General features: G+C 36.7%; 123 protein-coding genes, 1 tRNA gene, 1 pseudogene and 2 riboswitches. Of the genes and pseudogenes, 29 read left to right on the top strand and 96 right to left on the bottom strand.

From position 1 onward, the window contains the following. Nucleotides 1-138 precede the first annotated feature (138 nt). On the top strand, nucleotides 139-441 hold the full coding sequence (locus ACIGHG_RS09810; RefSeq protein ID WP_396548455.1) for a hypothetical protein: 303 nt from the start codon (nucleotides 139-141) through the stop codon (nucleotides 439-441). A 43-nt stretch (nucleotides 442-484) separates the two neighbouring features. On the opposite strand, the gene efp is transcribed toward ACIGHG_RS09810, so the two are convergent. The 4 genes and pseudogenes from efp to ACIGHG_RS09830 all read right to left on the bottom strand — a co-directional run bounded on the left by efp (nucleotide 485) and on the right by ACIGHG_RS09830 (nucleotide 3,105). Further along, nucleotides 485-1,042 carry an elongation factor P gene (gene efp, locus ACIGHG_RS09815; protein WP_336471286.1) on the bottom strand — a complete coding sequence of 186 codons (558 nt, stop codon included), beginning with the start codon at nucleotides 1,040-1,042 and terminating at the stop codon, nucleotides 485-487. Between the two features lie 20 nt (nucleotides 1,043-1,062). Then, nucleotides 1,063-2,124 carry a Xaa-Pro dipeptidase gene (gene pepQ / locus ACIGHG_RS09820; RefSeq protein ID WP_336471285.1) on the bottom strand — a complete coding sequence of 354 codons (1,062 nt, stop codon included), beginning with the start codon at nucleotides 2,122-2,124 and terminating at the stop codon, nucleotides 1,063-1,065. 3 nt (nucleotides 2,125-2,127) lie between these two features. After that, nucleotides 2,128-2,568: a type II 3-dehydroquinate dehydratase gene (gene aroQ / locus ACIGHG_RS09825; RefSeq protein WP_336471284.1), complete on the bottom strand. Its 441-nt coding sequence runs from the start codon at nucleotides 2,566-2,568 to the stop codon at nucleotides 2,128-2,130. A 50-nt stretch (nucleotides 2,569-2,618) separates the two neighbouring features. Beyond that, nucleotides 2,619-3,105 (bottom strand): annotated as a pseudogene (locus ACIGHG_RS09830) (YqhR family membrane protein). A 239-nt stretch (nucleotides 3,106-3,344) separates the two neighbouring features. Here ACIGHG_RS09830 and ACIGHG_RS09835 point away from each other — a divergent pair. Further along, nucleotides 3,345-4,268: a DUF1385 domain-containing protein gene (locus ACIGHG_RS09835; protein ID WP_336471283.1), complete on the top strand. Its 924-nt coding sequence runs from the start codon at nucleotides 3,345-3,347 to the stop codon at nucleotides 4,266-4,268. 82 nt (nucleotides 4,269-4,350) lie between these two features. Then, nucleotides 4,351-4,755: an SA1362 family protein gene (locus tag ACIGHG_RS09840; RefSeq protein WP_396548295.1), complete on the top strand. Its 405-nt coding sequence runs from the start codon at nucleotides 4,351-4,353 to the stop codon at nucleotides 4,753-4,755. Between the two features lie 40 nt (nucleotides 4,756-4,795). Here the strand turns inward: ACIGHG_RS09840 and mntR are convergent, their stop codons facing one another. Next, nucleotides 4,796-5,224, bottom strand: a complete 429-nt coding sequence (gene mntR / locus ACIGHG_RS09845; protein ID WP_336471281.1) for a transcriptional regulator MntR — start codon at nucleotides 5,222-5,224, stop codon at nucleotides 4,796-4,798. 424 nt (nucleotides 5,225-5,648) lie between these two features. Then, on the bottom strand, nucleotides 5,649-5,804 hold the full coding sequence (locus ACIGHG_RS09850) for a hypothetical protein (protein WP_396548297.1): 156 nt from the start codon (nucleotides 5,802-5,804) through the stop codon (nucleotides 5,649-5,651). A 72-nt stretch (nucleotides 5,805-5,876) separates the two neighbouring features. Here ACIGHG_RS09850 and ACIGHG_RS09855 point away from each other — a divergent pair, with 72 nt between their 5' ends. The 3 genes from ACIGHG_RS09855 (at nucleotide 5,877) to ACIGHG_RS09865 (ending at nucleotide 7,918) form a co-directional block, all read left to right on the top strand. Then, nucleotides 5,877-6,194 (top strand): PadR family transcriptional regulator, encoded by a 318-nt coding sequence (locus ACIGHG_RS09855; RefSeq protein WP_336471279.1) that lies wholly within the window; start codon nucleotides 5,877-5,879, stop codon nucleotides 6,192-6,194. Nucleotides 6,195-6,199: 5 nt separating this feature from the next. After that, nucleotides 6,200-6,871, top strand: coding sequence for a DUF1129 family protein (locus ACIGHG_RS09860; protein ID WP_336471278.1), 672 nt, complete (start codon nucleotides 6,200-6,202; stop codon nucleotides 6,869-6,871). Between the two features lie 198 nt (nucleotides 6,872-7,069). Further along, nucleotides 7,070-7,918: a hypothetical protein gene (locus ACIGHG_RS09865; protein WP_396548300.1), complete on the top strand. Its 849-nt coding sequence runs from the start codon at nucleotides 7,070-7,072 to the stop codon at nucleotides 7,916-7,918. Between the two features lie 71 nt (nucleotides 7,919-7,989). Here the strand turns inward: ACIGHG_RS09865 and ACIGHG_RS09870 are convergent, their stop codons facing one another. Next, a complete protein-coding gene (locus tag ACIGHG_RS09870; RefSeq protein ID WP_336471276.1) occupies nucleotides 7,990-8,826 on the bottom strand; it encodes a lipoate--protein ligase family protein in 837 nt (278 codons plus the stop codon). A gap of 167 nt (nucleotides 8,827-8,993) precedes the next feature. Here ACIGHG_RS09870 and ACIGHG_RS09875 point away from each other — a divergent pair, with 167 nt between their 5' ends. Beyond that, the gene (locus ACIGHG_RS09875) at nucleotides 8,994-9,383 is read left to right on the top strand and encodes a rhodanese-like domain-containing protein (protein WP_090913865.1); all 390 of its coding nucleotides are present in this window, start codon (nucleotides 8,994-8,996) and stop codon (nucleotides 9,381-9,383) included. A gap of 31 nt (nucleotides 9,384-9,414) precedes the next feature. On the opposite strand, the gene ACIGHG_RS09880 is transcribed toward ACIGHG_RS09875, so the two are convergent. Then, nucleotides 9,415-9,999 carry a DNA polymerase III subunit delta gene (locus ACIGHG_RS09880; RefSeq protein ID WP_396548302.1) on the bottom strand — a complete coding sequence of 195 codons (585 nt, stop codon included), beginning with the start codon at nucleotides 9,997-9,999 and terminating at the stop codon, nucleotides 9,415-9,417. Between the two features lie 236 nt (nucleotides 10,000-10,235). On the opposite strand from ACIGHG_RS09880, the gene ACIGHG_RS09885 reads away from it, so the two are divergent. The 5 genes from ACIGHG_RS09885 to ACIGHG_RS09905 all read left to right on the top strand — a co-directional run bounded on the left by ACIGHG_RS09885 (nucleotide 10,236) and on the right by ACIGHG_RS09905 (nucleotide 13,068). After that, nucleotides 10,236-11,213: a LacI family DNA-binding transcriptional regulator gene (locus ACIGHG_RS09885; RefSeq protein ID WP_396548304.1), complete on the top strand. Its 978-nt coding sequence runs from the start codon at nucleotides 10,236-10,238 to the stop codon at nucleotides 11,211-11,213. A gap of 285 nt (nucleotides 11,214-11,498) precedes the next feature. After that, entirely contained in the window at nucleotides 11,499-12,080 is a 582-nt protein-coding gene (locus ACIGHG_RS09890) for a TetR/AcrR family transcriptional regulator (protein WP_396548306.1), read from the top strand. Between the two features lie 68 nt (nucleotides 12,081-12,148). Further along, nucleotides 12,149-12,481, top strand: a complete 333-nt coding sequence (locus tag ACIGHG_RS09895) for a DMT family transporter (RefSeq protein WP_090913857.1) — start codon at nucleotides 12,149-12,151, stop codon at nucleotides 12,479-12,481. A 1-nt stretch (nucleotide 12,482) separates the two neighbouring features. Next, nucleotides 12,483-12,797, top strand: coding sequence for a DMT family transporter (locus ACIGHG_RS09900; protein WP_090913855.1), 315 nt, complete (start codon nucleotides 12,483-12,485; stop codon nucleotides 12,795-12,797). 13 nt (nucleotides 12,798-12,810) lie between these two features. Next, entirely contained in the window at nucleotides 12,811-13,068 is a 258-nt protein-coding gene (locus ACIGHG_RS09905; RefSeq protein ID WP_396548308.1) for a DUF3975 family protein, read from the top strand. Nucleotides 13,069-13,313: 245 nt separating this feature from the next. On the opposite strand, the gene ACIGHG_RS09910 is transcribed toward ACIGHG_RS09905, so the two are convergent. The 13 genes from ACIGHG_RS09910 to gcvT all read right to left on the bottom strand — a co-directional run bounded on the left by ACIGHG_RS09910 (nucleotide 13,314) and on the right by gcvT (nucleotide 25,648). Further along, the gene (locus ACIGHG_RS09910; RefSeq protein WP_336471271.1) at nucleotides 13,314-13,493 is read right to left on the bottom strand and encodes a hypothetical protein; all 180 of its coding nucleotides are present in this window, start codon (nucleotides 13,491-13,493) and stop codon (nucleotides 13,314-13,316) included. Between the two features lie 158 nt (nucleotides 13,494-13,651). After that, the gene (locus tag ACIGHG_RS09915) at nucleotides 13,652-14,425 is read right to left on the bottom strand and encodes an ABC transporter permease (protein WP_336471270.1); all 774 of its coding nucleotides are present in this window, start codon (nucleotides 14,423-14,425) and stop codon (nucleotides 13,652-13,654) included. Beyond that, complete coding sequence (locus tag ACIGHG_RS09920; protein WP_396548311.1) at nucleotides 14,425-15,327, bottom strand: ABC transporter ATP-binding protein; 903 nt, start codon at nucleotides 15,325-15,327, stop codon at nucleotides 14,425-14,427. The genes ACIGHG_RS09915 and ACIGHG_RS09920 overlap by 1 nt, the downstream gene beginning before the upstream one ends. 278 nt (nucleotides 15,328-15,605) lie before the next feature. Continuing rightward, the gene (locus ACIGHG_RS09925) at nucleotides 15,606-16,238 is read right to left on the bottom strand and encodes an ABC-2 transporter permease (RefSeq protein WP_396548313.1); all 633 of its coding nucleotides are present in this window, start codon (nucleotides 16,236-16,238) and stop codon (nucleotides 15,606-15,608) included. Nucleotides 16,239-16,253: 15 nt separating this feature from the next. Continuing rightward, complete coding sequence (locus ACIGHG_RS09930) at nucleotides 16,254-16,925, bottom strand: ABC-2 transporter permease (RefSeq protein ID WP_396548314.1); 672 nt, start codon at nucleotides 16,923-16,925, stop codon at nucleotides 16,254-16,256. Then, nucleotides 16,906-17,778 carry an ABC transporter ATP-binding protein gene (locus tag ACIGHG_RS09935; protein ID WP_336471266.1) on the bottom strand — a complete coding sequence of 291 codons (873 nt, stop codon included), beginning with the start codon at nucleotides 17,776-17,778 and terminating at the stop codon, nucleotides 16,906-16,908. Before ACIGHG_RS09935 ends, ACIGHG_RS09930 begins: the two co-directional genes overlap by 20 nt. A gap of 5 nt (nucleotides 17,779-17,783) precedes the next feature. Next, a complete protein-coding gene (locus tag ACIGHG_RS09940; protein WP_336471265.1) occupies nucleotides 17,784-18,158 on the bottom strand; it encodes a GntR family transcriptional regulator in 375 nt (124 codons plus the stop codon). Between the two features lie 402 nt (nucleotides 18,159-18,560). Further along, nucleotides 18,561-20,129: an alpha-helical endospore appendage domain-containing protein gene (locus tag ACIGHG_RS09945; RefSeq protein ID WP_336471264.1), complete on the bottom strand. Its 1,569-nt coding sequence runs from the start codon at nucleotides 20,127-20,129 to the stop codon at nucleotides 18,561-18,563. Between the two features lie 283 nt (nucleotides 20,130-20,412). Then, on the bottom strand, nucleotides 20,413-20,604 hold the full coding sequence (locus tag ACIGHG_RS09950; RefSeq protein WP_090913838.1) for a hypothetical protein: 192 nt from the start codon (nucleotides 20,602-20,604) through the stop codon (nucleotides 20,413-20,415). Between the two features lie 161 nt (nucleotides 20,605-20,765). Continuing rightward, a complete protein-coding gene (locus ACIGHG_RS09955; RefSeq protein WP_090913836.1) occupies nucleotides 20,766-20,990 on the bottom strand; it encodes a DUF3929 family protein in 225 nt (74 codons plus the stop codon). Between the two features lie 721 nt (nucleotides 20,991-21,711). Then, nucleotides 21,712-23,187 carry an aminomethyl-transferring glycine dehydrogenase subunit 2 gene (gcvPB, locus tag ACIGHG_RS09960; RefSeq protein ID WP_336471263.1) on the bottom strand — a complete coding sequence of 492 codons (1,476 nt, stop codon included), beginning with the start codon at nucleotides 23,185-23,187 and terminating at the stop codon, nucleotides 21,712-21,714. Further along, nucleotides 23,184-24,527, bottom strand: a complete 1,344-nt coding sequence (gcvPA, locus tag ACIGHG_RS09965) for an aminomethyl-transferring glycine dehydrogenase subunit 1 (protein WP_090913832.1) — start codon at nucleotides 24,525-24,527, stop codon at nucleotides 23,184-23,186. Before gcvPA ends, gcvPB begins: the two co-directional genes overlap by 4 nt. 20 nt (nucleotides 24,528-24,547) lie before the next feature. Further along, nucleotides 24,548-25,648 carry a glycine cleavage system aminomethyltransferase GcvT gene (gene gcvT, locus ACIGHG_RS09970; RefSeq protein ID WP_336471262.1) on the bottom strand — a complete coding sequence of 367 codons (1,101 nt, stop codon included), beginning with the start codon at nucleotides 25,646-25,648 and terminating at the stop codon, nucleotides 24,548-24,550. 260 nt (nucleotides 25,649-25,908) lie between these two features. Here gcvT and ACIGHG_RS09975 point away from each other — a divergent pair, with 260 nt between their 5' ends. Then, the gene (locus tag ACIGHG_RS09975) at nucleotides 25,909-27,591 is read left to right on the top strand and encodes a DEAD/DEAH box helicase (protein WP_336471261.1); all 1,683 of its coding nucleotides are present in this window, start codon (nucleotides 25,909-25,911) and stop codon (nucleotides 27,589-27,591) included. Beyond that, complete coding sequence (locus ACIGHG_RS09980) at nucleotides 27,578-28,372, top strand: YqhG family protein (protein ID WP_336471260.1); 795 nt, start codon at nucleotides 27,578-27,580, stop codon at nucleotides 28,370-28,372. Before ACIGHG_RS09975 ends, ACIGHG_RS09980 begins: the two co-directional genes overlap by 14 nt. Before the next feature lie 137 nt (nucleotides 28,373-28,509). Here ACIGHG_RS09980 and ACIGHG_RS09985 read toward each other — a convergent pair whose 3' ends face one another. Continuing rightward, nucleotides 28,510-28,656, bottom strand: a complete 147-nt coding sequence (locus ACIGHG_RS09985) for a hypothetical protein (RefSeq protein WP_090913824.1) — start codon at nucleotides 28,654-28,656, stop codon at nucleotides 28,510-28,512. 91 nt (nucleotides 28,657-28,747) lie between these two features. Then, nucleotides 28,748-28,978, bottom strand: coding sequence for a hypothetical protein (locus tag ACIGHG_RS09990; RefSeq protein WP_170857646.1), 231 nt, complete (start codon nucleotides 28,976-28,978; stop codon nucleotides 28,748-28,750). Between the two features lie 233 nt (nucleotides 28,979-29,211). Here ACIGHG_RS09990 and ACIGHG_RS09995 point away from each other — a divergent pair, with 233 nt between their 5' ends. Then, entirely contained in the window at nucleotides 29,212-29,835 is a 624-nt protein-coding gene (locus tag ACIGHG_RS09995) for a VC0807 family protein (protein WP_336471259.1), read from the top strand. 74 nt (nucleotides 29,836-29,909) lie between these two features. Here the strand turns inward: ACIGHG_RS09995 and ACIGHG_RS10000 are convergent, their stop codons facing one another. From ACIGHG_RS10000 to comGA, 9 genes are read right to left on the bottom strand one after another with little or no spacing between them, the layout of a single operon-like run. Then, a complete protein-coding gene (locus ACIGHG_RS10000) occupies nucleotides 29,910-30,104 on the bottom strand; it encodes a YqzE family protein (protein WP_090913818.1) in 195 nt (64 codons plus the stop codon). A 36-nt stretch (nucleotides 30,105-30,140) separates the two neighbouring features. Next, nucleotides 30,141-30,638, bottom strand: coding sequence for a shikimate kinase (locus tag ACIGHG_RS10005; RefSeq protein ID WP_336471258.1), 498 nt, complete (start codon nucleotides 30,636-30,638; stop codon nucleotides 30,141-30,143). Nucleotide 30,639: 1 nt separating this feature from the next. Further along, entirely contained in the window at nucleotides 30,640-31,017 is a 378-nt protein-coding gene (gene comGG / locus ACIGHG_RS10010) for a competence type IV pilus minor pilin ComGG (RefSeq protein ID WP_090913814.1), read from the bottom strand. Next, nucleotides 31,014-31,454 carry a competence type IV pilus minor pilin ComGF gene (gene comGF / locus ACIGHG_RS10015; protein ID WP_396548320.1) on the bottom strand — a complete coding sequence of 147 codons (441 nt, stop codon included), beginning with the start codon at nucleotides 31,452-31,454 and terminating at the stop codon, nucleotides 31,014-31,016. The genes comGG and comGF overlap by 4 nt, the downstream gene beginning before the upstream one ends. Continuing rightward, nucleotides 31,441-31,758 (bottom strand): type II secretion system protein, encoded by a 318-nt coding sequence (locus tag ACIGHG_RS10020; RefSeq protein WP_336471256.1) that lies wholly within the window; start codon nucleotides 31,756-31,758, stop codon nucleotides 31,441-31,443. The genes comGF and ACIGHG_RS10020 overlap by 14 nt, the downstream gene beginning before the upstream one ends. Further along, on the bottom strand, nucleotides 31,748-32,182 hold the full coding sequence (gene comGD, locus ACIGHG_RS10025) for a competence type IV pilus minor pilin ComGD (RefSeq protein WP_090913808.1): 435 nt from the start codon (nucleotides 32,180-32,182) through the stop codon (nucleotides 31,748-31,750). The genes ACIGHG_RS10020 and comGD overlap by 11 nt, the downstream gene beginning before the upstream one ends. Then, nucleotides 32,179-32,484: a competence type IV pilus major pilin ComGC gene (gene comGC, locus ACIGHG_RS10030; RefSeq protein WP_090913806.1), complete on the bottom strand. Its 306-nt coding sequence runs from the start codon at nucleotides 32,482-32,484 to the stop codon at nucleotides 32,179-32,181. Before comGC ends, comGD begins: the two co-directional genes overlap by 4 nt. A 12-nt stretch (nucleotides 32,485-32,496) precedes the next feature. Then, entirely contained in the window at nucleotides 32,497-33,537 is a 1,041-nt protein-coding gene (comGB, locus tag ACIGHG_RS10035; protein ID WP_396548323.1) for a competence type IV pilus assembly protein ComGB, read from the bottom strand. Next, on the bottom strand, nucleotides 33,524-34,567 hold the full coding sequence (gene comGA, locus ACIGHG_RS10040) for a competence type IV pilus ATPase ComGA (RefSeq protein WP_090913801.1): 1,044 nt from the start codon (nucleotides 34,565-34,567) through the stop codon (nucleotides 33,524-33,526). The genes comGB and comGA overlap by 14 nt, the downstream gene beginning before the upstream one ends. Before the next feature lie 224 nt (nucleotides 34,568-34,791). Here comGA and ACIGHG_RS10045 point away from each other — a divergent pair, with 224 nt between their 5' ends. From ACIGHG_RS10045 to ACIGHG_RS10055, 3 genes are all read left to right on the top strand, one after another. Further along, nucleotides 34,792-35,490: a helix-turn-helix transcriptional regulator gene (locus ACIGHG_RS10045; RefSeq protein WP_336471253.1), complete on the top strand. Its 699-nt coding sequence runs from the start codon at nucleotides 34,792-34,794 to the stop codon at nucleotides 35,488-35,490. 114 nt (nucleotides 35,491-35,604) lie between these two features. Then, the gene (locus tag ACIGHG_RS10050) at nucleotides 35,605-35,847 is read left to right on the top strand and encodes a DUF2626 domain-containing protein (RefSeq protein ID WP_020061634.1); all 243 of its coding nucleotides are present in this window, start codon (nucleotides 35,605-35,607) and stop codon (nucleotides 35,845-35,847) included. A gap of 106 nt (nucleotides 35,848-35,953) precedes the next feature. Continuing rightward, nucleotides 35,954-37,348 carry an L-cystine transporter gene (locus ACIGHG_RS10055; RefSeq protein ID WP_396548325.1) on the top strand — a complete coding sequence of 465 codons (1,395 nt, stop codon included), beginning with the start codon at nucleotides 35,954-35,956 and terminating at the stop codon, nucleotides 37,346-37,348. 312 nt (nucleotides 37,349-37,660) lie between these two features. On the opposite strand, the gene ACIGHG_RS10060 is transcribed toward ACIGHG_RS10055, so the two are convergent. Then, entirely contained in the window at nucleotides 37,661-37,876 is a 216-nt protein-coding gene (locus ACIGHG_RS10060) for a DUF3912 family protein (RefSeq protein WP_139207622.1), read from the bottom strand. A gap of 352 nt (nucleotides 37,877-38,228) precedes the next feature. On the opposite strand from ACIGHG_RS10060, the gene ACIGHG_RS10065 reads away from it, so the two are divergent. Continuing rightward, nucleotides 38,229-38,522 (top strand): hypothetical protein, encoded by a 294-nt coding sequence (locus ACIGHG_RS10065; protein ID WP_396548327.1) that lies wholly within the window; start codon nucleotides 38,229-38,231, stop codon nucleotides 38,520-38,522. A 239-nt stretch (nucleotides 38,523-38,761) separates the two neighbouring features. Here ACIGHG_RS10065 and ACIGHG_RS10070 read toward each other — a convergent pair whose 3' ends face one another. The 8 genes from ACIGHG_RS10070 to ACIGHG_RS10105 all read right to left on the bottom strand — a co-directional run bounded on the left by ACIGHG_RS10070 (nucleotide 38,762) and on the right by ACIGHG_RS10105 (nucleotide 49,682). After that, complete coding sequence (locus tag ACIGHG_RS10070) at nucleotides 38,762-39,253, bottom strand: hypothetical protein (RefSeq protein ID WP_396548329.1); 492 nt, start codon at nucleotides 39,251-39,253, stop codon at nucleotides 38,762-38,764. A gap of 15 nt (nucleotides 39,254-39,268) precedes the next feature. Beyond that, complete coding sequence (locus ACIGHG_RS10075; protein WP_396548458.1) at nucleotides 39,269-40,246, bottom strand: HD domain-containing protein; 978 nt, start codon at nucleotides 40,244-40,246, stop codon at nucleotides 39,269-39,271. Beyond that, on the bottom strand, nucleotides 40,246-40,623 hold the full coding sequence (locus ACIGHG_RS10080) for a nucleoside 2-deoxyribosyltransferase (protein ID WP_396548331.1): 378 nt from the start codon (nucleotides 40,621-40,623) through the stop codon (nucleotides 40,246-40,248). The genes ACIGHG_RS10075 and ACIGHG_RS10080 overlap by 1 nt, the downstream gene beginning before the upstream one ends. Before the next feature lie 58 nt (nucleotides 40,624-40,681). After that, the gene (locus ACIGHG_RS10085; protein WP_090913785.1) at nucleotides 40,682-40,885 is read right to left on the bottom strand and encodes a DUF3966 domain-containing protein; all 204 of its coding nucleotides are present in this window, start codon (nucleotides 40,883-40,885) and stop codon (nucleotides 40,682-40,684) included. Nucleotides 40,886-41,154: 269 nt separating this feature from the next. Next, complete coding sequence (locus tag ACIGHG_RS10090) at nucleotides 41,155-42,897, bottom strand: DUF2339 domain-containing protein (RefSeq protein ID WP_396548333.1); 1,743 nt, start codon at nucleotides 42,895-42,897, stop codon at nucleotides 41,155-41,157. 451 nt (nucleotides 42,898-43,348) lie between these two features. Continuing rightward, nucleotides 43,349-44,407: an undecaprenyldiphospho-muramoylpentapeptide beta-N-acetylglucosaminyltransferase gene (locus ACIGHG_RS10095; protein ID WP_396548335.1), complete on the bottom strand. Its 1,059-nt coding sequence runs from the start codon at nucleotides 44,405-44,407 to the stop codon at nucleotides 43,349-43,351. A gap of 41 nt (nucleotides 44,408-44,448) precedes the next feature. After that, nucleotides 44,449-47,850, bottom strand: a complete 3,402-nt coding sequence (gene metH / locus ACIGHG_RS10100; RefSeq protein ID WP_396548337.1) for a methionine synthase — start codon at nucleotides 47,848-47,850, stop codon at nucleotides 44,449-44,451. Further along, a complete protein-coding gene (locus tag ACIGHG_RS10105; protein WP_396548339.1) occupies nucleotides 47,847-49,682 on the bottom strand; it encodes a bifunctional homocysteine S-methyltransferase/methylenetetrahydrofolate reductase in 1,836 nt (611 codons plus the stop codon). Before ACIGHG_RS10105 ends, metH begins: the two co-directional genes overlap by 4 nt. Nucleotides 49,683-49,816: 134 nt before the next feature. After that, a riboswitch (SAM riboswitch) is annotated at nucleotides 49,817-49,927 on the bottom strand. A gap of 201 nt (nucleotides 49,928-50,128) precedes the next feature. Beyond that, nucleotides 50,129-50,248: riboswitch (SAM riboswitch) on the top strand. A 74-nt stretch (nucleotides 50,249-50,322) separates the two neighbouring features. Between ACIGHG_RS10105 and ACIGHG_RS10110 the strand changes: the two genes are divergently transcribed. Both ACIGHG_RS10110 and metC read left to right on the top strand, forming a co-directional pair. Next, nucleotides 50,323-51,435: a methionine biosynthesis PLP-dependent protein gene (locus ACIGHG_RS10110; protein WP_336471244.1), complete on the top strand. Its 1,113-nt coding sequence runs from the start codon at nucleotides 50,323-50,325 to the stop codon at nucleotides 51,433-51,435. Beyond that, a complete protein-coding gene (gene metC / locus ACIGHG_RS10115; protein ID WP_396548341.1) occupies nucleotides 51,432-52,634 on the top strand; it encodes a cystathionine beta-lyase in 1,203 nt (400 codons plus the stop codon). The genes ACIGHG_RS10110 and metC overlap by 4 nt, the downstream gene beginning before the upstream one ends. Nucleotides 52,635-52,884: 250 nt before the next feature. On the opposite strand, the gene ACIGHG_RS10120 is transcribed toward metC, so the two are convergent. Both ACIGHG_RS10120 and ACIGHG_RS10125 read right to left on the bottom strand, forming a co-directional pair. Next, on the bottom strand, nucleotides 52,885-53,664 hold the full coding sequence (locus ACIGHG_RS10120) for a class I SAM-dependent methyltransferase (protein ID WP_336471242.1): 780 nt from the start codon (nucleotides 53,662-53,664) through the stop codon (nucleotides 52,885-52,887). 13 nt (nucleotides 53,665-53,677) lie between these two features. After that, nucleotides 53,678-54,523, bottom strand: a complete 846-nt coding sequence (locus ACIGHG_RS10125; RefSeq protein ID WP_336471241.1) for an MBL fold metallo-hydrolase — start codon at nucleotides 54,521-54,523, stop codon at nucleotides 53,678-53,680. 356 nt (nucleotides 54,524-54,879) lie between these two features. Between ACIGHG_RS10125 and ACIGHG_RS10130 the strand changes: the two genes are divergently transcribed. After that, on the top strand, nucleotides 54,880-55,170 hold the full coding sequence (locus ACIGHG_RS10130) for an ArsR/SmtB family transcription factor (RefSeq protein WP_020062633.1): 291 nt from the start codon (nucleotides 54,880-54,882) through the stop codon (nucleotides 55,168-55,170). 157 nt (nucleotides 55,171-55,327) lie between these two features. On the opposite strand, the gene ACIGHG_RS10135 is transcribed toward ACIGHG_RS10130, so the two are convergent. Further along, a complete protein-coding gene (locus ACIGHG_RS10135) occupies nucleotides 55,328-56,443 on the bottom strand; it encodes a class I SAM-dependent methyltransferase (RefSeq protein ID WP_336471240.1) in 1,116 nt (371 codons plus the stop codon). An 11-nt stretch (nucleotides 56,444-56,454) separates the two neighbouring features. After that, entirely contained in the window at nucleotides 56,455-57,084 is a 630-nt protein-coding gene (locus ACIGHG_RS10140; protein WP_336471239.1) for an MBL fold metallo-hydrolase, read from the bottom strand. A gap of 164 nt (nucleotides 57,085-57,248) precedes the next feature. Between ACIGHG_RS10140 and ACIGHG_RS10145 the strand changes: the two genes are divergently transcribed. Continuing rightward, a complete protein-coding gene (locus tag ACIGHG_RS10145) occupies nucleotides 57,249-57,422 on the top strand; it encodes a DUF2759 domain-containing protein (RefSeq protein WP_090913764.1) in 174 nt (57 codons plus the stop codon). Nucleotides 57,423-57,810: 388 nt separating this feature from the next. On the opposite strand, the gene ACIGHG_RS10150 is transcribed toward ACIGHG_RS10145, so the two are convergent. The 15 genes from ACIGHG_RS10150 to ACIGHG_RS10220 all read right to left on the bottom strand — a co-directional run bounded on the left by ACIGHG_RS10150 (nucleotide 57,811) and on the right by ACIGHG_RS10220 (nucleotide 73,565). Next, on the bottom strand, nucleotides 57,811-58,788 hold the full coding sequence (locus ACIGHG_RS10150; RefSeq protein WP_396548345.1) for an ROK family glucokinase: 978 nt from the start codon (nucleotides 58,786-58,788) through the stop codon (nucleotides 57,811-57,813). A 206-nt stretch (nucleotides 58,789-58,994) separates the two neighbouring features. After that, nucleotides 58,995-59,201, bottom strand: coding sequence for a YqgQ family protein (locus ACIGHG_RS10155; RefSeq protein ID WP_336471237.1), 207 nt, complete (start codon nucleotides 59,199-59,201; stop codon nucleotides 58,995-58,997). 113 nt (nucleotides 59,202-59,314) lie between these two features. Further along, complete coding sequence (locus tag ACIGHG_RS10160; RefSeq protein WP_336471236.1) at nucleotides 59,315-59,884, bottom strand: 5-formyltetrahydrofolate cyclo-ligase; 570 nt, start codon at nucleotides 59,882-59,884, stop codon at nucleotides 59,315-59,317. A gap of 51 nt (nucleotides 59,885-59,935) precedes the next feature. Then, nucleotides 59,936-60,085, bottom strand: a complete 150-nt coding sequence (rpmG, locus tag ACIGHG_RS10165; RefSeq protein ID WP_012095458.1) for a 50S ribosomal protein L33 — start codon at nucleotides 60,083-60,085, stop codon at nucleotides 59,936-59,938. Between the two features lie 70 nt (nucleotides 60,086-60,155). Continuing rightward, on the bottom strand, nucleotides 60,156-62,513 hold the full coding sequence (locus tag ACIGHG_RS10170; RefSeq protein ID WP_336471235.1) for a sugar phosphate nucleotidyltransferase: 2,358 nt from the start codon (nucleotides 62,511-62,513) through the stop codon (nucleotides 60,156-60,158). Between the two features lie 6 nt (nucleotides 62,514-62,519). After that, a complete protein-coding gene (locus tag ACIGHG_RS10175; RefSeq protein WP_396548348.1) occupies nucleotides 62,520-63,731 on the bottom strand; it encodes a glycosyltransferase family 4 protein in 1,212 nt (403 codons plus the stop codon). Between the two features lie 336 nt (nucleotides 63,732-64,067). Further along, nucleotides 64,068-64,724, bottom strand: a complete 657-nt coding sequence (gene phoU, locus ACIGHG_RS10180; RefSeq protein ID WP_336471233.1) for a phosphate signaling complex protein PhoU — start codon at nucleotides 64,722-64,724, stop codon at nucleotides 64,068-64,070. A 233-nt stretch (nucleotides 64,725-64,957) separates the two neighbouring features. Then, a complete protein-coding gene (pstB, locus tag ACIGHG_RS10185; RefSeq protein WP_336471232.1) occupies nucleotides 64,958-65,773 on the bottom strand; it encodes a phosphate ABC transporter ATP-binding protein in 816 nt (271 codons plus the stop codon). Nucleotides 65,774-65,802: 29 nt separating this feature from the next. Further along, nucleotides 65,803-66,669, bottom strand: a complete 867-nt coding sequence (pstA, locus tag ACIGHG_RS10190) for a phosphate ABC transporter permease PstA (RefSeq protein WP_336471231.1) — start codon at nucleotides 66,667-66,669, stop codon at nucleotides 65,803-65,805. A gap of 1 nt (nucleotide 66,670) precedes the next feature. Further along, nucleotides 66,671-67,621: a phosphate ABC transporter permease subunit PstC gene (pstC, locus tag ACIGHG_RS10195; protein ID WP_090913751.1), complete on the bottom strand. Its 951-nt coding sequence runs from the start codon at nucleotides 67,619-67,621 to the stop codon at nucleotides 66,671-66,673. A gap of 27 nt (nucleotides 67,622-67,648) precedes the next feature. Further along, entirely contained in the window at nucleotides 67,649-68,542 is an 894-nt protein-coding gene (locus ACIGHG_RS10200; protein ID WP_396548460.1) for a PstS family phosphate ABC transporter substrate-binding protein, read from the bottom strand. Nucleotides 68,543-68,954: 412 nt separating this feature from the next. Then, entirely contained in the window at nucleotides 68,955-71,081 is a 2,127-nt protein-coding gene (locus ACIGHG_RS10205; protein WP_336471230.1) for a peptidoglycan D,D-transpeptidase FtsI family protein, read from the bottom strand. A gap of 108 nt (nucleotides 71,082-71,189) precedes the next feature. After that, complete coding sequence (locus ACIGHG_RS10210; protein WP_336471229.1) at nucleotides 71,190-72,467, bottom strand: MFS transporter; 1,278 nt, start codon at nucleotides 72,465-72,467, stop codon at nucleotides 71,190-71,192. 189 nt (nucleotides 72,468-72,656) lie between these two features. Further along, on the bottom strand, nucleotides 72,657-73,268 hold the full coding sequence (gene sodA / locus ACIGHG_RS10215; RefSeq protein WP_090913743.1) for a superoxide dismutase [Mn]: 612 nt from the start codon (nucleotides 73,266-73,268) through the stop codon (nucleotides 72,657-72,659). 223 nt (nucleotides 73,269-73,491) lie between these two features. Then, a tRNA-Ile gene (locus tag ACIGHG_RS10220) sits at nucleotides 73,492-73,565 on the bottom strand. A 230-nt stretch (nucleotides 73,566-73,795) separates the two neighbouring features. On the opposite strand from ACIGHG_RS10220, the gene ACIGHG_RS10225 reads away from it, so the two are divergent. The 3 genes from ACIGHG_RS10225 (at nucleotide 73,796) to ispG (ending at nucleotide 76,411) form a co-directional block, all read left to right on the top strand. Beyond that, entirely contained in the window at nucleotides 73,796-74,563 is a 768-nt protein-coding gene (locus ACIGHG_RS10225; protein ID WP_336471228.1) for a DUF1189 domain-containing protein, read from the top strand. Nucleotides 74,564-74,628: 65 nt separating this feature from the next. Further along, nucleotides 74,629-74,973: a hypothetical protein gene (locus ACIGHG_RS10230; RefSeq protein ID WP_396548352.1), complete on the top strand. Its 345-nt coding sequence runs from the start codon at nucleotides 74,629-74,631 to the stop codon at nucleotides 74,971-74,973. Between the two features lie 346 nt (nucleotides 74,974-75,319). Continuing rightward, complete coding sequence (ispG, locus tag ACIGHG_RS10235) at nucleotides 75,320-76,411, top strand: flavodoxin-dependent (E)-4-hydroxy-3-methylbut-2-enyl-diphosphate synthase (protein WP_020062652.1); 1,092 nt, start codon at nucleotides 75,320-75,322, stop codon at nucleotides 76,409-76,411. Nucleotides 76,412-76,465: 54 nt separating this feature from the next. Here ispG and ACIGHG_RS10240 read toward each other — a convergent pair whose 3' ends face one another. The 4 genes from ACIGHG_RS10240 to ACIGHG_RS10255 all read right to left on the bottom strand — a co-directional run bounded on the left by ACIGHG_RS10240 (nucleotide 76,466) and on the right by ACIGHG_RS10255 (nucleotide 79,533). Then, nucleotides 76,466-76,879 (bottom strand): Fur family transcriptional regulator, encoded by a 414-nt coding sequence (locus tag ACIGHG_RS10240; RefSeq protein WP_336471227.1) that lies wholly within the window; start codon nucleotides 76,877-76,879, stop codon nucleotides 76,466-76,468. Nucleotides 76,880-76,892: 13 nt separating this feature from the next. Continuing rightward, nucleotides 76,893-77,726 (bottom strand): metal ABC transporter permease, encoded by an 834-nt coding sequence (locus ACIGHG_RS10245; protein ID WP_336471226.1) that lies wholly within the window; start codon nucleotides 77,724-77,726, stop codon nucleotides 76,893-76,895. Next, complete coding sequence (locus ACIGHG_RS10250; RefSeq protein ID WP_336471418.1) at nucleotides 77,723-78,496, bottom strand: metal ABC transporter ATP-binding protein; 774 nt, start codon at nucleotides 78,494-78,496, stop codon at nucleotides 77,723-77,725. The genes ACIGHG_RS10245 and ACIGHG_RS10250 overlap by 4 nt, the downstream gene beginning before the upstream one ends. Nucleotides 78,497-78,654: 158 nt before the next feature. Further along, nucleotides 78,655-79,533 (bottom strand): YitT family protein, encoded by an 879-nt coding sequence (locus ACIGHG_RS10255; RefSeq protein ID WP_090913732.1) that lies wholly within the window; start codon nucleotides 79,531-79,533, stop codon nucleotides 78,655-78,657. 148 nt (nucleotides 79,534-79,681) lie between these two features. Here ACIGHG_RS10255 and ACIGHG_RS10260 point away from each other — a divergent pair, with 148 nt between their 5' ends. Next, nucleotides 79,682-79,936: a DUF2624 domain-containing protein gene (locus tag ACIGHG_RS10260; RefSeq protein WP_336471225.1), complete on the top strand. Its 255-nt coding sequence runs from the start codon at nucleotides 79,682-79,684 to the stop codon at nucleotides 79,934-79,936. Between the two features lie 69 nt (nucleotides 79,937-80,005). Here ACIGHG_RS10260 and ACIGHG_RS10265 read toward each other — a convergent pair whose 3' ends face one another. Beyond that, nucleotides 80,006-80,902: a deoxyribonuclease IV gene (locus ACIGHG_RS10265; RefSeq protein WP_336471224.1), complete on the bottom strand. Its 897-nt coding sequence runs from the start codon at nucleotides 80,900-80,902 to the stop codon at nucleotides 80,006-80,008. 98 nt (nucleotides 80,903-81,000) lie between these two features. Further along, the gene (locus ACIGHG_RS10270; protein ID WP_396548356.1) at nucleotides 81,001-82,311 is read right to left on the bottom strand and encodes a DEAD/DEAH box helicase; all 1,311 of its coding nucleotides are present in this window, start codon (nucleotides 82,309-82,311) and stop codon (nucleotides 81,001-81,003) included. Between the two features lie 625 nt (nucleotides 82,312-82,936). Here ACIGHG_RS10270 and vrrA point away from each other — a divergent pair. Next, nucleotides 82,937-83,614, top strand: coding sequence for a VrrA/YqfQ family protein (gene vrrA / locus ACIGHG_RS10275; protein WP_336471222.1), 678 nt, complete (start codon nucleotides 82,937-82,939; stop codon nucleotides 83,612-83,614). 90 nt (nucleotides 83,615-83,704) lie between these two features. Next, nucleotides 83,705-84,646, top strand: coding sequence for a 4-hydroxy-3-methylbut-2-enyl diphosphate reductase (locus ACIGHG_RS10280; protein ID WP_336471221.1), 942 nt, complete (start codon nucleotides 83,705-83,707; stop codon nucleotides 84,644-84,646). Between the two features lie 94 nt (nucleotides 84,647-84,740). On the opposite strand, the gene ACIGHG_RS10285 is transcribed toward ACIGHG_RS10280, so the two are convergent. The 30 genes from ACIGHG_RS10285 to lepA form a co-directional block, all read right to left on the bottom strand. Continuing rightward, nucleotides 84,741-85,862 (bottom strand): Nif3-like dinuclear metal center hexameric protein, encoded by a 1,122-nt coding sequence (locus ACIGHG_RS10285; RefSeq protein ID WP_090916673.1) that lies wholly within the window; start codon nucleotides 85,860-85,862, stop codon nucleotides 84,741-84,743. Beyond that, nucleotides 85,859-86,566 (bottom strand): tRNA (adenine(22)-N(1))-methyltransferase, encoded by a 708-nt coding sequence (locus ACIGHG_RS10290; protein ID WP_336471220.1) that lies wholly within the window; start codon nucleotides 86,564-86,566, stop codon nucleotides 85,859-85,861. Before ACIGHG_RS10290 ends, ACIGHG_RS10285 begins: the two co-directional genes overlap by 4 nt. A gap of 178 nt (nucleotides 86,567-86,744) precedes the next feature. After that, nucleotides 86,745-87,104 carry a cytochrome c550 gene (gene cccA, locus ACIGHG_RS10295; protein ID WP_336471219.1) on the bottom strand — a complete coding sequence of 120 codons (360 nt, stop codon included), beginning with the start codon at nucleotides 87,102-87,104 and terminating at the stop codon, nucleotides 86,745-86,747. A 381-nt stretch (nucleotides 87,105-87,485) separates the two neighbouring features. Further along, nucleotides 87,486-88,607 carry an RNA polymerase sigma factor RpoD gene (rpoD, locus tag ACIGHG_RS10300; RefSeq protein ID WP_020062259.1) on the bottom strand — a complete coding sequence of 374 codons (1,122 nt, stop codon included), beginning with the start codon at nucleotides 88,605-88,607 and terminating at the stop codon, nucleotides 87,486-87,488. Nucleotides 88,608-88,666: 59 nt separating this feature from the next. After that, entirely contained in the window at nucleotides 88,667-90,463 is a 1,797-nt protein-coding gene (gene dnaG, locus ACIGHG_RS10305) for a DNA primase (RefSeq protein WP_396548360.1), read from the bottom strand. Nucleotides 90,464-90,501: 38 nt separating this feature from the next. Then, nucleotides 90,502-90,960 carry a YaiI/YqxD family protein gene (locus tag ACIGHG_RS10310; protein ID WP_090916680.1) on the bottom strand — a complete coding sequence of 153 codons (459 nt, stop codon included), beginning with the start codon at nucleotides 90,958-90,960 and terminating at the stop codon, nucleotides 90,502-90,504. Between the two features lie 254 nt (nucleotides 90,961-91,214). Beyond that, nucleotides 91,215-92,027: a pyruvate, water dikinase regulatory protein gene (locus tag ACIGHG_RS10315; RefSeq protein WP_336471217.1), complete on the bottom strand. Its 813-nt coding sequence runs from the start codon at nucleotides 92,025-92,027 to the stop codon at nucleotides 91,215-91,217. A gap of 29 nt (nucleotides 92,028-92,056) precedes the next feature. Further along, entirely contained in the window at nucleotides 92,057-92,689 is a 633-nt protein-coding gene (ccpN, locus tag ACIGHG_RS10320) for a transcriptional regulator CcpN (RefSeq protein WP_336471216.1), read from the bottom strand. 105 nt (nucleotides 92,690-92,794) lie between these two features. Further along, nucleotides 92,795-93,541, bottom strand: a complete 747-nt coding sequence (gene recO, locus ACIGHG_RS10325; protein WP_336471215.1) for a DNA repair protein RecO — start codon at nucleotides 93,539-93,541, stop codon at nucleotides 92,795-92,797. 33 nt (nucleotides 93,542-93,574) lie between these two features. After that, nucleotides 93,575-93,718, bottom strand: a complete 144-nt coding sequence (locus tag ACIGHG_RS10330; protein ID WP_090916686.1) for a YqzL family protein — start codon at nucleotides 93,716-93,718, stop codon at nucleotides 93,575-93,577. 151 nt (nucleotides 93,719-93,869) lie between these two features. Beyond that, entirely contained in the window at nucleotides 93,870-94,778 is a 909-nt protein-coding gene (era, locus tag ACIGHG_RS10335) for a GTPase Era (RefSeq protein ID WP_090916688.1), read from the bottom strand. Further along, nucleotides 94,771-95,169, bottom strand: coding sequence for a cytidine deaminase (locus ACIGHG_RS10340; protein ID WP_090916690.1), 399 nt, complete (start codon nucleotides 95,167-95,169; stop codon nucleotides 94,771-94,773). The genes era and ACIGHG_RS10340 overlap by 8 nt, the downstream gene beginning before the upstream one ends. A gap of 55 nt (nucleotides 95,170-95,224) precedes the next feature. Continuing rightward, nucleotides 95,225-95,578 carry a diacylglycerol kinase family protein gene (locus ACIGHG_RS10345; protein ID WP_336471214.1) on the bottom strand — a complete coding sequence of 118 codons (354 nt, stop codon included), beginning with the start codon at nucleotides 95,576-95,578 and terminating at the stop codon, nucleotides 95,225-95,227. Continuing rightward, a complete protein-coding gene (gene ybeY, locus ACIGHG_RS10350) occupies nucleotides 95,575-96,045 on the bottom strand; it encodes an rRNA maturation RNase YbeY (RefSeq protein WP_336471213.1) in 471 nt (156 codons plus the stop codon). The genes ACIGHG_RS10345 and ybeY overlap by 4 nt, the downstream gene beginning before the upstream one ends. Next, nucleotides 96,046-98,193 (bottom strand): HD family phosphohydrolase, encoded by a 2,148-nt coding sequence (locus ACIGHG_RS10355; RefSeq protein ID WP_336471212.1) that lies wholly within the window; start codon nucleotides 98,191-98,193, stop codon nucleotides 96,046-96,048. 403 nt (nucleotides 98,194-98,596) lie between these two features. Next, nucleotides 98,597-99,556 carry a PhoH family protein gene (locus ACIGHG_RS10360; protein WP_336471211.1) on the bottom strand — a complete coding sequence of 320 codons (960 nt, stop codon included), beginning with the start codon at nucleotides 99,554-99,556 and terminating at the stop codon, nucleotides 98,597-98,599. Nucleotides 99,557-99,563: 7 nt separating this feature from the next. Then, nucleotides 99,564-100,763, bottom strand: a complete 1,200-nt coding sequence (yqfD, locus tag ACIGHG_RS10365; protein ID WP_336471210.1) for a sporulation protein YqfD — start codon at nucleotides 100,761-100,763, stop codon at nucleotides 99,564-99,566. Between the two features lie 169 nt (nucleotides 100,764-100,932). Continuing rightward, nucleotides 100,933-101,226, bottom strand: coding sequence for a sporulation protein YqfC (gene yqfC, locus ACIGHG_RS10370; protein WP_035429805.1), 294 nt, complete (start codon nucleotides 101,224-101,226; stop codon nucleotides 100,933-100,935). A gap of 106 nt (nucleotides 101,227-101,332) precedes the next feature. Beyond that, nucleotides 101,333-101,776, bottom strand: a complete 444-nt coding sequence (locus tag ACIGHG_RS10375; RefSeq protein WP_090916698.1) for a GatB/YqeY domain-containing protein — start codon at nucleotides 101,774-101,776, stop codon at nucleotides 101,333-101,335. Nucleotides 101,777-101,791: 15 nt separating this feature from the next. Next, entirely contained in the window at nucleotides 101,792-101,965 is a 174-nt protein-coding gene (gene rpsU, locus ACIGHG_RS10380) for a 30S ribosomal protein S21 (RefSeq protein WP_020062243.1), read from the bottom strand. Between the two features lie 583 nt (nucleotides 101,966-102,548). After that, complete coding sequence (gene deoC, locus ACIGHG_RS10385) at nucleotides 102,549-103,214, bottom strand: deoxyribose-phosphate aldolase (RefSeq protein WP_090916700.1); 666 nt, start codon at nucleotides 103,212-103,214, stop codon at nucleotides 102,549-102,551. 165 nt (nucleotides 103,215-103,379) lie between these two features. Further along, complete coding sequence (gene mtaB / locus ACIGHG_RS10390; protein ID WP_336471209.1) at nucleotides 103,380-104,732, bottom strand: tRNA (N(6)-L-threonylcarbamoyladenosine(37)-C(2))-methylthiotransferase MtaB; 1,353 nt, start codon at nucleotides 104,730-104,732, stop codon at nucleotides 103,380-103,382. A gap of 5 nt (nucleotides 104,733-104,737) precedes the next feature. Then, the gene (locus ACIGHG_RS10395; RefSeq protein WP_336471208.1) at nucleotides 104,738-105,487 is read right to left on the bottom strand and encodes a 16S rRNA (uracil(1498)-N(3))-methyltransferase; all 750 of its coding nucleotides are present in this window, start codon (nucleotides 105,485-105,487) and stop codon (nucleotides 104,738-104,740) included. Nucleotides 105,488-105,649: 162 nt separating this feature from the next. Beyond that, nucleotides 105,650-106,588 carry a 50S ribosomal protein L11 methyltransferase gene (gene prmA / locus ACIGHG_RS10400; protein ID WP_336471207.1) on the bottom strand — a complete coding sequence of 313 codons (939 nt, stop codon included), beginning with the start codon at nucleotides 106,586-106,588 and terminating at the stop codon, nucleotides 105,650-105,652. Nucleotides 106,589-106,616: 28 nt separating this feature from the next. Then, on the bottom strand, nucleotides 106,617-107,720 hold the full coding sequence (gene dnaJ / locus ACIGHG_RS10405) for a molecular chaperone DnaJ (RefSeq protein ID WP_336471206.1): 1,104 nt from the start codon (nucleotides 107,718-107,720) through the stop codon (nucleotides 106,617-106,619). Nucleotides 107,721-107,935: 215 nt separating this feature from the next. After that, entirely contained in the window at nucleotides 107,936-109,771 is a 1,836-nt protein-coding gene (dnaK, locus tag ACIGHG_RS10410; protein ID WP_336471205.1) for a chaperone protein DnaK, read from the bottom strand. 25 nt (nucleotides 109,772-109,796) lie between these two features. Then, on the bottom strand, nucleotides 109,797-110,363 hold the full coding sequence (gene grpE / locus ACIGHG_RS10415) for a nucleotide exchange factor GrpE (protein WP_336471204.1): 567 nt from the start codon (nucleotides 110,361-110,363) through the stop codon (nucleotides 109,797-109,799). Between the two features lie 123 nt (nucleotides 110,364-110,486). Next, the gene (hrcA, locus tag ACIGHG_RS10420) at nucleotides 110,487-111,518 is read right to left on the bottom strand and encodes a heat-inducible transcriptional repressor HrcA (protein WP_336471203.1); all 1,032 of its coding nucleotides are present in this window, start codon (nucleotides 111,516-111,518) and stop codon (nucleotides 110,487-110,489) included. A gap of 543 nt (nucleotides 111,519-112,061) precedes the next feature. Next, nucleotides 112,062-113,201 carry a radical SAM family heme chaperone HemW gene (gene hemW / locus ACIGHG_RS10425; protein WP_336471202.1) on the bottom strand — a complete coding sequence of 380 codons (1,140 nt, stop codon included), beginning with the start codon at nucleotides 113,199-113,201 and terminating at the stop codon, nucleotides 112,062-112,064. 241 nt (nucleotides 113,202-113,442) lie between these two features. Continuing rightward, nucleotides 113,443-115,266, bottom strand: coding sequence for an elongation factor 4 (gene lepA, locus ACIGHG_RS10430; protein ID WP_336471201.1), 1,824 nt, complete (start codon nucleotides 115,264-115,266; stop codon nucleotides 113,443-113,445). Nucleotides 115,267-115,343: the final 77 nt, after the last annotated feature.

Consider the following 115,343-nt stretch of genomic DNA (forward strand, 5'->3'; position numbering starts at 1 on the left):
AAAAAAAAAAAAAAAAAAAAAAAAAAAAAAAAAAAAAAAAAAAAAAAAAAAAAAAAAAAAAAAAAAAAAAAAAAAAAAAAAAAAAAAAAAAAAAAAAAAAAAAAAAAAAAAAAAAAAAAAAAAAAAAAAAAAAAAAAAATCCTTACAGTCTTTATAGAGGTGGCTACTATTTTCTTATTTTCCAAATTTGGTAATTGGACATTTATAGAAAGTTTCTTTTTAGGAAGTTTAGCCATTTTTGAAATCACATGGCTGGTTCTTTTGAATATGAACCGAAACACGCATATGGATCGTGCCATCACAAAAAGTTTGACGGGGTTTAACACCGGGGAAGTAACACCTTTTCAAATTCGAATGAACCCTTATATAACAGGGACCCTTCTACTACTTACCATTAGCTTTATTATTACTGTCATCTATTATCTACCTTATTTCACATAAAAAAACACTCGTGGATATTTAATACCACGAGTGTCTTGTTTTATTACGCACGAGAAACGTATTTTGATTCTCCTGTGTTAATAATAAGCATTTCACCTTCATTAATGAAGATTGGTACTTGTACAACTAGACCAGTTTCTAATGTAGCTGGTTTTGTTACGTTAGAAGCTGTGTCACCTTTAATACCTGGTTCTGTTTCAACAACTTTTAACTCAACAGTGTTTGGAAGTTCTACACCAAGTACTTCGCCTTGGTATGTCATGATTGCTATTTCCATGTTTTCTTTCAAGAATTTTAATTCATGTTCGATTTGCTTTTCACCAAGTTCGATTTGCTCGTATGTTCCGTTGTCCATGAATACATGAGCTTCACCGCTTGCATATAAATATTGCATACGACGGTTTTCGATATGCGCTTTTTCTACTTTTTCACCAGCACGGAATGTTTTTTCTTGAACAGAACCTGTGCGAAGGTTACGTAATTTAGAACGAACGAATGCTGCACCTTTACCTGGTTTTACGTGTTGGAAATCGATAACCTGCCATAGGCTGTTGTCCACCGCAATTGTTAATCCTGTACGAAAATCGTTTACTGAAATCATGCAAAAAATCCTCCTGTGTATTACAAAATAATAAGTTCTTTTGGAGATTTAGTTAACACTTCATTACCTTCAGCTGTTACTATAATATCATCTTCAATGCGAACTCCGCCTACATTTGGAATATAAATTCCCGGTTCTACAGTGACTGCCATTCCTGGCTCAAGTACCGTTTCAGAGCGGAATGCTAAACTTGGTGCTTCATGAATTTCAAGACCAATTCCATGACCTGTAGAATGCCCGAAATACTCACCGTATCCTTTTTCAGTTATGTAGTCACGTGTTAATGCATCTGCTTCACGACCAGTTAAACCAGCTTTAATACCGTTTACACCGCGCAATTGTGCTTCTAATACGATATTATAAATTTCCTTTAACTTATCAGACGGCTCACCTACTGCAATTGTGCGAGTAATATCGGAACAATATCCTTTATAGTAAGCACCGAAGTCTAATGTAACAAAATCTCCCTTTTCTATCAATTTTTCAGATGCCACGCCGTGCGGCAATGCTGAACGAAGTCCCGAAGCAACGATAATATCAAACGAAGAAGATGTTGCTCCTTGCTTTCTCATGAAAAATTCAAGTTCATTTGACACTTCAATCTCAGATACTCCCGGGCGAATAAATGATAGAATATGTTCAAAGGCAGCATCTGCAATCTGTGCAGCTTCCTTTAATATCTTAATCTCTGAATCAGTCTTAATCAAGCGTAACTTTTCTACAATACCAGATGTTGCAACAAATTCTGCATCAACTTCTTCTTTATATGCTGTATAAGAGCTGTATGTAAGGGTATCTTGCTCAAAACCAAGCTTTTGAATTCCTAAGTCTTTTACTTGTTTTGCAACTTCTTCAATAATCGTACCTGTATGCTGTACGATTTCATAACCAACCGCTTGTTTTTGCGCTTGTTCAACGTAGCGGAAATCTGTAATAAATAAAGCGCGTTCGTTTGAAATTAATACAACGCCTGCTGTTCCTGTAAAGTTTGTCATATATCTACGACTATGTTGATTCGTTAATAAAATACCATCAATACCCGCTTCCCCAAATGCACTTCTTAATTTTGTAAGTTTCTCCATGAATTACGCCTCCTGAATTTTCTCCACTAATGCAAGTAACGCTAAATGATAACCATACAAACCGAACCCTACAATTTGTCCCACTGTGACCGGCGCCGTAACAGATACATGGCGAAACGATTCGCGCTGGTGAATATTTGAAATATGTACCTCAATAACAGGAATCGAAACACTCGCAATTGCATCACGAATTGCATAGCTATAATGCGTAAATGCTCCTGGATTTAGAATAATCCCTTTATATGTACCCTCAGCCTCATGAATAATATCAATAATGGCACCTTCATGATTAGATTGGAAACACTCTAGCTCCACTCCCAAACTTTCTGCTTGTTGCTTCATATCTGTTTCTAACGACGCTAACGTCCCTGTACCATATACATTAACCTCTCGCACACCAAGACGGTTTAAATTAGGACCGTTAACGAGGAGCAACTTTTCCATATATCTAACTCCTTAATAAAAAATGTCTATATAATATTCTACCATACCTCTCACTTATTTGAATAGTTTGTCTTCTTCTGCATCTCTTGTACTAGTATTGTTATTCACCTCAAATGAAACGGAGTATGCAATAAAAACACCATATAAAATAAAAATACACGCTGTTGTTACAATCGTTTCCTTAGGCATTCCTATCATGCTTTTTATAACTGGTGCAACAGGTGCAATGACAAAGAATAATAATCCCCACCATACAAGACCGTATATAATACCTGGAATTAGACCTTCAAACTTACTAAAAATTACTTTATATACAAAGGCCACAAGAATTGAAAGTATCCCCATACATATAATACCACCTATATTTCCCCATACCCCTTCTTTCCAATCTCCAAGCGCAAATGGGAGTAACAAATAATTAGGTCCCAGGGCAGTAAAAGAAAAAATATGAAGAAAGTACCAAGCAGCTCCCCAAAACAACCCTCCAAACACACCAATTTGGACAATTTTTTTCGTGACAGATTGTTCTTGTTTCACATCCACACCTCCGTCTACTAGTATGTCCGAAACTTATTTAAAGCATGTTTAAATACTGCGAAATTTGTCTATAAAAAGAATAGGAAATGTCCGCCTAGCCTGCTGATTTTCCTTGTCAGAAGTGCACCTTTGTCGATAAAATAAAGGAAACTGTAGTGATGTCATACAATATAATGACATCACCTAGAGTCGCTACCTCTTTTCTGATAAGAGAGAAACAAATACAGGTTGGTGTTGACATGGCAGAAGAGACAAAACAAATCTACGGCGGTCAAGCGGTAGTAGAAGGAGTTATGTTTGGCGGTAGAGAATATACTGTTACAGCGATTCGTCGTAAAGATAAATCTATCGAATTTTATCGATTACCTCGCGTTCGTAATAAAGTATCATCTATGTTTAAAAAAATTCCATTTCTACGCGGAATCGCGGCAATTATTGATGCGAGTGCAAACGGAGCAAAACATTTAAATTTTGCCTCAGAACGCTTTGATGTAGATCCTTCAGAGGATGCACAATTCGCACAAAAAAAAGAAGAACAGTCGAAGTTAACGATGATACTTAGCGTTGCAGCAGTCGGTGTTTTATCCTTTATCTTTGGAAAAGTGATTTTCACGGCAGTTCCTGCAATTTTAGCAGAACTAACAAGACCTGTTTTTCCATCTCATACTGGGCAAATTATCATTGAAAGTGTTATTAAACTCATGCTATTGCTTAGTTACATTTACTTTGTTTCACTGACTCCACTTATTAAACGTGTATTTCAATATCACGGAGCAGAACATAAAGTAATTAATGCCTATGAGAGCAATCTTCCATTGACAGTAAAAAACGTACAAAAGCAAACTCGTCTCCATTATCGGTGCGGTAGCAGCTTCATTTTATTTACTGTTATTATAGGGATGTTTGTATATTTTCTCGTTCCAACCGATCCCCTTTGGGTTCGCGTTTTAAATCGTATTTTGCTCATCCCTGTAGTGCTAGGTATTTCATTTGAAGTGTTGCAATTTACAAACAGCTTACGAAGCGTTCCAGTGCTCCGCGCATTAGGATATCCTGGCCTATGGCTTCAGCTGTTAACAACGAAAGAACCAACAGATGATCAAGTTGAAGTAGCAATTGCATCATTTGAAGAATTACTTCGTCTAGAAGGAAAACAACAATAACTTTTTCGTAATGTTATTCAATTCCTTAACCTTTCGTTAATAAACTAATTAAAATATCTTTCTTTTTTAGGAGGTGTTCCTTATGAACGGTCGCTCATTTATGTTCGCTCTATTTGTTGTAATTGTTGGATTAGCAATATTTAACCTTGTATCATTCACAATTGAAGATCCAATGGGAGTTGTAAAAAACATTGCGATAATGCTTATTGTTGTTGGTGTCTTTTATTTACTTTATAAAATGCTTACAAGTTCGAGCAGTTCAGCTACTAACTCACAATCTTCCTACAAACGTGCTGCGAAACAATCAAACCGAAAATACGGAAAACAAAATGTAACACCCCTAAGTAACAATCTGTTAAAGAAAAATGCTTCCGATCCGAAAGGAAAGAAAGTAAATACTTCCTTCCTAAAACGAAAAAGAAAGCAATCCCATTTAACAGTCATTGAAGGTAAAAAAGGCAAAAAGAAAGACCGCGCTTCTTTTTAAGAAGTGTGGTCTTTCTTTTTTATTGTTGTAATATGTCCAATTACTGCGCTTGCTCTTCATTTGCCTTTTGGACACTACGAAGCTTCTCAATGCGAAGCTCATCTTGCTCAAAGTATTGCACCAAATCACCAATGCGATCGATAGCTTCCCAGCTTAAATGATGTTCAATTCCTTCTACATCATTATAAATTTTACTTTCATCTACACCGATAATACGCATAAACTGTTCTAACAACTCATGACGATAAACAAGGCGCTTACCAATCTTTTTCCCTTTTAATGTTAATACAAGCCCTCTATATTTTTCATAAATTAGATATTCATCTTTATCAAGTTTCTGTACCATTTTTGTTACAGAGGATGGATGTACATTAAGCGCTTCAGCAATATCAGATACACGGGCATATCCCTTTTCTTCAATTAACAAATAAATTTGTTCGATATAATCTTCCATACTAGGAGTAGGCATCGTTTTCCTCCATCCAATTTAGTTTATATATTCCGCACTAAGCAATCAATAAAATGATACAACAGAAAGGATATTGTGACAAGGGATAAACAAGCCCATTTTCCGTAACACATAAAAGAACCCACGTTATATATGTGGGTTCTTTTATGTTAAATATCGGTAAATACTCAGTTACTTTATGAAAAATCGACAGAAAAGCATTTTTTTAAATGGGCGAGAAGGACTGGCGATGCATAGGAGCGGTCAGGGCCTTTTCCTGCCACGTGCAAGGTTTGAAAACAAAAGTAGACAATAAGTGCAGGCCCCTGCCCTGTCTGCATGACAACAGTCTATATGCCAAAAAATGAATTTTTAAGTAATAGAGAGACACATCTTCACTAGAATCATACCCTTTTCTAAATTTCTAAAAGGTATAGCTGAGTAGTTACAAATATTGATAAATATCATATCTAGTTGTTTCTTCTAATTTCGTCACCTCATCTTTTGGATAAACATATTTTCCAATTTCATATCGAGCTGTGTATTTGGATAACGCTGCTGGATTACTTTTTTGTTCGTTTCCTGCTTCAGTAACTTGCAAGGCAAGTTACTGAATGCTATACTCCAAATAACAACTACCTTGCAAGGCAAGTTACCCGGAGGTGGTAAAGTAATGCACAGTCAAATGTTAAAAGGTGTGCTGGAAGGGTGTATTTTATATATCATTTCGCAAGAAGAAGTGTATGGATACGAACTCAGTACGAAATTACATCAACATGGTTTTACATTCGTAAGTGAAGGAAGTATCTATCCTCTATTGTTACGTATGCAAAAAGAAAAACTCATTGAAGGCACATTAAAAGCCTCCAGCCTTGGACCGAAGCGCAAATATTATCACGTTACAAAAAAAGGCTTTGAGCAACTGGAGGAATTTAAAAAAAGTTGGGATATGGTATCAACCACGGTAAATAATTTGTTAAAGGGAGAGTGAAACAAATGAAAGCAAAAGACATGGTTGAATTGAATAATAAAAAACGGGAGCTATTAACAGAAGAAAATGAAGCTGCCTATGGGGATATGCTTGTTTACCTTCGATTAGCTGACGTTCCAGAGCAGCAAGTAGAAGAACTATTATTAGAAATTTTAGATCATCTTCTTGAGGCCCAAAAAGAAGGAAAAAATGCTTACGATGTTTTTGGGAATGATCTACAAAATTATTGTGACGAATTAGTTAGCGCATTACCTCGCCAAACAATGTTAGAAAAGTTTTCACTTGCCGGTTTCATGGTTAGTTTACTACTCGCCATCCAGTTTGGCATAGATACTATAGGTGCATTGGGGTTTTCTTTTGCTAAAAAACAAAACCATCTTTCTGGTGTACCGTTTAGTATTCCGGGAACTTTGTTATCAATCATTATGATTACTGGCGGCATTTTTGTTATTTTATATTTGTTAAAACGTGATTCATTTAACCAAACAATGAATTGGAAGCAAAGAATTACATTTGGTTTAGCTTTTTCGATTCCATTTTGTTCATCTGTATTTTTTAATATTTATTTTAAAAAGCAAAGCTATCTGTCCTATAACTTACCGATTTGGCAAGGTGCCCTATTAACCCTTTTCTTTTACGTTTCATATAAATTTCTATATAAAACTTCAAAATTTTAACAGCTCTTTTGGGGCTGTTTTTTCTTCTGTCTAATTTTACAAATTAAAAAATTTCATAAACAAAAAAGAAAAATGCAAAATAATTAAAGTAAATTGTTGACGTGATGCTTTTATTATCGGTATCATATTTCTTCGTGAGCAATTATTTTTCGTTATATGGATTTTTATTGTTACTACATTTTTGAGAGGGGAAATTTGATGTCACTGAAGAAGAAAACGCAAGTACGCACCGGCAAGATGGTACGTGAACTAATGTTAGCCGACGAAGATGTAAATGCTTCGCTAATTATGGTGTATAGTGAAAACGGTGTAAACGCAGAAATTAAAATCGAGGGCTTAACACCAAAATGTAACGAAGAATTATTTTTGAGCGGAAAAGTAGATTGGAACAAGAGCGTTATTTATAAAATTGTCGATTTTACCGGCAATGCTGAAGTTGGAAAAGTGACATTAAGCGCCATGAACAAAAACAATGTTTCACTGCAAATTGAACGCGTTATGTGGAGCAAAGAAACGAAAGAAGAAGTGGCAGAATTAACAGACAACACACTATCCGTTGTCGAAGCACCAACTACAAAGAAAGAAGCAATAGTTGAAACTTCAAAAGAAGTGACACCTGTCACAAAACCAGTTGTAAATGTTGCACCTACACAGGCATCAATTCCAAAACCGGTGCATCCAGATCCTGTAGTGAAAACTACACCAAAACCTGTACAAAAAGAAGTAGTTGCACCAACTACAGCACAAAAAGTAGTAACGGTGTCAACTCCAGTAGAGCCAACACCTTCGGTTAAACAACCTGCGACAAATCAACCAAATTCTGAATTACAAGAAAAGTATGTTCGTCTTGTAAAACAGGCTGTAGATGTATGTCAAGATTACGAACTTGGTATGGATGTAGACGATTCTATTGAGAACTTAAAAAATGAGTTACAAAAACAAGGAATATCGGTAGCATTCGATGCAGAAATTATGGATGTTGTAAACCGTTTACGTTCATTAAAGCAAAAAGGCATTAAAGTGGAAAAAGTATTAAACTTATTATAATAATTTAGCGCAGCTTTCCCTGCTGGAGAGCTCTCATTCATATAAAAATAAGGAGATGGGTATCCATCTCCTTATTTTTTGTAATTCCATTCATCACTTTCATATTTTTCTTTTGCTAACGTTTCCACTTCATGAAGTTGTTCTTCTGTTAACTCGTACGGAACAAGTTCCACATTTAACCCTTTTTCAAATCCAATATGGAATGCATCGATAAGTTGCTGAATTGTAAAAGTACGATCTGTTAATTCATTAATTGCAATTGCTTTTGAAGAGAACATTTTTTTCATGCGTTCTTTCACACGTTCATTTGGAAACAGGAACAAATCATACAGCATATCTAAGTCGATTTCTAACGGAATGGAACCATGCTGTAAAATAACCCCTTTTTGCCTAGTTTGTGCACTTCCAGCAATTTTGCGCCCTTCTACAACAATTTCATACCATGACGGAGCATCAAAACAAACTGCTGAACGCGGATTTTTCAAATTTTCGCGCTCCTCAGCTGTTTTTGGTACTGCGAAATATGCTTCTAAACCTAACTCTTTAAATCCATCTAACAAACCTTGTGAAATTACGCGATATGCTTCTGTCACTGTTTTTGGCATATTTGGATGCTCTTCAGACACAATGACACTATACGTTAATTCATTATGATGAAGAACGCCTCGTCCACCTGTTTGACGACGCACAAAACCAAAACCATTTCTATGTACTGCATCCATATCAATTTCTTTTGAAACACGCTGAAAATAACCGACTGTTAACGTCGGAACTTCCCATTCATAAAAACGAATTGTTGGCGGCAGTTTCTTTTCGCTTTGCCAATTTAATAAACATTCGTCCAACGCCATATTAAACGCCGGAGAACATTTACCGGAATTTATATAACACCATTTTTCCTTTTCCATCCCACACCTCATATAACTAATTTTTCTCACATTCTCTAGTCTATCAAATTCGACAAAATTTGTGAAAGAATACGAAATTTCTTCTAATACAAAATGAACTTGTTGCATAAATACATATGGGCATTATAATATGGAAAGTAGGATAAGAAAAAGGGAGCGATATAATCGTGTCAACAAATGTTATTATTTTACTAGCCATAGCTGCAGGAATCATCGGCTATTCTGTATGGATGTATTTCTATCAGAAAAAATTAATTAAAACACTTTCAGAAGAAGAATTTCGCGCTGGTTACCGTAAAGCACAGCTTATCGATATTCGTGAAGCGGACGAATATAATGCTGGTCACATTTTAGGAGCGCGTAATATTCCAATTTCACAAATACGTCTTCGTTACAAAGAACTACGTACTGATCAACCAATTTATATGTATTGCCAAAACGGTTTCCGAACAGGCCGTGCAGCACAATTCTTAAAAAAACACGGCTATAAAGAATTTTATCAATTACAAGGCGGCTTTAAAACTTGGTCTGGTAAAGTGAAAAAGAAAAACTCATAATAAAATAGCTAGCTTGTCCTACACAAGCTAGCTATTGCATTTTATTAGCAATATATACCAAATTTCGTTTGACATCTTCACTATTTTGATCACGAACATTTCGATAAAGCAACTGATACTCCACACTCTTTTCTTTCCATGTGAGAGTCGCCATATCTTCTCCGTCCATTTTTTCGTCACTATTTTTAAAATAGGCTGTTATACCATTTGCAAGCTTTACTTTCTCCTGAAAACGATTTTGTTCTACGATAAAAGGAAAATTGTACGAAAAGTTTGCAACTGTTAATTCAATATAATCTCGCATGCCTTTTTCTTGACGTTCATATTTAATATCAAGAACAATCCGCTTATCTCCCATTTTTCGAACTATTGCTTTTGGATTATCTGTTGATTCATATGGTAAAAATGATGGTGTGTAAAAAGAAAAAGGAAGAACATTTTTTACAGCCTGTACCGGTATTGGATCAGACATCATATCTTCACTTGCCTCTAAATCTGCTGCAAACTTTTTTTCTTCGACCATTGTTTGCTGAAAAGAACATGCACTTAACACCATACTAGAAAATACGAAACATATCATCCGTTTTTTCAACGTGTATCCGCCCTTTCTCAACATTCTCTTTTCAGGCTTTCGTATGTTATGTTCATATTCTCTATTTCTTACTGTTCCACCTTTGAAAACTTTCCTCGTTTATCTCACACAATTTGACAAAAACGCTTTCCCTATTCTCACGCCGAATAAAATCGTTACGCGAATAGCAAAAGCGTTATTAACAAGATAGAATATGAAACGCTTTTCATGTCAAGAGTTTCACAAGATTTTCTTGTATAATAAAAATAGAGGTGAAACATATGGTAAATATAAAACAAATCGCGAAAACGGCTGGGGTCTCTGTTACGACTGTTTCACGCGTCTTAAATGACCATCCATATGTCAGTGAAGAAAAACGAAAACGCGTCCTAGAAACTGTTGAAGAATTGAATTACGCAAAAAATGTAAATGCCGTTCATCTTCTTAAAGGAAAAACACATACAATTGGTGTCATGCTTCCTTTTATTAATCTACCGTACTTTAGTACAATTATTGAAGGTATTGGAACGAAAGCACTTGAAGCCGGATACCGCATTACTCTTTGTCAAACAAACTATGATAGCATGGAAGAAATGCGTGTCCTCGAAATGATGAAAATGAAGCAATTTGATGGCATAATTATTTGCTCCCGGGCGAGCTCATGGGAGGCCATTGAACATTACGCGAAATTTGCGCCTATCATTTCGTGTGAAAAACTGCTGCATCCTCTTATATCTTCTGTCTATGTGAATCATTATGACGGCTTTCGGATTGGAACAGAATATTTATTACAAAACGGACACGAACACATTGGATTTTGTTTAGCACGTAAAAAAAGCGTGAGTACAAAGCAGCGTGAGCAAGCATTCTTTGATACGCTTCATGCAGCAGGTAAACACTCGCAAACAGACTGGCAGTTTTATCAATGCTACAATATTCAAGACGGTGTGAATGTCATTCAAAGCATACTAGCGATGAAAAATCGCCCTACCGCTCTTTTTGCTGCAAGCGATCAAGTTGCTTCTGGATTATTAACCGAAGCAAAAAAACAAGGCTTGCGAGTACCAGAAGATTTAGCGATTTTAGGATTTGATAACCATCCTATTTCTGAAGCATTAGAGATCACAACGATTGAACATCCAGGCTTAGCAATGGGGAATCATGCTTTTTCACTCTTTTATGAACAAATACAACAAGAACAAATTACAGGGACTTCTGAAGAGTTACCGTTTCGTCTCATTGAACGTGGAACAGTATAAAAGCTCCTATTACTGGAGCTTTTTTATATAAATCCAAATTAAAAACCGACATAAAACCATTCTTTTTCAGTGGTCGAGAGCATCTAGCCATGCATAGAAGCGGTCAGGGCCTTTTTCTGCCACTTGCGAAGTTCAAACAAAAGGAGAAAGCAAGTGCAGGCCCCTTTTGTTTCTGCATAGTTGCAATCTATAAATTAAAATGGATTCATATATTTCATATAATTGCCCTTCTTGACTATATCCTTTTTTTATCCTATATTATAACTAACGAACGGTAGGTAGGGGATGAGAATGACAGCAAACCGTATTAAATCTGTAGCACTTTCACACTTTGCACGCTATGGCTATGAAGGAACTTCATTAGCCAACATTGCCGGGGAGGTTGGAATTAAAAAACCATCCATATATGCACACTTTAAAGGAAAAGAAGAGCTATATTTTATTTGCTTAGAAGAATCTTTACAAAAGGATTTTTTATTCTTTAAACAGTATGTGAAGAAGTCAGAAGAAACTCCATTTGGAGACTTTTTATTTCATCTTCTTAAAGATTATGGTCATCGCTTTCAAGAAAGTATTGAAACAATGTTTTGGCTGCGCACTTCGTTTTTTCCACCAGATGCCTTTCGTGAGCAAATTGTCGAAAAAGCAAATGCATACATTGAAAGCATCGGACAGCTTTTAGTACCTATATTTGAACAGGCACAAGAAAAGAAAGAACTTTGTAGTATTGAAGTAACAGAAGCTGTTGCAGCTTATTTATGTTTAATGGATGGATTAATGGTTGAATTTTTATTTGCTGGAATACAACCATTTGAAAATCGATTACACGCATCTTGGAAAATATTTTGGCGCGGATTGTCAAGCTGACGGATTGCACACGCAATACGTCATTTTCTTGCCCCGGGCCTAACGACTGGTAGGAAGGAGAATAAATGATGGAATGGATTTATGTTATTATAGCAGGACTCATTGAAATTGTTTGGGTAATTGGTTTAAAGCATGCCACAACACCACTAGAATGGCTTGGCGTTGCACTTGCAATCGCTATTAGCTTTTTCCTTTTATTTAAAGCTTATGCGAAGCTCCCTGTCGGAACTGTGTATGCTGTTTTCACAGGAATTGGAGCCGGAGGTATTGTACTAACAGAAATCTTTATTTTCGGCGAACCATTTTCGATTGTAAAAATCTTATTTATCGCTTTAATTTTCATTGGTGTCATTGGTTTAAAACGAGTAACAGGTGAACAAAAAGAGAAGGAGGCTGCATAAAATGGCATGGGTATATTTAATTATTGCTGGTATATGTGAAGTTACCGGTGTTATCTTTATGAAAATAGCAAATGAAAAAAAAGGCTGGACACCAAAACTTATGTTAATTGCAAACTTTGGTGTAAGTTTCTTCTTCTTATCCCTCGCAATGGATACACTGCCAATGGGAACTGCTTACGCAATCTGGACAGGAATCGGAACCGCAGGAAGCGCACTTCTTGGTATTCTCATTTTCCGCGAATCTGCTGATTGGCGCCGCCTTGCTTTCTTAAGCTGCATCTTATGCGGTGCAGTTGGTTTAAAATTAATGAGTTAATGAGGTGAATGCGGTGTGGAAAAAAAGAGTAGCACAAATTATGATGGGAATCCTAATTGCCATTGTATTCTTATTACAAACTATATTCCATATTGCAGAATGGTTATTTCATAAAGTATTTGCAATCCTCACGTTTCTCCCAAACATGGCTCTTGAGGTCACTTCCGTTATTTGGTCCATTATCGCTTCTATTGGGATTATTATCATTTGGAGTATCGCGAAACTCTGGAATAAGCTCGTTTCAAAAGACAGTTCTTCAAACAAGAAGTAACTGTCTTTTTTTCATATCATTTCCTTCTTTGGACATACTACAAAAAAGGAGCTGATCATATGCAAACTTCTGTACATAAGCAGATTTTACTATTATTTTTCCTCTTTATTGTGTTTGCTGTGTTTTTTAGTTTCGTCTTACATACATACAACGTACCTGTTTACTCACCGAGTGTCGTGTCGGTTTATAAAATTGTTATGCATAGTTTGTTGCATTAAGGAAGGTGTCTCGCGATGAGACACCTTCTATAACGTACGGTTTTCTTTTTTCCTAATTATATTTCCTGTCGTCACGAAAACAGTGCCAAATAGAAGACAAGTAGGAACCGATATATGAGTAGGAATGAAATGAAACGTAACTCCAAGCCCTGCACCAATAATTAGCAGAAGTCCAACTATTACGAAGAAGCTCCCCATGGTTTTCATAATTACATCCCCCTATTTATATATCTTTCTGTTCATATAATTTCACACAAACTAAAATTGATAACAAAACGTTTGACTAGAAAAACACAAAGCTATAGTTGGCGCTTTCAGGTGAACTATAGAAAATAATACCAAGTTAGCGAGTAATTTATTTTCTTTTACAAAACATCGCGCCTTTGAAACAATGCACTTGAAATAACGAGTAAAACAACAAAATGAGCTAAAACAAATAACAATGATGTTAAAAATGTAAACTCTGAAAACATCGGTTTTGCTCCTTGATTGAGAAATTCATTACTATCATACACATTTAAATTCAGATGAAACATTACAACATATTTTGCTACCCCTTGAGCAAATTGGGATACTATCATTTCGAACGTTCCTTCTAGAAAAAAGAAGAAGAGTGTAATAACTAGTGGTAAAATTGATTTTCTAAAAATATTAGCTAATACCAATGTAACTGTTGGATAAAATAATATTGGTAACATATTATATCCAAAACTTTTTAATAAAATCACAAAAGTTACCTCTCCAATGCCTCCGCCAAAGGCAATAAAACCAATTAACATTGCTGTAAGTAAAGAAGTAATACATACAAAGAAAATAGCTAAAAGAACTGTAATGTACTTTGAAAATAGTATTGTCATGCGCTTTCTTGGGCGAATTAATAATTGTTTAATTGTACCCTTTTGAAATTCTTCTGTAATTGTGCGAGATGCTAACGTAATTCCAAAAACCGTCGCAAATTTCGCAATCAATCCAATATTTTGCTCTGCAAACATAATAAACCCTTCCATTTTCATTTCAGGCAGAGTCCATTTTATAATAGCTACCCCTGCGATTTCTAATATCGCTAGGACTCCTAACAAAATATACATACTCTTTTTCGCATGTAACTTTAAAAATTCATTTTGGATTAATTTCATCATTATGCTGTCACTCCCCCTGTGATTGCTAAAAATTCATCTTCTAATGATTTATTTTGAACTGTTACACTGTACACGTGAATATCGGCATACACTAATTTTTTCACAAGCTTCGGAATTTCCTCCTTCATGACAGATGCAATAATTTTGTTTTCTTGTATGTTTCCTTTTATCAGTTCATTCGCTCTCTCTACTTGATCTACTTCAAACACTACCATAATCTTGTCGTCACTTTTTGCCTTTTCACGTAAGCTATACTCTTGCATGAATTGTCCATTTTGAATAATGACTACACGATCACACATCAACTCAATCTCACTTAATAAGTGACTGGATACAATGACTGCAATGTTTTCTTCTTTTGCTAAACGTTGTAAGTAATCGCGAATTTGACGAATTCCTGCTGGATCTAAACCATTTGTCGGTTCATCTAAAATTAAAATTTTAGGATTATGTAATAATGCTTGTGCAATCCCTAAACGTTGTTTCATACCAAGAGAATATGTTTTTACCTTTTTATGAATCGCATGTTCTAATTCCACCAGCTTTACAATTTCAGCAATTCGTTCTTTACGAATTGGCGTAACAGCCATATTAGCAAAATGCTTTAAATTTTGCATTCCCGTCATATATTCATATAATTCCGGGTTCTCTACAATCGCTCCAATGTACTCTAGCGCTTTTTCATGCTCAGTACGTATACTGTGACCACAAATTGTAATATCGCCCTCTGTTACTGAAATCAGTCCTGTCATCATCCGGATTGTCGTCGTCTTTCCGCTCCCGTTTGGTCCCAAAAAGCCGTATACTTCTCCTTCCTGTACTTCAAATGAAAGCCCACGAATAATTTCAGCACTACCTATTTTTTTATGAACATTTTCTAATTTCACTACTACATTCCCCAATAATTCTTCCTCCCTTAGACCTCTGATTTTTTATCAACAAAGTCAAATGTTATTAATACTAATAAAAAAATTAGCAATCATTCGTTAAACTAAACACATTCAGTCCGTAATCTGTCAAAAGGTATTTCAAAATAACCTTGTTTATTCATTAACTCTAAATATTTATTAAAGATTATAGAATTATCTATCTTATCCTATAATTTCTATTGAAAAACTATGCATTATACAGAAAGTGAAGAAAACCAATACCTTTCCTTATTCATCTTCAGCTTAGTCTCTTAAAATTCTCTACCTTGAAAAATCGAAATAGAAAAAAACATAGAAACAAAATACGCGATACATACTCCAATACTTAACATACTTACGATAAATACAAGGTTTGAAGAGTGAAAAAACATTAACATAAGCCTTTCCTCCGCAAGAATATTGCACATTAACCCCAACAAGCCGATTAGCGGGAACATGAAAACTAGGCTAAAAATAGTAATTATTTGTTTACTACCCCCATATTTCAATGGAAGAAGCATAATTCCATAAAGAGCAGAAAGACAAACGGCTATAAAGATGGCATACCACGGAATATTTATAGCTTTACCTAACAAAATTTTAGGTAATATAACAATGATTAATGTAGCAATTAACCCGCATCCAATAAAGAGAATTGTCGATATATATTTCGCAATGACAATATCCTTTCTAACAAATGGGAAACTAATTAATAGTTTATCTGTTCCATTTTTATCCTCCAACTGTAATGATCCAAATATCAATACGCTACAAGTAACAAAACAAACCCACGCAATCTGAAACGGCTCAGCGGACTGTTTCAAAGCACAATAAATTGGCAATATAAGATAAAGAAAAAAAACTTTTCGTTGTAAGAAAAAATCCTTCCATACTAACTGTTGCATGATCTCTTCTCTCCTTTATATATCTCTTTTTTCATATAATTTAATTGCAATAAACATAGAAACAATATATATAACTGCCAACCCAGCTATCCCTACTATACTTACCCCTACATGAGACAGATTCATGATCCAATCACCGAATGAATCTTCCACACGATTCTCTCCCTCATCTATAACAAATAATGGTATAAGCGTCGTAGGTATAATTAATCCTATTGCAAATAAACCGCGGATAATTTTTGAATCAGTTCCATAATAAACAGGCAAGAATAATGCAATGTATATAAATGAAACGATAATACCTCCTAGCACTGTATACCACTTGAGCTCGATATAAAAATATGGATGATATACACGAATATCCTCAATTAAAGTCATCCCTCTTATTATCCAAGTGGCTGCTGTTGTTAATACAATCGCTATAATTGTCGATATAATAAAAGTCATATATTTCGCTATAATAATTTCCTTCCGTTCTATCGGTAAACTAGCAATGATTTTTTCACTGTCATTCTTTTCATCCGATCCTACAGACAACAGAATAGATACTATTACTGATAGTAAACTGCTCACAGAAAAAATGTGTGAATTAGATGGATTCGTTATAAATAAGAGAGCCGGAAACCCTAAACAAAATATCCATATAGCGCGTAGAAAATACAAGTCTTTAAACACAAGCTGACGCATTTCTCTTTCTCCCCTTCGCCGTATACACGATAATATCATCGATCGTCGGCTTTTCCAGTACAACCTCTTGACCGAACCAATCTACAACTGCCTGTTTATCACGCGCCAATCCTTCAAATCCATATTTATTTTTTCTTAAACCGATAAACAGTTCTTTCCCTTGTTTGTCTAACAAATCGTTGCTTCCTTTTACGATTGTGTAATTCTCTAGCAGCTCGTCTTTCTCTCCAGTAAAGACGATTTCACCTTCATTGATAAATGTAATATAATCAGCAATGCCTTCTAAATCCGTTGTAATGTGTGTAGAAAATAATACGGATATTTCTTCTTCCATCACAATCTCTTGCAATATATCAAGCAGTTCACTTCGGACAACTGGATCTAACCCTGCTGTTGGTTCATCCATAATGATTAGCTCAGCATGATGTGACAGCGCCATAGCGATGGCATATTTCATTTTCATTCCTTTTGATAACTGTTTAATCTTTTTATTTTTCGGAACTTGTAATCGCTCCATGTATGATTGGTATTGTGCTTCGTCCCACTTTTTATAAAAAGGCGCAATAATGCGCTTCATTTGTTCACATGTTAAATCTTCATAGTAATGATTTTCATCATATACAAAACCGATATTTTGTTTTACTTCTTTTTCATGTTTTTGATTGTCTTTACCGAAAATATAAATTTCACCACTATTTCGTTTTACTAAATTCATTATCATTTTGATTGTCGTACTTTTTCCTGATCCGTTTGCTCCAATAAACCCCATAATATATCCGCGTGGCAGTTTAAAATTTACATTTTGGATAGAAAAACCTTGATAGTCTTTGCAAACATTTTTTAATTCTAGCATGTGTCTTATTCCCCCTTATATAGAAAGGCAATGATGTGCTGTAACTCTTCCAGAGACAGTTGTAGTAGTTTACTTTCATTTACCACTTCTTCAGCCTTACTTTCTAACAGTCGCAACCTTTGTTCTCGTATGAGCTCATTATTTTGCACAGAAACATACGTCCCTTTTCCAGCAACTGTTTCTATATACCCTTCTTTTTCAAGCTCTTCATACGCTCGTTTCGTCGTAATTACACTAATTTGTAATTCCTTCGCCAAACTACGGATAGACGGTAATTGCTCTCCACCTTTTAAATCACCATTTAAAATAAGCTGTCGAAGCTGCTTACTAATCTGTTCATAAATCGGATCTGGTGAAGAGTTTGAAATAATAATATTCATATTTCCCTCCAAGGTGTATATACTGTATATATGTTATATATACAGTATATACACACTTCTCCATTTTTGGCAACAAAAAAAGACCAACAATTTCCTGTTGGTCTTTCCAGGCTGTGAAGAAAGCCTGAAGGACAGTTCTTCAGACAAGAAGTAACTGCCTTTTTTATATCATTTTCTCCCATGTATGTATAAAAAACGAGCTAATATTCATTCAGCTCGTTTTTGTTTCTATCATCTATCAATACCTGTATAGAAAAAGACCTTGACCGCTTCTATGCATGGCCAAATACTCTTATCTGCCTAAAAAGGACGCGGGTTTTTATGTCGATTTTTTTAGTTTGTATTTATATAGATTCTTTTATGGAATCATTCACTACATATTCAGCAGTAATAAAATAATAGTTACAGGCAGTCAACAATGTGAGTAGTGACAGTAAGGGATCCCCCTCCCACAGTAGGAAATGTAGCAGTAACATCTACTGTCCCAGGTCCGTCAATGGCTGTAAAAGTAGTGCTAAAGTTACCCAAAGCATCAGTAGTCGTCGTAGCAGGAGATACCGATGCAAGAAGAGGGTTATCAACTGAAAATTCTACAGGAATTCCCGCAACTGCGAAGCCTAAACCTCCACCAACGAACAATTGACCAGAAACAGTTGTCGTATTAGGTCCTGTTCCGGAAGAGCATACATCTTCAGCAATGCTAAGACTAGCGCCACCGAAAATGCTACAGTCGACAATGTTAGGACCGACAGTGAGAGAACTTCCAAAAGTAGGAAACGAAGCGGTAACACCTACTGTTCCAGTTCCATCAATGGCTGTCAAAGTAGTAGTAAAGTTACCCGAAGCATCAGTAGTAGTATTAACAGGAGACACGGAACCACGAAGAGGATCATCAACTGAAAATTCTACAGGAATCCCCGCGACTGCAACGCCTCCATCAACGAACAATTGACCAGAAACAGTTGTCGTATTGGGTCCTGTTCCACTAGAGCATATATTTACTTCATCAACGCCAAGAGTAGCGCCACCGAAAACACTGCAATCAGCAATGGTAGCAGAGAGAGTAATAGAGAATCCTCCTATAGTAGGCAATGTAGTAGTAACACCTACTGTCCCAGGTCCGTCAATGGCTGTAAGAGTAGCGGTAAAGTTACCCGAAGCATCAGTAGTAGTATTAGTAGGAGATATTGAAGCAAGGAGAGGATTATCAACTGAAAATTCTACAGGAATTCCCGCAACTGCGACGCCTCCGTCCACTAACACTTGACCAGAAACAGTTGTCGTATTAGGTCCTGTTCCACTAGAGCATATATTGGAAGCAATGTTAAGGCTAAGTTCAGATAAAACGTTACAGTTATCAATAATAGTAGTAGTGATTGGATCACTATTTCCTCCTAAAGCAGTAGCGGTAATCATTACTGTACCAGGTCCATCGATAGCTGTGAAAGTAGCAGTAAAGTTGCCAAATGCATCCGTAACAGCAGGATTAGGAGCTACAGTACCAAGAGCAGGGTTATCTACTGTAAAGGAAACCGGCGTACCTGCTGGAGGGGGACTTCCCCCCACCAATACTTGACCAGTAAGAGTCGAAGTATTGGGACCTGTTCCAGAAGTACATATCGTGGTTGGATCAGCATTCAGAGTAATTATTGGAGCAGTAGTTGCTAATAGATCAAGAACATTTTCAAATTTAAACTCTAGTAACATCTCCTTTTTAATGACGTCACGAAGGGTTCTTTGTACACTTGAGTCGACAGCAAGAAGATTAGATATCGTAACTACTGGAGGTGAAAGTGTAGTTCTTCCCGGCGGTAATGTTCCTAAAACAAATTGAAGCTTCTCTGCCTCAGCATTGATAATATGAGCCAAAGCTAATTCTTCTAGGGCAATAGAGCTTAAAAGCAATGGGATCGTTTGTGCAGTCGTAACAGAAATGGTAGGGGTAATATTAGGTATGTTTGGAAAAGACAATATATATTCATCCTTTCTAGCTAGGAAACCATCGAATCACTTTATTCTGTGCATAGATAGGTCTCCTACTTTTTGAATTTAAACGTTCATAATTTGAAAAGGAATATTATGAACAATGAGTGTACTAGGTATTCTCTCTATTCTATGTAACAAGCATCTAGATGGCTGAGCATTTGTCTTGCCGCAAAGGTATATTTTTTAGTGAACGAGCCCTTTTTATCCCCTCGCTATTTGGGACAATAAAAAAAGACCAACATTTTTCTGTTGGTCTTTCATATATGTATCACTTCTCAAAGCGATTTAACATCTCATCTCTCATACCAAAGCTCACAACTGCAATTCCGACATACATAAAAATAAGAAATGCTGGATGTACTGTGTTGTACCAATGGCTATCAATAATTAAATATACAGTTAATGCTGTAACAAGTAAAAATGCAACAATAAACATATAGAAATGTCTTTGACTACCCATAACGAACTCCTCTCTAATTACTCATTTATCCCGCTATTCGTGGGAGTATTACTGCCCGTAAAAGCCCGATTGGTTCAACTAATAATCAGTGGGGGATGAAGAAACCCCCCACTGATTAAAGTTTCACTTTATTGTAACGAATTATCCTTTATGACTCAAGGCTAACTTTCCTGTAAATGATCTAACTCCACTTTCACAATATCATGACAAGCGATTGGAATCAGTGTTCCTTTACTATCAATTGCAGTTACACTCGTGTTATCTAATACGTGATGTTTCACTCTCTCTAACATTTTTTCTGTATCTTGGTAATAAAATTCTTTAATATCCTTAATCATATCACCATTTTCTAAATGATACACCATCCTACAGCGCTTATAGCCCATCTTTTTCATCCCCTTGTTCATTTCTTCACATATGTATGAAAAATTGACTTTTTTGCTTCTCATTCACTTTAATTTTAATAAAATTCTAACAAAAATACACACTTTTATCAAAGAGACTTTTTCAACAAAAATGTTGAGAAAGTCTGATAAATCTCCAATCTTACATAAAACATGCGATTTTATAACATCTTTTTTAAGTAATAACCTTTTTGGTCATAATATATAAATTTATTTTGATTTTTCAACATATAAGTCGCTGCTACGAAGAAAAAAGAAGCATGCCCTTTGCTTTCTCTCTTTGTTTTCACTTCGCATGTGGCAAAAAAGGCCCTGACCGCTTCTATGCATGGCCAGATGCTCTCGTCCACCTAAAAAGAATGGTTTTATTGTTGGTTTTTCAATTTGTATTGTAACTACTCAGCTATACCTTTTAGAAATTTAGAAAAGGGTATGATTCTAGTGAAGATGTGTCTCTCTATTACTTATAAATTCATTTTTGGGCATATAGACTGCTGTAATGCAAACAAGGCAGGGACCTGCACTTATTGTCTACTTTTGTTTTCAAACCTTGCACGTGGCAGGAAAAGGCCCTGACCGCTCCTATGCATCGCTAGTCCCTCTCGCCCATTTAAAAAAATGCTTTTCTGTCGGTTTTTCAATTTGTATTTATATATAAAAAGAACTCGCATATAGCGAGTTCTCTACAAACTATTATTGATTATTAAACTTGTACCATAGATGGTTTTTGATAGCGTAAAATCGGCTTACGTGCTGCCATTGTTTCATCAAGACGCTTAATTACTGTTGTATGCGGCGCTTCTTGAACCACTTCTGGGTTTTCTTCTGCCTCTTTTGCGATTTGAATCATCGTATCGATGAATCCATCTAATGTTTCTTTTGATTCTGTTTCTGTTGGCTCAATCATAATACATTCTTCCACATTTAACGGGAAGTAAATTGTTGGTGGATGGTAGCCAAAGTCAAGCAGACGTTTTGCAATATCAAGCGTACGTACACCAAGTTTCTTTTGACGACGACCTGATAAAACAAATTCATGCTTACAATGTCTATCAAATGGAAGATCGTAAAATGGAGCTAATCTTCTCATCATATAGTTCGCGTTTAATACTGCATATTCTGTTACTGCACGAAGTCCATCTGGACCCATAGAACGAATATACGTATACGCACGAACGTTAATACCAAAGTTACCATAGAATGGTTTCACGCGTCCAATTGCTTGTGGACGATCGTAATTAAAGTGGTAGCCGCTTTCTGTTTTCTCTAAAACTGGCTTTGGTAAAAACGGAACTAAATCTGCTTTTACACCTACTGGACCAGAACCTGGTCCCCCGCCGCCATGCGGACCTGTAAATGTTTTATGAAGATTTAAATGTACAACGTCAAATCCCATATCTCCTGGGCGTGCTTGACTTAATACTGCATTTAAGTTTGCACCGTCATAGTACAATTTACCACCTGCATCATGGACGATTTGTGCCATTTCTAAAATGTTCTCTTCAAATAATCCAAGTGTATTTGGGTTTGTTAACATAAGCGCTGCTGTTTCTTCGTCCACAACACGTTTTAAATCTTCTAAGTCAACAAGACCATTTTCATTTGATTTTACTGTAATCGTCTCAAATCCTGCTACTGTTGCAGAAGCTGGGTTTGTTCCGTGAGCAGAGTCAGGAACAATTACTTTCGTACGTTTATAATCGCCATTCGCTTCGTGATATGCACGAATTAACATTAATCCTGTCCATTCACCGTGTGCTCCAGCTGCTGGTTGAAGTGTAACAGTATCCATACCTGTAATTTCTTTTAAATGTTCTTGTAAGTCATACATTAATTCCATTGCACCTTGCACTGTCTTTTCATCTTGAAGCGGATGAATATGTGCAAAGCCAGGGAAACGCGCTACATTTTCGTTAATTTTCGGATTGTACTTCATCGTACAAGATCCTAATGGATAAAATCCAGAATCAACGCCGTGGTTACGGTTTGAAAGCGCTGTGTAATGGCGCATAATATCAAGTTCTGATACTTCTGGAAGCTCTGCGTCTTCCGTACGAATATACTCGCTCTCAAACACATCTTCTAATTTTACTTCTTCTACATCTAATTGGGGTAAGCTATATCCTACGCGTCCTTCTCTACTCATTTCAAAAATAAGTGCTTGATCTTGCTTCTTCATTGGATAGCCCCCATTTCGTTCACAAGTGTGTCGATTTCTTCTTTTGTACGTAACTCTGTTACAGCTAGAAGCATACGATTTGTAAGTTCTTTATAATCACGGCCAAGATCGTAACCACCGATGATATTTTTTGCTAATAATGCATCGTTTACTTCTTGTACTGGACGTTTGCAATCTACAACAAATTCATTGAAGAACGGTCCAGCAAATGTTACCGTAAAGCCTTTTGCTTCAAGTTGACGTTTTGCATATTGTGCTTTAGAAACGTTTTGACGTGCCATTTCCTTCACACCTTGTTTTCCAAGTGCTGTCATTGCAACAGAAGCTGCTAATGCATTTAATGCTTGGTTTGAACAAATATTAGATGTCGCTTTATCACGACGAATATGTTGCTCACGCGCTTGCAGCGTTAATACGAAACCACGTTGTCCTTCAGAATCCACTGTTTGTCCAACAAGGCGTCCTGGGATTTTACGCATAAATGCTTTTGTTGTAGCAAAATAACCGCAGTGTGGGCCGCCAAACTGTGTTGGAATACCAAATGGTTGTGCATCACCGATTACAATATCAGCACCAAACTTACCAGGTGGTGTTAACGCTCCTAACGCTAATGGATTAGAAGAAACGATGAATAATGATTTTTGCTGATGAACGATTTTCTCAATATCAGCCAGTTTCTCCACTTGTCCAAAGAAGTTTGGATATTGAACGATTACACAAGCTACTGTATCATCTACTTCGCTTTGTAATACGTCTAGATCTGTTACACCATCTTTATAATCAATTTCAACAACCTCAAGGTGTTGACCTTTTGCATACGTTTCAAGAACTGCTCTTGATTCTGGATGAACTGCTTTAGAAACAAGAATTTTCTTTTTACGAGTATGACCTGCAGCTAGCATTGCCGCTTCTGCTAACGCTGTACCTCCGTCATACATAGAAGAGTTCGCAACATCCATACCTGTTAGTTCACAAATCATTGTTTGGAATTCAAAGATTGCTTGTAATTCCCCTTGTGAAATTTCTGGTTGGTACGGTGTATAAGCTGTATAAAATTCTGAACGAGAAAGAACATGATCTACAATTACTGGCGCATAATGATCATATACACCTGCTCCTAGGAAGGAAGCATAGTCTCTTAAGTTTGCATTTTTACGAGCAAGCTCAGACAGCTCTTTTAAAAGTTCTGGTTCTGATTTTGCTTGTTTAATATTTAAATTTCCTTGAAAACGAACGCTTTCTGGAATATCAGAAAATAATTCATCAATTGTTTGAACGCCAATCGTTTGTAACATTTCTTTTTTGTCTTCTTCTGTCATTGGAAGATAACGATGCAACATGAAATCTACCCCTCTCCCCGTTACTTTGAACGTTTGTAAAATGGTGTTGGAACAACAACTGCTTTGACGCGTTTATTACGAATTTCAATTTCCACTTCTGTATCAACTGCTGCATATTTCACATCAATTAACGCTAAACCGATACTTTTCTTTAACGTTGGAGATTGTGTCCCACTTGTAACTTCCCCGATTTTTTCTTCGCCTACATATACTGGATAATGAGTGCGCGGGATACCACGTTCAATTACTTCGATGCCGACTAATTTACGAGGTGCACCGTTTTCTTTTTGTTCCTTTAACGTTTCTTTTCCAAAGAAATCCATTTCTTTATTTGTTTTTACTGCAAAGCCAATGCCAGCTTCAATTGGTGTAATATCTTTTGATAACTCTTGACCATAAAGAGGAAGTGTTGCTTCAAAACGAAGTGTATCACGCGCTCCTAAACCACATGGTTTTAAGCCGTCTTCTTCCCCTACTTCAAGAAGTTTCTCCCAAAGCTTTGCAGCCTCTTCGCTCTTACAGTAAATTTCAAATCCATCTTCACCTGTATAACCAGTACGAGATACAAGCGCTTCTACACCAGCCACAAGAACATGGTCTTTAAATTTAAAAAACTTAATTTCTTTCAAATCTTCTGATACAACTTTTTGTAAAATGCCCTCTGCTTTTGGTCCTTGAATTGCAAGTTGTGCAATTTCACTAGAAACGTTGACTACTTGCACATCACCGCTTACATGAGAAGCTAACCACTGGTAATCTTTCTCAATATTAGATGCATTGATTACTAATAAATAGTCTTCTTCTCCGCGTTTGTAGATTAATAAGTCATCTACCGTACCACCATCTTCGTAACACATTGCCGTATATTGTGCTCCGCCTACTTTTAAGATAGAAACATCGTTTGTAACTACACGTTGTAAAAATGCTAAACTATCTGCACCTTTTACTTCTACTTCTCCCATGTGAGAAACATCAAAAAGACCTGCTGCTGTACGAACAGCTTCATGTTCTTCTTTAATACTTGAAAATTGAACTGGCAATTCCCAACCACCAAAATCAATTGTTTTCCCACCATACTTCGCGTATACATCAAATAGCGGTGTACGTTGTAACGTAATCATGTTCTCTCCCCTTTGCGCTTTCTATGACAAATTAATAAAAGTTGGCTTCCCATTTCTAAACATTTTCAATTCTGAAAAGACGGGATATACGGAATCTCATTCTATTTTTTTATGAAAGCGTAAATAAAAAAGTGCTTTCTTGGATAAAATACGAAAGATTCCACACATTTCACACCATTATCCTAACATTTTTCGAGCCGTTTCATCAATATTCTAGCTAAAAAAATAATTTAGAATTTATAGAAGGTGAGATATTATCCATGAATGTCGAAATTTCAATAGAACGTTCTTGGCAAGAAAACTTCTTAAAACGAATAGAAGAAGATGGCCCGTGGACAAACTGGGAACTATTTCATCTTGCCTATCAAACTGAACAGTCCCTTCTCATCCCAACATTTGACGGGCTACAGGCACCTAAACATTTACCTAATTTCACGCCACTTCCACATCAGTTAGAGGTAGCGCAAACCGTCATTGAACAAATGAATGGAAAAGCAATCTTAGCAGATGAAGTTGGCCTTGGAAAGACGATTGAAGCTGGGCTTATTTTAAAAGAATATATGGTGCGCGGACTTGTGAAAAAAGTGCTCATCCTTGTACCTGCATCTCTTGTTTCACAATGGGCATATGAACTAAACACAAAATTTTTCATTCCAGCCGTTGCCCAGCGAAAAAGTTACTCATGGGAGCAAGCTGACGTTATTGTATCGTCTATCGATACAGCAAAGCGCTCTCCGCACCGTGATATTGTTTTAAATTTAGAATATGATCTCATTATTATCGATGAAGCACATAAACTAAAAAACAACAAAACGAAAAACTATGAATTTGCGCAACTATTAAAGAAAAAGTTTTGCTTATTACTTACCGCAACACCTGTTCAAAATCGCATTGATGAAATCTTTAATCTTGTTTCGTTATTAAAACCTGGACATCTCGGCAACCAATCCAACTTTGAAGAATATTATGCTTCCAAAAATCGCACCGATGAAACAGATGGACATTTAAAAGAACTCATTAATAAAGTAATGGTACGAAATCGCCGGCATGACACCGGCATTGAATGGCCAAAACGGCACGTTCATACGCTCTTTGTCGACTTCAATGAACAAGAGAAAGCTTTATACGATGCGATTGAGGGATGGAAAAGACAAGATGTATTTACTTCTGCATTTTCCGCTTTAACGTTAAAGCGCGAAGCCTGCAGCAGCCGCGAAGCTGTTTATTTCTCACTCAAAAAACATGTAGAAAAACGGCAAAAGGAAAATGCGCAGTACACAGTAGATCCATACATAGATGTGTTAATGGAGAAAATTAATGGTATTTCCTCTAATTCAAAAGCAAATAAAGCATTAGAAATCATTAAAGAAATTAATGATAAAGTTGTAATTTTCACAGAATACCGTGCTTCTCAAATGTATTTACAATGGTTTTTAAAGCAGCACGGCATCTCGTCTGTACCGTTTCGAGGCGGATTTAAACGTGGTAAAAAAGATTGGATGAAAGAATTGTTTCAAAACCATGCCCAAGTATTAATTGCAACAGAAGCAGGCGGTGAAGGAATTAACCTACAATTTTGTAATTACATGATCAACTACGACCTTCCTTGGAATCCGATGCGTCTTGAACAAAGAATTGGACGGATTCATCGCCTTGGACAAAAACATGATGTTCATATTTATAATTTGGCAACGAAACATACAGTAGAAGAACACATTTTAAAACTGCTGTATGAGAAAATTGACCTATTTGAGCGTGTCATTGGTGATTTAGATGAAATTTTAACAAGAATTAATATGAAAAATATCGATGCACACATTCACGATATTTTTACCCATTCCAAAAGTGAAGGGGAAATCCGAATCAAAATGGAAAATTTAACGTCCATTATTGAATTTGCCAAACGAAATGAAGCTGAGGTGCACGGCTATGCAGCAACATGAAATCCATCATTATTTACATTGTTTTTTTGAGGCAAACGGCTGTGAAATTTTGCAGCGTTTTCCTCATTTATTAGACGTTCAATTAACAATTGAAATGGACAAACTACTGATGAACCGTCCATTCTACTGGCATTATCTTGAAAAAACAGGTGGCATACCAAATCCGATGCGTCTTACATTCATTACCGATGCAAAACATGAGGAGCAAACAGGCGAACTCATTCACTACGGTTCTCCGCGCTTACATCAAATTTTTCAAGCAACAAAGGAATTAGGTGCTTACATTCGTTTATTTGAAGATGTATATTCTAATGGACAAACAAGCACTCCGCTTCATCCTTGGCTTGGCGTCAATATAAAAGTCTCCTATCAATGTGATCGAAAAAAAGATATGCTATATTCCATTGGGATTCACCTTATTTCTGGTGCGATGATTACAAATTTTCATGAGGCATTAACAGCGCTTCGTCTTACACCAAAAATTCCTGATTTTTGTTTTACATTAACGCCGATTATTAAACCGCAAAGCGGGCTATCTAGAATTGAAGAGGCAATGAAACGTATCATTGAATCAGATGATCACGCATGGGCTGAAGAAGCAAAAGTTCGTTGGAATCACGATTTACAACTACTAAACCGTTTTTATGAGGAAAGTGATGAATTACCAGAAAGCTATGAAATAGAAAAACGAGCCTTGCAAGAACAATACGAGCCGCGCATTACTATGCAAATTATAAACGGTGGACTCTTTTATGTGACAGCGAATCATTTTCTAACATAAAAAAACTCCTTCTACAAGGAGCTTTTTTTATGTTAGAAAATATGGGGAAGTATTCTCCCGCTATTTTTGAGCAGTAAAAGCCCGATTGAACGGACTTTCCATAAGCGGAGAATGCCCCCACTTATAAAAGTTTCGCTTTATATTTTCCCATTATATTTTCGGCCATCATTATGTTCTTGTTGGTGAATCTTTGTCATTCTCTTTTGATACTCTCTCTGTTTTGCACTTACATGATTTGCATCCGTTTCTCTATTTTTCTTTGAACCGCCTACTCCGTTACTCATTTTGTTCACCCCACTTGTCTATACTTCAACATTAGTTTTCGCAATCAACATTGCACTTATACAAAAAATAAGGAGAGGCATTTGCCTCTCCTTACACATATTTTTGAAACATATCATGCAGCCCTTGATTGACAAGGTAAGAAATCTGCTCATCTGACTTATCAGGATAGCGATCGCGCAGGCGAATAGATGCCTTTAAAATTAAATTCTCTAATACGGAACGTCCGCCTTTTCCATAAATTGTTTCTGCATATTCTATCAATTTTCCATCTTCAACTGTTGCAGGATTTTGATCGAAGAAAAATTTACTCATTTGTACCACTTCTCCTTTGATAGCGTTTACATTTATATAAACTCAACATGTTATTTATTTCACAATTAATGTATGCATGTATAGATGATTAGTTCCATTATAAAACAACATTGCCATAGTATCAAAGTGTATTTTAGACAATTTTGTGAACAAATCGAAAAATTGAAAGCGTTTTAATTGGTATATAAAGAAGTTTAACATTCAGAATCTTTGTTGTACAATACAAACAGAGGAGGAATTCAATGAAACAAAACAATAAAGTTGTCTACGATATTATTTTTTATCTCATCTTTCCATTTGTTATTTGGAAATTCGGTAAACAATATATGGATACATATTATGCCATGCTCATTTCTTCTGTTCCAGGCATTCTTTATACACTGTATTGTTTCAAAAAAGAACGGCAATTTCATGTAACCGGCTTTTTTATCCTCATCACGATGATTGTAAATACGAGCGTAGACTTACTTTCTGGCTCAGCCGAAAAAATGTTGTGGAACGACGTGTACTATCACATTGCACTTGGTATTGTTGTCATATGTACTATTTTTATAAAACAACCACTCATGTTATATTTCGCAGCCGACTACGCTGCATTGCAAGGAGATGATCGAAAGGAATCACAATTGTTATATCGTGACCCTCGCCTCTTTCCATCGTTCCAATACTTTACTTTCTTTTTTGGCTTACAATTTATTGTGCTTAGTAGCATCAAGATATATATGATTTCTAAATTTGGAGTAGATGGATACGGAGAAATGAAAGCGATTATGACAGGAATTGGTTGGTGCATTTCAATAGGAATTGGAGCTGGGTTCCTTTGGATTGGTAATAAAATTAAACAGGTGACTGAAGCTGAAGTTTAACGCATAGAAAAGAAGTTCCACTGCTTGTAAGCAATGGAACTTCTTTTCTAGTTGTAAATTATCCCCAAAAATACTTAACTTAATTTCTTTTTCTTCATTTGGCGATAAAAGATTGCGGCGCTTACCGGCAACATACCAAACCAACGATTCAAAAATGGTTCTCTCTCTTCACGGCGCTGCTGCCGTTTTTGTTTTCGATCCTCTTTTGGAGCATCCATATATGATACGAATTGTTGTGTGACATATTTTATATAATCATTTGTAGACATATCTATCACCTCTACTAGATTAGTATGTCCACTTTTTTATTTAGTAATCCACCCCTGAATTTCTTGAACAATTGCTTCAATACTTTTATTTGTCGTGTCGATCTTCACTGTTGCTTCTTCATAATAAACTTGACGCTTTTCAAATTTCTCGATAAACGACCTTATATTTTCTTTTTGAAATAACGGTCTTGTTGTATCCCCAGCAATTCGCTCTGCAATCACATATGGATCACAGTACAAATAAATTACAGTACCACGTTCTTTCATCCACTCTCGGTTCTCGGCTTTTTCGACGATTCCGCCTCCAGTTGTAATAATATAATTATTTGTCGGCAGTAATTGCAGCACTTCACTTTCATACTTTCGAAACACATCTTCCCCTTCTTCTGAAAAGATATCCCGAATGATTTTCTTTGTCTTCTCTTCAATACATTGATCTGTATCAATAACCGGCATATGAAGTGCACTGCTTAACGCTTTACCAACTGTTGTTTTCCCCGATCCCATAAAACCTGTTATATATAATGCTTTCATGTTATCCTCTCTCCTCTTGCCAATGCGTAATCGCTTCGTTATTTGTATTATAACGAAAGCTAACTTTACATGTGTGCTTTCGTTTTGTTATACATTGTAAAATAATAAAGGCATTCCCATCTACTATTGTGTAATCTCCCTTTGCTTCTCCTTTTTCATACGCATAAAAAAATTCTCTTTTTTCCATTTTAGCTTGTAATTCTTGTTTCACATCGGCAACAGCTTGGTTCGTTATTTCTTCTAAAATAAACAATTCTTCTGCTTCTGTATAAAATTTTTGATCTGATAGGAATATATTTGTCTCATATACTAAAAAAGACATGAGCAAAAATATGAGGATGATTGTTCCTGGCATTGTAAATCCACTTTCCGATCTCATCCTTTCACCTCAATAACAGAATAACGGGTAACAATACCATCATATACTTTACCGCTTATATCCTGTACACGTATCATTAATGTATGAGCTGCTAATTGATAAGAAATATTCTCTACTTTTTGTAAAAGAACTTCATGTCCCGTCCCATTTACTTTTCGAACAACATTATTTCCAGACATGTCATATGTGATTCGTTCTCCAGCCTTTGTTTTGAAAAATAATTTTCCGTCTCCGTTATTTCCTTCTTCCACTTCGCGAAACTCAATTTGCACTTGCTCTAAAAAAACGTTCCATTCCCAATTCATTATCTGTTTAGGGTACGGAGGTTCTATAAAGAGGACTTGAAGACGCGGGAGAAGAAGAAAAAATACAGATAAAAATAGAAAACATATCATAACTTCTAACAACGTGAACCCAGCTTGTTTATTTTTTAACATAACGACACCGTTCATTCTCACGCTGTTTACTATCTTTCCACATTACACACACCTTTTCGATCTCCCATTGAATTGTATATACCGTATTTTCATATCGCTTTTCTATTACTGGCGAAACTATATGATCATACATATATGCAGCTGCCGCTTCTTTCAAAAGTAGCTGCGCTTTATACCGAAACTGAATATTTTTTCTTTCTTGCATAATGAGAAGCGTTTGCGGAAGTAATAGCGAAACCGTCATCATTAACAAACTAAGAGACACAAGAATTTCTAGCATAACCGAACCTTTGTCACACTTCATAATACGTAAATCTTCCCCTCCCAAGTTGAAATACAACATGGTACGTTTTGGATTTATAAGAAATAATAATTGTTCCGCCTCTATTAATATTACCGTCCGTCCCATAACTCATTGGATTAGGGAATGTGTTTACATTCACCTGTATATCAGATGGATAATAACGAACAAGAACCGGATTTGTTTCTCCTGACGATGTAATGCTGTACGAAGCCTGATTAGGAAACCACCGTAATGTGTGACGATTATGGCGGCTCATCGCTACTTGTTGCATAAAAAGGATATCTTGAGAAAATTGCTGCATAAACTGATTCATCTTTTGTTTTTCATAAATCGACGATAAATTAAAATACGTTACAACACTTAAAATAGAAATAGCACTTAATACGAGGAGCATTTCTAATAATGTAAAACCATTTTTCTTCACGATTTCCCTACAACTTTAACCTCTCCATTTGCAGTATCGATTGTAATACTCTCCCCTTTTGGACAAGTTTTAGATGTAATATACTTACCCGTATACAAATCATCCACCGTTGGAATTTTATTATGTTCTAATTGATAAGCTTGTACTTGTGATTCAACAGATTTTACAAAGGCATCGCATCCCTTTCCTTGTACAGAAGAACGCTGGTTTACGACATTTGGAATAATAAGCAGTAGCAACACAGAAATTACAACCATAACAAGCAACATTTCTAACAACGTAAAGCCTTTTTCATTTTTCACAGAACACGCCTCCTAAATAGAATTCATCATTTGAAACATCGGCATAATCATCGCTAAATACATAAGCACAACCACCATTCCGATACATGCAAACAAAAGGGGTTGTATAACAAACAACATACGATTAATTTTCTCTTCGATTTTTTCTATTGTCATTTCACTATAATCGGCAAGCTCAGTTGCTAAATTGCCATTCGCTTGTCCATGTTTAATAATATAAGCGAGCTCCTGTTCATAGTACGAACGATTCATCATAATAGAATCAAGATGTTCACCTATCGTTAATAATTCCTGTATTTTAAGAGCCTCGCATTGAAAAAACAAATGATGCTTTTGCTCCTTCATTAACGTGAGCGCTTCTAATATAGATAGCCCGCCTTGTAAAAGACCGCTTAATTGAATTGCAAAATAGTGTGAGTTTGTTAATTTAAAAAACATTTTTATAAGAGGCACTCTCATACAAATATCCATTCTCGTAACCGGATGCAACCTTTTCACATACAGCATATATATAAGCGCTAGGGTGCCAATTGCAAAAACGACGCCTCCCATAACATACGGAAGTGCTTGAATAACTGTTAAAATATTGTCTGTAAATGAAGTGGATGATCCATGGAGTGAACGGTATAAAGTAGAGAACTGTGGAAGAAGAACTAGATTAAATACGAGGAGTATGCCTAATAAAAACAAAGAAAGAACGAATGGATAGCGCAGCACCTTCATCATATTTTTTTGATGTTTATCTTTTCTACTGAGGAGTGAGCTCCCTTTCTGCAACGCAAAGGCAATGTCACCATGCTGCTCGGCATAAAATAAATAGCTTAAAATATCGGGATGAAATGCAAGTTTATAAAACACATCATGTAAGCTGCTTCCCTTTTTAAATTCTTCAGCAGCATCTTGAAGCTGTATTTGTTTACTCGGGGTTAAGTGAAAATGCAGAAACTCTAATGCATGTAATAAAGAATATCCTTTCTCTAAAAGTTCGCCAAGCCTTCGGAGCAATAATGCTTGTTCATGTAACCGCCACTTTTCTTGCTTAAACATAAACATCTTCTTCAATAAACCCTAGTGCATATCCTTTTCTTAATTCATCTTGAAGCGTTGTATATTGGTACGTCGCTTGTTTTCCATTTGCTTCATAAATGACTTCTTTCAACTCATCACCATACAATAATTCATAAATGCTCGCTCGGCGTACGTGACGCATTTTTTTGCATAGAGGTGAGCATTTCCCTTTGCAAAATGGACATTTTAATTCCACTAGCCGCTGCGCCGCTACTGCTAATAGCGATTGTTCAATTTCTAGCAGGGTAATACCATAATCCATTAAACGTAACACCGCACTTTTCGCATCATTCGTATGCAATGTCGTCATAACTAAATGACCTGTCAAACTTGCTCGAACCGCCACCTTTGCTGTTTCCTCATCACGAATTTCTCCTACTAAAATAATGTCTGGATCATGACGTAAAATCGCTTTCAATCCCGTTGCATACGTAATACCAGCTTTTTCATTAATTTGAATTTGTAATAGCCCATCCTTTTTCTTTTCAACTGGATCCTCCAGTGTAACAATGCGGCGAGTCTGCGCCTTCTTTGCTACTTCTAAAAGAGCATACATCGTCGTCGTTTTCCCTGACCCTGTCGGTCCTGTAAAAATAATTAATCCGTGCGAATGGTGTAAAAAAGAGAGAAGTGTTTTTGCGGAATTTGGGAATAATGAAAGATGAGAGAGGTTCGGAACTGCAGTTTGTAAGTGCAACCGAATAACGAGACTTTCATGATGCACAGTTGGCAAAGTAGAAAGGCGTAAATATACCTCCTCATCATCAACCTTCATCTGCAATGAACCATTTTGCGGCTTTCTCCTTTCACCAATATCCATAGCTGCTAAAAACTTAAAGTGTGATACAAGTCGTTCACAAAATTCTTTTGAAGTATGATGCTTTGTCACCAAATCTTTTCCAATACGTAATTGTACAACAGCATCTTCGTGCCGCGGCACAATATGAAGATCTGATGCGCGCAACCTGCATGCTTCTTTCATAATTGTGTCAGCAAACTGTTCGACAGCATTCACTGTTATCGCCTCCTCACTCTTTATATATCATGGCCATCCTGAAAAGAAAAATAGTGAATTTGCTATTTTTATTGCATTATTTTTGAATTTCACAAATTAAAAAACCAAAACAGTTTGTGAAATTATGAACAATTAATGAATCATTGCCCAAAAACATGATTATACAACATTATCTATATTATAATATTGTTATCCCAGATAAACTGACAAAGGTGGCGATCCTCATGGAACAAGCTTTAAAAATTACAAACGTACTTTCTGACCCAACACGCTATTATATTTATAAATATATTTCTCAAAAACATACTGAGGTTACTGTACAAGAAATTGCTGACGAATTTGATATTCATCCAAATGTTGCGCGTTTACATCTTTCAAAGCTAGAAGATGTAAATATGCTAAAATCGGAAACAAAAAAAACGGGTAAAGGCGGCCGACCAAGTCGATTATATGTCTTATCAGATGATGTAATTCAACTGCAATTTCCGTTTCGTGATTATCAATTGTTAGCACAAATTGCTTGCAATACATTACTTAGTTTAGGCGAAATCGGTGAGAAAGCACTATATGAAACGGGTAAAAAGTTTGGTAAAGAATTAATGGAACAACAGCTAAATCGATTAAGCATTAACGAAAATGAATTGACGGTTGAACAAAAAATACAAATTGCCAAAGAAGCTTTAACAACAGCGGGCTTATCTCCGGAATTTGAATTAAGCACCGATGGATCAAAAATTTTCTATGATGTATACAATTGTCCATTTAAAGAAGTTGCCGTACGTCACCCAAAAGAAATTTGTAACATGCACGTAGATATGATGAAAGGTATCTTTGAAGTTCTATTTCCAAACATGGAATTAACACATAATGATACTATGTTCGAAACAGGTTGTAAGTCTTGTAATTATCATCTTCATCTGTAAAATAAGAAGCCAGATTATACTGGCTTCTTATTATTTTGTAAATGTTTACAATAGTTAGAAAAGTGCATTATAATTAAAAAGAGTATTGAGTTCATATAAAGGGAGGGGAATGGGATGGAGCGCATGTTTCGCGTTCTCGGCTTTTGGACTGGTATTTTTTCCGTAATGTTTTATTTAGGGGATATGTATGGGGCAGCACTATTGTTTTTAGGACAAACAGGTTTTTTTGTACTTTTAAGTTATTTAAAATTAACAGAGCGCATGTACATTTATGTTTTTGGGGCATATTTAACAGTCTTCTTCATTGGGTTTACATACTATACGACATTTCTTCTTACACCAGGAATTGGACATTAAGATGGCATATATGCCATCTTTTTTTATCTTCTTTTAATTACCTAGTTGACTTATTGGTTTTCTTTGAATATATTTATATGTAACAAATTTTAAGGAGGAAAACAGTATGGATACATTGTTAGTTAGCATAAACATCATCATTATGCTTCTATTAGTCGGTGCGCTATATTATATGCAACGTAAACATCTTTCTTTTAATAAACGTGTATTTATTGCGCTCGGACTCGGAATTATATTTGGACTTATTTTACAATTTTTTTATAAACCAACTTCTGAAGTCATTATCCAGTCTAATAATTGGTTTAACTTAATCGGAAGTGGCTATGTTAAATTATTACAAATGATCGTTATGCCACTTATTTTAGTTTCAATTATTTCAGCGTTTACAAAATTAAAGCTAACCAATAATCTTGGCAAAATTAGCGGCCTTATTATCGGCATTTTACTTCTTACAACTGGAATTGCGGCTGCAGTCGGAATTGCAGCAAGTGCTGGTTTTGACTTGCAAGCAACTGGCTTGCAGCAAGGAAGCGCAGAGGCAGCTCGCTTAAAATTAGTACAAGAAAAATTCACTTCCATTGAGCAAACACCCATTCCACAAAAATTGTTGGAACTACTTCCTGCAAATCCATTTCTAGATTTAACAGGTGCTCGTCCAACATCAACAATTTCTGTTGTCATTTTTGCCGCATTAATTGGGATTGCCTTCTTAGGAGTGAAAAAGAAATATCCCGAACAAGCGGAACAATTTAAGAATATGCTAGATGCCGTATATGCGGTCGTCATGCGGATGGTTACATTAATTTTACGTCTTACCCCATACGGCGTACTTGCTCTAATGGCAAAAACAGTTTCAGGAAGTGATGTGCAAGCTATTTTAAAACTTGGTAATTTTGTTTTGGCATCTTACGTAGCACTTATTGTTATGTTTATTATTCACTTATTACTGATTGCTCTTTCTGGTTTAAACCCAATGCAATATTTGAAAAAGGTGTTCCCTGTTTTAACATTTGCGTTTACTTCACGCTCAAGTGCAGGTACAATGCCGTTAAATATTGAAGCGCAAAAAGAAAAACTTGGCGTTTCAGAAGGAATTGCAAACTTTGCTGCTTCCTTTGGTGTATCAATTGGTCAAAACGGATGTGCTGGTATTTATCCTGCAATGCTTGCCATGATGGTCGCGCCAACAGTTGGCATCGACCCATTACAGCCGCAATTTATCTTAACGTTAATCGCTGTTGTTGCAATTAGTTCATTCGGCGTTGCTGGTGTCGGAGGCGGAGCAACATTTGCAGCACTCATCGTACTTTCTACTATGAACTTGCCAATTGAAATTGTTGCTCTATTAATCTCTGTTGAACCATTAATTGATATGGGACGCACAGCTTTAAACGTGAGCGGCTCTATGACAGCTGGTCTTATTTCTAGCAAATGGCTTGGAGAGTTAGATGTACATGCGTACAATGAAGCAGTCAATAAAGCTGAAGAAGTTGCATTATAAGAAAGAAAACACCCTGGATTGCCAGGGTGTTTTTCTTTCTTATAATGCTAGTTAAAATGAAAATGATCTGTTTAAGCCTCACTGCATCAACTTATAGAAAAGACTTTTTATCCCGCTATTCGTGGGCAGTAATACTCCCACCTCAAAATTCGGTAAAAGCATTGTCCAGCTCCAGTGGCTAGAATGTTCGGTGGGAGATAAACTGCTGGCATGCGCCCGATTGGGAGGGCTAATAATCAGTGGGGGATGAAGAAAACCCCCACTGATTAAAGTTTCACTTTATGACCTTCAATATCATACACAGCTATTGTTTTATAAATAACCTTGCTCTTCACACCAATCATGAAATTGCCGAACATCTACATCAATTAAAACAATATCTTTTAATTCAATATCAATATCCATACCGTCAATTACAATCACATATTTTGCACTGTTCTCCGCACTATCTCGTTTTATGATTCCTATTTGATTTCGATGCGGTCCATCTTTTACATATGCTTTTTGTCCTGTAATATCAAAGTTCAACATCTTCACCTCTTTCATTTGCTCCACTTATCTATGTATATGATGAAACAGTGAAAGAGTACTCTACTTTTTTGCTTTATTACAATTATTTTTCATTTATTTTAATTTTATAAAATATACATAAAAATTCGTGTTAGAAATGAATTGATAGCGCTTTCTTAAATGGACTCATGTTATACTAATACAGTGAAATCGCCATCAAAAGGTGGCTTCACTAATGGTCATTTTCATACATCGTTTTTTACGGGCAGTTATTCTTCACAATCTTTTTGGCTTTCTCACAGTCTTAAGGTGAAGGGCTTACTGTCCGCAAATAGCGGGATAAAGTCGAAATTCTTAAAGAGGAAAAACAATGAATACAGTAATAATTACAAAAATCATCGAAACTTTAAAATCATATGGATTTCAAGATGTAACATATTGTGAAAAAACAAAACAATATCTATTTCAAAATGTAACAGATATTATGAGTGGCTATGCGGAAATTACCTATAGTGCTCAATTTGAAAAGTTCAGCGTGCACATTCATCCTATCGAAACGCATCACCTTACAGAATTGCATGAAGTCGAAAAGCATATACAATCTTGCATCCGAAAGGTTGAGTATTTAAATACGATTATTGAAAATAATATATATATAAGTTAAAAACTAACATAAAACCCCTTTCTTTTTATGGGAGAACAAGAGCATCTGGCCGTGCATAGAAGCGGTCAGGGTCTTTTCCTGCCACATGCGAGGTTAAAACAAAAGGGAGCAAGTGAGTTCAGGTCATGTTGTATTCTGCATAGCAGCGACTTATATGTAAAAAAATTAAAAAGGATTTATATAAAAACGTAGAACATACAATTATTCTGTAAAAAAGAACGTGCTAAGCACGTTCTTTTTTATACATTCATATTTTCTTTAATCTTAAGACCTGTCACATTCTCTAATAATTCAATCGCTTCTTCTAATGTCATATCAAAAATCGTTTGCTTATCTTCTACATAAGGGAATTGGGGGAAACACTTCTCTAACTTTTTCACTGCATCAGCTGAAAACATCGCACTATCCACATGAAATTCTGCTTCTAATAACACGATATAGTCTAATGATTGAAACCCTAAGCCATTCAAAAAGGTAATGAATTTCTCTTTTGGCTGCGACGACATAAAAACATTACGCTCAAGTTCATAAAATAATTCTTCACCTAAAATCTCTTCTAGTTCCTCATCATGTTCACGATTGATAATCTCTTCGTACCCATAATCATCGACGAGTTCTTCTACTTCTTCGCCGTCTTCAAATAGTAATTGTGCTAAAGTTGCACCTTTCTTATATTCACTTTGCTGTATAACTGTTAAAAAGTTTGTTTTCCATCCTTGTTCTACATTCATATTTTATAACTCCTTTTATACACTCTTTATTTTTACATATACGTTTTGTTTCAATTGCTTTTTCGCTTTCTCATTACACTGTTTAACAAATGGAGATGCGACAGACGCTCTTTGCATCATATCATTTATATAAATGAGCGGATCAATTAATCGTTCTTTTCCCCCCTTATAACAAATGTCATACTCTGTGTCACTCTCTTCCAATACTACTTTCGAATGTAGCGAACTCAGCATCTTATCAATTTCACAATCTCCGCAATTTCGTAATAGATGTAACACCGTTTCATCATCAGTTGAAAAGTCAGATAGGTGTAAAATATTTCTTTGCAACGCTTCTTTTAATACCTCTGTTAATATATAGTAACCATACGAATTCAACGGATGCAAAAAGAACTCAATCGTTTCTTTGTAATAAGCTTCTGTAAACCATTCTGCTGCCTGTACAGATTGTAAACAGATTTGTCCGTTATGAACGGTTACATCTTCTAAAAAAGAACACACTTCTTGCTTTGAAATCATTCCATATGTATATAAATCCCGTAACGTATAGTCTATACGATCTGCACATAAATTCGGAAGAGGTTGCTCTAACAACGTCCATTGTTCCCATTTCTCAATCATTCTATAATCATAGCCATATCTCTGCAAAATAGATGGGATATCTGAAGCTTCAATAACATTCATAAAAATTTGTTCATGATAATCCTCATCTTGCTCTTCTAATACGTGATCTACAATGTGGGAAAATGCTGTATGAGATACATCATGAAGCAATGCCGCAATTTGTTCTTCTACACTACCACCTAACATTTTCACAAGAATCATAACACCGACAGAGTGCTCATAACGTGTTACGTTCCACGTTGGATTCACAAGAAAGCTTGCACCGCCTTGATGAATCTTCTGTAAACGTTGTACTGCCTTTGATTGTAATAGTTCTGCGAGCACACCATCTATATAATGTTCACCATATATAGGATCATTAATTGTAATCATGTCCCTGCACCTCCTAATACTTGTTCAATAAATCCATCTATACTGTCTTCAACTATACACACTTCTGGTAAATGGTAAAATGTTGTATCCAAAGGACTATTTCCGCTATATACAAATATTTCCTTTCCCCAAGCAAGTGCCATTCCGAATTCGGTATGACTTCCTTTTCCACCACTTAATAAAAGCAGAAAAACGTCTGCGTCTCGTACAGCTTGTTTTTCTGCTTGTCCAATACTTTGTAATTCTAATCTATTTGTCGCTTTTTCATTTTTTGTCCAATCATATGTATGAATCCACCCTGCTTGTTTCAGTTTATCCGCTACAAGGTGGACAATGTGTTTATTTGTAAAGGCTGAAGCAATGTAAAATTTCATGCTACCTCTCTCCTTCATATACAAAAATAGGTAGAAAAATCTTAGGGGAAAAGGACATTTACAATTCTCTATTTACTTTTTTATCAATTTTATCATTCAACATATCTAATTCTGCTGTAATTTCTGATTTTTCTAATTTTCGTTCTTGTGAAAAATTCCGTCCCATATAAACTATAATACTACCAATATACAATACTAAACAAACAACTAGAGCAATATTTTCATAGAGACTTAGCCCCAACGTAGTCACTCCTAATCTCATCCGTATTTACACGCGTCAACAATTAGAATTTCCCTATCAAATCTATGTTATTGTAACATAAAGTGAAACTTCCGTCAGTGGGGGTTTTCTTCATCCCCCACTGACGGTTAGCCCGCCCAATCGGGCTTTTACGAGCAAGTTATTCCTGACCTATCTTCTTTGCTTCTCTCTGAATCTTGAGGCGGGGGTCTTACTGCCCACAAATAGCGGGATAAAGTATGCAGTTATCTCTATCTTAAAAAGCAATCCTAGATGGATTGCTTTTTTTACTACTCACCTTTTTCTTTCGAGAAAAACATTCTAGAAATAACAATCCCTAGCCCACCAATAAGTAAGAATAATACTGCACGAATCATCATTGATACTTCTGGTAAATCTAAGAAGAATAACTTAATCACAGTCACAACTAACACGACTAATCCGGCGTATAATATTTCATTCATCCCTCTATTACGACCAAACCAAACTGAAACTAAAGCATATATCATCCATAAAAAAGAGACAAATACACTAATAATACTTCCGTCTGTTGAAAGAACCTCTCCTATTCTAGTAATCGTAATAAATACGAGCAACATAAAGCCATATAACGTAATCGAATACACATACTTCCCAAAATGTTGCAACATTGGTTTCACTTTCACCATTCCATAATAAAATGTTCCAACTAAAATGAGATGGGCTATAAAAGCTGCTGACATGAATGTCTCAAATGGACTAACAAGCGTTTGCAACATACCGATTATATAAATAACCGCACTAATATAAAATTTGATTCCTTGTTTTAATTTCGCAGAAGTAACGACGCCTAAAAAACCTTGTAGCATCAATACAATTGCTCCATTCACTAAACTAAATTCATATAAAACCGCTAAACTAAACGACCCCATCGCAAAACCAAATAAAAGATCCGTAAATAACGATTTTTTATTTTTCATATAGTCAGCTACAAACATTACAGTGTGTACAATTGTACTAATTACCAATCCCCATGTTGTAAAATCTGGAATCTTCACAATTACCATAATAAAGAAGATTGCATTAGCACTAAACAAAGCCATTCTAGGTTGATAAATAAAACTTCGATCAATAAACATATGCCAGAAAAGCAGAATATGAATGAATCCATAAACAATCGTTAATTGCACTTGTAAGTGCCCTAATAACACTGTCATAATTACAAAAAAGACAAACGTTACAAGTACAGAAACGGAGTAAGATATCATATATAAATATTGATAGCAATTTTTATACGCATACCATAATAAACTAATCGTTAACACTGTTTCATATCCAAAGAAAATGTAAGGGTTAGGTGTTGTACTATTTAATAAGAACGGTACAAAAAAGGCTCCTACAGATACAAATATAGCGAGATACTCTGATTGATATCGCTTAGCTAAATAGATACCGAGTATAATCCAAATAATGTTAAATATGAATGCAATGCTTGCTGGAAAGAAATGATACAAATAATGCGCAGCGAACGTCGTTAACACAATGCCTGTAATACTTCCTCCAGCTAACACTAAACCTAAGGCTTGACGTTCTTTTTTTATTTGTATATCACCTACATAATACAAAACAACTGATAATGCTACGCCAAATACAATACGAATTGCTGGAGTAAGTAATCCTGCATCTACTCCCGCTTTAAATAGCCAAATTACCCCAAGCAGCATAATGGCAACGAAAATACGCGGCAGCCACGTTTGACAAAATTTTATAATATCAAATGGTTCAGGCTTAAATGCCGATATATCTACCTGCTTTATCTCCGGTTCCTTCACACTTTTTTGGCTAATGACTCCTTCTTCTTGTCGTACATTTTGCACAGGGATACTGACTTCTTGTTTTTTCTCAATAGGTTTCTTTTCAATAGATGCCTTTACTTGTTGAACCCTTTCTTCGTCCATTGCCCTTTGCTGTGCTTTTAACTCATAGAGCGTCTCCCGCATTGTATCAATTGCTATTTCTAGAGATTCTATTTTTTTGTTCAAATCTTGTTTCATTTTCTCCCCCCTCTTATCATGTTGTTAAATAGTAACTACTCCGTCATACATTTCATTTAGAAGTTTAATAAGGAGTATGATTCCAACGAAAATACGCTCCTTATTGCCTATAGGAAGTTATTTTCATTTTTGGCATATAGACCACTGTCATGCAAACAGAGCAGAGGCCTGGTCTACTTTTGTTTTCAAATTTTGCACGTGGCAGGAAGAGACCTTGACCACTCCTATGCATCGCCAGTCCCTCCTGGCCATTGTAAAAAAGACTTTTCTCCCTTTTTACATAGTAACTGAGTAGTTACGTTAAATAGAAATACACCTATAATTGGTTTTATTACCAATTAACTACATCATAATATTAGTTTATTCATTTTTTAAGAGAATATCAGAAAAAATTCATAACTACTCCGTTACTTTATGAAAAAAAAGGCGGAAAAGCATGATTTCATAGAAATCATGCTTTCGTTACATAATCAATAATCGTTTGCAAGGCCTCTTGGCCGCTATATTGCTGCATCGATCTTTTATACTGCAAACGATTTTTATACAGTTCTTCTACATATTCAATTAGCAAAGTTTCTGTTATGTCTTCTTCAAATAACACACGTCCATATCCCTGTTTTTCAAAAGACTGTCCGTTTAAAATTTGATCCCCTCGGCTCGCAGATTTTGGAAGAGGAATTAATAACATTGGCTTTTGTAATGTTAAAAACTCGAAAATCGCATTGGATCCTGCACGAGAAATGACAATATCAGTTGCCGCTAATATATCAGGAAGTTCATCGTGAACATATTCAAACTGCTTGTATCCCGGCGTATTCTCAAGTTTTTCGTCAATATTTCCTTTCCCGCACAAATGAACAATTTGATAGTTTTGCAGGAGGTTCGGTAATGCACCGCGTACTGCTTCATTAATGCGCCGTGCTCCTAAGCTGCCTCCCATAACCGTAATAACTGGTTTTGATGCAGTGAATCGTAAAAATTGCAGTCCTTTGTTTCGACTTCCCTGCAATACCTCTTCTCGCACAGGTGAACCAGTAAATACTGTTTTTTCTTTCGGTAAATGTTTTTTCGCTTCTTCAAACGTAACAAATATTTTCGAAGCAAAGCGAAGAGCAATTTTATTTGCAAGTCCAGGCGTCATATCAGACTCGTGTAAAAAAACAGGAACACGGTTTAGCCACGCTCCAATTACAACTGGTACAGACACAAAGCCGCCTTTTGAAAAAATAACATCCGGTTTTAACTTTCGAATAAGGAAATACGCATCCATAACCCCTTTCATAACAAGAAAGGGGTCTTTTATATTTTTTAAATCAAAATAACGGCGAAGCTTTCCGCTCGCTATTCCATAATAAGGAACCCCTTCTTTTTCAATAATCGTCTTTTCGATTCCATTATGTGAACCAATATAACACACCTTCCAACCGCTCTTTTGAAAATGTGGTATAAGCGCTAAGTTCGGCGTAACGTGACCCGCAGAACCCCCACCTGTAAATATAATCGTCTTCACAGTATGTCTATGTCTCCTTTTAGTAAAAGTTTTACTTTTAATTATAACACACTGAAATAACGCGCTTCTGGATGAGCAAACACCATAGCCGATACAGAAGCCTCTGGTTCCATCATAAACCCTTCCGTTAAGGAAATTCCAATTTCTTCAGGGCGAAGCAACCGGAATAACTTTTCTTGATCAGCAAGTTCTGGACACGCAGGATAGCCAAAAGAAACGCGAATTCCTTGATACTTTGTCCGGAACCGCTCTTCCATCGTCATATTTGGTGAATCTGGAAATCCCCAGCGATCACGGATGAGCATATGCGTTTTTTCAGCTAGCCCTTCTGCAAGTTCCAGCGCAAGTGATTGAATCGCATGGCTACGCAAATAATCGCCTTGTTCTTTCCACTTTTCTGCAACGGCACGAACACCTTTCCCAACTGTTACAGCTAAAAAAGCAACATAATCCATCTCATCTCCAACCGAGCGCAAGTAATCACCAAGCGTGCGATGCGGTGCTTTTCCTTGTCTTGGAAATGTAAAACGCTCTAGCACACGATCTTGATCTTCTGGATCATAAATTAAAATATCTTGATTTTCACTTTGTGCAGGAAAGAATTGATATACAGCGCTCGGACGTAACCATGATTCTTCCCCGCGAAGCAATTCATCGATTAAGTCGTTCAGTTCATGAGCCCTTCCATCTCCTTCTTGTAGCAACTTTTTCACATTCCCTTTTAAACCTAAGTGATGTCCAATTAACATTTGCCGATTTAAAAACGGAGAAAGATGTGCTACTGAAATATCCCGAAGAACGACACGTTTTGTAGAATGCGGTACGATTACTGGTACTGGCGGCAATTTTTCAATTGGAATCGGTACCTCTACTACCTTCTTCTCTTCTTGTACAACAACATGTAAGTGACGCTTCGCTTTTTCCTCAAGCATTTTTTCTCGTTCCTCTTCTTGCTGCAAACGATTGATAAGATCTAATCCTGTCATCGCATCGCTTGCATATAGGACAAGTCCTTGATAAGAAGGAGAAATCCGCGTTTCTGTGAATTTCCGAGTCAGCGCGGCACCTCCTACAACAATAGGAACATCAATATTTGCCGCTTTTAAGTCTTCTGCTGTTGTTACCATTTGCTGCGCGGATTTAACAAGTAAGCCTGATAAGCCAATAATATCTGGTTTTTGTTCTTTTACCTCTTGAATAATACGATCAGATCGCACATTAATACCGAGGTTTACAATGTCATATCCATTATTTGATAAAATAATTTCTACTAAATTTTTACCGATGTCATGCACATCACCTTTTACTGTCGCAAGTAATACTTTCCCTTTCTTCGCACTATCACTTGCCTCCATATACGGCTCTAAATACGAAACGGCCGCTTTCATACTTTCCGCACTTTGCAGCACTTCTGCAACAATAAGCTCATTATTATTAAATAAACGTCCCACTTCATCCATGCCTGCCATAAGTGGTCCGTTAATAATGTCAAGCGGCTTTCTTCCTTCATCTAGTGCCTCTTGTAAATCAACATGTAATCCCTGCTTTGTCCCTTCTACAATATAATGAGATAACCGCTCATCAAGTGTTAACGTTTCAGCTGCTACAACTTCTTTTTGCCTCACATTTCGATAAAAATTTGTAAATTCCTCTAACGTTTCTTTTGTCGTCTCAAACAAAAGTGCATTCGCCAATGCCTTTTCTTCTTCAGAAATAGAAGCATAACGCTCTAGCTTTTCAGTATTCACAATTGCATAATCTAAACCAGCCTTTGTCGCATGATATAAAAAGACGGAATTTAATACTTCGCGCCCTGCTAGCGGTAAACCAAATGAAATATTACTTACACCTAATATCGTTAAACATTCAGGCATCTCTTCTTTTATGAGCCGAATGCCTTCAATTGTCGCGGCAGCTGAACCGATGTATTCTTCATCACCTGTTCCAACAGGAAAGACAAGTGCGTCAAAAATAATATCTGACGGACGCACTCCATATTTTATTGTTAATAGCTCATAACTTCTTTTAGCAATTTCAAGCTTCCGCTCAGCTGTTACCGCCATACCAACTTCATCAATTGTTCCCACAACAATAGCCGATCCGTACTGTTTAATAAGTGGAATCACTTTTTCAAAACGCTCTTCTCCATTTTCTAAGTTAATAGAGTTAATCACCCCTTTTCCTTGCAAATAAGTAAGAGCTCGATTCATCACTTTCTCATCAGTCGAATCAATCATAATTGGCACCTTTAATACTTTCGTCGCAGCTTGCAGGAAATTCTCCATATCTTCTATTTCATCACGGTCTGGGTCTGCCATACAAATATCAATAATATGGGCATTTTTCTTTACTTGTGCCCTTGCTACTTCTGCTGCCTCTTCAAAATTCCCTTCTGCAACAAGACGTTTAAATTTGCGTGAGCCAATTACATTCGTGCGCTCCCCAACGAATAACGGGCGCATAGAATCTTCATATTGCAGCGCTTCAAGTCCGCTAATTCCATGTCCTTTTCTTTCTCGTTTCACACGCGGTTCAAATGATAATAATGCCTCTTTCATCGCACGAATATGTGCCGGCGTTGTCCCGCAGCAACCGCCAACAATATTCACCCAGCCTTCTTCTGCAAACTGTTTCACTTTATGGGCAAGGGACTGCGGAGATTCATGATAATGACCGTCTTCATCTGGAAGTCCAGCATTTGGATAACAAGAGATATAACACTCAGATAACTCTGCAAGTGAACGAATATGTTCTCTCATAAACTCTGGTCCTGTTGCACAGTTTAACCCAACCGATAATGGATTCATATGCTCTACCGATAAGTAGAATGCTTCAATTGTTTGCCCAGCTAACGTCGTTCCCATCGGTTCAATTGTTCCGGAAATCATAAGCGAAACTTTTTTCTCTGTCTCAATAAATGCTTTTTCAATTCCTAAACAGGCTGCTTTTACATTTCGCATGTCCTGACTTGTTTCTACAAGTAACAGATCTACACCGCCGCGCAGTAAACCGCGCGCCTGTCTCGTGTATGCCTCAATAAGCTCATGAAAAGTAACGCCACCCGTGACACTAATCGCTTTTGTCGTCGGACCCATTGCACCGGCTACATATACTTCTTTGCCGCTCTCCTTGACAGCCTGTTTCGCTAACCTGGCAGCCCGTTCATTCAACTCCTCATCTAAGTGAGAAAGGTTATAATCACTGAGTACAATGTTCGTTGCACCAAATGTGTTCGTTTCAATAATATCTGCTCCTGCTTCAATATACTCTTTATGAATATATAAAATAACGTCTGGCCGAGTTTTTACTAAATATTCATTACAGCCCTCATATTCTTCTCCTCCAAAATCTGCAGCCGAAAGGTTTTCTTGTTGAATCATCGTTCCCATTGCACCATCTAATATTAAAATTTCTTGCTGTAATCTTTCCTCGATTGGTCTCATATATTCATTCCTTCTTTCTGCTCTTTCCTTGCTTGAATATACTGAACAAGCGTTTCTGTCACTTCATATTTTAAAAATGGTGTAATTAAATAAATACCATTGAATAACTCCATCGCAGCATCAATTAATTCTTTAGATATACGAATTCCTTCTGCCACTGCTTCTTCTGATGTTTTATGTCCGTCCATACGCCTTCTCACTTCTTCTGGAAGGGTAATGCCTGGCACCTCAAAATGTAAAAAGTCTGCATTTCGTTTACTTACAAGCGGCATAATCCCAATAAAAATTGGGTGTTCGATATGCTTCGTCGCTTCATACACGTTTCGAATGACTGCTGCATCATAAATGGGCTGTGTTAAAAAATACTCAGCACCAGCTGCAATTTTTTTCTCCATACGTTTTACAGCTGCCTCGATATGTCTTACATGTGGATTAAAAGCCCCACCAACCGAAAAACGGGTAGCTGCTCCTATTGTTTTTCCTAAGATAGACCGGCCATTGTTCATTTCTTTAATCATTTTAATGAGTTCTATAGAAGAAAGGTCATATACAGATGTTGCACCAGGAAAATCACCAACCCTCGCAGGATCTCCAGTTAATGCTAATATTTCCTCCATGCCGAGCGCTGCTAATCCTAGTAAATGAGACTGCAGCCCAATCACATTATGATCACGGCACGTTAAATGAATTAATATAGGGATATCGTGCTTTGTTAATAACGCTCCCATTGCCATATTTGATACGCGAGGCGACGCTAAAGAATTATCAGCTAACGTAATGGCATCTGCTCCTGTACGCTTCAACGCCTTAGCTCCTTCAAAAAATCTCTGCGTATCCAACGTTTTGGGTGGATCTAGCTCAACAATCACTGTCGTTTCCTTTTTCGCTTTTTCTGCTAATGTAATTCGATCTACTGTATTTACACGCTGCTTTGCTATTACTTCAGCTCGCTTTACAACTTCTTTAGCTGTTACAGGATGCTCATTTTCAAGTGCTCGCTTCATCGCTTCGATATGAGAAGGAGTTGTACCGCAACACCCCCCAAGCAGCCTAACGCCTTGCTTAATAAATTCCGGCGCCATTTCTTCAAAATAAGCCGGGCTTCCTTCGTATACGTAACGGCCCTCTACATATTTAGGAAGACCAGCATTTGGATACGCAGATAAATAACTATATTTAGGAATTTCTATCGTCTTAAAAGATTCAATCATATGAAGCGGCCCTAACTGACAATTTAATCCAACCACATTTGCACCATACTCTATAAGCTGCTTCAATACATCATCTACACTATTTCCATTTTGTGTTGTACCAGCTTCATGAAGGGCAAGCTGCGCAATAAGAGGGACATTGGTTTGCTTTCGTAATACTTTTACTGCATGAAGTAATTCAAATTCATCGTAAAATGTTTCTAGTAATAACCCATCAACACTTTCTTCTAGCAGGGCATTTGCTTGCTCTAAGAGCATAAATTCACGCTCCATATCCGTGGTTGTAACTGCTCCAATATGTTTCATTCCACCGATTGTTCCTACGATTGCATTCTTTTCTGTCACCGCTTCTTTTGCATGTCTTACAGCAGCGCGGTTAATTTTCCTTACGCGATCCTCAAGACCGTACATACGAAGTTTCCCTTCATTTGCTCCGTATGTATTGGTTTGAATGACATCTGCCCCTGCGGCAACATATTGTTTATGAATCGAAATAATCCGTTCCGGCTCAGATAAATTCAATTCTTCAAAGCAGCTTTGTAAACCATGAGAATACAACAATGTTCCCATCGCTCCGTCCCCAATCACAATTCCTCTTTGCAATAAATCTAGTAGTTTCACATGTCTCCCTCTCTTCTTTTCAATATATATAAAGTGAAACTTTAATCAGTGGGGGTTTTTATGTCGTTTTTTAATTTGTATTTATATAAAAAACCCCCTCTTCATTGAGAAGAGGGGGACAGCATTTTATCCTCCTCTTATCATTCAGAACAATTTGTTCTGCAGGTCTTAGCACCGTTTCAAACATATTGCTTGAAGGTTGCTGGGTTTCACAGGGCCTTTCCCTCCACCACTCTTAATAAGAGTTTCATTCGATTATAATTACAAAAAGTAAACATTATCCGTTCACTTATTAACAATCTTTGTTAATTTTTTCACTAATTTAGCATGTTAAAATACGAAAGTCAATGAAAATAAAGAAAAATAAAATTATTCAAAATATAGTTGCGTTTCTTTCTAAATTTGTTGTAAAGTAAAAAACATAATCAAAAACTTCATATTTCGAATTCTTATCGAGAGAGGTCGAGGGACTGGCCCAATGACGCCTCAGCAACCATTAACAAGCTTTTTATTTGTTAATAAGGTGCTAATTCCAGCAAATTGAGAACTGATTTGACAGATAAGAAGAAGACTATATTTCCCGTATATAAGCCTTCTTCTTAGAAGGCTTTTTTATTTTGTACTAGGGAGGAATTCTATTATGTCTACAATGGAAACAAAGCTTGCCCAAATTGGAAATCGCAGTGAAACAATAACTGGAGCGGTCAACCCACCCGTTTACTTTTCCACTGCTTATCGCCACGAAGGAATTGGAAAGTCAACAGGGTTTGATTATTCCCGAACTGGAAACCCAACACGCCTTCTATTAGAACGCGCGATCGCTGACTTAGAACATGGCGAGCAAGGCTATGCCTGTAGCTCAGGAATGGCTGCTGTTCTTCTTGTCCTTTCACTATTTCGCTCTGGTGACGAACTAATTGTATCTGAAGATTTATACGGCGGAACATATCGGTTATTTACAGAACACGAGCAAAAATGGGATGTTCGATGTAGATATATAGATACACAACATATAGAAGAAATTGAAAAAGCAATTTCACCGAAAACAAAAGCCATTTTCATAGAAACACCAACAAATCCACTTATGCAAATAATGGACATTGCCGCAGTTGCTGCCATTGCAAAACGTCACGACTTGCTCCTTATTGTCGATAACACATTTTACACACCCTATTTGCAACAACCATTAACAACAGGTGCCGACATTGTCCTGCATAGCGCTACAAAGTATTTAGGCGGTCATAATGATGTATTAAGCGGACTCGTTGTTGCAAAAGGGGCAAAATTATGCGAAGAACTCGCTTACTATCACAATGCATCTGGAGCGGTGTTAAATCCATTTGATTCTTGGCTTTTAATACGCGGCATGAAAACATTAGCGCTGCGCATGAGGCAGCATGAAGAGAACGCAAAAGCAATTGTTTCCTATTTACAAGAAGAAGAAGCCATAACCGATGTGTATTATCCAGGAAAAGGCGGTATGATCTCTTTTAAACTACGAGAAGAAGCGTGGATTGATCCATTCTTACAATCGCTTTCTCTTATTACGTTTGCAGAAAGTCTTGGCGGTGTAGAAAGCTTTATTACATACCCCGCAACACAAACACATGCCGATATACCAGAAGATATTCGCATAGCACGAGGCGTTTGTAATCGTCTGCTGCGCTTCTCCGTAGGAATTGAAAACCAAGATGATTTAATTCAAGACTTACAGCAAACTTTAAAACAAGTAAAAGAAGGAGTGAGAATATGAGTTATTCCCTAGATACGCTTTTACTTCATAATCGTTTTAAGCATGACAAACAAACAGGTGCTGTAAATGTTCCTGTTTACAATACATCTACATTTCATCAATTTGATGTAGATTCATTTGGAAAATATGATTATAGTCGTTCTGGAAATCCAACACGCGAAGCTCTCGAGGAACTAATCGCTTTACTAGAAGGCGGAAGCAAAGGATTTGCCTTTTCATCTGGCATGGCTGCTATTTCAACTGCTTTTCTTCTTTTATCTCAAGGAGACCATGTCCTTATTTCTGAAGACGTGTACGGAGGTACATACCGAATTATAACGGAAGTTCTCTCTCGTTACGGCGTTTCACACACATTCGTTGACATGACAAATTTAGAAGAGGTAGAACAAAATATTCGTCCCAATACAAAAGTTTTTTACGTTGAAACACCGTCAAATCCATTATTAAAAGTAACAAATATTAGAGCCGTTTGTGAACTTGCAAAATCTGCCCATGCACTCACTTTTGTTGATAATACATTTTTAACACCCCTTTACCAAAAACCAATAGAACTTGGGGCTGATATCGTTCTCCATAGCGCAACAAAATTTCTTGCAGGTCATAGTGATGTTACTGCCGGATTAGCAATCGTAAAAGATGAAGAACTCGCACAAAAAGTGGGATTTTTACAAAATTCTTTTGGAGCTATATTAGGACCACAAGATTGCTCCCTTGTCCTTCGCGGTTTAAAAACATTGCACGTTCGCTTAGAGCACTCTTCACGAAACGCTGAAAAAATCGCCTGTTATTTACAGCAGCATCCCAAAATTAAAGATATCTATTATCCTGGGTTACCATCACACCCCGGATATGAAACGCAGCACAATCAAGCAAAATCAGCAGGAGCGGTCCTTTCCTTTACACTAGAATCTGAAAATGCATTACGACAATTTCTAGCACACATTCAACTTCCCGTATTCGCAGTTAGTTTAGGAGCTGTTGAATCGATTCTTTCGTATCCAGCAAAAATGTCACACGCTGCGATGTCACAAGCAGAACGTGAAAAACGAGGAATTTCAAATGCACTGCTGCGCTTATCTGTTGGATTAGAAAACGCAGATGATTTAATTGCGGACTTTGAGCATGCGCTTACGTATGTAGAAGAAGTCGTTATCTCTAAAAAAAGGAGTCAACTAGAGAATTATATAAATACAAATTAAAAAACCGACATAAAAACCTTTTTCTTTTTAGGCGGGCGAGGGCATCTAGCCCCGCATAGTAGCGGTCATGTTTTTTTCTGCATAACAGGAATTTACTTGCTAAAAAATGAAAACAGTAAGTATTGGTCTTTTGAAAAAGAATTATCGACTCAAAAGTTCCTTCAGAAGACTGAAGGAACTTTTCTCACATAATTCTCGTTAGTGGAAATAGAAGATGAAAGTTCATCTAGCCTTAAGCAAATTCTCCTTTTTACTTCTTACAAACAAAAATCATCTCTGCCCCATCTTCAATAGAGCTACCATCATAATTCCCATATTGCTCAGCGATTGTAAAGCCAGCAGCCTGAATCATATCCGTTATTTGTTCATAGTAGTAATATTTTAGAGACAACTGTTCTCTTAATTCTTCTTTTGTTCCGTTCTCATGTGTAATCCGAAATATATATTCAGGGTAAATAATTTGATGTTCCACATCAATTGCTTTGGCAATATGAGATTTTTGAATTGTACTTCCTGTTTGCGGATCTATCTTCTCCCATTGAATCTTTTCAGGTTGAATCCAAGTTTCATCTAATTGCTTAAAAGGGCGAAATACATTGAAAATAAATTCTCCATCAGCTTTAAGATGGTGATACACTGTTTTTAAACATTCTATTTGGTCTTCTTTTTTGAGAAGTGCTTGATATGAAATACCCGGAATTAAAATTAAATTATAGCTCTTATTCATAACAAAATTCGTCATACTTGCTTGTTGAAGATGAACATTCTTCTGAATTTCATTAGACAGTGTGTGTAGCTTTTCTTTAAGTAAATGTAGCATATATTCGGATAAATCAATTCCCCATACCGAAAAACCCGCTTGAGCTAAGGGCAAAGTAATTCTTCCTGTCCCACAAGCAATTTCTAAAATATCACCTGATAATTTAGAAGCTCTTTCAAGATAAAATGATAATTCCCCACAATCTTTCCTTTCTTCTAAATCATAAAATCTAGCTGTGTTTCCATATAGATTCCCTTTTGTTACAGCCATGTATTTTTCCCCGCTATACATCGATTTTCATCGTATCGTAAGCAAACGTTATATTCATACCTTTTGCTCGTAATTCAGCTTCAATTTCTTTCAATTCGTCATATCCGAGATTGTCTACTTCTTCAATGTGCGTAATAATTGTATGTTTTGCTCGTAATCGTTTCGCCACTTCTAGCGTATCTTCAAACGTCGCCTCGCGTATGCGTTCAATAAAGGCACGGTCTCTTATTTGCTCTTTCGTCTTCCAATCAAACTCAGCAATTCCCATCGGTAAAATAGCTACATCTAAGTTACCAATTAAATGAGTAGGTGGCTCCCATTTATATAATTCATCCATGGCAATAAGTACTCGCTTTTCTTTTTCTTCTAATAAGAATGCATAGACATATTGTTCATATAAACGAAATGGCGTAACTTTTACTTTATTTTTCACGAAGGATTGCCCATCTCGTAATACAATTAAATCAATCCATCTTTGCTGCTGCATAAATTGCAGATGGTCCCACGATCCTAAAAATTGTTTCATATCTTCCGCTACTTGCTCTGGTACATATACTGCAGTGCCCCAACCTTTGTTCGTTTCAAACGCCATCGTTTCCCAAATTCTCCGGCCCATTGTATGGTCTGGGTGCCAATGAGAGTATATCCCGGCTTCTACTTTCAAAATTTGAGATCGCTCCAATTGCAAGCGTATTTCCTCTGGAGTATCAATTAATAAGCTGAGATCGTGAATAAAAACACTTGGTCCCATTCTACTATATGGTAAACCTTCCTCTCTCGCTTCTTTACTTACTTTGCTATAACTCCCTGGCCTTGGAGTTGGTGTAGCACCGCCTGTTCCTAAAAATTCTATTCTCATGATTATCCCTTCTTTCTATCTCTATTAATTTCCAGATTAAGATATACAACTCCTCTTAAATTATCGAAAAATTTTTTCATTTTCATTATTGAAAGAAAAATAAAATATGGTAAAATTGTAATATAAATGTAAACGTTTTTTTATCGAGAACAAAAATATTCATTATTGCAATCTATAAGCACTGGTTTATCTTAATGGAAATATGTCTAGATTTACCCAATTTATTTACATCACGGTCTCTTTTCTTACAATTTCTTTACTTTAGAGCATTTTTTTTGCAACAACTATTCTCTTTGGTTTAGAATTTTGTTATGTATAGTATGGGTATAATAAGCACACATGGAGGTGGAGAAAAGATGTTAGAAACCTTTCAACAGGAATTAGAATTATATGAAAACAATGCGGAATTATTAAAAGTACTTGCTCATCCAGTTCGTTTATGTATTGTAAAAGGATTGATTGAGCGAGGGCCAAGTAACGTTTCTACAATGTATACAGGCTTAAACATGCCCCAATCTACAATTTCTCAGCATTTAGCGAAGTTAAAAAGCGCTAAAATTGTTTCAAGTGAAAGAAAAGGATTGGAAATTTACTACAAAGTAGAAAATGAAACAATTATCCAATTAGTTCGTGTATTACTAGGTTAGGTGCATTCAAATAAACAAAAGGTGTATTATGTATGTATTTTTCATCTCATATCTTTAATATAAATATATATCATGAGGTGAAATATAAACATACTCCTAAACAAAATGTCGTATTTACCTATAAAATGAGGCGCAGTATTTTATACTGCGCCTTGTTTTATGAAAAGATATGCAAATAATGATCTAAATTAAATTGAGGCAACCCTTTTTGCTGAATGACAACATCAAAAGCATCGCTTATTCCACCTTGTAAAATCATAGAATGAATCGCACGGTTTTTCTTTTGATTATCAGAAAATGGGTTACGATCTTCATGATTAACAAGTTGTTCTAAAATTCCTGCGGCAAGCAAAAATTCTCTTTGTTTCGTATGCCATACTGTTTGTAAGCCTTGTTCTTCGCAGGCAATCTTCAATGAATCCCAATGAATATGAGTTGTTATATCCATCTCTCCTGGAAATTGAAGAGGGTTACGAATCATTTGATGCTCATAATAACTTCGTAAACTTCCTTCACGACGAGCTGGGTGCATCCATTCTTCATTTGTATATCCATAATCGATTGTTATAAGTAAGCCTTCTTGTAACCATCTTGTGAGCTGTTTTACATAAACATTCATTTGTAATGGTACTTCAAATCGCTGTCCTTCATACAATTGAATTTGGTGTCTTTGTAAATAGCTTATAATCTGTTCATCATCTAACGGGCGCAATACTTCAATAAGTCCGCCTTCACTGTTATACTTTATGCGTACTTCATATAACACGCCTTCCCGCTTCTCAATTACTTCAACAGGAAACGCATCAAACAACTCGTTTGAAAAAACAATTCCTGTAAAAGCGGCATCCAATTCATCATAGGATGCATATTGCGAAACGTTTGCAAAAGAAATAAGCTGCTGTTTTTGCAACCTTCTATGAAATGGACTCACTTCTATAATAGAATATTGCATGTTTACAAACGTTTCAGGGGATATCGTTTGCCACTCTTGCAACACATCGTATGCAAACCTCCCTGTTCCACCACCAATTTCACATATATGGGGTGAAATAACTTCTCCTTTTACAAGCCGAATAAAAAAATGAGCAAATGTTTTTGCGTAAACAGAGGACACATTACTACTTGTAAAGAAGTCTCCTTGCCTGCCAATTTTTTCACGTTCTTTCATATAATAGCCGTTATTTACGTCATATAAAGCAAGGCTCATATATGTACTATAAGAAATAGACTGGTCTTTTTCTTTTTCCATCGCTTGTTTTAGAACGTGCTTCATCGCCGTTCCCCTTATTGTAAAAATGGATTATTTTCTTTTTCAAAGCCTATGGTTGTTTCTGAACCATGCCCACATAACACGCTTGTATCATCGGGTAATACAAATAACTTCTCCTCAATACTCATGATTAATTCTTGGAAGCTACCTCCTGGTAAATCAGTGCGCCCAATGCTCATTTGAAATAAAACATCCCCTGAAACTACAGCGTTTGCCTCTTTGCAATAGTACGACATACTTCCTGGTGAATGCCCCGGCGTTTCAAACATATCAAACGTAAACGAACCAATTGTTAATGTTCCTTCTCCCTCAATGATGTGATCCGCAGGTTTTGCCGTAATACTACGATTCATCATAAAAATTTGTGAACCATTAACAGTAGCATCTCCTAACCAATCCGCTTCTTCTTGATGAACATATACTGGAACTTGAAAAGCAGTACGTACTTCATCCACTGCACCAATATGATCGAAATGTGCATGTGTTAATAAAATAGCTAATGGTTTTAATTGTTCTTGTTTTACATAATTTATAAGTTTTTCTCCTTCATTACCTGGGTCAAAAATAATACATTCTTTTTGATCGTTACTTAAAATATATGCATTTGTTTGTAGTGGTCCTAATGGCATTTGAATCCAATTCATCCTTAATCTCCTCCAGTCATGACACTCACTTTCATCATACAACATTTTCTTCTTATAAGAAACGAAACGATACCTCGACAACTATATAGAAAACATGTACAATAAAAAATGAAAAAATATTACAAAAACTCAGACAAAAAACGAGAGAGTAGAGGAGGATATGTATGGGTCTTGTTATTATTTTTGCGTTAGTCACTCTGTTAGCTGTATACTCTTCTCTTAAAACGTTGCGAGACAAGAACCTTCTTGCTGGAGGCTTTTCCCTTGCAACTGTACTTGTTTTCGGGTGGTTTACAGTCATGACAGTGCTAAACAATGGCTATCCACCAACACATTAAGCAATTGTTTACAATCTCTACATACATCATGATTTCTAGCATATGAAAAAGGAAGGGTTTTCCCTTCCTTTTTCTTTTCTTGCTCATCTTCTACAAATATAAAGTGAAACTTCCATCAGTGGAGAGTTTTTTTCATCTCCCACTGATGGAAAGCCCTCACCAATCGGGCTTTTACGGGCAGTTATCCCCCACCTATCTTCTTTAGAAAGGCGGAAGCGGCTCGCTCAGAATCGTAGGACGCCCACGCCCCTGACAAAGAGGTGCTTTTTGCCTCGTCTGAGGGGGCGAAACGACCGGAGATTCTAGCCGCTAGAGCTGGACAATGCTTTCTCTGAATCTTGAGGTGGGGGTCTTACTGCCCGTTAATGCGGGATAAAGCTTTATTTTATTACTTTGCTTCACAAATATACTTTTTCACAAGCCATGCTCCGCCAATTACCCCAGCATCATTACCAAGTGTCGCAATTGCTAGTTTTGTACTTTTAACAGCACGTGAAAATGCATATTGTTCAAAATAACGTTGAATTGGTTGTAACAATGCATCACCTGCTTTTGATACACCACCGCCAATAACAATTTTCTCTGGATTTAATGTACTAGATAAATTTGCTACTGCTAGCCCTAAATACGAAGCAACCTTTTCGACTACCGTTTTTGCTAATGCATCACCTTGTGCAAGTGCGTCAAACACATCTTTAGATGTAATCTGTCCTTCTTGTTCTAACACCCTACGTAATACACTATCCTCATCTGTTTCCTGCATGTTTTGCATTGCAACCCGTACAATACCAGTTGCAGAAGAAACTGTTTCTAAGCATCCTGATTTTCCACAGTTACAAGCAAAACCATTTTCCGTTACAACTGTAATATGACCAATTTCGCCAGCCGCTCCGCTTACACCATGGACAATTTCACCGTTTACGATAACGCCGCCACCAACACCCGTTCCAAGCGTCATACAAATAATATCTTTTGAACCTTCCCCAGCACCCTTCCACATTTCTCCAAGCGCTGCAATATTCGCATCATTATCAACGACAACTGGTAAACCCGTTTCTACTTCTAATAAATCTTTAAGAGGATAGTTTTTCCACCCTAAGTTTACTGCTTCATAAATCATTCCAGAAGCACCGTGAACCGGCCCCGGGGCACCCATCCCAATTCCAGCCAGTTTGCTTTTTAACTCACCTAATTCTTGTAACTTTTTATCAATTGCTTTTGCAATATCAAGTGTAATATGTTTTCCTTGTTCACTTGTATTCGTTGGGATTTCCCATTTATGTATAAACTCACCATAAATATTAATGAATGCTAATTTAATTGTTGTTCCACCAAGATCAACACCAACCAACCATTTCTCTTCCATGTCATTCTCCTTCTTTCCTCTGTTTCTCCAGCCATTCGCTAATCAAACATTTTAATTTCTCAACATATAAACCACTGCTATACAGAACAAAAAGTAATCTACACTCATTTTCTCTCTTTGTTTTCGTATGGCACATGGCAGGAAAGGGATTTGACCGCTTCTATGCATGGCCAGATGCTCTCGCCCGCCTTAAGAAAGTTGTTTTTTCAATTTGTATCTACATGTATTTCTTTTTGAATTTCTTGCTTTAATAAAAACAAGGCAGTTTGATAATCTTTCGGTTCAATAAGCTGTGATTTATATAATTCACGAAGCTCATCGCCCATTAATTGTAAATCTGCAACACGATTTCCTGTATAAATAATCGTTCCAAATTGCTTTAATAATTGTTGAATATCATAAATAGATTTCATTTTTTCACCCTCTAAATGTCTACTTACTATAAAAACATAATAAGAAAACGTTCACATAGTTTATTATAATAAACATAAAAAAGAATCGTCAATTTATAATTTGCCTATATAAGTTATAAAATAGAAAACGTTTCTTTTTCTGTAATAATTTTCTGTACAGTCTTATCAAACGGTTCAACTGGAATATGAGAAACAATTTGAAAATCAAAAACTAATGATAGCGTTTTCCTTTTATAGTTCACAAGATAACGATCATAATATCCTCCGCCATACCCTACACGCTCTCCTTTTCGTGTAAAGGCAACACCTGGTACAAGAAGTAAATCTATCTCCTCTGCTAATACCTCTTCTGTCATAGACGGATCTGGCTCTCGTAAATTCATATAAACGGTTTCTAATTGTTCAAAACTTGTAATTTGATGGAATGTCATTGTTCTCGTTTCACGATTACATTTTGGAACAACAATTGCTTTTCCTTCTTCCCATGCTTTTTCAATAATTGCATATGTATTTACTTCGCGCTCCATAGAAAGTGTAATCCCAATTGTTTTAGCCTCAATCCATTCTCGTTGTTTATATAGAGAATCTGCAATTTTTTCTGATAAAGTCGTATACTGTTCTTCTGATAAAGCATTCATACGCTGTAATATTTCTGTTCGTAATCTTTTTTTCTCTTCTTTCATTTTGAATTCCCCCTATATACAAAAGAAACAGTAGGAAAATATTCCTACTGCTTACTTTGTTTCGCGGTGTAACGTAGACTTCTTGTCACGCTTGCAATATTTTTTAAGCTCAAGACGCTCAGCGTTGTTACGTTTGTTTTTCTTAGAGATATAGTTACGATCTCCGCATTCTGTACATGCTAGAGTAATATTCACACGCATTCTTATTTCCCTCCAGTCACTAATAACTTAAATCAGACTATACCATAATAACACTTTTAAAACAAAAATTCTACACCTTTTGATATTGTCTAATTTTTTCTATAAGATTATCCATATTCTCCTTTGCTATAACTGGATTTCTTGCATGGGAATACACGAGAAATTTCGGTTGATTTACATCCGAAACAATATAAGACCACTCTTCTTCTGCATGTGTAAACTTAATTCCTTCTAATACTTCAAACTCTCGCTGCGCCATATCTCGTAGCAACATTCCTAACACTTTTCCTTTCTCATTCCATGAACAAACTACTTCATCACACAATAAATAAAGTGGTGGGTATTGCTCTAACATCGCTGGCAATGTTTTCCCTTGAAGAACAATTAACTCCAATAATTTACCAACTCGAAATAAAATATCTTGCTGCCACCTCATTTGCAATAACTTCTTATTCTCATTATGCATATAAAAAAGAAGATAACATTCTCCTAATTTCAATGATAATGGATAGAAACATTCGTCTTTTTCAAACAATAAATTAGGAATATCAATCTCTTCACAATTTGTATTTTTGTAAATATTCCCATAAGCATCGTATAATTCAAATTCGTTCCCTTGCTCACGAAAGATAATAGCCATATCCGCTTGGCTCGATTTCATTAATGACTTGATGTGTTCTTTTTGCTCAGTGGCATATATCCACGTTACTGTACAGCCGATTTTCTGTAAAAATGAGAATAGCAAAGGCTGAAACATTTCATCCCACTTATTTATAAGAAGATGAAATTGTTGTTTTTTTATAGCAGGTACATCTATTAATTCCAAAGCAGATTCAATATACATTTCTGAACAAACATGTATGACTTCGTCATTCCCAATTTTTTTACAATCGACATATCGAAATGACTCTGCCATATACAAATTTTCGATCTCTTTTTGCTTTTTATACGTTAATCCCATTCCTTCTCCATTATAAAATTGAATAACAAGTTTCTCATCTTGCCCCTTATAAAAAAACACTCCGCCAACGACATTTGTTTGCTCGGTTGCATATCGGAAGCAAGATTCATTCATTTCTTGGCATTCCATTGTATGCACTCCCACTGTATGAACAGCATGTAAAAAAATATGTTTAAACATTTGTGCTTCTGCATGTGTACTGCTACCAATCAGCAAACTTTCTCCTTCTGCTAATAAAGAACCATATGCCATCGCCAATTTCACGACAACTTGTGGCGTAATATCTAAATTACTTCTACCGCAAATACGACTTTTCTGCAAAAAACACGAAATATTTTCATGTTCTGTAATTCCAGATGAAGCAATAATTGTACTGCTCTCAACTATCTTCTCTGGCCATACTTTCCCTTTCGTCTTAATCACTGCATTCTGACCAATTCGGCACTGATCAGCCACAACACTCTTTTCAAATAAAGTAACTCCATCTTCAATAATTGTACTGGCTCCAATTGTAGTTCCAATCAATTCGCATCGCTTTCCTACATACGTATGAGCAAGTAAAATACTTTTTTTAAGGCGAGTATATGCAGAAATTAAGCTATGCTTACCAATAATAGAATACGGTTCAATAATAACTCCTGTTTTCACTGTTGTTCCCTCACCAATAAAAGCAGGTCCGTGTATCTTTGTTCCCTTTTCAATTGTTACATCTTCTCCAATCCATACCATTGGTAACACTTCTGTATATGAAATAGGTACATGAACTTTCTTCGTAAGCAAGTCAAATTGAGCTTGGCGATATTGAGTAAACGTTCCAATATCAAGCCAATATCCATTCGCTACATATCCATACATTGCTTCTTTGTTTTCTAATAAAGGAAATACATGGTGACTAAAATCAAAAAACGTATGAGGTGTAATATAAGAAAAAATGTCGGGGTCCATGATATAAATACCGGTGTTTACTGTATTAGAAATTACTTCATTCCAACTTGGTTTTTCGATATATTTAATAATTTCATAATGCTGATTTGTAACAACTAATCCATAAGATGATGGATTAACTACTTCTTTCACAAACATCGTAACGATTCCACTATGACTATTATGAAAATCAATTCCTTTAGATAAATGAAAATCTGTTAGTGCATCTCCGCTAATTACAACAAATGGCTCATCTAAAAACTTCTCTGCTTGTTTTACACTTCCCGCCGTACCGAGAGGAGGAGTATCTTCAAAGTAATATAGTTTCACTCCCCACTTACTACCATCACCAAAATAATTTTGAATAACAGAACTCATATATTGAACAGTAATAGCAATTTCGCGAATACCATGCTGTTTCAGTAGTTCAATACTGTATTCCATCACTGGCTTTTGTAGTAGAGGTAACATGGGCTTTGGAAGGTTACATGTTAACGGACGTAAACGCGTCCCTTTCCCTCCAGCTAAAATAACCCCCTTCATCGGCATTCAACCTCCACATTTATGATGTTGAACTGCTTTTTCATACGTATGTGCGGTCGCTCTTGCAATTTCACTCCAATTATAGTGAACAAGAACATCTTCATATCCTTTATTTGCTGCGCACTGAGCAATTTCTGGTTGCTCTATAATACATATTAATTTCTCATTCAAACTTTGCGCACAGCCTGCTTTCATTAGAAATCCATTCACACCCTCTATAATAATCTCTTGCAGGCCGCCCACACGCGAAACTAAAACTGGTTTCTTTGCGAGCATTCCTTCTAACACAACAATTCCAAAAGGCTCATACAAGCTTGGAATCAACAATACATCACATCTTTGGAAAAACGCTCGTTGCTCTTCTTCCGTAATATGACCAAGAAAAAGAATAGAATGTTGCAGTCCTTTTCTCTGAACAACCGCACGGTACTGTTCTAACATAGTTCCTTGACCTGCAATAATAAATAAAACTTGCGGGTACCGCTGGGTAATATGTGGTGCTGCCTCAATAATGGTATAGAAACCCTTCTCATTCACAATACGACCAATTGAAAATACAACCAATCGATCCGATAAATGATAGCGCTTTGTGATTTCTAGTGAAGGCGTAACCGCATGAAAAAAATTACAATCAATTCCATTCGGATGTACTATAACGCCTTCACTATTTATTTCGAAATTCCGCATAACTTCACTCTTCATAAACTGACTACAAACAATTACAACATTAGATTCTTTTACTAGCTCTTTTTCATGCATATGTATTTTCCATTGCAATGATGTATAAATCCCGCTATTCCGTCCATGTTCCGTTGCATGCACTGTCGTAACAAGAGTTAACTGTTGCTTTTTTTGTAAATCCATAGCACAAATAGCAACAAGCCAATCATGAGCATGAATTACATCAAACACATAACCTTTACATAGCTCTTGTGTATAAGCAAGCATAGATTTGTTTAACGCAGCAATCCACTCATAAAAATGATACTTTTCACGATAATCAACTGAAACACGATGTACATGTACACCATGTACCTTTTCATATGTTGTACATTGCTCTTCGTGTACAGTTACTACATGCACGTCATGTCCATAATATGCAAGAGCTCGTGATAATTCATACACATGCCTTCCAAGACCACCTACCATCATCGGGGGATATTCCCATGCCAACATTAAAATACGCAAAGGCTCCATACATCCCTCTTTTCTCTTCATATAGAAGAATAAAGTGAAACTTCCTTTCATGAACGCCCTTCTCATGAAAGGTTAGTTGAACCAATCGGGCTCTTACGGATGGTTTGATTTTCTTCTTGCCTGTACTTCTTACCAGCCGTTTGAGCGGGGTAAAGTGAAACTTCCACGCATCATAAAAGTAAGCGTTTTCTTAAAATTGCATTATAATCCATCTTATCACCGCAACAAGAAAGTAACAATAATACTTTTTTGTAATATTTTGACTAAAAAAAGAGGAACGCTTTCGCATTCCTCTCGTAATAAGTTTTATCTCGCACCAACGGGCAGTAAGCCCCCCCCACTGACAGAATTTTCACTTTATTCATTTAACAAATAATGCTTTCCTTTTACAAGATAAAAAACATTTTCTGCAATATTTGTACCATGATCTGCTACTCGTTCAATATAACGTGCAATAAACGATAGCTGTGTGATTTGTCCAATCGCCTCTGGCTTATTTGGAATAGAAGAAATAAACTCACGAATTGCTTTCCCATACAGTTCATCGACTTCATCATCCATCTCAGCAATCTTTTTGGCATATGTTAAGTTTTCTTCTCTATAAGCTTGAATTACATTTTGTAACATATCTATTGAAATTTTAAACATACTTTCAAGGTTTTGTAATGAGACTGGTATCTCTTTTTCTCCAAGACGAATTGTTGCCTTAGCGATATTTACCGCGTGATCTGCAATACGTTCCAAATCTGTTGCCGTTTTAATCGAAACAAAAATTCTTCGTAAATCACTAGCAACCGGCTGTTGTTTCGTAATCAACATTAATGCAAAATCATTAACTTCTTCTTCCAAATTATCCATACGGTAATCACCATCGATTACCTCAATCGCCTTCTCTACATCTCTTGTGCGCAACCCTTCCATTGCAATTTCAAGAGCTTGTTTTGCTAATTCACCTAGTTCAATAACCTTTTGCTGTAATGTTTGTAAGTCATATTGAAATTGTTCGCGTACCATGTTGCTTCCTCCTTCAGCTGTTACACATGCACTCTCATATAAAATAAAGCATTAAATAAAGTGAAACTTCCGTCAGTTGGGGGTCTTCATCCCCCACTGACGGAAAGCCCTCACCAATCGGGCTTTTACGGGCAGTTATCCCCTCTCTGCTTCTCTCTGAATCTTGAGGTGGGGGTCTTACTGGCCGTTAATACGGGATAAAAAGACAAATTGGCCCCCCCAAGCAGATACTATTAACCGAAGCGTCCTGTAATGTAATCTTCTGTTCGTTTATCTGTTGGAGTTGTAAATAATTTATTTGTATCCGTATATTCCACAACTTCTCCACTTAAGAAGAAAGCAGTTTTATCAGAAATACGAGCTGCTTGTTGCATATTATGCGTAACTATAACAATACTAAAATCTTTCTTTAACTCCTGAATTAACTCTTCCACTTTTAACGTAGAAATTGGATCTAATGCTGATGTTGGTTCATCCATTAAAATGACATCTGGTTCAATTGCTAAGCAACGCGCAATACATAAACGTTGCTGCTGCCCACCGGATAATCCGTATGCATTATCATGTAATCTATCTTTCAATTCATCCCAAATCGCCGCACCGCGTAAACTTTTCTCAACAATTTCATCCAACGTTTTCTTATCGCGAATACCATGAATTTTCGGACCATATACAACATTTTCATAGATTGATTTTGGGAATGGATTTGGCTTCTGAAATACCATTCCAACATGCGTACGCAGTTCTTCAACAGGATAAGATTTATCAAAAATATTGCGATCGCGATACTCAATTACCCCTGTTGTCCGCACGATTGGTACTAGCTCAACCATACGATTTAATGTTTTTAAATACGTAGATTTTCCGCATCCACTTGGTCCAATAATCGCCGTCACTTCATTTTCATGAATGCTTAAATTAATATCTTTTAATGCATGGTCTTCCCCATACCATAAGTTTAAATTTTTCGTATCAAATACAACTTTTTTTGTTTGAGGTTCTGCCTTTTCTTCATTTTTCACCTGAACTTTTAATACTGTAGATACCATTTTGAAGATCCCCTTTCATCCATTCCTTCTTACTTACGATTTCTCAGCCATATTGCAAAAATATTGATAAGAAATAACAGCACTAATAACACAATAATTCCAGCTGCTGCTACATGTTGAAATTCCTCTTGCGGCCTATTCATCCAATTAAAGATTTGAATTGGTAAAACTGTAAATCTATCCATTACATCAAGCGGTACATAGTTTGCAAAAGCAAGTGCCCCAATGACAAGTAACGGGGCCGCTTCTCCAATCGCTCGTGATAACGCTAAAATACAACCTGTTAAAATCCCTGGCATTGCCGCTCTAATCACAACATGATACATCGTTTGCCACTTCGTTGCTCCTACTCCATAAGAAGCTTCTAGCAACGACTTTGGTACAGAGCGAAGCGCTTCTTGCGCTGCAACAACAACCGTTGGCAAGACGAGAAGACTCATCGTTAATGCGGCTGCCAATATGCTTTCTCCTAACTGTAAGCCATATACAAACATTGTTAATCCTAATAATCCAAAAACAACTGATGGTACTCCTGCCAACGTTTGAATGTTGACCTCAATTATTTTTGTAAACAATGATTGTTTTGCATAGTATTCTAAATATAGGGCTGTTCCTACTCCAAATAAAAAAGAAGTAGGAGCGACAACACTCATAAATAAAATCGTTCCCGATAAAGCTGCTGCAATTCCAGCTTGCTCTGGATTTCGTGATGCAAAACGGATTAAAAAATCAAATGAAATATATGTTATTCCTTGCTGAAAAATTTGATACAGCAAAAAAATTAATATACAAAGTGAAAATAACATCGCTATGCGAAATACAGTTCTATATACACGATCTTTCCAAAACCGAGCAGGCATATGTTCTTCTATGTTTCGCTCGTTTAGCATTCGCATATTATGTCGCCCCCTTAAAACGACGCATAATACGCTGTGCAATCATATTCATAATCAACGTAAAAATAAATAGCGTCGCTCCGACAGCATACATGCTGTAATAGGGCATTGTTCCATAAGGGGCATCTCCTAAGCTAACTTGCACAATATATGCTGTTAGCGTCTGTATAGACTGTGTCGGATTTAACGATAAACTCGGCGTCGATCCCCCCGCAATGACGACAATCATCGTTTCTCCAATCGCTCTTGAAGCAGCTAGCACAATTGCTGCTAAAACTCCAGTAAAAGCAGCTGGTAACACTATATGCTTTGTCGTTTCAAAACGAGTGGCGCCAATCGCAAAAGAAGCCTCTCTCACTTTATGAGGAACAGCACGCATCGCATCTTCACTAAGAGATGCAATCGTTGGAATCATCATAATGCCAATTACAATCCCCGGACTAAGCGCGTTAAAAAACTGTAAATTTGGAACGATGCGTTGCAAAATAGGTGTAACAACTGTTAAAGCAAAAAAACCGTATACAATTGTCGGAATCCCTGCCAATAACTCTAATGCTGGTTTTAACACCTTTCTTGCCGTATTAGACGCATATTCACTTAAAAACACTGCACAGCCTAATCCGATCGGAACGGCAACAATCATAGAGATAACAGTTACAAGCAATGTTCCATATATAAGTGGTAAAATACCAAACTTAGGATTTTCAAAAAAAGGAAGCCATTCTTTTTCTGTAAAAAAGGAAACTATTGATACCCTTTCAAAAAACATAAATGTTTCATTTGCCAAAGTTATAATAATCCCCATCGTTGTAACAATAGAGATACTGGCGATTAGTCGTAACACAAAAGGAACCATTTGATTGATTCGCTGTGCTTTCTTTCGTTTGCCTGTATTTCTTTCAATCAAATGTTGAACAGAAATCGTAACATGACTCTTTTTATTACGAGCCAAAGATGAAAACCCCTTTCCATCTTGACATTATTTTTGCATTTCTGTTAACATTTGTAGCTGTTCATTATATTTATATTGCGGCAACTTCACATATCCAATCTCTTCTACAAGCTCTCCAGCATGCTTCATCATAAAAGAGACATAATTTGCAACACTGTTTTTCTCCCGAATAGAAGAGTTATTTACATATACATAAAGCGGCCGAGACAACGGCTTATATGCTCCGGATTGTATTGTTTCTTTCGCCGGAGAAATACCGTTAATTTTTACGGCCTTTACTTTATCATGATTCGCAGCATAATATGCATATCCAACAAATGCAATTGCGTGCTTATTACTCATAACACCTCGTATTAAAACATTGTCATCTTCAGATAATGTAACTGTTCTTGTGATCTGCTTTTGTTGCAACACTACATTTTGAAAATAATCATACGTACCAGAATCTACCCCTGGTGCGTAAAATTGTATCGTTTCATGCGGCCATTTCGGATGAATTTGCGACCATTTTTTCGTTGTTTCACTATCACTCCATACCGTTTGTAACTCTTCTATTGTAAGATTATCTGCCCACGTATTCTCACGATTCACAATAAGTGTAAGACCGTCATAAGCAATTTGAAGCGGCGTATACGTAATATGATGCTTCTTAGCAAGCCGTTCTTCCTCTCTTTTCATTGACCGAGAAGCATTTGTTATATCTACTTCTCCTTTTCCAAAACGATGAAATCCGCCTCCCGTTCCAGATATACCAATAGAAAGTTTTACATGAGGTTCTCGCTTCGTATACTCTTCTGCTACTGCTTCCATAATCGGAAAAATTGTAGAAGATCCATCAATTTGTACTTCTCCTACAATACTAGCGGCGGAAACAGGTAACGTATGAACAGATAAACAAAACATTGCTATTATAAAAACCATGGTGTATGTTCTATTACGTTTCACGTAATACTTCCTCCTAGGAGCCTCCTGCTAACAGGAGTACATATATAAGAATAATGTTGAACTATTAATACGGTTTTAATAGTTTGTAAAAGTTTTGTAAATATCTATATACAAATGAAAAAACCGAGATAAAAACCCTTGTTTTTTAGATGGGCGAGAGCATCTGGCCATGCATAGAAGCGGTTAGGTCCTGCTCCTGCCATGCGAAACGTTAAAACAAAATGGGTATATATGCTCGCATTTATGAGATATTCTCCATCCCTCCTTTTGAAAGTAAGCAGTGTACATAAATTTTTCTTAGGCTTGTACACTTCTGTCATCACTATATGCAACATGTATAAAAAAAAGCACACTATCTTCACAGATAGTGTGCCAATCTTACACATTTTTATTCTTCTTCATTTGTTTTCTTCGTATCTTCTATTGGTCCAGTATTTCCGTTTACTTCTTGCTTTTTCAAATCAAAATATGCGTCCATAATTCGGCGTCCAATTTTTTTACTTACTGGGTTTTGATCACCAGACAACCACGGAACAACAACAGAAAAGGAAACTTCTGGATCAGACGCCGGTGCGTAACCAACAAGTGTTAAATTATATATGGATCTATCACCTATCTGCGCTCTTACCTCTTTTGCATTTGGACCAGCATAAGCGGCCTGTGCGGTTCCTGTTTTTCCTGCCGGATCATATGTTGCACCAGCAAAACCATTCGTATATCCAGTTCCGTTCGGTGTTTGCATTACCATTTTAAAACCCTCTTGAACGCGGTTAATGTACTCATCTTTCATATCTATTCGATTTAAGACAACCGGCTCCATCGAATCTACTACTTTTCCTAACTCTTCAGGTTTTGAAGTCGGTTTGCGAATTTCTTTTACAATCTGTGGTTTCATCCGATAACCACCATTGGCAATCGTTGATACATATTGCGCCAATTGCAGCGGTGTATACGTATCAAACTGCCCGATTGCTAAATCGAGTAGCTTACCAGGTTGTCCTACTGCGTTTCCTTTTACTCCTGCCATTTCATTTGGTAAATCTATTCCCGTTGGTACTCCAAGCCCAAATTGACTATAGTAATAACGCATTGTATCAAAGTCCTTTTGTTTAACACTTAATGTACCGTTTGGAACATAATCTACACCTGCGATTTTCATCGCTGTTTTAAACATATATACGTTGGAAGATTGTTGCAGGGCTGTTAAATCATTAATCGCCCCCATTGTTTTCCATGATTTTTTCCAATCTGTACTTTTAAACTTCATCGGTTCATCAACAATTACTTCCCCTGGTGCAATGGCTTCTTTTTGATATCCAGTCAACACAGTTGCCCCTTTTACAGTTGAACCCATTTCATATGCACTCGTCATCGTACCAAGTGCATAGTCGTTGATAACTCTTTGTCCATTTTCTTCTCCAAACTGTTTACCAGCCATTGATAAAATTTCTCCGTTTTTTGGATTCATCATCACAACAAACGCACGGTCCATATACTCCGCTCCGCCTGAAGCTTTTGCTGCTTTCATTTCTTCTTCAATAATTTGCTCAACTTTCTTTTGCAGTTCCATATCAATGGTTAACGTTAAATTCTTTCCACTTTCTCCTTTAGAAAGATATACAGTTTCAAGAATATTTCCCTTTTGATCCGTAATATTTTTCACTTGTGCTTTCGTGCCATGCAATACATCTTCGTATTGCTGCTCAATGTAACTTTTTCCGACGCGGTCATTGCGGTTATAATCACGAACTAAGTAATAGTCTTGATTCTCTTTCGGTAATCCTTGATCAGAAGTTGTTACGCCGCCAAGTACAGTGCGGAACATATCCCCATAAGCATAGTGACGGTCCCAATCAACTGTAGTGTCTACCCCTGGAAGCTTCGCTAAATTCTCACTAACTATAGCATATTCTTCAGGCGTCACATCTTTTTTAATAATTTGCGGCGTCATCGCATAGCCGCCTTCCATCTTACTCTTAATTGCCAACACTTCTAAGTCGTCAGCAGTTAATTCATTCAACTCTTCTTCTGTAATGCGATCAAGCTGACGTTGTGCCAGTTGTTTATCATCAATTTTTTTTGCTTTCAAATCAGCATCATCTTGTTTCGTAATTTTTGCTTTTGCCCGGTCTTTATTTAACAGAATCCAAAAATCTTTTTTATCTCGCTCTGTTAATTTATCAGTCGGTACATCAAGCAGCTTTGCGAGTTGCTTTGCTGTTTCTAAACGTTCTTCAGGTTTTGACCCCTTTACTCTTGTATACGTAATCGTTCGAAGTGGTGTATTATCCACCACCGCACGGTGATACCTATCAAAAATCTTCCCGCGCGGAACAGGGTTGCTTACCGTTAAGTTTTCCTTTCTGTTTACTTCATTTTTATAATCTTCACCATGGACAATCTGTACCATACCCAATCGAACAATTATTGATGAAAACAGTAAAAATACACAGAAAAACAACACGTTTAACCGAAGTGGAACGTGGGTTTTCTTTTTTTTCTTTTTCTTACTCATACGAACCCCCTCTACCAACAGCTATGTAAGCGGAAAGGGACACCTTCTTCAGGTGTCCTCGCTACTGTTATATACGTTCTATTATTTTAACATAAAATACAACAGAAGTTAACCTTCTCCTTCTGTTGTATTTTGCGTCGTTTGTACAGCTGCAAGCCCCGCATGGCATGCTTTTTCATCATCATATTTGACATTTCGAATCGCAAAATAGATAAGTAAATGTCCAGCACCTAATATTAATAATAAAATAGGCAAGCTCTTTTCTGCCGGAAATAATGAAACAGCTAGTAAAAAACTTAAAACCGAACAGATTCTTCCTCCGTTTAGCCATAGTTCACGAACAACAATATACTCTACTCGCCGCTCCTTTGCTTGTTTGGCTCTTCCTATTATATCATATGTCATTGAACCATATGGAACAAGAAGAATCGGATATGCTACGGCAATACAAGCTGCATAAATAAGTAATTTCGTATATGTGACATGAAAGACAACTAAAAATACAACTGCATATAAAATAATTCCACCGAGTAAAATGGCTTTTTTTCGCCATTCCTTTTTCAATACACGTGCTACTACATAATAGCAAATAAAAGAAACAGCGGAATTTACAAGCCCATATTTCCCCAGCGCTAATTCGCTGCCAGAAGCCATATACACATATACAGAAATAACAAATATAAACGTACCTTCTCTAAGTCCTTGAAAGAAATGAGCGAGTGTAATTCTTCCCCAGTTTTTATTATTTTCCCTTTCTTTCATTACTTCAACAAGTTCGTAACGCCCTTCACATTCACGTTTTGTCAGAAAAAAACTGACAACTACCGCAATGGTAAATAAGGTTAAAGATAGGAAAAAAACAACTGTATATCCACTCCACTTTTCCATACGTGAAATGATAAATCCGGATGCAATTGGACCAATCATGCCTGAAAATGAGGTAAGGAGTCCGAGAAATCCGTTAAAAAAATCACGTGTTTCTGGCTCTGTAATTTCAAATGTTAACAAATTAAATGCGAGCCAGTAGAACCCATATCCTATCCCAAGTAAACCACCGATAAGTAAAATATACTGGGAAGCATTCGTTCCTGTCAGTAAGACAACAATAAAAAAAACAGCTAATGTTGTTACACCGATGCGGAGCAAAATCGTACGATCTACTCGTTTCGCAAGTTTTCCGGCAACAAGAAAAGTGAGCGGCTGTAAAACAACGCTTGCTAAATTATAGAAGCCAATATTCATAAAATCCTTCGTTTGTTTCCATAAATAAATATTAACAAACGTATTGGACAACGAAATGGCCAACGTATATAATCCGCCAATTATGAGTAATAAAACTAAATCACGATTCACCTCAACATCGCCAACTAAATGTTTCCACTTCATATAAACTCTCCTTTACTTCATGTTCTAGTCTTCCAAAGAAGGTTACAATTATGTAAAGAAGAAAAATGAAAAGTGAAACTTTCATTAGTTAGCACTTTTCTCACTGATAGCCAGGTGAACTGATCGGTTCTCTATAGAAGAGAAAACAAAAAAACTAGGAGAAGCATCTCCTAGTTTTTACAATTATCATTATTTTGCGTCTTGGTAACGTTTTTCAATTGCGTTCCAATCTACAACGCTCCAGAAAGCATTGATGTAGTCAGGACGACGGTTTTGGTAGTGTAAGTAGTATGCATGCTCCCAAACGTCTAATCCTAAAACTGGCGTTTTGCCTTCCATTAATGGAGTATCTTGGTTTGGTGTACTTGTTACTTCTAATTCACCATTGTTTACAACAAGCCATGCCCAGCCAGAACCGAAGCGAGTTGCGCCTGCTTTTGCAAACTCTTCTTTAAATGCGTCGAAGCTACCGAATTTCGCTTCAATTGCGCCTGCAAGTTCACCTACTGGTTGTCCGCCGCCATTTGGAGAAAGGATTGTCCAGAATAAAGAGTGGTTTGCATGTCCACCACCGTTATTACGTACTGCTGTGCGAATTGCTTCTGGCACTTCGTTTAAGTTTGCAACTAACTCTTCAATGCTTTTTTCTGCTAATTCCGCATGTCCTTCTAATGCAGCATTTAAGTTTGTTACGTATGTGTTGTGATGTTTTGTATGATGGATGTTCATTGTTTCTTTGTCAAAATGAGGTTCTAACGCATCATACGCATAAGGTAAATTTGGTAATTCATGTTTCGCCATTGTTATATTCCTCCCATTGTATGTATTGCCGATAATAACTTGGCATACAAATTCATTTTACCCTAATTACATAAGGGTGAAAACAAATTTAGCGTATTGCCTCGCTAACATTAAAGTAGCAAATTTCCCATTTCTTTTCAAACGAAATGCTCATACATTTCGTAAAAAAAGCTCCCTTCTATAAGGAAGCTTATCCGCTATGTATCAATATGCGAAATGGATATGGACCCTGTAGGACTCGAACCTACGACCGGACGGTTATGAGCCGTCTGCTCTAACCAGCTGAGCTAAGGGTCCGCAATACATGAATAACTGCTACGACATCGCAGTTATAAACCATATACTCTAGCCAGTTAAACTACGATGGAACGTATGATTATATGTAAAAATGTAAGATAAATTTACCATATTAAAAAGAAATGTGTCAATTATATTTTCACATGCGACATGATATATCTTGTGATTCCTAAAAAAAATACGTTACAATGAGACTGTAAATCAATATATTTAAAGAAGGAAGTGAATGCATGTCCATATTTACACAACTATTTAAAAGCTTATATACAACAAAAGAGATGGCACTCTTTCGTTTTCAAAAAATCGGAAAAACGATTCTTTACATAATGTTACTATGTCTACTTGCTACTGTTCCAAAAACGATTTTATTTGGAGATTTTATTCAGGAAGGCATTAGTCTAATTGATCGCTCTATCGAAAAAGATGTGCCTGATTTTAAAATTGAAAATAGCGAGCTTCACGCAGACATTAGCAAACCAATTATAAAAGATGAATTAGACTTTATTTTTGTATTTGATCCAAATGCAACAGACATAAAAAATTATCCAAATCGCGATGGTATATTCATTTTAAAAGATAAAATGATTTCAATAGCAGGACAACAACCGCAATCCTTTCCATATAGCGATTTAGGTAATACAACTTTTGAAAAGAAAGATATCCAAAAAATCGTTTCATACATTGATAGCATCTATGCAGTTGTTATATTCTTTATCGGGATATTTATTTACTTATTCCAGCTATTTATTACATTTCTTGGTGTTACGCTATTAGCATTTATCGGCTCTGCAATGAGCGGAGAACGTAAATTATCTTACAAACAAGTTTGGACATTAACCGCTTATAGTTATACAATCCCAACTATATTCTTTATGATTATGGACTTGTTAAAAGTGCATGTCATATTCTCGTTATTTACATTTATCGGTATCGTTCTTGTCGTTCTTTATTTAACAATAAAAGAAGTACCAAAACCAAAAGAAAAAAATTCACTATAAAAAATGCCTTCAAGGCATTTTTTTTTTGGACAAGCATATATTTTTCTACAAAGGAGTGGAAAAATATGAAAAGGCTTGGCGGTATCTTGTTACTACTTGTTCTCGGTTATGTCTTGTACTATGATATGACAATTGGCACATTACCGTTGCTTCATACATATTCCAAAACAAAAGAAACTTCGGCTAAAGTTACAAATAATAAACAAAAAGAAAATACATCACTGGCAAAATATAAGGTCATTGAAGTAAAGACAGGCGAGACCGTTCTCTCTATTACAGAAGAAATTAATAAGAAAAAAGTCCCTTCTATTGAAAAAGTTGTTACGGACTTCAAAGACTTAAATCAAAACGACTCTCCAGCAAAATTACAAGTCGGGAAAAAATACAAATTCCCCCTCTATCAGGAATAACATCACATAATTCTTGTCAACTGCAGTAAGGCGCTGATACAATAGAAAAAGTGAAACTATATAAATACAAATAAAAAAACAACATAAAAGCTCCTTTTTTAGTTGGTTGAGAGCATCTGGCCATGCATAGAAGCGGTCAGGGCCTTTCCCTGCCACTTTCAATGGTTAAAACAAAGGGAGAAAGCAAGTAGCGATCATGTTTTTTCTGCATAGCAGTGACTTGTATGTTGAAAAATCAAAGTGGATTTATATAGACATTTGGCTTCACTAGACAAATACTGCATACAATATAAATGTGTTTGTCTACAAAATAAGAAACTTCTTTTATAAGGAGAGCGATCTATTCGTGAATGAAATAACTCATCGTACAAAAACACGTCCTGTTAAAGTTGGAAATTTAACAATTGGCGGTAATAATGAATTAATTATACAAAGTATGACAACAACTAAAACACATGATGTGGAAGCAACAGTTGCCGAAATTAAACGTTTAGAAGAGGCAGGTTGTCAAATTGTTCGTGTAGCCGTTCCCGATGAGCGTGCTGCAAATGCAATTGCTGATATTAAAAAACAAATTAATATCCCTCTTGTTGCTGATATCCACTTTGACTATCGCCTAGCATTAAAAGCAATTGAAGGCGGCATTGACAAAGTTCGTATTAATCCAGGAAACATCGGTCGTCGTCATAAAGTTGAAGCAGTTGTAAATGCTGCAAAAGAACGCGGCATTCCAATCCGTATCGGTGTAAACGCAGGTTCATTAGAACGTCATATTCTAGAAAAATATGGATACCCAACCGCTGATGGTATGGTAGAAAGTGCATTGCATCACATTAAAATTTTAGAAGATCTAGATTTTCATGATATCATCGTATCGATGAAAGCCTCTGATGTGAATTTGGCAATTGAAGCGTATGAAAAAGCATCTCGTGCTTTCAATTATCCATTACATCTTGGTATTACAGAGTCCGGAACTTTATTTGCCGGAACTGTAAAAAGTGCAGCTGGTCTTGGTGCAATCTTAAGTAAAGGTATCGGTAACACATTGCGTATCTCATTAAGTGCAGACCCAGTTGAAGAAGTAAAAGTAGCGCGCGAACTATTAAAGTCATTCGGACTTGCTTCTAATGCTGCTACATTGATTTCTTGTCCAACTTGCGGACGTATTGAAATTGACTTAATTAGCATCGCAAATGAAGTAGAAGAATATATTTCAAAAATTAAGGCACCGATTAAAGTTGCCGTACTCGGCTGCGCAGTAAACGGCCCTGGCGAAGCGCGTGAAGCAGATATCGGGATTGCTGGAGCACGTGGAGAAGGTCTTCTCTTCCGCAAAGGTGAAATTGTACGTAAAGTACCAGAAGAAACAATGGTGGAAGAATTAAAGAAAGAAATTGATAAAATTGCAGAAGAATATGCGGCAAAACAAGAAAAATAAGTTGAAAACTTCTAGATAAAAAAAGCTTGTCAGTTTCGAAACTGACAAGCTTTTTTATTGTACACATTTCGGACAGCGTCCATATATTTCAAATTTATGCCCCGTTACTTCATATCCTTTAAAGTCTTTATTCATGCGTTCCATTGGACAAGATGTGATTTCCTTCGTCCCTCCGCAATCTAAACAAATGAAATGGTGATGATGCTCTGTAGTAGAACATTTGAAGCGAAAATGTTTTTCACCATTTAACTCTGTCTGTTCTAAAATACCGATTTCTGCAAACAGAGTTAAGTTACGATAAATAGTATCAAAACTGAGCCCTGGATAATCACCCTTCATATTGGCTAAAACATCTCTTGCTGTTAAATATTTATTATGATTAGCAAATAAACGCAGCATCTCTTCTCTTTTTCCAGTATGTTTATAGCCCTTCTCCTTCATAAGGTGTAAAGCTTCTGTAAGATTCATAGTCATCCCTACTTTACGCAGTTTTTTTCTTCTTCCATAAGATTGCACCGATTAAAATAAGAACTGATAACACAACAATTGTCCCACCAGGAGCAAGGTCGAGCTGATAAGAAGCTAACATGCCTCCAACTACTGCAATTTCACCAAATATAACGGAGAAAAAGATCGTTTGCTTAAAACCTTTCGCAATTCGAATACTTGCTGCAACCGGTAATGTCATTAATGATGAAACGAGAAGAATACCAACAACACGCATTGAAACCGCAATCACAAGTGCAACTAAAATAATAAAAATAAAGTGAATCCACTTCGCACCCAAACCTGTTGCTACAGCATATTCTTCATCAAAAGATAATAAAAACAGTTCTTTATATAATAAAATGATGACAGCAACCACAATCACAGCAACGAATCCAATAATAACTAAATCACTACTTGTCACTGCACTCACGCTACCAAACAAATAACTAAATAAATCTGTATTAAATCCATTGGCAAGAGAAATGAAAATTACACCAATCCCAATACCAGCTGATAAAATAATAGGAATTGCTAGTTCTTGATAATGTTTATATACCGTTCTCAATTTTTCAATAAGCAGAGCGCCGCCAATAGAAAATATCATCCCCATATATAATGGATTTAAAAAACCACCCGTAAATACGGTTTTTTCTAGTAATAAACTCGCTGCAATACCTGATAACGTGACGTGACTTAATGCATCAGCAATCAACGATAAACGACGAATGACAACAAAGACACCAAGCATCGGGGCGACAAGTCCAATTAAAACTCCAGCATATAAAGAATTTCGTAAAAAATCATATTGCAAAAAATCCTGTATCATCGTATCCCCCCATGATGCTCGTGATCATGCTCTAAACGATGAACATGATAACCGTATAATAATGACATTTCGGCATCTTCTAACTTTTGGAACGCATCAACATTTCCATGGAAATGTAAACGTTGATTTAAGCAAGCAACATGTGTAACCTTCTCTGTCACAGCTCCCATATCATGAGTGACCAGAATAAGTGTAATCCCTAAATGCTTATTTAAATGCTCTAGCATTTCATAAAAGCTTTCAACATTTTTCACATCAATACCGACAGTAGGCTCGTCCAAAATTAATAATTCCGGATCACTTACAAGTGCGCGCGCAATAAAAACACGTTGTTGCTGTCCACCAGAAAGTTCACCAATATTCCGATTCATAAACTCACTCATTCCAACATCAGCAATCGCTTTTGCTACTTTCGATTTATCCGTCTTTGTTAAGAACCGAAACAAACCTTTTTTAGAAACAAGTCCCATCGAAACAACTTCAAATACAGTTGCAGGAAATCCAGAGTTGAAACTATTCGCCTTTTGGGAGACATATCCAACTTTATTCCAATCTTTAAATTTTTTACTGTCCACACCAAACAACCGAATCGTTCCTTGTTTCGGTTTTAAAATCCCTAATATACATTTCAATAATGTAGATTTTCCTGATCCATTCGGTCCTACTAACCCTAAAAAAGCTCCTTTAGGAACTTGCAATTGAATATCCTCTAACACATTTCGCTCTTCATAACGGAAGGTTAAATTTTCGATTTCTAATATATACTTCATCATATCTCACCTATTTTAATTCAGAATGATTCCGATTTATCTCTATTTAAATTATATTATAGTTCATTACAAGTTGTAAACCAATCTGCCCTAAAATATATATACCATTTTAGACAACCTATCCATTATAACAAAAAGCAGAGAAAATCTCTCCGCTTTTAGTGAATTGCTGATTTAAATTTTGCACCTTTTGTTTCTTGTGTATTCATAATAGTAATAAAAGCATTTTCATCTACTTCATGAACAATCGATTTTAGCTTCGTTACCTCTAAACGAGTAATAACTGCATAGATGACTTCTTTTTCTTTATCCGTATAGCCACCTTTCCCAACTAACTTCGTTGTTCCGCGGCCAAGTCGATGTAAAATTGCGTTTGATACCTCTTCATAATGGTCCGAAACAATAATCACTGCTTTCGTTTCATCTAATCCCTGGATAACAGTATCAATCGTTTTAAATGCAATATAGTATGTCATGACAGAATACATTGCTTGTTCTACGCCAAATACAACTGCCGCCCAGGCAAAGACGAAAATATTCATAAACATAACAAATTCACCGACAGAAAATGGTAATTTCTTCGTTAGCAAAATACCTAAAATTTCCGCTCCATCTAATGAACCACCATGCCTAATTACAAGCCCAACACCAACACCTAAAATTAAACCTCCAAAGACAGTCGCTAAAATCGGCTCTGTCGTAAAAGGCTGAATAGAATGTAATGTGGACTCAATCAAAGCTAAACATATTACTGCAAAAACAGAAGATAGCATAAATGTTTTTCCGATTTGCTTATAACCTGAGTACATAAATGGTAAGTTGAGGATTACAACTAAAGTGGAAAAGCTTAGCCACCAAATATTTGGTGTAAGGTAATCTAATATGAGGGAAACACCGATAATACCACCATCAATAATCTTGTTTGGAATTAAAAATAGTTCGAGTGCAACTGCTGCACAGCCCGCACCTATGACAATCATAACAAGACGATACACAAGATGAATTATACTTTCTTTTTTATGCTGTTTTTTTTCCATACTACCTCCTCAAGTATCTTTATATAATTTCCTCCTTTTATTGTAACATATTCTACTTTTTCTGATAAGAAAACGACCTGTTCTGGAATATACACAAGCATATTCCACATATATTCGGATATGAGGACAAAACAAAGGGGGTAGCAACATGAACCTCATTCAACAATTTGTAAATAAAAAAATAAACAATATGACTTCTAAGGAATTATTAAAATACAGTAAAGAATATGGGGTGTCTATAACAAGCGAACAAGCAGATAAAATTGTCACTTTAATTCAAGGAAAACATATTAATATTTATGATGTCCAAGAAAGATTACAACTTTTAAAACAAATTGCACAGGTTACTTCTCCTGCTACCGCACAACAAATCAACACTCTATTCCAAAAATTAATAAAGTGAAACTTCCATCAATGGGGTTTTACTGCCCGCGAATAGCGGGGTAAAATAAAAAAGGGGCTTTCCCCTTTTTTATTGACCTTTAATTTTCTGAAGAATCTCTTCATCAAACACACCGTTTTTCAGCATTTCAATTTCAAATTTATACGGTGGTTTTTTATCCTGTTTATCTTCACCTACATATGGTGTTTCAAGAATTTTTGGTACATGCTGTAATTGTGGATGATGTACAATGTGGCGCAATGTTTCATAGCCGATATGACCGAAACCGATATTTTCATGACGGTCTTTTCTAGCACCGCGCTCATTCTTGCTATCATTAATGTGTAATACTTGTAAACGATCAATACCTATAATTTTATCAAATTCGTTTAAAACACCGTCAAAATCATTAACGATATCATAACCAGCATCATGCGTATGACATGTATCAAAACAAACAGATAATTTCTCATTATGTGTTACACCATCAATAATTCTCGCAAGCTCTTCAAAGCTGCGTCCACACTCTGTTCCTTTTCCAGCCATTGTTTCTAGCGCAATGTTCACTGTTTGGTCAACTGTTAATACTTCATTTAAACCTTCAATAATTTTTTGAATGCCTGCATCCGCACCTGCTCCAACATGCGCTCCTGGATGGAGCACAATTTGCTTGGCAACGCCTAATGCTGATGTTCTTTCAATTTCCAGGCGAAGAAAATCAACACCTAGTTGGAATGTTTCAGGTTTCGTTGTGTTACCAATATTAATAATATACGGTGCATGAACAACGATTTCTTCAATCCCGTTCAGTTCCATATGTTTACGACCAGCTTCTATATTTAACTCTTCAATCGGTTTTCTTCTCGTATTTTGCGGTGCCCCTGTATAGACCATAAACGTTGTTGCACCATATGATACAGCTTCTTCACTTGCTGCTAATAACATTTTCTTTCCACTCATCGAAACGTGAGATCCAATTTTCAACATGTAATCACCTCTTATAAATGCAATAGCTATAATGATAGCATAATTTGCAGAAATCTGACACTGTTAACTTCCCCGCAAAAAAAAGATAAGGAAAATCCTTATCTTTTCTTTTTGTTATATTTTTTCTTAATTTTTTCGCGTTCCCATTCAAGCTTTTTCTTGTAGTTCGGCTTTACTTTTTTCGGTTTTTTCACAACTTTTTGCGCCATAGCATCTAATCCGTCATTTGGCTTCTTACGGCTTTGACGGCGACGACGAGGTCCTAATTCAATCAACTCACCTGCACGTAAGTCCACGTGTTTGAATTCAATATGACGTTGCTTTTCTAACGTATCTAATGCTTCTTCATCCGATTGGTCATAAATTGTTGCCGCAATACCAGAATATCCTGCACGAGCTGTTCGGCCCACACGATGAATAAAGAAATCTAAATCAGATGGAATTTCGTAGTTAATAACATGACTAATTCCCTCGATATCAATGCCACGTGCAGCTAAATCTGTCGCTACAATGTATTGAAATTCTAAATCACGAACTTGTTTCATCATTTTCTTACGATCACGTGGTGATAAATCACCGTGAATACGACCAACTTTTAAACCACGTTCTGTTAAACCATTCGCTACTTCATCCGCCATTTTCTTTGTATTCGTAAAGACGATCGCTAAATACGGCTGATATTGTAGTAACAGATTTTTCACAAGTTCAATTTTATTACGATGTCTTGATGGAATAAGGTGATGCTCCAGATTAACCGCTGCTATTTGCTTCGGATTAATATGAATATGCTCTGGATTCTCCATATATTTCTTCATAAATGGTTTTAACTTTTGTGGAATTGTCGCTGAGAAAACGAGCATTTGTAAATTTTTAGGCATACGTGCTGCAATTTTATCTACATCATGAATAAAGCCCATATCAAGCATTAAATCTGCTTCATCGACAACAATTGCAGAAGCCGTATGTACAAATAGCGCTTGCTCTTCCACCAAATCCTTAATACGCCCTGGTGTTCCCACAACAACATGCGGTTGTTTCTTCAATTTTTCAATTGAACGTTGTTTATCTGTTCCACCGATAAAACAACGCGCTGTTATCATGTTGTCTTCCTCACAAAACTTTGTTATCTTTACAATTTCTTCATAAATTTGCTGCGCCAACTCACGAGTTGGAGCTGTAATTACAAGTTGTACTTCTTCTTTGTTTGCATCAATCCGATTTAATGTTGGAAGTAAATACGCATGCGTTTTTCCAGATCCTGTTTGTGATTGTCCAATAATACTAACTCCCTTTTTCACAACCGGAAAAATCTTTTGTTGAATTTCTGTTGGTTCTGAAAAACGTAATTCACGAATTGCATCTATTAAAAATGGTTGAAAATCATACTGTGTAAATGTTTGCACTGTCATACATTCCACCTTCTTTCTTATTTCTACTGCGTTCATTAATCAGTCAAGTTAACATTATATCGAAATCTATCAGTAAAATCTATCTTTATATATATCCATTTTCATTTTTCGGCATCTTTGTCTAGCTCTGCCTCCTAAGCCCTCATGTCTAAGAACCTTCCACACGAGAAGGTAAAAAACACCTTCTGTGTGAAAGAACCTTAGCCAACGGGCCTAAACAGCCGCTTCCGCTTTTCTTTATGATCCAGCTCCAGCGGCTAGAACAGTCGGTGGCTTCGCGTCTTCCGCCGAGGCAAAAAGCGCCTCTATGTTAGAAGCTCCATCCCCCTCTTGTTCTAAGCGAGCCGCTTCCGCTTTTCTTTATAAGTCGTTGCCGTGCAGAATACAATATGACCTGCGCTCGCTTTCTTCTTTTGTTTTAAACTTTGCATGTGGCAGAAAAAAGGCCCTGACCGCTTCTATGCATGGCCAGATGCTCTCGCCCACCTAAAAAGAAAGAAGGTTTTTATGCCGATTTTTAATTTGTATTTATATAGTTTAGCATTTCAACGGAAAAACTAACCTTCTTTCTCTCTATTGCATATTGTAGTGTATATTACCTAATTGAAGAAAGGAGGATTTCCTAATGTATATGAAATCCCCTCCCTATCAACAAATGTACACGCAGTCTCCATATTCTCATACAATGTACCCAACACCAGGCATGCAGCCGATGATGCCTAAGAAAAAAGGATTTCTTGCAAAATTGTTTCAAAAACGCAATCCTGCTGCAGATATGTATATGATGCCCCCTTATAGACAATTAGAAACATACTCAAATACACCGTACCAGCAAAACCATCCATATATGTACCCTCCAAAACAGCAACGAATGGCGCAACCTCAAATGATGGCAGAAGGTGAAACACGAGGAACAGTAGGAACAGCAGGAACAGCAGGAGGCGCATCTAGTGGAATTGGCAGTTTTTTCACGAACTTTATTTCAAATCCCACCGGAATGCTAAACAACGTTGAAAAAGTTGTTCAAATGGCACAATCCTTTGGACCTGTCGTGCAGCAATACGGTCCGATTGTTCGCAATATTCCTAGCATCATGAAAATACTTTCATCCGGAAAAAGCACTGAGGAAAAACAAACAGAGGTAGCCGAAAAACAAACAGAAGTAGTCGAAGTCTCCCCTTCCACTCCATCTAAAGAAATACCTATTACAAGAAAACCACTCGCTCCTAAAATCATAATTGAAGATGAGATAGCAGTAGAAAACGTACAGTCTACCACTCCTAAACCAAAGCTATACGTGTAACATTTCTTTGTCATCTGCTTTCATCTCCTTTATAATGAAAAGGATTAGCTTTATAAAACAAATCCTTTTTTAAAGGAGCGGATTAATTACATGAAAATCGTTAAAATTTCCCCTCGCGGCTATTGCTACGGTGTTGTAGACGCGATGGTCATTGCGCGCAATGCAGCGCTTGATAAAACATTACCAAGACCAATTTATATCTTAGGCATGATTGTCCACAATAAACACGTAACAGATGCGTTTGAAGAAGACGGCATTATTACGCTTGATGGCCCAAGCCGTTTAGATATTTTAGAGAAAATTGAGTCTGGGACTGTTATTTTTACAGCTCACGGTGTATCTCCCGAAGTGAAACAACGCGCGAAAGAGAAAGGCTTAACAACAATTGATGCAACATGTCCTGATGTTACAAAAACACATGATTTAATTGAGACAAAAAAAGAAGAAGGCTACCATATTATTTATATCGGCAAAAAAGGACACCCTGAGCCTGAAGGTGCAGTCGGGATTGCCCCGGATATTGTCCATCTTATCGAGAAAGAAGCAGATCTTGAAACACTTACCATTCCAACGGAAAAAATTCTAGTTACAAACCAAACGACGATGAGCCAATGGGATGTTCAACATATTATGGAGAAAATTCAAGAAAAGTTTCCAACAGCAGAATTTCATAAAGAGATTTGTCTTGCTACGCAAGTACGTCAAGAAGCTGTTGCAAAACAAGCAACTGCTGCTGATTTAACAATTGTTGTTGGCGATCCAAAAAGTAATAACTCTAACCGCCTTGCACAAGTATCTGAAGAAATTGCTAGCACCAAAGCATACCGCGTTGCCGATGTCAGTGAAATCCAATTAGAATGGTTACAAGGAGTAGAAACAGTCGCTATTACAGCAGGCGCTTCTACTCCAACACCTATTACAAAAGAAGTAATTGCATTTTTTGAACAGTACGATCCAACAAATCCTGCAACATGGGACCGTAAGCGAAACGTACCGCTACAAAAAATCTTACCAAAAGTAAAAGCAAAATAAAGAGAAACTTCCATCAGTGGGGGTCTTACTGCCCGCAAATGGCAAGATAGTACAAAAAAATCCGTTATCTCAGGAGATAACGGATTTTTTCATTCTATACAAATGTAAATGGATCTGTATGTAATTCTGAAGCATGAATACGTGCAGTAAATTTTCTCTCATCCACTTTTGCTTGGAGTTGTTTTTGTACACCTTTTTTCATTACTTTTTCCACGTTATGCCCTGGGTCTACGATATTTAATCCGAGCATCATCGCATCATGTGCAACGTGATAATACATATCTCCCGTTACGTATACGTCTGCCCCTTTAAACTTCGCTTGTTTTATATACTTATTCCCGTCTCCTCCAAGTACTGCTACTTTTTTCACCGTATCCTGTAAGTTGCCAACAACGCGAGCTCCCTTCACCTCAAGAGATTGCTTCACATGCTCTGCAAATTGTTGTAAAGTCATTTCTTGCGGCAAATATCCAATTTTCCCAAGACCCAACGTTTCACCTTTGTTTTCTAACGGATAAATATCGTATGCCACTTCTTCATACGGGTGTGCGCCAAGCATTGCCTTCATAACTTTACGTTGCAACGACGCCGGGATAATTGTTTCAATGCGAACTTCTTCTACCTGTTCTAAACGCCCTGTCTCTCCGATATACGGATTCGTTCCTTCTTGTGGTAAAAATGTACCCGCACCCTCGCTATTAAACGTACAGTGGCTATAATTCCCGATATAACCTGCTCCTGCATCACCAATCGCTCGACGTACCACTTCTGCATGCGAAGAAGGAACAAATACAACTAGCTTTTTCATTTCTTCTGTATAAGTGGGAACAAGCACCTCTGTTTCCTGCAATCCTAAAGCAGCTGCCAATAAATCGTTCACGCCGCCTTTTGCAATGTCCACATTTGTATGAGCAGCATAAACTGCAATATCGTTTTTTATACACATTTCAATAATACGCCCATACGCTTGCTCTGTATGAATCGCTTTGAGCGGATTAAAGATAAGCGGATGATGGGCAATAATTAAATTTACCCCTTTTTCAATTGCTTCTTGTACAACTTCTTCTGTTACATCAAGCACAATTAACACATTCTCTACCGGTTTATTTAATGCCCCAATTTGCAATCCAACTTTGTCGCCCTCGACTGCTAAATGTTTCGGGTACATACTTTCAAATAAAGAAATGATTTCATATCCATTAGGCGTTTTACTCACGATAAAACCTCCTCAATCATACGGATCTTCTCTAACACTTCTGCACGCTTCGTTTTTGTCTCTTCTGTTTCTGTTGCACGTTCTAATTGCTTAAAAATATTTTTAAAGTTTTTTCGTTCACTTTCCCATTTCTCTACAAACACTTTATTTTTCTCTTTTATTAAAAATGGTCCCATGAATAAAGCTTCTTCTTTTTTCTCATTATAGGGCGCTAGAGCATTGCCCTGTTCTCCTACTAAAATTTCGTAAATCTTTCCGTCTTCTTTTACGATTTTTTCTTTTATCAATTCCCAACCATTCTCAATAAACCATTCACGAATATGATGTGCAGCAATGTTAGGTTGTAAAATTAAACGAGTTACACCCTTCAGCTTCTCTTTTCCATTTTCTAAAATATCACAAATTAACGCACCACCCATACCTGCGATTGTAATTACATCTACTTCGCCTGGCGCGATTACTTCTAAACCATTCCCTTTACGTACACTCACTTTATCTTGCAATCCGCACTCTGCTACTGTAGCTTGTGCAGAACGAAACGGACCTTCTACAACCTCTCCCGCTACCGCCTGCACGGCAATATGATGTAAGATTGTATAGCAAGGTAAATAGGCATGATCCGAACCAATATCTGCAACAGTGGAACCCACGGGAATTTCAAGTGCAACTTCTTCTAATCGTTTTGAAAGCTTTACTTCATTCATTTATTTCAATTACTCCTTCTCTTTCAGTCTGTCTCCATGATAAAGAATTTATAGTTATTATTGCAAGTAGATAAATCATTTTACTTCGCTTACAAACCATTTATTTTTAAATTTGGCGTTTTAACTAATAAAAAAAAGCCCTTTACTTAGATGTAAAGAGCCATTATGTAATCAACTATTATTTTTTCTTTGATAACCAATCTGCTACTTTAGACGCTTGATCTGCCGGAATAAGACCTGGTGGCATATTTCCTTTTCCTTTTACAATTACTTCTTGAATTTGATCCTTCGAAAGCTTACCGCCAACTTTTTGCAAATTAGGACCAACTGCCCCTTGCAATTGATCACCATGACAACTTGCACAACTTTGTTTTACAATCTCTTCTGGTTTTGCTGCTGTTTGTGTCGTTTTTCCCCCGTTTTTCTTCGCGTCAGCTAGTTCCTTTGATTTATGCATGCCTTGAAATGAAAATACAAACATAATAATAATTCCCAATACAGCAATAAGAGCAAATGGAATTAACGGATTACGCTTCATTTTTTCTTTTTCCCCCTCTATATCCCCCAATAGTTTGATGATTTAGTCATTTCTATTGTACTTGAAAACAATCTACCAGAAAAGACCAAACTGTAATAAGTTAAAAATATTCCATATATTCAATTAATTATTCCGCTACAAAATCACGTAATTTTTTGCTAAATATCCACTTTTCTCATCACAAACATTTATATTCTCCATATATTTTTGTTAAGAATACACGAAATTAATCGAAAAATCGAAAAATGACTATTTGCAAATCAAAAGACAATTCTGTAAAATAAATTACAAGAATTGTAATTGCTACTGACATGTAGATTTTAACAAAAATTAACAAAAAAAGTTTACTTCATATTAATGAAGTAAACTTTACACAAAGCTCTATTCTAAGAAATCTTTCAAGCGTTTGCTACGGCTTGGGTGTCTTAATTTACGAAGCGCTTTTGCTTCAATTTGACGAATACGCTCTCTCGTAACGCCGAATACTTTTCCAACTTCTTCAAGCGTACGAGTTCGTCCATCGTCTAAACCAAAGCGAAGACGAAGAACATTTTCTTCACGATCTGTCAATGTATCTAATACATCTTCTAATTGTTCTTTTAATAATTCATACGCTGCATGATCTGCAGGAGATGTTGCTTCTTGGTCTTCGATAAAATCACCTAAATGAGAGTCATCCTCTTCACCAATCGGTGTTTCAAGAGATACTGGCTCTTGGGCAATCTTTAAGATTTCGCGTACTTTTTCAGGAGCAAGATCCATTTCTTCACCAATCTCTTCTGGAGATGGCTCACGACCTAAATCTTGTAATAATTGACGTTGAACACGAATCAACTTATTAATTGTTTCAACCATATGAACTGGTATACGAATTGTTCTTGCTTGGTCCGCAATTGCACGTGTAATTGCTTGACGAATCCACCACGTTGCATACGTACTAAATTTATACCCTTTGCGGTAATCAAACTTTTCAACAGCTTTAATTAGACCCATATTCCCTTCTTGAATTAAGTCTAAGAAAAGCATACCGCGGCCAACATAACGTTTTGCAATACTTACAACTAGACGTAAGTTTGCTTCTGCAAGGCGGCGTTTCGCTTCTTCATCGCCTTCTTCAATACGTTTTGCAAGAGCAATTTCTTCTTCAGCAGATAATAAGTCAACACGACCGATTTCTTTTAAGTACATACGGACAGGATCATTAATTTTTACACCTGGCGGTACACTTAAATCGTTTAAGTCAAACTCTTCTTCAGCTTTGGCTAATTGACGAGTATTTGGATCTTCATCACTGTCGCCAACTAAATCGATTCCTTGTTCACCTAAATATTCATAATATTCATCCATTTGATCGGATTCAATATCAAATCCGCTCATGCGTTCTGCAATCTCTTCATATGTAAGAACGCCACGTTTTTTTCCGAGCTCTGTGAGTTGCTCTTTCACTTGCTCAAGTGTCATATCAGTTTCAATTTGTTTAGAACGAGCTGGTTTATCAGCCATTTGTTCCCCTCCTTACGCGAGATACAAACAATGATTATAGTAAGTTTTTATACAAAAAGCTATTTTCTTGCTTTTCGTTTTTGCAAATATTCTTGGAAAAATCGTGCTGCTGCTAAATGATCTTCTTTTTCCATTTGCTTCAGCGTAAAAATATTTTCCATTTTCTTTAACTTTTGCTTATGCCGACGCAGCGCGTCTACATTGCCATGAAGCAATTCTTCTGAGAACTCAGGATTAATCATTTCATCTGTTGAAATATTAGTTACAATATTTTTCAGCTTTTCATCAGAAAGCCAACTTAGAAAGTTTGCGACTGACGGTTCATTTCCCTTTTCATAATATGCGTATAGCTCATATAAAATCCCTTTATGTTCTTCTGTATGAAAATCTTCTATATGAGGTTCGATACGAAAAGCGATATCTTCACTCTGCAACATGTGATAAATAAGCTCTCTTTCAGCTCTTTCAAAACCAGAAAATTTCGGTTTCACATGAACAATTTGAGAAGGCTGTGCAATTGGCTTTGCCTGTTTTTGCTGTACCTTTTGTTCTTTGCGATATTGGTGCAATTGCCCCAGCAGTGTTTCCATTGAGTAAGCAAATTCCTGTGACAATGCCTTCAAATACGATTCCGCTTGCATTGCATCTTGCAATGACGCTAACTCTTTTAAAACACTTTTCACATAAGTTTCTTTTCCAGACTCATCTTGCAAATTTTTCCCTAAACGAAGATAATTTATTTTAAATCCAACAAAACTTATACTCGCTTGTACAAGTTTTTGAAACGCTGTTGTTCCATAACGCTGTACATACTCGTCAGGGTCTAATTTATCTGGCATAGAGACAACTTTCACTTCACAACCGGTTTGCAATAACAATTGTCCTGCTTTCATTGTTGCTTCTTGTCCTGCTTTATCACCATCATAGCAAAGAACAACAGTTTCAACATTACGCCGCAAAAGCTTTGCCTGTTCCTCAGTTAAAGCAGTTCCCATCGTAGCAACCGATTCTTCGATCCCACTTTTCACAGCAGCTAAAACATCCGCATATCCTTCAAAGAGAAGAACTTGTCCTCGTTTTCGAATAAATGACCTTGCTTGATGAAAGTTATATACCAGCTTGCTTTTATGAAAAATAGGTGTCTCTGGACTATTTAAATACTTAGGCGTATCATCCCCTAATGCCCGTCCACTAAAAGCAGCTACTTTCCCTTGCAGTGTATGAATTGGAAACATCACTCGTCCGCGAAAACGATCATGATAACTGCCATCCTTCTCACTGCGAACAAGTAATCCAGCTTGCTCCATAACAGCAGGTGAAAAACCTCGTTTTTGTAAGATTTTTGCCGCTGCATCCCAAGCAGGAGTGGCGTATCCAATTTCAAACTTTACAATCATTTCTTTTGTAATACCTCGCTCTAGTAAATACGCAAGCGGCTGTTTTCCTTCTTCTGTATTTACTAAGAGATGATGATAATACTTTTTCAAAAGCTCGTGGGCTTGCAACATAATCGTGCTATCATCAGATATATTTTGTGTTTGCTCTAGTTCTGATGTAAAGTTAGCAACAGGAATACCATTTCGCTCACCTAATTTTTGCGCAGCTTCCACAAAAGACAGTCCATCTATTTTCATTAAGAAAGAAAAAACATTTCCCCCTTCTCCACATCCAAAGCAATGAAAAATTTGCTTATCAGCAGAAACAGAAAACGACGGTGAGTTTTCGCCATGGAAAGGACAAAGCCCAAAATAATTTCGACCTTGTTTTTTAAGCTGTACATATTCACCAATCACTTCAACAATATCAGATGATATACGAATTTGTTCTACAACTTCTTCGGGAATTCTGTTCCCCATAACTCCATCTCCGTGTCGTATTTTGTATTCGATACAAATTAAAGGATTCCTTTATAATTCGACAATATTTTTTCTAAATTTGCCAAAAAATATTGCCGATCACGTTTAGAAAACGCTTTTGGCCCTTTTGTAAAGGTTCCTTGTCTGCGTAACTTCGCAGATACGTATCGATTATATAAAATTGTATCCATATGCTCATCGGTCACAATTGTGCCGCGCGGAGATAATACATATACTCCTTTTTTGACAAGAAGACCAGCAAGTCCCATATCCTGTGTGATAACGAGATTTCCTACTTCTGCACGCTGATAGATATAAAAATCCACCTCGTCTTGCGCAGAATCTACATATACCCAATTTCCCTTCTGACTTCTTGACTGATGGGCGTAGGATGCGATAAACCAAATATCGACATGAAATTTTGCACCGACGCGCATAATTTCTTCCTTCACTGGACATGCATCTGCATCAACATAAATTCGAGTGATGTTTTGCATATTTCTCTATTCTACATCCCTTCTGTGAATCCTTCCATAATGTGCGTTTTCTTGTTCAGATTTTTGTCGATTTTACGTAAAAGCATGTCCTTTACAAAACCTATCACTAGTTTATTCTGAAAAATTGAAGTCTAAACGTAAAATGAATGTTTTTATCACAATTTTTTATTATAATACATTTTTCTAAACTTAGCTACATGTCCTTTTAATTTTTATAGTTAGTGAAAAAAGCACATTCACCTTTGGTAAATGTGCTAAAACATTTTTTGGTTTTGCACTGCATTCACAATAATATTTGCCGTTTCTTCAATCGCCTTATTCGATACATCGATAACCTGGCAACCTATTCTACTTACAATCTGTTCAAAGTGTTTAATCTCTTCTTTAATACGTTCAATGTTTGCATAATTTGCTCCATCACTTAATCCAAGAGATTTTAAACGTTCTTTGCGAATATGATTTAATTTATCAGGCGTTATTTTTAACCCAAAACATTTTTCTTTCGGCACATGGTATAATTCTTCTGGCGGATCCACTTCTGGTACGAGCGGAACGTTAGCAACCTTTAATCGCTTATTATGTGCTAAATATTGCGAAAGCGGTGTTTTCGATGTACGAGAAATTCCAATTAATACAATATCTGCTTTTAAAAGACCTCTTGAATCTCTACCATCATCATATTTCACAGCAAATTCAATTGCCTCAATTTTTTTGAAATACTCTTCATCCAGCTTTCGCACAACCCCCGGTTCATATCTTGGAGTTTGTTTTGTTATATCTTCAATTTGATCGATAAGAGGACCGATAATATCATACACTTCTACGCCTTCTTTTGCCGCTTCTTCTCGTAAATATTTTCTCATATCAGGCTTTACTAATGTAAAACAAATAAGAGCATTATTACTTTTGGCAATAGAAATAACTTCTTTTAGCGTCCCTGTATCTTCTACATACGGCACACGTCTAATATCCGGCGCAAATGGAAATTGTCCCATAGCTGCTCGAACAACTAAATCAGCTGTTTCTCCAACTGAATCAGACACGACATATACAATTTTACTATTCATTGCATTACCTCACTTTAAACGAATTGCCTTTACTCATGATTCACTAAATCAACGAAAGCACGCGTAATATTGGTTTTTGTAATTCGACCAACAACTTCTAATCCCTGTTTCGTCTCTTTTACAACCGGAACAGAGTCAATCTGCTTTTCTATTAAATCCATTGCAACATCATACAAGTTATCTTCCTTGCGACACATCGTAACATTCGGCATTCTTGTCATAATAATATTTACCGGTAATGACGCTAATTCCTGCTTTCCTAAGCTTGCTCTTAACAAATCTTTTCGAGAAACAACACCGACTAACAATGTATTTTGATCAACGATAAATAAAGTACCGACATCTTCTAAAAACATTGTACAAATCGCATCATATACCGAAACATTTTTATCAACCACAACTGGTCTAGATTGATAATCTTGTACGACAATCTTTTTAACTGCTTCTGAAAGCAGTTGCCCACCTGTTTTTCCAGTGTAAAAATACCCAACACGAGGACGCGCTTCTAAATAGCCGGCCATCGTTAAAATAGCCAAATCTGGTCTAAGCGTTGCTCTCGTTAAATTTAATTGCTCAGCAATCGCTTCCCCTGTAATTGGACCGTTGTCTTTTACAATCTGAATGATATGTTCTTGGCGCTTATTCAGTTCTATGATAATCACCACCTTCATTACAAAACGAAAAAAGTTATACTATCTCTTAAATATTATATACTAAATATATCATTCGAAAAAGAAAGTATGTAAAAAGGACCCGAATCCGGTCCCTTATATTTGAAATTTATCAAGTTGATCTAAAAAACGTCTTGATTTCAAATATATCCCACAGTATTCATCATAATACATATTCAATACTGTGCGCATTTGTTTTTTTGTTTCTGCTTTCACAGAGACATTTCCAAGACGGGCTAAGTCGAAATGATAAAATAACCTAAGCAGCTTGTGAATAGCTTCGCTAATTGAAATACGGTACGGATCCTGCTCAGCGTGATGTTTACACAGAAAGCCGCCTTCCCTAACAGAGAAGGCGACAAAATCTGTTGACTGGTGACAAATTGCACATGTATCAAAGTATGGATTAAGCCCTAGAACTGGCAGCATCTTCGTTTGATAGATTAGCGCTAAAATTTCCGGGTCAACCCCTTCGCCCATATAATGCAACGTTTGATATAACATTTCGAATAAATACGGATTATGTTTTTTATCTTCTGTCGCTTTATCAGTCAACTCAACAATAAATGACGCATAAGCAGTTAAAAATAAATCTTCACGAATTTCTCTCATAGAAGAAATAATCTCACCTTGCTGCAATGTTCCTAAACCAGAACCCATTTGAATAAGAAAATGGCCATGAGTTAGTAATTGAGAAACGGATGACAATCTGCTTTTAGGCTTTTTAGCACCTCTCGCCATCGCACTAACTTTCCCTAATTCACGAGAAAATATAGTTACAATTTTGTTTGTTTCTCCATAATCAATCGTTCGAATGACTATTCCCTCAATTTTTTGAAACATGTTCGTCACCATCCAAGGTTCGAACAAAATGGGTTAGGAAATTGGAGAATCTAGCTCTACTTGTATTTCTTCATGCTGTTGCATTTCATCTTCTACATTTTTTTCCATTTCCTTCAAAAGAAGATATGTTTCAATGCTTCCTGTTTTCGAGAAAACTTTCCAGGTAAAATCTAACATAAGAATCCACCTTTCTCAGTGAGCGTTCATGTAATCCAATTTCTTTCTTTGCTATTAAAATGACCCATTTTGTTCATTTTCATGTGAGAAAAATTTTGCTAAATTATACAGCTTTTATCCCGCAATTTGCGAGCAGTAAAAACGTTTCACTTTATAGATATTCATCTTCACGGAAGCCAAGATCACGTAACTGGGACATTTTGTTGCGCCAATCTTTCTGCACTTTTACCCACAGTTCTAAAAATACTCTTGAACCAAGAAGCGACTCCACATCAAGGCGCGCTCTTTTCCCAATTTCTTTTAACATCTTACCTTGTTTTCCGATTACAATTCCTTTTTGCGATGGACGTTCTACAATAATTGTGGCATTAACGTAAATCGCTCCACCTTCACGCTTTTGAATTGCATCAATAACTACGGCAACAGAATGCGGCACTTCCTCACGTGTTAAATGCAATACTTTTTCACGAATAAGTTCCGCAATAATAAAGCGTTCCGGATGATCCGTTACTTGATTTTCCGGATAATACTGAGGGCCTTCTGGTAAATACTTTTTAATTGCGCCGATTAACGCATCAATATTATTTCCTTGTAATGCTGAGATTGGCACAATTTCAGCAAAATTATATAACGTACGATATCGATCAATCAGTCCGAGGAGCTCTTCTGGATGGACTTGATCAATTTTATTAATAACTAAAAATACCGGTTGCTTCGTTTCTTGTAATTTTTCGATGATAAACTCTTCACCACGTCCAAAGCCTTCCTCTGCGTTGACCATAAATAAAACAATATCTACTTCTTTTATTGTTGTTTGAGCCATTTTAACCATAAAATCGCCAAGCTTATGCTTTGGTTTATGTATACCTGGTGTATCAATAAATACGACTTGCGCATCATTTTCTGTGTACACACCCTGAATTTTATTACGTGTTGTTTGTGGTTTATCACTCATAATCGCAATTTTTTGACCGATAATTCGATTTAAAAATGTTGATTTCCCAACGTTTGGTCTCCCAATAATAGAGACAAAACCTGATTTAAAACCTTCTCTATTCATGTAAATCCTCCGCTACAAATGCTCCTGGCAACAATTCTCCTACTGTTGTTTCTTGTATGTCACCTTGTAAATTTGTCAAGTATACTTTTGTATTTGACTTACACAATTCTACCATAACTTGACGACACGCTCCACATGGAGGTACCGGACGTCTTGTATCTGCTACAACTGCAATTGCAGTAAATTCTGTGCTTCCTTCAGAAATCGCTTTAAATAGCGCTGTTCTTTCCGCACAGTTACATAACCCATACGATGCATTCTCAACATTACAACCACGGTATACTTTCCCGTCTGTCGTTAATAAGGCAGCACCTACTTGAAATTTAGAATATGGTACATATGCTTGTTTACGCGCTTCAATCGCTTCTTGAATTAATTCATTGTTGTTCATCGTTTCTCTTCCTTTCCATTCACAATATGAAAAGATAAAAATCTTTGGAATGCAACTATATCATATACGGTCCAAAGATAATAGCACCAATTACAACAGCAATAATCGAGAAAACTAATACGGCGCCTGCTGCTGTATCTTTTGCTATTTTAGCAAGAGGCTTCACATCCATGGTTACTAAATCAACGGTTTTCTCCACCGCTGTATTCACGATTTCTAGCGCAAATACAACACCAATAGTCAAAATTAAAATGAGCCATTCTGTTTTTGTAACATGAAAATAAAGACCAAGCAAACTAACAATACACGCTGCTAAACAATGAATTTGCACATTTCGTTCATAGCGAAAACAAAAGAAAATACCAGCAAACGCATAGCGAAAACTGTTTATAAGTTTTCCTTTTTTCATCTAGCTAATCCAAATGCATCAAGAATTTCTTTTTGCTTCCCAAACATAACCTTCTCCTCTTCTTCTGTCATGTGATCATAACCAAGCAAATGTAAAAAACCATGCACCGCTAAAAAACCAAGTTCACGATCAAAAGAATGACCATATTCTTCAGCCTGCTCTTTCGCTCTCGGAATAGAAATAATAATATCACCTAACATACGAGGCATTTCCACCCCGACAATTTCCATTTCTCCTTCCCCCATATCTTCCATCGCAAAAGAAATTACGTCTGTTGGCTGATCTTTATCACGATATTCACGGTTAATTTCTTGAATACGTTCATTATTAACAAATGTGATTGAAAGCTCTGCTCCACCTTCTACAGATTCTATCTCTGCAGCTTTTTCAACTAATTGTTGAATCATCTCAACATACTCTTCTTTTACTTCTTCTGTTTCATCAATAAAGTCAATTATTAATCCCATTTAGTTCACCTTTTCTTCTGTTAATTTTGGATACTTAATTCGAGAATGGAAAATTCCATTTAATGTTTCACATAATGTTTTCCCGACAATTTGCAGTTCTTTAAATGTTAAATTACATTCACTGAATTGGCCATCTTGTAAACGATCTTTAATAATACTGCGAACAAGATGATCAATTTGCTCCGGTGTTGGTGCATTCATCGAACGAACTGCCGCTTCTACACTATCAGCAATCCCAACAATTGCCGATTCTTTAGATGTTGCTTTTGGCCCTGGATAACGAAACATTTCTTCTGTATATTTCTCTTTATCTTCTTGCATTGCTTTGTAGTAGAAATATTTTAACAGAGTCGTTCCATGATGCTCGGCCGCAATATCAATAATCTCTTGTGGAATATGATGTTCTTCTAACATTTTCACTCCATTTGTAACATGAGAGATAATAATATCTCTACTTGTTTCAGGGTCTAACCGATCATGGGGATTTGATATACCCATTTGATTTTCAATAAAGAAATGCGGCTGCACTGTTTTTCCGATGTCATGATAATATGCTCCTACACGTGCTAATACTCCATTCGCCCCAATAGCTTCACATGCAGCTTCTGATAAATTGGCAACCATAACGCTATGATGATACGTTCCGGGTGCTTCTAACAGAATTTTGCGAATCAACGGATGGTTCGGACTTGCTAATTCTATTAATTTCATGCTAGAGACAAGACCAAGACCGCTCTCTAAATACGGCAATATCCCCATCGCTAAAATAGATGAAATAATCCCAGACGCCGCTGCCATTACTAAATGTGTTCCAATCTCAATTGCCGAAAAGTTTCCGTTACGCAATAGCAATAAAGCTGCTAATACGACAACATTTAAAATCGATACAAGTATCCCAACTTGCAATAGCATTGTACGACGATGCTTTTCCCGTAAGAAAATACTAACAGAAAGCGAGCTAAGCAATACATAAATTCCGACTGCATAATTAAGTGTACTCGTCACACCTTCATTAAATAAAATGCTGCCGCACACCGAAAAAATTACGCTTGTTATAAAAACAAATCGATCACCAATCATTAATTTTACTAATATAGTCCCCATTGCAACTGGAGCAATATAAGCAATACCGACATATTCTAACTTTTGAAACAAACTAATAATTTTCATTAAAACAACTGTAATAGCGACAATTGTTGTATAAGCTAAAATATATGGCTTGTCCTCTCTTCTCGGCTTCAAAAATGCTACAAATTGCTTATGCATGAAAAATAAAAGAACACCAATAAAAATAGCTAGACCCAAATACGGCTGAAACGAATTACTTTGATCCAATAACCCCACTAACTTTAACTGTTCATACGCTTCTCTTGTAATTGTGTCTCCTTCTTTCACAAGAATTTGACCTTGCAAAATATAAACAGGAGCTACTTGATCTATTGCCATTTGCTTTCTTTCTTTCGTTGCATTCGAATCATAAAAATAGTTCGGTACAATCGCATACTGTCCAAGCGCAGTAATTGCTTGCTTCAATTCATTGCTGACAGATACATTTTTTAACTCGTTAGTAATACGGTCTTTAAACTGATCTACTTCATTCATTTTAATATGAGAACTCATTAAACTATTCACAGCTGTGACAGTTGATTCCCTCGCTATAAGAAGCTGATCATCTGTCGCACCTAGAAATTGTAATAACACTTGATCAGACAAACTTTTTGTTAACTCCCTTGGGAGTTTCTCCTTTAACTTATCCAATCTTTCTGCCGCCGACAATTTATTTTGTCCTGCCGGCGCCGAAGCGGCTGCATTTGACTCTGCATTCACTTCCTTAATTGCATCAAAAACTGAGTTCACAACATCAATCCGATTTTGTTTATATTCACTTCGATATGTATACTGATCTTCAATCTTTTGAGCTGCTTCTCTCTTTTTCTTTTCTGTCGTTACTTTATCTTCAATTTTGATGGGAGAATGGATTGTCTTTTTAGAAATAGACAACATTTTGACATCGAGTTGTTCTGGTTTTACATTATTCATCAGTGCAAAAAATAACACTGCTCCTATTAAAATATAAGAAATCCAGCTCAGTTTTTTCGAATGCTGTAAATTACGAAACCACTTAGCAACTTCTTGCAACCTTAACATAATTACAATACCTTCTCCTCTCCAAATATTAAGTGAAACAGAACAAATACCATTTCCTTTATTTATGATAATAAAAAATAAAGCATTAGCCAACCTGTTCACAAAATCTATATACATGCAAGTTAAAAAAACGACATAAAACCACTTTCTTTTAGAGGAGGACGAGAGCATCTGGCCGTGCACAGAAACGGTCAGGGCCTTTTCCTGCCACATGCGAGGTTTACAAACAAAAGGAGCAAACAAGTAGCGGTCATGTTGTATTCTGCATAGCAGTGACTTGTATGTCGAAAAATCAAAATGGATTTATATATAAAAAATATACAGTGAAACTTCCTTTTAGAGTGTTCTTCTCTAGAAGGTTAGAACCAATTGAGATAAAAAGAAATGATCCTTATAAGTAGGATCATTCCATTTTATCATATGCTTCAATAATACGCTGTACGAGCGGATGACGAACAACATCCGACTGCTCAAGTTTAATAAACGAAAGACCAGGCACACGGTCTAATACATTCGCTGCAATTGAAAGACCAGATTTCACACCTTTCGGTAGATCAATCTGAGATGGATCTCCTGTTACAACCATTTTTGAGCCAAATCCAAGACGTGTTAAAAACATTTTAATTTGCGCTCCCGTTGTATTTTGCGCCTCATCTAAAATCACAAATGCATCATCGAGTGTTCGTCCTCTCATGTACGCTAATGGAGCAACTTCAATGATACCGCGTTCCATCATTCTTTGCGTATGTTCTTGCCCAAGTACATCATGAAGAGCATCATAAAGAGGTCGTAAATATGGATCCACTTTTTCTTTCAAATCTCCAGGTAAAAAACCAAGACTCTCTCCCGCTTCCACGGCAGGTCTTGTTAAAATAATTTTTTTCACATAACCATTTTTTAATGCTCGAACAGCCATTACTACAGCTAAATATGTTTTACCAGTACCTGCTGGCCCCATTCCAAACACAATGTCATTTTTCTTAATGGCATAAATATATTGCCTTTGTCCCATCGTTTTTACACGGATAGACTTACCTTTTGCTGTTTTAAAAATTTCTTCTTCGTATAACTCTTCAAAATGAGCCAGTTTCCCTTGACGACCAAGTTGAATAGCATAGGTTACATCACGCTCAGAAATCGATACATCCTTGCGAATAACAACTAAAAGCTGTTGTAATATACCTTCAACAAGCGCTACCGCTTCGTCTGTTCCAGATACACGAACAGATTCCCCTCTTGTAACAATCGATACTTCAAGTTCGTTCTCAATTATTTTTAAATGTGCATCATTTACTCCAAACAAAGCAATTGCTTCATTATGGTTTTCCAATTGTTGATTCATCTCTACTAATTGTTCAGCCATTAATTACTCAATCTCCTTGAATATCGGATTCAGATAGCGGTTGAGCCTCTGCAATATTCTCAATTACTGTATAATGCAGCAATAATTTTAAATTCCCATTCTCAACCTGTTTATGCAAAACTTTCTTCCCTATAATCATAGCACGTTCATCCAATTTTTTCTTTAATTCTTTTTGTCCCATTTCCTCGGCCACCGCCAGTGCCTGTTTTTCTGTATATTCACGGTTTGCTTCTTCTTCTTCACGTACAATCGCTTTTTCATAAGCAATCGGCAGTGTAAAACCGAGCAATTTCACATCATGTCTTACTGTCTCCGTTTTAGACTGCTTATACTTATCATGCTGAAATCCCCATATTTTTATTTTCATGTTTCCAAAAGTAAGATAATGTTCTTTATACGAATCCCCTGTATAAACTTGAAATGTCGTCTTTAGAGGCACCTCCACTTCAGACTTGTACCAAGTTTCACCAAATACAACACCTTTAGCTGATACAATCGTGGGGCTCTCCTCTTTCCCATACATCCCTGACACAAGAAGTTGTCCTTTTTGTACATAATCATTTTTCATAACTATTGGTTTTCCTATTTCTACAAACATTTTTGTAACAATCGCTTCTTTTTTTGCGACTAAATGTTGTGGCAGCTGTTCTTTTTCTTTTTCTGGTTCATTTTTTTCAACTATTTTAAAATGATACGTTGTTCCTTTCACTTCCAAACCAACCCATGTAATGGCGTTAATATTATCAGTCAAATAACGCTGTACCTTCTCTACACTCGGCATTTGAAATTGAAGCTTTCCTTTTTTAATACCCATTTTGTCCAATTCTTTCATCATGATATATTCCGTCTCCGGCTTTGCTCCTGTTATCTCTATTTTCCATACCATATTTGATAAAACAATGACACCTAGGAAAAATAAAAGAAAACCAACAAAAAAACCACTATTCCGAAGTAAGCGCTTATTCCAAAATGGAACCCCGTAACGTCCAATGAAGTATAGATTGCATTCATTTTTACGGTAAATCGGGCGTAATCGTTTCACATCACGAAGTAGCATACAAAATACAAGTGTATCGTCTGCAACTTTCTTGACGTCCCAAACTAGGATATCTCGTCGTACACATTCGTTAATAAATCGTTCTGCTCCTCTTCCTTGAATTCGCACTTTTACATACCCAATCCAATTTGTAAACCACTTATTTTTCATAGCTCGCCTCCATCAGCTTTCTAAAAAAGGCGCAGTCCCTTAAGAGATCTGCACCACATCTATGACTGTACCCTACTCAAACGGTTAGCAGCGAAAGAACTAAGAAGTAAATACTGTCTGCTTATGCCCGATTCGTTCGATAAAACCTCTCACAAATGGAAGTTTCACTTTATTTACCTTTTTTTTCGTCTTCTAAAAACAAGACTTGTTCAATGGTTCCCTCAAGTAAAAGCTCTTCTGGAAGAATCGTCTTAATTACAAAAGAGTCTCCTTTTATTAATAATTGTCCTTGTTTTAATAAAAGCCGCACCTCTTTATCACTAAATACCAATAATCCACGATGATTTTCTATATAAATATGTACCTGCCCAACAAGTGTAATTCTCGGCAGATCCATGAACACATCTGCAGGTAGGTCTATCTGCTTAGTAATCCAGTTTTTCATTTGCTGCAACTTTCTCATCGAAGACCCCCCTCTCATCCCATATGTATGAAAAAAAAGCTTGTAATATCACGTCCAAATTGAAAAAAAACATAAAAAAGCGTCTCATTATAAATGAGACGCTTTTTTATGCTAATAGTTGTGAAACAAGCCTATTCACTTGTGAGCCATCCGCTTTACCTTTTACTTTCGGCAAAACAGCACTCATCACTTTGCCCATATCAGCTTTAGAAGCTGCACCAACTTCAGAGATAGATTGCTGAATAACAGCAAGCAATTCTTCTTCTGTCAATTGCTCTGGCAAATATGTTTCTAAAATCTGAATTTCGCTTTTCAGTTTATCGACAAGGTCTTCACGACCCGCTTTTTCAAACTCAAGGAGGGAGTCTTTATACTGTTTTACTTCACGAGTTAAAACTGTTAGTTCCTCTTCTTCTGTAAGAGGGTTCTGCAGTTTAATTTCTTCATTTTGTAAAGCAGCCTTAACCATACGAATAACGGTTAATTTATTTTTTTCTTTATTCTTCATCGCTTGTTTCATATCATCGTTTAAGCGACCGAGAAGACTCATAAATTACACCCTCTCTTAGAATTTACGCTTTCTTGCCGCTTCAGATTTCTTCTTACGTTTTACACTTGGCTTTTCATAGAACTCGCGTTTTCTTGCTTCAGCAAGCGTACCAGCTTTAGAAGTTGATCTTTTAAAACGGCGAAGTGCATCCTCCAAAGACTCGTTTTTACGAACGACTGTTTTTGACATTCTCTTTCCCTCCCTCCGAAACATCCACTTACATCCTAATTTCAGCATGCAAAAAGTAAACACTTTCTCAGCATGTCTTTTACGATTATAATACATTTTATACTTTTTGGTCAACTATCTGATAAAAGAAAAGAAGAGTACTTGCTCTTCTTTTTTCATGAAACGCACATTTTCGATATATATTTCTATATCAATTCAACATGATTCTATCCAAATGTTCACTTCTGCTTTGTCACCCTTTAAGTACTGCACCGTAACCTGCCAAACGAGATCAAAAGCGCCTCTACGTCAAGGGCTCCAACGCCTTCATGTTCTAAACGAGTCGGCTTCCGCTTTTATTTTATCCAGCTACAACCGCTAGAACAATCGATCGTTTCACTCTTTCCTACGAGGCAAATAACGCCTCTACGTCAAGGGCTCCAGCGCCCTCATGTTCTAAACGAGCGGCTTCCGCTTTTATTTTTATCCAGCTACACCTCCTAGTCCCTCACGTCTAAGAACCTTCCACGCGAGAAGGTAAAGAACACCTTCTGCGTGAAAGAACCTTAGCCGACGAGACTGAACAGTCGGCTCCGCTTTTAAATTAATAATCAGTTGTTGCTGTTTTTCCGCTTATTAATGCTACGCCAGAGCTTGTTCCGATACGTGTTGCACCTGCTTCTACCATTGCATCCATGCCTTTTTCGTCACGAACACCGCCTGATGCTTTTACACCGATATTTGGTCCTACTGTTTTTCTCATCAACGCAACATCTTCTACTGTTGCACCACCTGTTGAAAATCCTGTTGATGTTTTTACAAAATGGGCGCCTGCTTTTACAGACAATTCACAAGCACGAACTTTTTCTTCTTCTGTAAGTAAGCATGTTTCAATAATTACTTTTACAAGCGCTTTTTCTTTTGCAGCCTCTACAACAGCGCGAATATCACGCTCTACTAACGCATCGTTTTTATCTTGTAAAGCTCCGATGTTAATTACCATATCAACCTCTGTTGCACCTTTTGCAATCGCATCTGTTGTTTCAAATGCTTTTGTTTCTGGTGTATTTGCTCCAAGAGGGAAACCAATTACTGTACAAACTTTTACATCTGTTCCTTTTAACAGTTCCGCTGCCGTTTCAACCCATGTTGGATTTACACATACAGAAGCAAAATCATGTTGTTTTGCCTCTTCACATAAAGTCACGATTGCCTCTTTTTTTGTATCTGGTTTTAATGCTGTATGATCAATTAATTTTGCATAGTTCATATTAAATTTACCCCTTCCTCAACTTATACTTAGTGAATTCGTTGCTCACAAGTTGTCTGACAACCTTAATCTTCAGCATTATATCATAAAGTATAGCGGTTTCATATTTTAACTTCTCCAGCAAATAAAAAAGCATACAAACAAAACCGTTTGCATGCTTTTCTGTTACGCACTTGCTGATTCTTTTGGAGATGCATCTTCTAGCACACGAACAAATTGTGCTTCATTGTAAGGATAACCAGCTTTCGTAATTTTTACTTTAATTAATTTACCGATTAATTCTTCAGAGCCTTCAAAGACAACTTTTAAGTAATTATCCGTGTAGCCTACATATAATCCTTCACGACCAGCTTCTTTAAATGGTTCTTCCGGAATAATTTCAAGCACTTCACCCTCAAACTGAGATGCATATTCTTTCGCTAATTGATCAGATAATGCAATCAAGCGGTGTACACGCTCGTTCTTGATTTCTTCTAGCACTTGATCCTCCATACGTGCTGCTGGTGTCCCCGTACGTTTTGAATACGGGAATACATGAAGTTCAGAGAAACGATTATTTTTGATGAAATTGAACGTTTCCATAAATTCTTCTTCTGTTTCACCTGGGAAACCAACGATAACATCAGATGTAATTGCAAGTCCTGGCAGCGCTTCTTTTAAGCGGTCTAAACGCTCTTGGAAAAACTCCATTGTATATTTACGACGCATACGTTTCAATACTGTATTAGATCCAGATTGAAGCGGTATGTGTAAATGACGGACAACAACTTTAGAATCACGCAGTACTTCAATCACTTCATCTGTAATTTGACTTGCCTCAATAGAAGAAATACGAAGACGTTTTAAACCTGTTACTTGCGCTTCCATATCACGAAGTAATCCCGCTAAGTTATAATCTTTCATATCTTCACCGTATCCACCTGTATGAATACCTGTTAAAACAATTTCTTTATAACCAGCATCTACTAATTGCTGCGCTTGGCGAATGACTTCTTTCCCATCACGAGAACGCATTAAACCACGAGCCCACGGAATAATACAGAACGTACAGAAGTTGTTACATCCTTCTTGAATTTTTAAAGATGCACGCGTACGATCTGTAAAATATGGTACGTCTAACTCTTCGTATACACGTGTTTTCATAATGTTACGTACAGCATTAATCGGCTGACGTTCATTACGGTATTCTTCAATATAGCCAAGCATTTTCTCACGATCTTGCGTTCCGACTACAATATCTACACCTGGAATTGCCATAATTTCCGCTGGAGATGTTTGTGCATAACATCCCGTTACACAAATTACCGCATCAGGATTTTGACGAACGGCACGACGAATAACTTGACGACTTTTTTTATCCCCTGTATTTGTTACTGTACATGTATTAATTACATACACATCAGCTGTTTTTTCAAATTCAGTTCGTTCATAACCACCCTGTTTAAACAGTTGCCAAATTGCTTCTGTCTCGTAGTGGTTTACTTTACAACCTAACGTATGAAACGCAACAGTTGCCATATAACTCACCCCATTAATTCAAAATGATAAGAAGCGGCACTTAGCGCGTATAAAGGCGCCGTTTCTGTCCGCAATATTCTTGGTCCTAAACTACAAGGTACAAAGGCATACTCAGAAAGAGAAGATACTTCTTCTTCCGTTAAACCACCTTCTGGCCCAAATACAATGAGCACCTTTTGTCCTGGCCTTAATTTTGTTAAAGCCTTAGCGAAATTTGATTTTTCACCTTGTTTCGCTTCCTCTTCATACGCAACGAGACAGTTATCATAATCTTTGCTCATCGCGAGAAGCTCTTTAAAAGAAACAGGCGCATACACAGTCGGAATCTCACTGCGATGAGACTGCTCAGCTGCCTCTTTGACAATTTTATTAAAACGCTCTACTTTTTTCCCAGCTTTTTTCGCATCCCATTTCACAATAGATCGAGATGCTTGGAACGGTAAAAAGCCTGCTGCTCCAAGCTCAGTTCCTTTTTGTAAAATCAACTCAAGCTTATCACCTTTAGGCAATCCGCTTGCAATTGTCACAAAAACAGGTAGCTCAGTTGACATCTCTACCCATTCTACAATAGTCGCATTTACAAATTCATTGGTAATTTCAGCAATTGTACAAATTGCCGTCTTCCCATTTGTACAACAATAAATTTGATCACCAGGCGTCATACGCATTACTCTTCCGATGTGATGCACATCATCTCCTACAATACGAATCGCCATTTCATTTACATTTTGTTCTTCTACAAAATAACGTTGCATTCTATCACCTTAGTAAAGTTTGGCTCTTTTCGTAAACGAGTGCTTACGAAAAGAGCCAAACGGTATGATTTGTATGAAACAAACGGTAAGTCCCTCGCTACTTTCAACGAGAGACTTTCCGCTTACCTTTCCCTGAAAACACTTGATTAAGGAAACTTTATCTTACCCTCTACGCGCAATAATTGCTACCCAATCTTCCATTGTTAACACTTCTTCTACTGTAAAACCAGCATCTACTAACGCTTCTGTTACCACTTTTTCTTTTGCAGCAATAATACCAGATGTAATGAACAATCCACCTTGTTTTACAACTTTCGCTGCGTCTTCTGGGAATAGTAAAATAATTTCCGCTAGTAAATTTGCGACAATTAAATCAACAGGCCCTTCAATGCCCTCTAGTAAGCTGTTTTGTCCAACAGTTACAACATGTTCTGTATGATTTAATCGTACATTCATTTCCGCACTTTCTACTGCAACCGGATCTAAATCGTATGCTTGAATAGAAGCAGCACCTAATTTAGCCGCTGCAATACTTAATACACCAGAACCCGTTCCAACGTCAATGACAGTATCTCCTGGCTGGACAGTTTTCTCTAAAGCACGGATGCACATCGTTGTTGTCGGATGCGTTCCCGTACCAAATGCCATTCCTGGATCTAATTCAATAATTTTTTCTTCAGGTGAGGAAGGAGTATACTCTTCCCATGTTGGCACAATTGTAAATGTATCAGAAATTTTCACCGGATGGTAATATTTTTTCCAAGCAGTTGCCCAATCCTCTTCATCTACTTCATTAACAGATACAGTCGCTGCTCCAATCTCGATTCCATAAGAAGGTAATAGATCAATGGACGACTTTACATTTGTAATTGTTTCTTGTAAAGCATCATTCTTTGGGAAATACGCTTTTACAAGCACACCTTCTGCTGGATATTCAGCTGGATTTAATGCATAAATCTCGCCAAATTGTTGTTCACGCTCTTTCGTTAATTCAGCAGGATCTTCAATCGCAACGCCACTTGCACCTGCTTCGTGTAAAATATGCGAGATTGCTTCTACTGCTTCCTCTGTTGTATGAATACTAATTTCTGACCATTTCACAATTTACCAACTCCATCTTTTATTTCCATTATTCCCCTTTAAAAGCTCTCTTAAGCTTTCCAAATAGGCTATCATCATGATCTTCTTGACCTGCAAATTCTCTTAATAAATCTTTTTGGTGCGATGTTAATTTCGTTGGCGTAACAACACGTACTACTACGTATTGATCACCTTGCCCATATCCACGTACGTTTGGCGCACCCTTTCCTTTTAAACGGAATTCTGTTCCTGTTTGTGTTCCTGCTGGAATTTTTAATTTTACTTTCCCCTGCACTGTCGGAACTTCCACTTCATCCCCAAGCGCTACTTGTGCGAATGTTAATGGCATTTCGCAAATAATATCATCACCTTCGCGATGGAAGAATTCATGATCTTTCACACGAACTACTACATATAAGTCTCCTGCCGGGCCGCCGTTAATACCAGCTTCTCCCTTACCAGTAACGCGAATTTGTTGACCGTTATCAATACCCGCTGGAATTTTAACATTAATTTTTTTGCGCTTACGTACTTTTCCAGATCCATGACATGTTGTACATTTCTCTTTAATAATTTGGCCTGTTCCAGAGCATTGTCTACAAGCTTGACGATTCACAATGCGACCAAATGGTGTGTTTTGCTCCACGCTAACTTGACCTGTTCCAGAACAATGTGAACATGTTTCCTTTGAAGTTCCAGGTTTTGCTCCGCTACCGCTACATGTATTACAAGGATCTTCAGCTGGAATTTCAATATCCATCTCTTTACCAGAAATTGCCTCTTCAAAATTTAAAGAAACTTGATATTGAAGGTCTGCCCCTTGACGCGGTGCATTTGGATCACGACGTCTACCGCCTCCACCACCAAAGAATGAACTGAAAATGTCTTCAAAGCCAAAGCCTCCACCGAAGTCGCCTCCGCCAAAACCTTGATTTGGATCAGCATGACCAAATTGATCGTACTGCGCACGTTTTGAATCATCACTTAATACTTCGTATGCTTCTTGCACTTCTTTAAATTTTTCAATTGCATTTTCTTCAGTACTTACATCTGGATGATACTTTTTCGCCAAACGACGATATGCTTTTTTAATCTCATCTTTTGAAGCACCCTTGCTAACGCCAAGCACCTCATAGTAATCTCGTTTATTCATAAGTTTGTACCCCCCGAATCCTTTCACATAAACGTAATTTTAACATCGAAAGAAAGTGCTTTGCAACACTGTTTCCTCACTTACAGTATGCAAAAAGAAAAAGATTGGACTCTCACACAAAAGACTCCATGTATACCCAGTCTTTTCTTCACTCGTGAAAAAAGCCAAAGCCAAGGCACGCTTGACTTTGACTTTTTGTCATCTTACTTATTTGATTATTTATCTTCTTTTACTTCTTCAAACTCAGCATCTACTACATTATCGTTTTTTGCGCCTGCATTTCCTTGTGCGCCTTCTGCTTGCTGTGCTCCTGCAGCAGCTTGAGCTTGTTCATATAATTTTACAGTTAATTGTTGTACGATTTCTTGAAGTGCATCTTTTTTCGCACGGATTTCATCAAGATCATTTTTCTCGATTGCCGCTTGTAATGCATCTTTTGCTTCTGTTGCTTTCGCTACTTCAGCTGCATCTACTTTGCCTTCTAAGTCTTTTACAACTTTATCTGTTTGGAATACAAGTTGATCCGCTTCGTTACGAAGTTCAACTTCTTCTTTACGTTTTTGGTCAGCATCAGCATTTGCTTCCGCTTCTTTTACCATACGATCTACTTCCTCATCAGAAAGACCTGAAGAAGATTGGATTGTAATTGTTTGTTCTTTACTTGTTCCTAAATCTTTCGCACGTACGTTTACGATACCGTTCGCATCAATATCGAATGTTACTTCGATTTGCGGAATGCCGCGTGGTGCTGGCGGAATGTCTGTTAATTGGAAACGACCTAACGTTTTGTTATCCGCTGCCATTGGACGCTCACCTTGTAGTACATGAATGTCTACTGCTGGTTGGTTATCAGCAGCTGTTGAGAACACTTGTGATTTACTTGTTGGGATTGTTGTGTTACGCTCAATTAATTTTGTAAACACGCCGCCCATTGTTTCAATACCTAAAGAAAGCGGAGTTACGTCTAATAATAGAACGCCTTTTACGTCACCAGTAAGTACACCACCCTGTACTGCAGCACCTAATGCTACAACTTCATCAGGGTTAACACCTTTATATGGTTCTTTACCAGTTTCACGTTTAATTGCTTCTTGTACAGCTGGGATACGAGTAGAACCACCAACAAGAATAACTTTATCCAATTCACTTGGAGAAAGACCAGCATCTTTTAACGCACGACGAGTTGGTTCTAATGTTCTTTCAACAAGGTTAGCTGAAAGCTCTTCGAATTTCGCTCTTGTTAAAGTTAATTCTAAGTGTAATGGACCAGCAGCTCCAGCACTAATGAATGGTAATGAAATTTGTGTTTGCGTTACACCAGAAAGATCTTTTTTCGCTTTTTCAGCTGCATCTTTCAAACGTTGAAGTGCCATTTTATCTTGGCTTAAATCAATGTTATTTTCTTTTTTGAATTCAGCTACTAAATGATCAATGATCACTTGGTCAAAGTCGTCACCACCAAGACGGTTGTCACCAGCAGTTGAAATAACTTCAAATGTTCCATCTGCTAATTCAAGGATAGATACGTCAAACGTACCGCCGCCTAAGTCATATACTAAGATTTTTTGTTCTTCGTCTTGTTTTTCTAAACCGTAAGCAAGCGCTGCTGCTGTTGGTTCGTTAATAATACGTTCTACTTCTAAACCAGCAATGCGGCCTGCATCTTTTGTTGCTTGGCGTTCTGCATCGTTGAAGTATGCTGGTACTGTGATAACAGCTTTTGTTACTGTTTCACCTAAGTACGCTTCAGCAGAAGCTTTTAAGTTTTGTAAAATGATTGCAGAAATTTCTTGAGGTGTGTAGTTTTTACCTTCAACTTCTACTTTGTAGTCTGTACCCATATGACGTTTAACAGACATGATTGTATTTGGGTTCGTAATTGCTTGACGCTTCGCTACTTCCCCTACTTGACGCTCTTCATTTTTGAAAGCTACAACAGAAGGAGTTGTACGGTTACCTTCTGGATTTGGAATAACTTTTGGCTCTCCGCCTTCCATAACAGCTACACAAGAGTTTGTTGTACCTAAGTCAATACCGATAATTTTACTCATGACTAAACCTCCTACATTTATGTAATTATTGATTTACTTTTACCATTGATGGTCGAATCACACGATCTTTTAGCTTATAGCCTTTTTGGAATTCTTCCACAACCGCATTTGATTCAAATTCACTGTCTTCTACTTGCATAACAGCTTGATGTTCATGCGGATCAAACTGATTTCCAACAGCTTCAATCGCTTCAACACCTTCTTTTGCTAATGCTTCTTGCAACTGACGATATACCATTTCCATCCCTTGTAATAAGGATTTCATCTGCTCATCATTTGCTTCTACTTGCATTGCTCTTTCAAAGTTATCAAGAGCCGGCAAAATATCTGACACAAGGCTTTGTGATCTATATTTTTCAGCCGCTTGCTTCTCTAGTTGAACGCGGCGCTTATAGTTTTCAAAATCAGCTTGTAGACGAAGCATGCGACCTTCCGTTTCCGTCAATTTCGCTTGTAATTCATCTACTTTTTCTTGTAAAAGAGCAGCTTCACTTTTTTCTTCAACAGTTTCTTCGCTATTTTCTGGTGCTACAGCTTCTTCTGTTTGCGCTTCTTTTACTTCTTCTATCACTTGTTCATTACGCTCTTCCACAACTTTCACCTCCTTAAAAAGGCAGGGCAGGCACAACTCCGCACGAACCCAGCTATCTATTTTTTTATATTCAACTAATCATCAGTAGCGGAATCTATCTCCGCCACAAATGAAAGTTTCTTATTATTTCGGTTTATACAAACCGTTCAGTCCATCTGTAAATTGTTTTGTAAACAATTGCAACAAACTAATGACACGAGAATATTGCATTCTTGTTGGTCCTAAAATCGCAATTGTTCCAAGCTGCTCATCTCCAATCGAGTATGTCGCAGAAATCAAACTACAATTTTCCATTACAGCAGAAGAATTCTCACGGCCAATTTTCACTTGAATGCCAATTTGTTTACTCTTTAAGATGTCATAAAAGGCATCTTCATTTTCAATCATATTAAATAATGATCGGACCTTTTGAATATCATGGAATTCTGGCTGCGCAAGCATATTTGTTTTTCCACCAAAATATATTTTTTCAGATAATGGAAATTGAAATGTACCATCTAACATTTTCATAACACTATCATAATTATGAACGTACTGACGCAAAACCATTACAATTTCTTTAAAGATTTTATTATGCAGTTCTGACACCGGTACACCAGACAACTTGTCATTCAAAATGTTAACCATTTTTTCCAAATCTTGCAAATCAACAGATTCCGGAACTGTGATTGTTTTACTTTGCACATGTCCTGTATCAGTTACAATAATTGCAACCGCTGTTTGATGACCGAGTGGAAGAATTTGTACATTTCTCAGCTTATTCGCACTTACTTTTGGCCCAAGAACAATTGCCGTATAATTCGTGAGTTCTGATAAAATTTGCGCGGATTGCTGCGCAAGCTTTTCTGCTTCAAAAACTCTTTGAGCGAACAAGTCTTTAATTTGTACAACATCCTCACTTGGCAAATGTTGCGGTGCAAGAAGATGATCTACATAAAAGCGATACCCTTTTTCAGAAGGAACGCGCCCTGAAGAACTATGTGTTTTTTCAATAAATCCAAATTCTTCTAAGTCAGCCATTTCATTTCGAATTGTTGCTGAGCTAAATGTAATTTCTTCTTTCTTAGCTAATGTTCTTGATCCAACAGGTTGTGCTGATCCGATAAAATCGTCAATTATCGCCTGTAAAATTAAGAGCTGACGTTCCGTAAGCATTTCATCATCACCTCTGTTAGCACTCTTATGTTTCGAGTGCTAAATCTATTACTAACTTACCAAAATTGATATTGAATTGTCAACGGAAACGTGATGAGATAAAGTGAAACTTTTAGCTGAACGGGTTTTTTCTGCTAATTAGTTGAACCAATCGGGCTCTTACAGACAGTTTCCCTTCTTGAGTCATCTTCATATACTGTCTGTTTGAGCGGGATAAAGTGAAACTTTTAGCTGAACGGGTTTTTCCTGCTAATTAGCCCTGCCAATCAGGCTCTTACAGACGGTTCTTCTTCTCAATTCACCTTTCTGCACCTACTGTTATTTATTCATTTTATTTTTCTGACATATAAGTTGCTGCTATACAAAATACAATATGACCTCTACTTGCGTTCTCCTTCTGTTTTAAACCTTGCATATGATAGGAAAAGGCCCTGACCGTTTCTATGCGCGGCTAGATGCTCTCGCCCCCCCTAAAAAAGAAAGGGGTTTTTCTGTCGGTTTTTAATTTATATAGAACGGGATACAGTAAAATTTCATATTAGGTTAATCCACTAAAAATGATTGAAAGACTTCATTTCCTAATAACTTCCCTTTTCTTGTTAAACAGACATGATTATTTGTTTCTTGCAGCAATTCATGTTCTTTATTATGATGTAATTGTTTCGCAAAGATGTCGTTCATCTCTACGCCGAATTTTTTGCTAAATTCTATTTTTGAAACACCTGCTGTTTTTCGAAGCCCTAAAAATAACTCTTCTTCCATTTTTTCTTGCCCTGTTACTGTATGAACATCTAAATACGGCAAACCTGCCTCATCGATTTTCGCGAAATATTGTTTTAATGGACCCACATTTTGAATTCGCTCACCCTTTACATAACTATGAGCGCCAGCTCCGAAACCATAGTATTCTTCATTATTCCAGTATGTGAGGTTATGTCTACTTTCATAGCCTTCTTTCGAAAAATTACTAATTTCATACTGCTGGTAACCATGCTTTTCCATCTCATCCATCACAATTTCATACATCTTTGCTTCATGGTCTTCTCCTGGAAGTCTCAGTTTTCCTTTATTCATTAAATTATAAAAGACCGTTTTCGGTTCAACAATTAAAGAATACGCAGAGAAATGTTGAACTCCAAGTGTAAACGCAATATCTAACGTTTCTCTTACATCCTCTATCGTTTGCCTCGGCAGTGCATAAATTAAATCAACATTAATATTTGTAAAACCAACTTCCTGCGCCTCCCGAATCGCTACGAATGCATCTTCTCTCGTATGTCTGCGCCCAATCTTTTCTAGCAATTCATCGCGAAACGTTTGAACACCAAAACTAATCCGGTTTACACCGCCTTCTAATAAAAGATTTAATTTTTCTTTAGGTAAATCTCCAGGATTCGCTTCAAAAGTTAGTTCACAATTTGGCGCAAACGGACGTAAACGACGATTAATAATATCTAGCAATTGCTTTGTCTGTTCCATATTTAACGCTGTTGGCGTTCCTCCACCAACAAAAATCGTTTTCATTTCTTTAAAAGGCGTTTTGTTGATTGTATTCGCAATTTCTTTCTCTAAATATTGCAAGTACTGTTCAACTGGCTGACGTTCAATAAACACTTTATTAAAATCACAATAGTGACAAATATGCTGACAAAACGGAATATGAATATATGCAGCTTGTATCAAGTTCTGCTCCTACCTTTCTAAAAAGAAAACCTCCGCATTTCGGAGGTTTATTTACTTCTGTAATCCTATGCGAACTTTCTCTATTCGCATTCTTCCCCAAATAACTTTTCTCCTTACAATCAAAAGCTTCACCACTATTGTAAAGGAGAGATACAAAGATGTCTAAATATTAACCGAAACTTTAAATACTTTGGTTTTTGCTTCCTAAATAAAAAGAAGCCGTTTGTACGGCTTCTTTTTATTAGTTATCATCCATTTTCAGTACAGCCATGAATGCTTCTTGCGGTACTTCTACAGAACCAACAGACTTCATACGCTTCTTACCTTCTTTTTGTTTTTCAAGAAGTTTACGTTTACGCGAAATGTCACCGCCGTAACATTTTGCTAATACGTTTTTACGCATCGCTTTAATTGTAGAACGCGCCACAACTTTATTTCCAATTGTCGCTTGTATAGGCACTTCAAACTGCTGTCTTGGAATTAACTCTTTTAATTTTTCTACAATTACTTTTCCGCGGTCATATGCTGAGTCACGATGCACAATGAAAGATAGCGCATCGACTTGCTCACCATTCAATAAAATATCCATCTTCACAAGCTTAGACGGTTTATAACCAATTAGCTCGTAATCAAACGATGCATATCCTTTCGTATTCGACTTCAATTGATCAAAGAAGTCATATACGATTTCAGACAATGGAATTTCGTATGTCAAAGTAACGCGCGTTTCATCTAAATATTGCATATCAATAAATGTTCCGCGTTTTCCTTGGCAAATTTCCATAACTGCGCCAACATAATCGTTTGGAACCATAATAGATGCTTTTACATAAGGTTCTTCCACACGATCAATAGATTGTGGATCCGGCATGTTAGATGGGTTATCAACTATCATGTCTTCACCGTTTGTTAAATATACTTTATAAATAACACTTGGTGCTGTTGTAATTAAATCAATTTTAAATTCGCGCTCAATACGTTCTTGAATGATTTCCATATGAAGTAATCCTAAGAATCCACAGCGGAAACCAAATCCAAGTGCTTGAGACGTTTCTGGTTCAAATTCAAGAGCAGAATCATTTAATTCTAGCTTTTCTAATGCATCACGTAAATCATTATAGCGTGCAGAATCGATTGGATATAAACCACAGAATACCATTGGATTTAATTTACGATATCCTGGTAAAGGTTCTGCCGCTGGACGTTTTGCATGTGTAATCGTATCACCTACACGCGTATCACCTACGTTTTTAATAGATGCTGCCAAGAATCCTACATCACCTACTGTTAACTCTTGACGTTGCGTTGTTTTCGGTGTAAATACACCCACTTCTGTTACTTCAAACTCTTTACCCGTTGCCATCATACGTACTTTATCGCCAACTTTTACTGTACCGTTTACGACACGAATATATGCGATTACACCGCGGTACGGATCGTATAAGGAATCGAAGATCATACATTGTAATGGTTCTTCCGAATCACCTGCTGGAGCTGGTACTTTCTCAACGATTTGCTCTAAAATCTCTTCAATACCAATGCCTGCTTTTGCAGAAGCAAGAACAGCTTCAGATGCATCTAATCCAATTACATCTTCTACCTCTTGGCGAACACGCTCTGGGTCAGCGCTTGGCAAGTCGATTTTGTTAATAACCGGTAAAATCTCTAAGTTGTTATCAAGTGCTAAATATACGTTTGCTAATGTTTGCGCCTCAATCCCTTGCGCCGCATCTACAACAAGTATCGCACCTTCACAAGCCGCTAAACTACGAGATACTTCATACGTAAAATCGACGTGTCCTGGTGTATCAATTAAGTGAAGAATATATTCTTCTCCGTCTTTCGCTTTATACGTTAATTGTACTGCATTTAATTTAATTGTAATCCCGCGCTCACGCTCTAAATCCATGGAGTCAAGCAACTGTGCTTTCATCTCGCGTTGTGTTAACGCATTTGTTTTCTCCAAAATACGGTCTGCCAACGTTGACTTCCCGTGATCAATGTGAGCAATAATGGAAAAGTTACGAATTTTAGACTGCCTTTTTGCTCTTTCTTCTTTGTTCATCTATTTATCACTCCTATTAATCTCGCCAATATACACTAGCACTGATTATATCAATACAAGGAAAAAGATTCAATGAA

The sequence above is a fragment of the Bacillus sp. NPDC077411 genome, from assembly GCF_044543425.1.
In the GTDB taxonomy this organism is placed as follows: domain Bacteria; phylum Bacillota; class Bacilli; order Bacillales; family Bacillaceae_G; genus Bacillus_A; species Bacillus_A bruguierae.

Bases quoted from the DNA above. Each gene is read 5' to 3' on its own strand.
- gcvPA (WP_090913832.1), bottom strand. From the start codon at position 24,527: ATGTTGCATCGTTATCTTCCAATGACAGAAGAAGACAAAAAAGAAATG.
- gcvPB (WP_336471263.1), bottom strand. From the start codon at position 23,187: ATGAAGAAGCAAGATCAAGCACTTATTTTTGAAATGAGTAGAGAAGGA.
- ACIGHG_RS10170 (WP_336471235.1), bottom strand. From the start codon at position 62,513: ATGAAGGGGGTTATTTTAGCTGGAGGGAAAGGGACGCGTTTACGTCCG.
- recO (WP_336471215.1), bottom strand. From the start codon at position 93,541: ATGTTTCAAAAAATTGAGGGAATAGTCATTCGAACGATTGATTATGGA.
- dnaG (WP_396548360.1), bottom strand. From the start codon at position 90,463: ATGGGGAACAGAATTCCCGAAGAAGTTGTAGAACAAATTCGTATATCA.
- rpmG (WP_012095458.1), bottom strand. From the start codon at position 60,085: ATGCGTGTGAATATTACTCTAGCATGTACAGAATGCGGAGATCGTAAC.
- ACIGHG_RS09900 (WP_090913855.1), top strand. From the start codon at position 12,483: ATGGCATGGGTATATTTAATTATTGCTGGTATATGTGAAGTTACCGGT.
- ACIGHG_RS10330 (WP_090916686.1), bottom strand. From the start codon at position 93,718: ATGTTAGATTTTACCTGGAAAGTTTTCTCGAAAACAGGAAGCATTGAA.
- ACIGHG_RS10130 (WP_020062633.1), top strand. From the start codon at position 54,880: ATGTTAGAAACCTTTCAACAGGAATTAGAATTATATGAAAACAATGCG.
- yqfC (WP_035429805.1), bottom strand. From the start codon at position 101,226: ATGAGAAAGTTGCAGCAAATGAAAAACTGGATTACTAAGCAGATAGAC.
- mtaB (WP_336471209.1), bottom strand. From the start codon at position 104,732: ATGGCAACTGTTGCGTTTCATACGTTAGGTTGTAAAGTAAACCACTAC.
- aroQ (WP_336471284.1), bottom strand. From the start codon at position 2,568: ATGGAAAAGTTGCTCCTCGTTAACGGTCCTAATTTAAACCGTCTTGGT.
- pepQ (WP_336471285.1), bottom strand. From the start codon at position 2,124: ATGGAGAAACTTACAAAATTAAGAAGTGCATTTGGGGAAGCGGGTATT.
- ACIGHG_RS10085 (WP_090913785.1), bottom strand. From the start codon at position 40,885: ATGAGATTAGGAGTGACTACGTTGGGGCTAAGTCTCTATGAAAATATT.
- ACIGHG_RS10375 (WP_090916698.1), bottom strand. From the start codon at position 101,776: ATGAGTCTTCTCGGTCGCTTAAACGATGATATGAAACAAGCGATGAAG.
- ACIGHG_RS10020 (WP_336471256.1), bottom strand. From the start codon at position 31,758: ATGAAGTGTGACAAAGGTTCGGTTATGCTAGAAATTCTTGTGTCTCTT.
- ACIGHG_RS09925 (WP_396548313.1), bottom strand. From the start codon at position 16,238: ATGCAACAGTTAGTATGGAAGGATTTTTTCTTACAACGAAAAGTTTTT.
- ACIGHG_RS10260 (WP_336471225.1), top strand. From the start codon at position 79,682: ATGAACCTCATTCAACAATTTGTAAATAAAAAAATAAACAATATGACT.
- ACIGHG_RS10140 (WP_336471239.1), bottom strand. From the start codon at position 57,084: ATGAATTGGATTCAAATGCCATTAGGACCACTACAAACAAATGCATAT.
- ACIGHG_RS10345 (WP_336471214.1), bottom strand. From the start codon at position 95,578: ATGAAAAAAGGAAAACTTATAAACAGTTTTCGCTATGCGTTTGCTGGT.
- ACIGHG_RS09995 (WP_336471259.1), top strand. From the start codon at position 29,212: ATGAAACAAAACAATAAAGTTGTCTACGATATTATTTTTTATCTCATC.
- ACIGHG_RS10355 (WP_336471212.1), bottom strand. From the start codon at position 98,193: ATGTTAAGGTTGCAAGAAGTTGCTAAGTGGTTTCGTAATTTACAGCAT.
- pstB (WP_336471232.1), bottom strand. From the start codon at position 65,773: ATGGTATCTACAGTATTAAAAGTTCAGGTGAAAAATGAAGAAAAGGCA.
- ACIGHG_RS10000 (WP_090913818.1), bottom strand. From the start codon at position 30,104: ATGTCTACAAATGATTATATAAAATATGTCACACAACAATTCGTATCA.
- phoU (WP_336471233.1), bottom strand. From the start codon at position 64,724: ATGGTACGCGAACAATTTCAATATGACTTACAAACATTACAGCAAAAG.
- ACIGHG_RS10225 (WP_336471228.1), top strand. From the start codon at position 73,796: ATGTCCATATTTACACAACTATTTAAAAGCTTATATACAACAAAAGAG.
- ACIGHG_RS09955 (WP_090913836.1), bottom strand. From the start codon at position 20,990: ATGGGCTATAAGCGCTGTAGGATGGTGTATCATTTAGAAAATGGTGAT.
- ACIGHG_RS09855 (WP_336471279.1), top strand. From the start codon at position 5,877: ATGCACAGTCAAATGTTAAAAGGTGTGCTGGAAGGGTGTATTTTATAT.
- ACIGHG_RS10055 (WP_396548325.1), top strand. From the start codon at position 35,954: ATGGATACATTGTTAGTTAGCATAAACATCATCATTATGCTTCTATTA.
- comGB (WP_396548323.1), bottom strand. From the start codon at position 33,537: ATGTTTATGTTTAAGCAAGAAAAGTGGCGGTTACATGAACAAGCATTA.
- metC (WP_396548341.1), top strand. From the start codon at position 51,432: ATGAGTTATTCCCTAGATACGCTTTTACTTCATAATCGTTTTAAGCAT.
- rpoD (WP_020062259.1), bottom strand. From the start codon at position 88,607: ATGGCTGATAAACCAGCTCGTTCTAAACAAATTGAAACTGATATGACA.
- ACIGHG_RS10145 (WP_090913764.1), top strand. From the start codon at position 57,249: ATGGGTCTTGTTATTATTTTTGCGTTAGTCACTCTGTTAGCTGTATAC.
- ACIGHG_RS09975 (WP_336471261.1), top strand. From the start codon at position 25,909: ATGAATGTCGAAATTTCAATAGAACGTTCTTGGCAAGAAAACTTCTTA.
- ACIGHG_RS09910 (WP_336471271.1), bottom strand. From the start codon at position 13,493: ATGAAAACCATGGGGAGCTTCTTCGTAATAGTTGGACTTCTGCTAATT.
- dnaJ (WP_336471206.1), bottom strand. From the start codon at position 107,720: ATGAATAAACGAGATTACTATGAGGTGCTTGGCGTTAGCAAGGGTGCT.
- vrrA (WP_336471222.1), top strand. From the start codon at position 82,937: ATGTATATGAAATCCCCTCCCTATCAACAAATGTACACGCAGTCTCCA.
- dnaK (WP_336471205.1), bottom strand. From the start codon at position 109,771: ATGAGTAAAATTATCGGTATTGACTTAGGTACAACAAACTCTTGTGTA.
- ACIGHG_RS10155 (WP_336471237.1), bottom strand. From the start codon at position 59,201: ATGAAATCTATTTATGATATTCAACAATTATTAAAGCAATTTGGAACG.
- lepA (WP_336471201.1), bottom strand. From the start codon at position 115,266: ATGAACAAAGAAGAAAGAGCAAAAAGGCAGTCTAAAATTCGTAACTTT.
- ACIGHG_RS10120 (WP_336471242.1), bottom strand. From the start codon at position 53,664: ATGGCTGTAACAAAAGGGAATCTATATGGAAACACAGCTAGATTTTAT.
- ACIGHG_RS10270 (WP_396548356.1), bottom strand. From the start codon at position 82,311: ATGACAGTGCAAACATTTACACAGTATGATTTTCAACCATTTTTAATA.
- ACIGHG_RS10160 (WP_336471236.1), bottom strand. From the start codon at position 59,884: ATGAAAGAAGAGAAAAAAAGATTACGAACAGAAATATTACAGCGTATG.
- ACIGHG_RS09880 (WP_396548302.1), bottom strand. From the start codon at position 9,999: ATGTTGAGAAAGGGCGGATACACGTTGAAAAAACGGATGATATGTTTC.
- ACIGHG_RS09860 (WP_336471278.1), top strand. From the start codon at position 6,200: ATGAAAGCAAAAGACATGGTTGAATTGAATAATAAAAAACGGGAGCTA.
- ACIGHG_RS10080 (WP_396548331.1), bottom strand. From the start codon at position 40,623: ATGAAATTTTACATTGCTTCAGCCTTTACAAATAAACACATTGTCCAC.
- hrcA (WP_336471203.1), bottom strand. From the start codon at position 111,518: ATGCTTACGGAACGTCAGCTCTTAATTTTACAGGCGATAATTGACGAT.
- ACIGHG_RS10065 (WP_396548327.1), top strand. From the start codon at position 38,229: ATGAATACAGTAATAATTACAAAAATCATCGAAACTTTAAAATCATAT.
- ACIGHG_RS09930 (WP_396548314.1), bottom strand. From the start codon at position 16,925: ATGCGTCAGCTTGTGTTTAAAGACTTGTATTTTCTACGCGCTATATGG.
- ACIGHG_RS09895 (WP_090913857.1), top strand. From the start codon at position 12,149: ATGGAATGGATTTATGTTATTATAGCAGGACTCATTGAAATTGTTTGG.
- ACIGHG_RS10210 (WP_336471229.1), bottom strand. From the start codon at position 72,467: ATGAAGTGGAAACATTTAGTTGGCGATGTTGAGGTGAATCGTGATTTA.
- ACIGHG_RS10310 (WP_090916680.1), bottom strand. From the start codon at position 90,960: ATGCAAAACATCACTCGAATTTATGTTGATGCAGATGCATGTCCAGTG.
- ACIGHG_RS09890 (WP_396548306.1), top strand. From the start codon at position 11,499: ATGAGAATGACAGCAAACCGTATTAAATCTGTAGCACTTTCACACTTT.
- ACIGHG_RS10255 (WP_090913732.1), bottom strand. From the start codon at position 79,533: ATGGAAAAAAAACAGCATAAAAAAGAAAGTATAATTCATCTTGTGTAT.
- ACIGHG_RS09915 (WP_336471270.1), bottom strand. From the start codon at position 14,425: ATGATGAAATTAATCCAAAATGAATTTTTAAAGTTACATGCGAAAAAG.
- ACIGHG_RS10070 (WP_396548329.1), bottom strand. From the start codon at position 39,253: ATGAATGTAGAACAAGGATGGAAAACAAACTTTTTAACAGTTATACAG.
- ACIGHG_RS09840 (WP_396548295.1), top strand. From the start codon at position 4,351: ATGAACGGTCGCTCATTTATGTTCGCTCTATTTGTTGTAATTGTTGGA.
- ACIGHG_RS10050 (WP_020061634.1), top strand. From the start codon at position 35,605: ATGGAGCGCATGTTTCGCGTTCTCGGCTTTTGGACTGGTATTTTTTCC.
- ACIGHG_RS10205 (WP_336471230.1), bottom strand. From the start codon at position 71,081: ATGAGTAAGAAAAAGAAAAAAAAGAAAACCCACGTTCCACTTCGGTTA.
- ACIGHG_RS09870 (WP_336471276.1), bottom strand. From the start codon at position 8,826: ATGGAAAAGGAAAAATGGTGTTATATAAATTCCGGTAAATGTTCTCCG.
- ACIGHG_RS10265 (WP_336471224.1), bottom strand. From the start codon at position 80,902: ATGTTGAAAATTGGATCTCACGTTTCGATGAGTGGAAAGAAAATGTTA.
- mntR (WP_336471281.1), bottom strand. From the start codon at position 5,224: ATGCCTACTCCTAGTATGGAAGATTATATCGAACAAATTTATTTGTTA.
- ACIGHG_RS10240 (WP_336471227.1), bottom strand. From the start codon at position 76,879: ATGAATCTTACAGAAGCTTTACACCTTATGAAGGAGAAGGGCTATAAA.
- ACIGHG_RS10090 (WP_396548333.1), bottom strand. From the start codon at position 42,897: ATGAAACAAGATTTGAACAAAAAAATAGAATCTCTAGAAATAGCAATT.
- ACIGHG_RS10110 (WP_336471244.1), top strand. From the start codon at position 50,323: ATGTCTACAATGGAAACAAAGCTTGCCCAAATTGGAAATCGCAGTGAA.
- ACIGHG_RS09985 (WP_090913824.1), bottom strand. From the start codon at position 28,656: ATGAGTAACGGAGTAGGCGGTTCAAAGAAAAATAGAGAAACGGATGCA.
- ACIGHG_RS10125 (WP_336471241.1), bottom strand. From the start codon at position 54,523: ATGAGAATAGAATTTTTAGGAACAGGCGGTGCTACACCAACTCCAAGG.
- ACIGHG_RS09885 (WP_396548304.1), top strand. From the start codon at position 10,236: ATGGTAAATATAAAACAAATCGCGAAAACGGCTGGGGTCTCTGTTACG.
- comGF (WP_396548320.1), bottom strand. From the start codon at position 31,454: ATGTTAAAAAATAAACAAGCTGGGTTCACGTTGTTAGAAGTTATGATA.
- ACIGHG_RS09980 (WP_336471260.1), top strand. From the start codon at position 27,578: ATGCAGCAACATGAAATCCATCATTATTTACATTGTTTTTTTGAGGCA.
- metH (WP_396548337.1), bottom strand. From the start codon at position 47,850: ATGAGACCAATCGAGGAAAGATTACAGCAAGAAATTTTAATATTAGAT.
- pstA (WP_336471231.1), bottom strand. From the start codon at position 66,669: ATGCGAATGCTAAACGAGCGAAACATAGAAGAACATATGCCTGCTCGG.
- sodA (WP_090913743.1), bottom strand. From the start codon at position 73,268: ATGGCGAAACATGAATTACCAAATTTACCTTATGCGTATGATGCGTTA.
- ACIGHG_RS10340 (WP_090916690.1), bottom strand. From the start codon at position 95,169: ATGAACAACAATGAATTAATTCAAGAAGCGATTGAAGCGCGTAAACAA.
- ACIGHG_RS10280 (WP_336471221.1), top strand. From the start codon at position 83,705: ATGAAAATCGTTAAAATTTCCCCTCGCGGCTATTGCTACGGTGTTGTA.
- comGG (WP_090913814.1), bottom strand. From the start codon at position 31,017: ATGAGATCGGAAAGTGGATTTACAATGCCAGGAACAATCATCCTCATA.
- ACIGHG_RS10135 (WP_336471240.1), bottom strand. From the start codon at position 56,443: ATGAAGCACGTTCTAAAACAAGCGATGGAAAAAGAAAAAGACCAGTCT.
- efp (WP_336471286.1), bottom strand. From the start codon at position 1,042: ATGATTTCAGTAAACGATTTTCGTACAGGATTAACAATTGCGGTGGAC.
- cccA (WP_336471219.1), bottom strand. From the start codon at position 87,104: ATGAAGCGTAATCCGTTAATTCCATTTGCTCTTATTGCTGTATTGGGA.
- deoC (WP_090916700.1), bottom strand. From the start codon at position 103,214: ATGAACTATGCAAAATTAATTGATCATACAGCATTAAAACCAGATACA.
- ybeY (WP_336471213.1), bottom strand. From the start codon at position 96,045: ATGGGATTAATAATTGACTTTATTGATGAAACAGAAGAAGTAAAAGAA.
- ACIGHG_RS10230 (WP_396548352.1), top strand. From the start codon at position 74,629: ATGAAAAGGCTTGGCGGTATCTTGTTACTACTTGTTCTCGGTTATGTC.
- era (WP_090916688.1), bottom strand. From the start codon at position 94,778: ATGAATAGAGAAGGTTTTAAATCAGGTTTTGTCTCTATTATTGGGAGA.
- ACIGHG_RS10045 (WP_336471253.1), top strand. From the start codon at position 34,792: ATGGAACAAGCTTTAAAAATTACAAACGTACTTTCTGACCCAACACGC.
- ACIGHG_RS10360 (WP_336471211.1), bottom strand. From the start codon at position 99,556: ATGGCTGAACAATTAGTAGAGATGAATCAACAATTGGAAAACCATAAT.
- ACIGHG_RS10290 (WP_336471220.1), bottom strand. From the start codon at position 86,566: ATGAATGAAGTAAAGCTTTCAAAACGATTAGAAGAAGTTGCACTTGAA.
- yqfD (WP_336471210.1), bottom strand. From the start codon at position 100,763: ATGAAAAATAAGTGGTTTACAAATTGGATTGGGTATGTAAAAGTGCGA.
- ACIGHG_RS10175 (WP_396548348.1), bottom strand. From the start codon at position 63,731: ATGAAGAGAAAAGAGGGATGTATGGAGCCTTTGCGTATTTTAATGTTG.
- ACIGHG_RS10315 (WP_336471217.1), bottom strand. From the start codon at position 92,027: ATGAATAGTAAAATTGTATATGTCGTGTCTGATTCAGTTGGAGAAACA.
- ACIGHG_RS09835 (WP_336471283.1), top strand. From the start codon at position 3,345: ATGGCAGAAGAGACAAAACAAATCTACGGCGGTCAAGCGGTAGTAGAA.
- ACIGHG_RS09940 (WP_336471265.1), bottom strand. From the start codon at position 18,158: ATGAATATTATTATTTCAAACTCTTCACCAGATCCGATTTATGAACAG.
- ACIGHG_RS10150 (WP_396548345.1), bottom strand. From the start codon at position 58,788: ATGGAAGAGAAATGGTTGGTTGGTGTTGATCTTGGTGGAACAACAATT.
- gcvT (WP_336471262.1), bottom strand. From the start codon at position 25,648: ATGATTACGTTACAACGTACACCGCTATTTGATGTATACGCGAAGTAT.
- ACIGHG_RS10200 (WP_396548460.1), bottom strand. From the start codon at position 68,542: ATGGTTTTTATAATAGCAATGTTTTGTTTATCTGTTCATACGTTACCT.
- ACIGHG_RS09865 (WP_396548300.1), top strand. From the start codon at position 7,070: ATGTCACTGAAGAAGAAAACGCAAGTACGCACCGGCAAGATGGTACGT.
- rpsU (WP_020062243.1), bottom strand. From the start codon at position 101,965: ATGTCAAAAACAGTCGTTCGTAAAAACGAGTCTTTGGAGGATGCACTT.
- ACIGHG_RS10250 (WP_336471418.1), bottom strand. From the start codon at position 78,496: ATGAAGTATATATTAGAAATCGAAAATTTAACCTTCCGTTATGAAGAG.
- ACIGHG_RS09935 (WP_336471266.1), bottom strand. From the start codon at position 17,778: ATGCTAGAATTAAAAAATGTTTGCAAAGACTATCAAGGTTTTTCTATC.
- ACIGHG_RS09950 (WP_090913838.1), bottom strand. From the start codon at position 20,604: ATGGGTAGTCAAAGACATTTCTATATGTTTATTGTTGCATTTTTACTT.
- ACIGHG_RS10245 (WP_336471226.1), bottom strand. From the start codon at position 77,726: ATGATACAGGATTTTTTGCAATATGATTTTTTACGAAATTCTTTATAT.
- ACIGHG_RS10395 (WP_336471208.1), bottom strand. From the start codon at position 105,487: ATGCAACGTTATTTTGTAGAAGAACAAAATGTAAATGAAATGGCGATT.
- ACIGHG_RS10005 (WP_336471258.1), bottom strand. From the start codon at position 30,638: ATGAAAGCATTATATATAACAGGTTTTATGGGATCGGGGAAAACAACA.